This is a genomic window from Methylomonas sp. HW2-6 (assembly GCF_052474525.1).
Map to the genome: position 1 here is coordinate 2,297,236 of NZ_CP184124.1, position 115,343 is coordinate 2,412,578.

At 58.3% G+C, this 115,343-nt stretch carries 80 protein-coding genes and 1 pseudogene (2 of these 81 only partly in view); 58 read left to right on the top strand and 23 right to left on the bottom strand.

Going from position 1 to position 115,343, the window contains the following annotated elements:
• On the bottom strand, positions 1-285 hold the 5' portion of the coding sequence (locus ACH518_RS11575) for a DUF3144 domain-containing protein (RefSeq protein ID WP_222101912.1). It extends 9 nt beyond the left edge of the window; the window shows 285 of its 294 coding nt (coding positions 1-285); the start codon lies at positions 283-285; its stop codon lies off the left edge, out of view.
• A gap of 597 nt (positions 286-882) precedes the next feature.
• Between ACH518_RS11575 and ACH518_RS11580 the strand changes: the two genes are divergently transcribed.
• From ACH518_RS11580 to ACH518_RS11625, 10 genes are all read left to right on the top strand, one after another.
• Positions 883-2,049: an MlaE family ABC transporter permease gene (locus ACH518_RS11580; protein ID WP_445370184.1), complete on the top strand. Its 1,167-nt coding sequence runs from the start codon at positions 883-885 to the stop codon at positions 2,047-2,049.
• Positions 2,050-2,051: 2 nt separating this feature from the next.
• Positions 2,052-2,843, top strand: a complete 792-nt coding sequence (locus ACH518_RS11585) for an ABC transporter ATP-binding protein (protein ID WP_445370185.1) — start codon at positions 2,052-2,054, stop codon at positions 2,841-2,843.
• On the top strand, positions 2,840-3,832 hold the full coding sequence (locus ACH518_RS11590) for an MlaD family protein (protein ID WP_140912301.1): 993 nt from the start codon (positions 2,840-2,842) through the stop codon (positions 3,830-3,832). Before ACH518_RS11585 ends, ACH518_RS11590 begins: the two co-directional genes overlap by 4 nt.
• Before the next feature lie 15 nt (positions 3,833-3,847).
• Positions 3,848-4,447, top strand: coding sequence for a PqiC family protein (locus ACH518_RS11595; protein WP_445370186.1), 600 nt, complete (start codon positions 3,848-3,850; stop codon positions 4,445-4,447).
• Between the two features lie 656 nt (positions 4,448-5,103).
• Positions 5,104-5,916, top strand: coding sequence for a formate/nitrite transporter family protein (locus ACH518_RS11600; protein WP_445370187.1), 813 nt, complete (start codon positions 5,104-5,106; stop codon positions 5,914-5,916).
• Between the two features lie 63 nt (positions 5,917-5,979).
• Complete coding sequence (cynS, locus tag ACH518_RS11605; RefSeq protein ID WP_445370188.1) at positions 5,980-6,423, top strand: cyanase; 444 nt, start codon at positions 5,980-5,982, stop codon at positions 6,421-6,423.
• A gap of 18 nt (positions 6,424-6,441) precedes the next feature.
• Positions 6,442-8,229 carry a protein kinase domain-containing protein gene (locus ACH518_RS11610; protein WP_445370189.1) on the top strand — a complete coding sequence of 596 codons (1,788 nt, stop codon included), beginning with the start codon at positions 6,442-6,444 and terminating at the stop codon, positions 8,227-8,229.
• 28 nt (positions 8,230-8,257) lie between these two features.
• On the top strand, positions 8,258-9,733 hold the full coding sequence (locus ACH518_RS11615) for a NarK family nitrate/nitrite MFS transporter (protein WP_445370190.1): 1,476 nt from the start codon (positions 8,258-8,260) through the stop codon (positions 9,731-9,733).
• Positions 9,734-9,785: 52 nt separating this feature from the next.
• The gene (locus ACH518_RS11620) at positions 9,786-10,091 is read left to right on the top strand and encodes a hypothetical protein (RefSeq protein WP_140912295.1); all 306 of its coding nucleotides are present in this window, start codon (positions 9,786-9,788) and stop codon (positions 10,089-10,091) included.
• A 34-nt stretch (positions 10,092-10,125) separates the two neighbouring features.
• The gene (locus ACH518_RS11625) at positions 10,126-11,856 is read left to right on the top strand and encodes a protein kinase domain-containing protein (protein WP_445370191.1); all 1,731 of its coding nucleotides are present in this window, start codon (positions 10,126-10,128) and stop codon (positions 11,854-11,856) included.
• Positions 11,857-11,893: 37 nt separating this feature from the next.
• Here the strand turns inward: ACH518_RS11625 and ACH518_RS11630 are convergent, their stop codons facing one another.
• From ACH518_RS11630 to ACH518_RS11645, 4 genes are all read right to left on the bottom strand, one after another.
• Positions 11,894-14,068, bottom strand: coding sequence for a CHASE2 domain-containing protein (locus ACH518_RS11630; RefSeq protein ID WP_445370192.1), 2,175 nt, complete (start codon positions 14,066-14,068; stop codon positions 11,894-11,896).
• A gap of 173 nt (positions 14,069-14,241) precedes the next feature.
• Complete coding sequence (locus ACH518_RS11635; protein ID WP_445370193.1) at positions 14,242-14,727, bottom strand: hypothetical protein; 486 nt, start codon at positions 14,725-14,727, stop codon at positions 14,242-14,244.
• Between the two features lie 43 nt (positions 14,728-14,770).
• Positions 14,771-18,217, bottom strand: a complete 3,447-nt coding sequence (locus ACH518_RS11640; protein ID WP_445370194.1) for a FecR domain-containing protein — start codon at positions 18,215-18,217, stop codon at positions 14,771-14,773.
• A gap of 181 nt (positions 18,218-18,398) precedes the next feature.
• The gene (locus ACH518_RS11645) at positions 18,399-19,064 is read right to left on the bottom strand and encodes a Crp/Fnr family transcriptional regulator (RefSeq protein WP_140912290.1); all 666 of its coding nucleotides are present in this window, start codon (positions 19,062-19,064) and stop codon (positions 18,399-18,401) included.
• A gap of 565 nt (positions 19,065-19,629) precedes the next feature.
• Between ACH518_RS11645 and ACH518_RS11650 the strand changes: the two genes are divergently transcribed.
• The 9 genes from ACH518_RS11650 (at position 19,630) to ACH518_RS11690 (ending at position 27,369) form a co-directional block, all read left to right on the top strand.
• A complete protein-coding gene (locus ACH518_RS11650) occupies positions 19,630-19,821 on the top strand; it encodes a hypothetical protein (protein ID WP_445370195.1) in 192 nt (63 codons plus the stop codon).
• Between the two features lie 31 nt (positions 19,822-19,852).
• Entirely contained in the window at positions 19,853-20,131 is a 279-nt protein-coding gene (locus ACH518_RS11655; protein WP_445370196.1) for a hypothetical protein, read from the top strand.
• A 6-nt stretch (positions 20,132-20,137) separates the two neighbouring features.
• Positions 20,138-20,572 (top strand): nitrogen fixation protein, encoded by a 435-nt coding sequence (locus ACH518_RS11660; RefSeq protein WP_445370197.1) that lies wholly within the window; start codon positions 20,138-20,140, stop codon positions 20,570-20,572.
• Positions 20,573-20,617: 45 nt separating this feature from the next.
• Positions 20,618-21,865 (top strand): HlyD family secretion protein, encoded by a 1,248-nt coding sequence (locus ACH518_RS11665; protein WP_140912286.1) that lies wholly within the window; start codon positions 20,618-20,620, stop codon positions 21,863-21,865.
• A 2-nt stretch (positions 21,866-21,867) separates the two neighbouring features.
• Complete coding sequence (locus ACH518_RS11670) at positions 21,868-23,988, top strand: peptidase domain-containing ABC transporter (RefSeq protein WP_445370198.1); 2,121 nt, start codon at positions 21,868-21,870, stop codon at positions 23,986-23,988.
• Between the two features lie 100 nt (positions 23,989-24,088).
• Positions 24,089-24,457 (top strand): hypothetical protein, encoded by a 369-nt coding sequence (locus tag ACH518_RS11675; protein ID WP_445370199.1) that lies wholly within the window; start codon positions 24,089-24,091, stop codon positions 24,455-24,457.
• Between the two features lie 229 nt (positions 24,458-24,686).
• A complete protein-coding gene (creD, locus tag ACH518_RS11680) occupies positions 24,687-26,057 on the top strand; it encodes a cell envelope integrity protein CreD (RefSeq protein ID WP_445370200.1) in 1,371 nt (456 codons plus the stop codon).
• A complete protein-coding gene (locus tag ACH518_RS11685; RefSeq protein WP_445370201.1) occupies positions 26,051-26,854 on the top strand; it encodes a metal-dependent hydrolase in 804 nt (267 codons plus the stop codon). Before creD ends, ACH518_RS11685 begins: the two co-directional genes overlap by 7 nt.
• Positions 26,836-27,369: an SRPBCC family protein gene (locus tag ACH518_RS11690; protein ID WP_445370202.1), complete on the top strand. Its 534-nt coding sequence runs from the start codon at positions 26,836-26,838 to the stop codon at positions 27,367-27,369. Before ACH518_RS11685 ends, ACH518_RS11690 begins: the two co-directional genes overlap by 19 nt.
• Positions 27,370-27,462: 93 nt before the next feature.
• Here ACH518_RS11690 and ACH518_RS11695 read toward each other — a convergent pair whose 3' ends face one another.
• Both ACH518_RS11695 and ACH518_RS11700 read right to left on the bottom strand, forming a co-directional pair.
• A complete protein-coding gene (locus ACH518_RS11695) occupies positions 27,463-27,720 on the bottom strand; it encodes a hypothetical protein (RefSeq protein ID WP_140912281.1) in 258 nt (85 codons plus the stop codon).
• Between the two features lie 169 nt (positions 27,721-27,889).
• Positions 27,890-28,096: a hypothetical protein gene (locus ACH518_RS11700; protein ID WP_140912280.1), complete on the bottom strand. Its 207-nt coding sequence runs from the start codon at positions 28,094-28,096 to the stop codon at positions 27,890-27,892.
• Between the two features lie 193 nt (positions 28,097-28,289).
• On the opposite strand from ACH518_RS11700, the gene ACH518_RS11705 reads away from it, so the two are divergent.
• Complete coding sequence (locus ACH518_RS11705) at positions 28,290-29,324, top strand: IS110 family transposase (protein ID WP_445370203.1); 1,035 nt, start codon at positions 28,290-28,292, stop codon at positions 29,322-29,324.
• Between the two features lie 566 nt (positions 29,325-29,890).
• The gene (locus ACH518_RS11710; RefSeq protein WP_445372994.1) at positions 29,891-30,925 is read left to right on the top strand and encodes an IS110 family transposase; all 1,035 of its coding nucleotides are present in this window, start codon (positions 29,891-29,893) and stop codon (positions 30,923-30,925) included.
• A 716-nt stretch (positions 30,926-31,641) separates the two neighbouring features.
• Here ACH518_RS11710 and ACH518_RS11715 read toward each other — a convergent pair.
• Positions 31,642-31,848, bottom strand: a complete 207-nt coding sequence (locus ACH518_RS11715) for a hypothetical protein (RefSeq protein WP_445370204.1) — start codon at positions 31,846-31,848, stop codon at positions 31,642-31,644.
• A gap of 456 nt (positions 31,849-32,304) precedes the next feature.
• Here ACH518_RS11715 and ACH518_RS11720 point away from each other — a divergent pair, with 456 nt between their 5' ends.
• From ACH518_RS11720 to ACH518_RS11795, 16 genes and pseudogenes are all read left to right on the top strand, one after another.
• The gene (locus ACH518_RS11720; RefSeq protein WP_445370205.1) at positions 32,305-32,712 is read left to right on the top strand and encodes a DUF2750 domain-containing protein; all 408 of its coding nucleotides are present in this window, start codon (positions 32,305-32,307) and stop codon (positions 32,710-32,712) included.
• 157 nt (positions 32,713-32,869) lie between these two features.
• Positions 32,870-33,679 carry a bestrophin-like domain gene (locus ACH518_RS11725; protein ID WP_445370206.1) on the top strand — a complete coding sequence of 270 codons (810 nt, stop codon included), beginning with the start codon at positions 32,870-32,872 and terminating at the stop codon, positions 33,677-33,679.
• 4 nt (positions 33,680-33,683) lie between these two features.
• Positions 33,684-35,075, top strand: a complete 1,392-nt coding sequence (locus tag ACH518_RS11730; RefSeq protein ID WP_445370207.1) for an amino acid permease — start codon at positions 33,684-33,686, stop codon at positions 35,073-35,075.
• Positions 35,076-35,717: 642 nt separating this feature from the next.
• Entirely contained in the window at positions 35,718-46,883 is an 11,166-nt protein-coding gene (locus ACH518_RS11735; protein WP_445370208.1) for an amino acid adenylation domain-containing protein, read from the top strand.
• A gap of 27 nt (positions 46,884-46,910) precedes the next feature.
• Positions 46,911-51,008, top strand: a complete 4,098-nt coding sequence (locus ACH518_RS11740; RefSeq protein ID WP_445370209.1) for an amino acid adenylation domain-containing protein — start codon at positions 46,911-46,913, stop codon at positions 51,006-51,008.
• A gap of 50 nt (positions 51,009-51,058) precedes the next feature.
• Positions 51,059-57,700, top strand: a complete 6,642-nt coding sequence (locus tag ACH518_RS11745) for an SDR family NAD(P)-dependent oxidoreductase (RefSeq protein ID WP_445370210.1) — start codon at positions 51,059-51,061, stop codon at positions 57,698-57,700.
• A 15-nt stretch (positions 57,701-57,715) separates the two neighbouring features.
• Positions 57,716-65,239: an amino acid adenylation domain-containing protein gene (locus ACH518_RS11750; protein ID WP_445370211.1), complete on the top strand. Its 7,524-nt coding sequence runs from the start codon at positions 57,716-57,718 to the stop codon at positions 65,237-65,239.
• Positions 65,240-65,294: 55 nt separating this feature from the next.
• On the top strand, positions 65,295-65,486 hold the full coding sequence (locus tag ACH518_RS11755) for an MbtH family protein (RefSeq protein ID WP_445370212.1): 192 nt from the start codon (positions 65,295-65,297) through the stop codon (positions 65,484-65,486).
• Positions 65,483-66,772 (top strand): DUF711 family protein, encoded by a 1,290-nt coding sequence (locus tag ACH518_RS11760; RefSeq protein WP_445370213.1) that lies wholly within the window; start codon positions 65,483-65,485, stop codon positions 66,770-66,772. Before ACH518_RS11755 ends, ACH518_RS11760 begins: the two co-directional genes overlap by 4 nt.
• A gap of 24 nt (positions 66,773-66,796) precedes the next feature.
• Positions 66,797-67,603 (top strand): thioesterase II family protein, encoded by an 807-nt coding sequence (locus ACH518_RS11765; RefSeq protein WP_445370214.1) that lies wholly within the window; start codon positions 66,797-66,799, stop codon positions 67,601-67,603.
• 19 nt (positions 67,604-67,622) lie between these two features.
• A complete protein-coding gene (locus ACH518_RS11770) occupies positions 67,623-68,333 on the top strand; it encodes an ABC transporter ATP-binding protein (RefSeq protein WP_140912270.1) in 711 nt (236 codons plus the stop codon).
• A complete protein-coding gene (locus tag ACH518_RS11775; protein WP_445370215.1) occupies positions 68,333-69,574 on the top strand; it encodes an ABC transporter permease in 1,242 nt (413 codons plus the stop codon). The genes ACH518_RS11770 and ACH518_RS11775 overlap by 1 nt, the downstream gene beginning before the upstream one ends.
• Complete coding sequence (locus ACH518_RS11780; RefSeq protein WP_445370216.1) at positions 69,567-70,316, top strand: outer membrane lipoprotein-sorting protein; 750 nt, start codon at positions 69,567-69,569, stop codon at positions 70,314-70,316. The genes ACH518_RS11775 and ACH518_RS11780 overlap by 8 nt, the downstream gene beginning before the upstream one ends.
• Before the next feature lie 6 nt (positions 70,317-70,322).
• Positions 70,323-71,612, top strand: coding sequence for a hypothetical protein (locus ACH518_RS11785; RefSeq protein ID WP_445370217.1), 1,290 nt, complete (start codon positions 70,323-70,325; stop codon positions 71,610-71,612).
• Between the two features lie 10 nt (positions 71,613-71,622).
• Positions 71,623-72,429: a 4'-phosphopantetheinyl transferase family protein gene (locus tag ACH518_RS11790; protein ID WP_445370218.1), complete on the top strand. Its 807-nt coding sequence runs from the start codon at positions 71,623-71,625 to the stop codon at positions 72,427-72,429.
• Positions 72,430-72,539: 110 nt separating this feature from the next.
• A pseudogene (locus tag ACH518_RS11795) lies at positions 72,540-72,722 on the top strand (IS5/IS1182 family transposase); the annotation flags it as partial.
• A 442-nt stretch (positions 72,723-73,164) separates the two neighbouring features.
• Here ACH518_RS11795 and mprF read toward each other — a convergent pair.
• The 9 genes from mprF to ACH518_RS11840 are packed head-to-tail and all read right to left on the bottom strand — an operon-like array spanning position 73,165 to position 85,150.
• Positions 73,165-75,747 (bottom strand): bifunctional lysylphosphatidylglycerol flippase/synthetase MprF, encoded by a 2,583-nt coding sequence (mprF, locus tag ACH518_RS11800; RefSeq protein ID WP_445370219.1) that lies wholly within the window; start codon positions 75,745-75,747, stop codon positions 73,165-73,167.
• Positions 75,748-75,771: 24 nt separating this feature from the next.
• The gene (locus ACH518_RS11805; RefSeq protein WP_445370220.1) at positions 75,772-77,163 is read right to left on the bottom strand and encodes a virulence factor family protein; all 1,392 of its coding nucleotides are present in this window, start codon (positions 77,161-77,163) and stop codon (positions 75,772-75,774) included.
• Complete coding sequence (locus tag ACH518_RS11810) at positions 77,164-78,030, bottom strand: alpha/beta fold hydrolase (protein WP_445370221.1); 867 nt, start codon at positions 78,028-78,030, stop codon at positions 77,164-77,166.
• Positions 78,031-78,065: 35 nt separating this feature from the next.
• Positions 78,066-78,566 (bottom strand): hypothetical protein, encoded by a 501-nt coding sequence (locus tag ACH518_RS11815; RefSeq protein ID WP_445370222.1) that lies wholly within the window; start codon positions 78,564-78,566, stop codon positions 78,066-78,068.
• A gap of 60 nt (positions 78,567-78,626) precedes the next feature.
• Complete coding sequence (locus ACH518_RS11820) at positions 78,627-79,052, bottom strand: DUF2721 domain-containing protein (protein WP_445370223.1); 426 nt, start codon at positions 79,050-79,052, stop codon at positions 78,627-78,629.
• 36 nt (positions 79,053-79,088) lie between these two features.
• Positions 79,089-79,391, bottom strand: a complete 303-nt coding sequence (locus ACH518_RS11825) for a hypothetical protein (RefSeq protein WP_445370224.1) — start codon at positions 79,389-79,391, stop codon at positions 79,089-79,091.
• 49 nt (positions 79,392-79,440) lie between these two features.
• Positions 79,441-80,880 (bottom strand): TolC family protein, encoded by a 1,440-nt coding sequence (locus ACH518_RS11830; protein ID WP_445370225.1) that lies wholly within the window; start codon positions 80,878-80,880, stop codon positions 79,441-79,443.
• Entirely contained in the window at positions 80,867-84,043 is a 3,177-nt protein-coding gene (locus tag ACH518_RS11835; RefSeq protein ID WP_445370226.1) for an efflux RND transporter permease subunit, read from the bottom strand. The genes ACH518_RS11830 and ACH518_RS11835 overlap by 14 nt, the downstream gene beginning before the upstream one ends.
• A gap of 21 nt (positions 84,044-84,064) precedes the next feature.
• A complete protein-coding gene (locus ACH518_RS11840; protein ID WP_445370227.1) occupies positions 84,065-85,150 on the bottom strand; it encodes an efflux RND transporter periplasmic adaptor subunit in 1,086 nt (361 codons plus the stop codon).
• Positions 85,151-85,760: 610 nt separating this feature from the next.
• Between ACH518_RS11840 and ACH518_RS11845 the strand changes: the two genes are divergently transcribed.
• Positions 85,761-85,937 carry a hypothetical protein gene (locus tag ACH518_RS11845; protein ID WP_445370228.1) on the top strand — a complete coding sequence of 59 codons (177 nt, stop codon included), beginning with the start codon at positions 85,761-85,763 and terminating at the stop codon, positions 85,935-85,937.
• Between the two features lie 160 nt (positions 85,938-86,097).
• On the opposite strand, the gene ACH518_RS11850 is transcribed toward ACH518_RS11845, so the two are convergent.
• Together ACH518_RS11850 and ACH518_RS11855 are read right to left on the bottom strand one after the other, a co-directional pair.
• Positions 86,098-86,463, bottom strand: coding sequence for a hypothetical protein (locus tag ACH518_RS11850; RefSeq protein WP_445370229.1), 366 nt, complete (start codon positions 86,461-86,463; stop codon positions 86,098-86,100).
• Positions 86,464-86,479: 16 nt separating this feature from the next.
• Entirely contained in the window at positions 86,480-86,947 is a 468-nt protein-coding gene (locus tag ACH518_RS11855; RefSeq protein ID WP_445370230.1) for a hypothetical protein, read from the bottom strand.
• 180 nt (positions 86,948-87,127) lie between these two features.
• On the opposite strand from ACH518_RS11855, the gene ACH518_RS11860 reads away from it, so the two are divergent.
• The 4 genes from ACH518_RS11860 (at position 87,128) to ACH518_RS11875 (ending at position 92,004) form a co-directional block, all read left to right on the top strand.
• Positions 87,128-87,703 carry a hypothetical protein gene (locus ACH518_RS11860; protein ID WP_445370231.1) on the top strand — a complete coding sequence of 192 codons (576 nt, stop codon included), beginning with the start codon at positions 87,128-87,130 and terminating at the stop codon, positions 87,701-87,703.
• A 269-nt stretch (positions 87,704-87,972) separates the two neighbouring features.
• Positions 87,973-89,433 carry a sensor histidine kinase gene (locus ACH518_RS11865; RefSeq protein ID WP_445370232.1) on the top strand — a complete coding sequence of 487 codons (1,461 nt, stop codon included), beginning with the start codon at positions 87,973-87,975 and terminating at the stop codon, positions 89,431-89,433.
• Positions 89,426-90,850: a sigma-54-dependent transcriptional regulator gene (locus tag ACH518_RS11870; protein ID WP_445370233.1), complete on the top strand. Its 1,425-nt coding sequence runs from the start codon at positions 89,426-89,428 to the stop codon at positions 90,848-90,850. Before ACH518_RS11865 ends, ACH518_RS11870 begins: the two co-directional genes overlap by 8 nt.
• A gap of 161 nt (positions 90,851-91,011) precedes the next feature.
• Positions 91,012-92,004: an alpha/beta hydrolase gene (locus ACH518_RS11875; protein WP_445370234.1), complete on the top strand. Its 993-nt coding sequence runs from the start codon at positions 91,012-91,014 to the stop codon at positions 92,002-92,004.
• A 15-nt stretch (positions 92,005-92,019) separates the two neighbouring features.
• Here ACH518_RS11875 and ACH518_RS11880 read toward each other — a convergent pair whose 3' ends face one another.
• Together ACH518_RS11880 and ACH518_RS11885 are read right to left on the bottom strand one after the other, a co-directional pair.
• Complete coding sequence (locus tag ACH518_RS11880; protein ID WP_445370235.1) at positions 92,020-92,286, bottom strand: hypothetical protein; 267 nt, start codon at positions 92,284-92,286, stop codon at positions 92,020-92,022.
• Between the two features lie 71 nt (positions 92,287-92,357).
• Positions 92,358-93,560, bottom strand: a complete 1,203-nt coding sequence (locus ACH518_RS11885) for a right-handed parallel beta-helix repeat-containing protein (protein ID WP_445370236.1) — start codon at positions 93,558-93,560, stop codon at positions 92,358-92,360.
• Between the two features lie 225 nt (positions 93,561-93,785).
• On the opposite strand from ACH518_RS11885, the gene ACH518_RS11890 reads away from it, so the two are divergent.
• From ACH518_RS11890 to ACH518_RS11920, 7 genes are all read left to right on the top strand, one after another.
• Entirely contained in the window at positions 93,786-94,127 is a 342-nt protein-coding gene (locus ACH518_RS11890) for a CBS domain-containing protein (protein WP_445370237.1), read from the top strand.
• A gap of 233 nt (positions 94,128-94,360) precedes the next feature.
• Positions 94,361-94,657, top strand: a complete 297-nt coding sequence (locus tag ACH518_RS11895; protein WP_445370238.1) for an antibiotic biosynthesis monooxygenase — start codon at positions 94,361-94,363, stop codon at positions 94,655-94,657.
• A gap of 2 nt (positions 94,658-94,659) precedes the next feature.
• Positions 94,660-95,856, top strand: a complete 1,197-nt coding sequence (locus tag ACH518_RS11900) for an iron-containing alcohol dehydrogenase (protein WP_445370239.1) — start codon at positions 94,660-94,662, stop codon at positions 95,854-95,856.
• Between the two features lie 329 nt (positions 95,857-96,185).
• A complete protein-coding gene (locus tag ACH518_RS11905; RefSeq protein ID WP_140912249.1) occupies positions 96,186-97,574 on the top strand; it encodes an AAA family ATPase in 1,389 nt (462 codons plus the stop codon).
• Positions 97,571-98,074, top strand: coding sequence for a hypothetical protein (locus ACH518_RS11910; protein ID WP_140912248.1), 504 nt, complete (start codon positions 97,571-97,573; stop codon positions 98,072-98,074). Before ACH518_RS11905 ends, ACH518_RS11910 begins: the two co-directional genes overlap by 4 nt.
• 821 nt (positions 98,075-98,895) lie before the next feature.
• Complete coding sequence (locus ACH518_RS11915) at positions 98,896-99,576, top strand: SDR family NAD(P)-dependent oxidoreductase (protein WP_445370240.1); 681 nt, start codon at positions 98,896-98,898, stop codon at positions 99,574-99,576.
• A 578-nt stretch (positions 99,577-100,154) separates the two neighbouring features.
• Positions 100,155-100,571 (top strand): hypothetical protein, encoded by a 417-nt coding sequence (locus tag ACH518_RS11920; protein ID WP_445370241.1) that lies wholly within the window; start codon positions 100,155-100,157, stop codon positions 100,569-100,571.
• A gap of 172 nt (positions 100,572-100,743) precedes the next feature.
• Here the strand turns inward: ACH518_RS11920 and ACH518_RS11925 are convergent, their stop codons facing one another.
• Positions 100,744-101,391 carry a hypothetical protein gene (locus tag ACH518_RS11925; protein WP_140912244.1) on the bottom strand — a complete coding sequence of 216 codons (648 nt, stop codon included), beginning with the start codon at positions 101,389-101,391 and terminating at the stop codon, positions 100,744-100,746.
• A 382-nt stretch (positions 101,392-101,773) separates the two neighbouring features.
• On the opposite strand from ACH518_RS11925, the gene ACH518_RS11930 reads away from it, so the two are divergent.
• Positions 101,774-102,388 (top strand): polymorphic toxin type 4 domain-containing protein, encoded by a 615-nt coding sequence (locus tag ACH518_RS11930; protein WP_445370242.1) that lies wholly within the window; start codon positions 101,774-101,776, stop codon positions 102,386-102,388.
• 102 nt (positions 102,389-102,490) lie between these two features.
• Here ACH518_RS11930 and ACH518_RS11935 read toward each other — a convergent pair whose 3' ends face one another.
• Positions 102,491-103,855, bottom strand: coding sequence for a type VI secretion system contractile sheath domain-containing protein (locus ACH518_RS11935; protein WP_445370243.1), 1,365 nt, complete (start codon positions 103,853-103,855; stop codon positions 102,491-102,493).
• Between the two features lie 165 nt (positions 103,856-104,020).
• On the opposite strand from ACH518_RS11935, the gene putA reads away from it, so the two are divergent.
• The 8 genes from putA to creC all read left to right on the top strand — a co-directional run.
• Complete coding sequence (gene putA / locus ACH518_RS11940) at positions 104,021-107,131, top strand: bifunctional proline dehydrogenase/L-glutamate gamma-semialdehyde dehydrogenase PutA (RefSeq protein ID WP_445370244.1); 3,111 nt, start codon at positions 104,021-104,023, stop codon at positions 107,129-107,131.
• A 126-nt stretch (positions 107,132-107,257) separates the two neighbouring features.
• Positions 107,258-107,914, top strand: coding sequence for a biliverdin-producing heme oxygenase (locus ACH518_RS11945; protein ID WP_445370245.1), 657 nt, complete (start codon positions 107,258-107,260; stop codon positions 107,912-107,914).
• A complete protein-coding gene (locus tag ACH518_RS11950; protein WP_445370246.1) occupies positions 107,907-111,173 on the top strand; it encodes an EAL domain-containing protein in 3,267 nt (1,088 codons plus the stop codon). Before ACH518_RS11945 ends, ACH518_RS11950 begins: the two co-directional genes overlap by 8 nt.
• A gap of 234 nt (positions 111,174-111,407) precedes the next feature.
• Positions 111,408-112,589, top strand: a complete 1,182-nt coding sequence (locus ACH518_RS11955; protein WP_445370247.1) for a hypothetical protein — start codon at positions 111,408-111,410, stop codon at positions 112,587-112,589.
• A gap of 1 nt (position 112,590) precedes the next feature.
• Positions 112,591-113,721, top strand: a complete 1,131-nt coding sequence (locus ACH518_RS11960) for a glutathionylspermidine synthase family protein (protein ID WP_445370248.1) — start codon at positions 112,591-112,593, stop codon at positions 113,719-113,721.
• A gap of 2 nt (positions 113,722-113,723) precedes the next feature.
• Entirely contained in the window at positions 113,724-114,140 is a 417-nt protein-coding gene (locus ACH518_RS11965; RefSeq protein ID WP_278212385.1) for a DUF350 domain-containing protein, read from the top strand.
• Entirely contained in the window at positions 114,140-114,826 is a 687-nt protein-coding gene (gene creB, locus ACH518_RS11970; protein ID WP_445370249.1) for a two-component system response regulator CreB, read from the top strand. The genes ACH518_RS11965 and creB overlap by 1 nt, the downstream gene beginning before the upstream one ends.
• On the top strand, positions 114,823-115,343 hold the start of the coding sequence (gene creC, locus ACH518_RS11975) for a two-component system sensor histidine kinase CreC (protein ID WP_445370250.1). Its footprint extends 907 nt past the window's final position; 521 of the gene's 1,428 nt are visible here — the first part of the coding sequence; the start codon lies at positions 114,823-114,825; its stop codon lies beyond the right edge, outside the window. The genes creB and creC overlap by 4 nt, the downstream gene beginning before the upstream one ends.

Below are 115,343 nucleotides of genomic sequence, written 5' to 3' on the forward strand. Positions count from 1 at the left end.
GCCGCCACCCATGTAATTTTTGAAGTTCTTGATGTAGTCGTTTAGGTTTTCGTCTAGCATCTTTCGGTACTCATTTACGAAGTACTCAATGGTTTCTTCTTTTGCGGCTTCCATTTCTTCTGAATTGGCCCAGCCGGTTGCGCTCACCCACGAATTGAACCTTGCTGTGGCGTACATCATTGATGCACTGACTTTGCCTTTCGTGACCCCTCCAGAAATCTGATCGTTCGAAAGATGAATATGCGCATCTGCACGATCAAAGAATTTGTCATCGGGTTCCTGCACAGATATCTCCTGATGCATAACAAGGAATTAGATAGTTTCCATATAACTACGAAAAAACGGCCTTATAAAATATAAGATATTGATACTCATATAATTATCCATTCTGTATATCGTCAATGATGGCAGGCTATGGCTGGAAACAATTCAATCGCGTTGATTGAATCACGTTAGGCGATAGACCGCAACAGATCGAAAACCCCAGGTCAACACTTCCCGAAGTTTGCTTGCGCAGTCATCCTTCGCGGCATGCCTGGTCGGAATCGGCATGCCGGTTAAAGAACTCTCCGCGCAGATGCGCCCAACCTTGAACAGCGTCGGCCTCGCGGAGCATGTGGGTTCGCGGTAACAACGGCCGCTTGCGGTTTGTAGGAGCGGGCCATGCCCGCGAGCAAACGCCTTGGGTCGCAGGCATGTCCTGCTGCTACAGGACTTGAACCATCTGCTCTGTGCTTTAACCTAAGCACATCGGCTAGCCGGCTGCCGGTTCTTCCAATGCATTGCTGAAGCGGCTGCATGCCGACGAGTTGCTGCGCGGCCCTTGCCTTGTTCCGGGCTTGTGCGCATACTGGTCGCCCGTTCCATTCGGTAAGCCAAGGAATGATACAAAGCGATAATTCTCCCCTAATCGTTAACGCCGTTGCCGGCGCCTCAATCAGTACCGTCCGCCGCCAGCAGACGCTGGAAGTGGCGATTGGCGGCGACTGGGTGCTGGACGCGCCGGTGCCGCCGCTGGAGCCGGTGTTGACCCAAATCGAATCCGATACTGCACTGAAGAGCCTGGTTTTTGCCACGGCCGGCCTCGGTCGCTGGGACAGCATGCTGGTCACCGAAGTGGTCAAACTGCTCGATTGCGCCAATCGCTGCGGCGTCGCGGTCGATAAAACCACATTGCCGCTACCGATCCAGAACCTGCTGGCGCTGGCGGCCGCGGTGCCGGAGCGGATCGACGCCCACCGCCAGCAGCAATCGGTATCCTGGCATGAGGCCATGCATGCGGCCTGGCTCGGCGCGCTACGCGAAAGCCGGGCTATGTTGTTGTTTGTCGGCGAAATGGCGTTGAGCACGCTGGCGACCTTGCGTGGCCAGGCCCACTTCCGCCGCGAGGACTTGTGGTTGTACGTGCAGGAATGCGGGCCGTCGGCTTTGCCTATCGTCACCTTGATCAGCTTGCTGGTCGGGCTGATTCTGGCCTTCGTCGGCGCCGTGCAGCTTTCGTTGTTCGGCGCCCAAATCTACATCGCCAATCTGGTCAGCCTGGGCATGACCCGGGAAATGGGCGGCCTGATGACGGCGATCATCATGTCCGGCCGCACCGGCGCCGCCTATGCCGCTCAGCTTGGAACGATGCACGTCAACAGCGAAATCGACGCTTTGCGCACGATGAATCTGGACCCGATGGCGTTTCTGGTGTTGCCGCGGATGTTGGCCTTGATTCTGATCATGCCGCTGCTGTGCTTGTACGCCGATTTGATGGGCATCATCGGCGGCGGCCTGGTGACCGTCAATTTCTTCGACGTCTCGTTGACCGAGTATGTCGATCGCACCGCCAGCGCCGTAAAAATGAAGGACTTCACCATCGGCTTTGTCAAATGCGCGGTGTTCGGCATCCTGATCGCGCTGTCCGGCTGCATGCGCGGCATGCAGTGCGGCCGTAGCGCCTCGGCGGTCGGCGAGGCCGGCACCTCGGCCGTGGTTACCGCCATCGTTTTCATCGTCGTTGCCGATTCGGTGATGACGATCATTTGCAACCGGCTCGGGATCTAGTCATGGCCGAAGCTTGCATCACGGTCAAAGACCTGACCATGACCTACGGCGATTTCGTGATTCAGCGCGACCTGAATTTCACGATAAACCGCGGCGACGTATTCGTGGTAATGGGCGGCAACGGCTGCGGCAAGACCACGTTGTTGCGGCACATGATCGGCTTGAAGGCGCCGGCCCAGGGCGATGTGTATTACGGCGAGCAAGGCTTGTGGCAAGCCGATCCGAATACCCGCGAGCGGATACTGTCCCGCACCGGCGTGTTGTTTCAAAGCGGCGCCTTGCTGAGTTCGATGACGCTGGCCGAGAACGTCGCCTTGCCGATTACCGAAGCCACCGCGCTGCCGCCGCAGAAGGTTCGGGAAATCGTATCCTACAAACTGGCCTTGGTCGGCTTGGCCGGCTTCGAGGATTATTACCCGTCCGAGTTGAGCGGCGGCATGCAAAAGCGCGCCGGCCTGGCGCGGGCCATGGCGATGGACCCGGAAATTCTGTTTTTCGACGAGCCGTCGGCCGGGCTGGACCCGATCACGGCCAAGCTGCTGGACGATTTGATTTTGAGTTTGAGCAACGCGCTGTCGGCGACCATCGTCGTCGTCACCCACGATCTGGATAGCATTTTCGCCATCGGCAACAATTCGGTGTTTCTGGATGCCGAGACCCACACCATGATTGCCGGCGGCCCGCCGCGCCAGCTCTTGGAACAATCCACCGATCCGAGTATCGTCCGCTTCCTGACTCGCGGCGAACAGGACGGCCGCCACGGCAGCAAACATTTGATAGGGAGCGATAGGTGAGTAAACAAGCCAATCCTTTGGCAATCGGGATATTTCTGGTCGGCGCTTTGACGCTGTTGGTGGTCGCGTTGATGGTGTTTGGCGGCGGCCAGTTTTTCAAGGAAAAGAACCGCTTCGTGATTTATTTCGATTCGGCCCTGAACGGCCTCAATGTCGGCGCCCCGGTCAAGTTGCAGGGGGTCAATATCGGCAACGTCAGCGAAATTTCGCTGGTGATGGATGAAGCCACCGGCCGGGTGTTCAAACCGGTGGTGATTGAAATCGACCCGGCCTTGCTGCGCGACGTTTCCGGGCTGCAGAGCGGCGCGCACACCGATAAGCAACACCGCCAGGCCGCGCAAAAACTGATCGACCTGGGGTTGAAAGGCCGTTTGGAAACCCAGAGCCTGCTGACCGGCTTGCTGTATGTAGACCTGAATTTTCATGCCGACAAGCCGATGAATCTGGTCAAGCTGGACTACAAAAATCTGCCGGAATTGCCCAGCGTACCGACCACGGTCGACGAAATCCGCAATACCGCCGACGAAATCATCAACCGCGCCAAACAGTTGCCGTTGGAAGAAACCTTGAAAAACCTGTCCGAAACGTTGATCGAGATGCGGACGTTGCTGCAATCGGACGATACCCGCAAATCGATGGCGGCCCTGGCCAAATCGCTGCAGGAAACCCAGAAATTGATGACAACCTTAAATAGCCAGACCGGACCGTTGCTGACCAACGCCAACGGTGCCTTGAGCGATACCCGCACCACCTTGCAGGAATTGAACAAGCAGTTGTTGCCGGTGCTGAAGGCCGTCGAAACCAGTTTGAATACGGCCACCCAGTTGATGCAATCCTCGCAGGGTACGCTGGCTGCAGTCGAGGCGATGGCAGCGCCGGACGCGCCGTTAAGTCAGGCGATGCAGGAAATGCGCAACGCCGCCCGCGCCTTGAAAGACCTGGGCGAATCGTTGGAGCGGCAGCCGAATGCAATCATTTACGGCAAATAGACGGAGGCAGAAGCGATGATCGGCAGGCGATGGATTTACTCGGCGCTGGCGGCCGCGGCGATTGCGGGACTGGCCGCTTGCGGCAGTGCGCCGTTACAGTTTTACATGCTGACGGCCGACAGCGGCGCGTCGAACGAATCCGGCCCGGCGCTGGCGCCGGGAACGGTGATCGGCCTGGGGCCGATCCGCTTGCCGGCCTATCTGGACCGGCCGCAATTGGTCACGGCCTTGAGCGATCACCAGTACCGGCTGGACGAACACAACCGCTGGGCGGAACGGCTGGACGAAAACATCGCCCGGACCTTGAGTCAGACTTTGGCCATCCGGCTCGGCGTCGAGCAAGTGGTGCGCTACTCATGGCCGGCGCGGCAGCGGCTGGACTATCAACTTGGCTTCGACATTCTGGAATTGCACCAGACCGCCGCCGGACGCAGCGTACTGTCCGCACAGTGGCAATTGAAGCAGGGCGAGCGGAATCTGGCCGGCAAGCGCTTCGAATGCAGCGAAGCGGCGGCAGACAATGCCGAGGCCATTGTCGCCGCACAGAGCGCCTGTTTGAGCCGCTTCGCCGCCGAGTTGGCCGGCGCCGTGCGCGCCGCTGCGGCGGCGCATTAGCCGTTATAGGCATCGTTGTTTGTAACCGTCGTTCCGGCAGGAATTCATGTCAGGCTGTCCTGCCTGACAGGGTAATCTAAATCTGTTCCAGACCGATTTGTGCCGGAGCCGACCGCGAAGCGAATCCAGGCTGCAAGGGCTCGAAGTTGCCGTCGATGGCACTGGATGCCCGCGTCCTGCTGGCATGACGGCACTTGTGTATAACGATGAGCCTTAGCCGCCGCGAAATCCCTGCCGGCAGCCGCGTAAATCGGGCCGGCTGGCCAAATCCTGGTCGACCCTACTTCGTGTCGGTTTTGGTGCGCTCTTGGTCCAAGTTGGTGCGATCTTGCTGGGCCAATCTTGGGTTGGCTCGGGAGGCCGTCAGGAAATTGGCGGTATTGCGAGGATTGGCATTAATTCTGCTTTACATCTGGCCGGTGCACAGCAGCACCGTTTCCCCTTCAACAATGGCGTTGAAAAGCGGCTCGCGATTTGCGGGCGGCCCCGCTATTCGCCATTGTTCCCACCTTGAAGTCTCAGGTCCTGCAATCGGCGCATAACGGCGTCAGTTGTCGGGGACGGAGGCTTGCGCGATCAGGCTCCATAACATCCATCCGGGCATTTGCCTTGTTACGTCCGGGTTTTGCGTACCTAATCCAATTCAAAGGTGAATTATGTCTTATCTGATTCCAGCGGAATTTGTCACGAAAATGGTCGATGCCGGTGAATCCAAAGTCTTCATGTCGACCCGGGATACTTTGATCCGGGCTTACATGGCCGGCGCGATCCTGGCCTTGGCTGCCGTGTTTGCAGTATCGATTACCGTGCAGACCGGTTCGCCGATCTTCGGTGCGATTCTGTTCCCGGTGGGATTCTGCATGCTGTATCTGCTGGGCTTCGATCTGTTGACCGGCGTGTTCGTACTGGCGCCGTTGGCCTGGCTGGACAAGCGGCCTGGAGTCACGCCGAGCGGCATTTTACGCAACTGGGGTTTGGTCTTCGTCGGCAACTTTCTGGGCGCATTGACCGTCGCGGTGATGATGTCGATTGTTTTCACCTACGGCTTTTCGGTGCCGCCGGATGCGGTCGGCCAAAAGCTGGCGGGCATCGGCGAAGCCAGAACCTTGGGCTATGCCAAATACGGCATGGCCGGCTGGTTTACCATTTTCATCCGCGGCATGCTTTGCAACTGGATGGTGTCGACCGGCGTGGTCGGGGCGATGATTTCCACCTCGGTCAGCGGCAAAGTCATTGCGATGTGGATGCCGATCATGCTGTTCTTCGGCATGACTTTCGAACATTCAGTGGTCAACATGTTTCTGTTTCCGTCCGGGTTGATCATGGGCGGTAATTTCTCGATTATGGACTATTTCGTCTGGAACGAAATTCCGACTGTGCTGGGTAACCTGGTCGGCGGTCTGGCATTCACCGGCCTGACCTTGTATTCCACTCACGTCAGAACCGCGCCGAAACGCGCTGCTAACTAAGCCGTATCCGGCCCGCCTGCGGCGGGCCTTCATTTCGTATTTATTAGACAAGGAGAACGCAATATGAACCGCAACGAAGTCACCGAACTGGTTATCGCCCAAAAACTGCGCAAACAACTGAGCTGGCCGCAACTGGCCGAGGCCATCGGCATGAGCAAGGAGTGGACCACGGCCGCACTGTTGGGGCAGATGACCTTGAACGCGGCACAAGCCGCTACCATCGGCGAGCTACTGGACCTGCCGGCGGAGGCGGTCGAGCAGCTGCAAGTCGTGCCGTACAAAGGCTCGCTGCCGAGTGCGGTACCGACCGATCCGCTGATTTACCGCTTCTACGAGTTGGTCAACGTTTACGGCACCACGTTCAAGGCGCTGATCCACGAGGAATTCGGCGACGGCATTATGAGCGCGATCGACTTCAGCATGGATTTGCAGCGCGAGCCGGACCCGAAAGGCGACCGGGTCAGGATCGTGATGAGCGGTAAGTTTTTGCCGTACAAGAGTTATTGATCCGGAGCCGGAGCCTAGATGTCCGGACGACTGGCCGTCAGCGTCGGCCAATACTCCGACCGGGGGCGCAAGCCGCTGAATCAGGATTGCCACGGCGTTTACGTTGCCAAAGAGCCGCAATTGAGCGCAAAAGGCATCGCATTCGCCGTGGCTGACGGTATCAGCAGCAGCGACGTCAGCCATATTGCCAGTCAGGCCGCGGTAACCGGGTTTTTGTTGGACTATTACTGCACTTCCGAAGCTTGGTCGGTAAAAAAATCGGCGCAAAAAGTCTTGTTTGCGACCAATTCCTGGCTGTACGCGCAAACCCGCCACAGCCGCTATTGCTATGACAAGGATCGCGGTTACGTCTGCACTTTCAGCGCTGTGGTCATCAAATCGGCCACGGCCCATATTTTTCATGTCGGCGACGCCCGGATCTATCGCTGCCGCGGCGGGGAATGGGAGCAACTGACCAACGACCACCGCTTGTGGGTGTCGCCGGAAACCAGCTATCTGAGCCGGGCGCTCGGAATCGACAGCCATCTGGAACTCGATTACCGGGCGGAAACGGTGGAAAACGGCGATCTATTCCTGTTGGCTACCGACGGCGTCTACGAATTCACCGGTGTCAAGTTGTTCGAGCAGCATATCGCCGCTGCCGGCAGCGATCTCGACGTCGCCGCCAAAGCGCTGGCCGAGGCTGCGCTTGCCGCCGGCAGCGGCGACAACCTGACCGTGCAAATCGTCCGCGTCGAGCAATTGCCGCAGCCGGCAGCCGACGAAGTATTGCCGGCCTTGGCCGAGTTGCCGCTGCCGCCGCAGTTGCGCGAGCGGATGGAATTCGATGGCTACACGGTACTACGCGAGCTGCACGTCAGCAGCCGCAGCCACGTCCATCTGGCGTTCGATAACGATAGCTGCACCCAGGTGGTGCTGAAGACGCCGTCGATCGACTTGCGCCAAGATCCTGCCTATCTGGAGCGGTTTCTGATGGAAGATTGGATTGCGCGCCGGATTGACAGCCCTTTCGTGCTAAAACCGTGTCCGCCGACCCGCAAACGCAATTTTCTTTACGTCGCGACCGAATTCGTCGACGGCCGCACCTTGGCGCAGTGGATGCTGGACCACCCGCAACCGGCGCTGGAAGCGGTGCGCGCCATCGTCGAACAGATCGGCAAGGGCTTGCGCGCGTTTCACCGCCTGGAAATGCTGCACCAGGACCTGCGGCCGCAGAACGTCATGATCGACCATGCCGGCGGCGTCAAAATCATCGATTTCGGTTCGGTGCGGGTGGCCGGCGTCGCCGAACTCTTGCCGGAGCAGGCCGGGCTTAACATTCTCGGTACGGCCCAATATACGGCGCCGGAATATTTTCTGGGCGAGCAGGGCACGCCGCGTTCGGACTTGTTTTCCTTGGCCGCGATTACCTACCAGATGTTGAGCGGCCGCTTGCCCTACGGTGCCGAAGTCGCCAAATGCCGCAGCCGGCAGGCGCAATCCAAATTGCGTTACGACGACCTGCATTACGCCCAACCGCAGATTCCGGTTTGGGTCGACGATGCGCTGCGCAAGGCTTTGCATCCCGACCCCGCCCAGCGTTACGCCGACATCGCCGAATTCGTTCACGATTTGCGCCAACCCAACCAGGCGTTTTTACGCCGGGCGCGGCCGCCCTTGATCGAACGCAACCCGCTCGCATTCTGGAAAGGATTGGCGTTGCTGTTGGCGCTGCTGGTTTTCGGCTTAAGCTTGGCGCTGCACAAAGCCACCCACCCGCACGCGGCATTGGCCGGCCCGGTATCGCCGGCAGCGGCCGCACGATAGTTTCATTCACTCTGTTCTTTGGTTTTATATGTCATCAAGCAACCTCGATCTGTTCAGTTTTGCCGGCAAAATGAAAATTTTGCACATGAGCTGGCTGGCGTTTTTTATCAGCTTCGTGGTCTGGTTCAACCACGCGCCGCTGATGCTGGCGATTTCCGAAACTTTGCAGCTCAGCCCGGCCGAGGCTAAAACCATTTTGATCCTGAACGTGGCGCTGACAATCCCGGCGCGGATTGCGATCGGCATTTTGGTGGACAAATTCGGGCCGAAGCGGACTTATTCGACCTTGCTTGCCGTCGGCAGCGTGCCCTGTTTCATGTTCGCCGCCGCCGACAATTTCGAGCAATTGGCGCTGGCCCGGTTTCTGATGGGCTTCGTCGGCGCCGGTTTTGTGATCGGCATCAGGATGGTGGGGGAATGGTTCCCCGCCAAGCAGCTCGGCATCGCCGAAGGCATCTACGGCGGCTGGGGCAATTTCGGTTCGGCGGCGGCGGCGATCGTATTGCCGTCCCTGGCGCTGGCCTTCGGCGGCGATGACGGCTGGCGTTACGCGATTGCGGCGACCGGCGTGTTGGCCCTGTTGTATTCGGTCGTGTATTTTTTCAGCGTTAGCGATACGCCCAAAGGCTCGACCTATTTCAAACCGAAGAAGGCCGGGGCGATGGAAGTCACCAGCTACGCCGACTTGGCGCTGTACATCCTGATGAGCGTACCGCTGTATGCGGCTCTGACCCTGCTAGCCTGGAAGCTGTCGCCGACCGGCATGAAGTTGCTGTCGGAGCCGGCAACCATCGCCGCCTATGTCGTGATTTGGACGCTGTTTGCCTTCAACGTCTACAAAATCGTGCATATCAACGCCGAGTACTTGGCGCAGCCTATAGAACCGATACACCGCTATCAATTCAAGCAGGTCGCGATTTTGGATTTAGCCTACCTGGTAACCTTCGGCTCCGAATTGGCGGTGGTCTCGATGCTGCCGATGTTCTTCCACGACACCTTTAAACATACCGGGATTACCACGGTGCAGGCCGGCCTGCTGGCCTCCAGCTTCGCCTTCATGAATCTGGTGGCGCGGCCCGGCGGCGGCTGGCTCAGCGATAAATACGGCCGCAAATTGTCCTTGAGTATCTGCGTGATCGGCTGTGCGGTCGGCTACGCCGCAATGTCGCAAATCGACTCGAGTTGGCCGATCGTATTGGCTTTTGCCGCCACTTTTTTATGCTCGTTTTTCGTGCAAGCCGGTTGCGGCGCGGTTTACGCGATGGTGCCGCTGATCAAACGGCGTATGACCGGCCAGATCGCCGGTATGGTCGGCGCTTACGGCAACGTTGGCGGCGTGACTTTTTTGACCGTGTTGTCATTCGTGACGCCGGAAATCTTCTTCCTGACCATCGCCGCCACGGCGGTATTGGTGGCGGTAAGCGTTCAATTCATCGAGGAGCCGGCCGGGCATATGGCGGAAGTCATGGAAGACGGTAGCGTGGCGATGATCGAACTGAACTGAGCGGCCGGAGGCTCCCGGCCATTTTGTGACTTGTGATTTAGGAGTATTCGACGTGATTGAAACTGTATTGGCGACCGTGACATTGGGGATGGTATTTTGTTGGCGCACCGCTTGCCGCCAGTCGGCCGCAATGCTGGAAGCGGGGCCGGAGCGGGCAGCGGTTTGTGCGGCGCGCAGCCGCAGTTTGCCGGAAGATGCCGTGTTGAGGCGCCATTTTCTGGCGCAAATCAATAGCGAAATCCAGGCCGGCCTAGCGCCGTGCCCGTCCGATTCGGTATTGCGCCGCCACCATCAGGCGCTGGTCAGCGCCAAACTGCAACAGGCTCTGGCCGAACTCGGCCGCAGTCCGGCTTGCTGACGGGCTTGTCTCCGCACCAGGTTAAACCCGCAGAATGGTCAAAACTTTAACGGTGCGCATCGGTGCCGCCAGCGACAAAGGTGTTAAAGCCGACAACGAGGATTTCTGGGGCGCCTTGGTGCCGGCCGAACCGCAGTTGACCTTAAAAGGCATTGCCGTCGCGATTGCCGACGGCATGAGCGGCAGCGAGGCCGGCAAGGAAGCCAGCCATTGTTGCATCACCGCGTTTCTGGAGGATTATTACAGCACGCCGGATTCCTGGTCGGTGACCAAGGCCGGCCAAAAAATCCTGTCCGCCACCAATTCCTGGCTGCACAGCCAGGGCCGGATGCGTTACGCCTCGGTCAAAGGCATGGTCAGTACCTTGAGCGTATTGGTGCTGAAATCCAATACCGCGCATCTTTTCCACGTCGGCGATTCGCGCATCTATCTGTTTCGCCAGGGCCAGCTTGAGCAACTCACTCGCGACCACCGGCTGTGGGTTAGCGACGATAAGAGCTATCTGAACCGGGCGATGGGCATCGAGCCGCATCTGGAGATCGATTACAAATCGCTGACGCTGGAGAAGGGCGACCGTTTCCTGCTCAGCACCGACGGCTTGCACGATTTTGTCGGCGAGGCGGTGATCCGCGCACAATTGGCGGAAGCGGTCGATTTGGCACAAATGTCGCGCAATCTGGTGGCTGCGGCTTTGGCGAACGGCAGCGACGATAACGTCACCTGCCAGATCGTCGAAGTCGACAGCCTGCCGTTGCTGAGGGAGGACGAAGTGCTGCGCCATAACGGCCATTTGCCGTTCCCGCCGCCGCTGGAGCCGGGCATGCTGTTGGACGGCTACCGGATCGAAGCCGAATTGCACGCCAGCAAGCGTACCCAGATCTACCGGGCTTACGACACTTTGCACAACCGGCGGGTGATTCTGAAAACGCCTTCGGTGCTGTACGACGACGATACCCATTACATCGAGCATTTTCTGCACGAGGAATGGGCCGGAAAACGGATTCAGCACGCCAATGTGCTGCAGGTGCTGGAAACCGACCGCAGCAAATCCTGCCTGTATTATGTGACCGAATATATCGACGGCTGCACCTTACGCGACTGGATGGCGGACAATCCGAAACCGGAGGTGCGCCAGGTCAGGGCTTTAGTCGAGCAAATCGCCAAAGGCTTGCGCGCGTTTCACCGCATGGAAATGCTGCATCAGGATTTGAAGCCGGAAAACATCATGATTGCCGCCGACGGCAGCGTCAAAATCATCGATTTCGGTTCGGTTAAAATCGCCGGGATTGCCGAAATCACGCCGCTGGATCATGCCGGCGACGAAAATATCCTCGGCACGTTAAATTACACGGCGCCGGAATACCACCTCGGCCAGCGCGGCACGGTCAAGTCCGATCTGTTTTCGCTGGGCGTGATTTGCTACGAAATGCTGAACGGCGAGTTGCCGTACGGTACCTTGCCGGAAAAACCCAACCGGACCAATCTGGAGCGCTTGCAGTACGTTCCGAGCATACGGCGCAATCCGCTGGTGCCGGTCTGGATCGACGGTGCGTTATGTAAGGCCACTAGCATCCAGTCGCGATCGCGTTACGACGAGCTTTCGGAGTTTCTGCACGATCTGGCGACGCCGAATCCCCAATTCTTGAAGGCCGAAGACAAAATCCCGTTGGTCGAGCGCAATCCGTTATTGTTCTGGAAGAGTGCGGCGTTGTTCTTTTTTGTCTGTAGCTTTGTGCTGGCTTTGCTGCTGCTGAGCGGGAAATAGACTGTTTGGCCGGCCGGTGTGTCGGCGGCGGGCTGGTTTATTTGCTGTCCAAGTCGATGACCCCGTCCCAAACCTCGGGCGGGTGTTGCCGGTAGGCCAATGCCTTTTTCAGATAAAAACGGCTGGGGCCGTCGTTAGCGTCGAGCTCCAAAACGGCTTGTAACACCCGCACCGCTTCCGGCCAATGGCCGGCTCGAAACGCGGCCAGGCCATCGGCGAAGATGCTGTGCACGATGTTCGGAATCGACTCGCCATGGCCGACGATTTCGGTCAATTCCACCGGTTCGGCGCGGCCGACCAGTCGAAACGCGCCCACCGGGCGGCTGAGAACGCCGTCGATCCCGGCGGTGATGGTCGACGTTGCCAGGATACGCGTACCCAGCGGGGTGTTGACGCCTTGGATCCGGGACGCAGTATTGACCGTGTCGCCGATGGCTCGGTAATGGCTGGTCTGCCCGGTTTCCAGCCGGCCCAGAGTCAGCGGGCCTTCGTGCAGACCGATGCGGGTGGTCAATGCCGCCAGTGGCGAGGTTTTGTTGAAGGCTGCGACCGCCTCTGCCATTTCCAGCGCCGCCAGACAGGCCAGCAGCCGCTGTTTGGCCGGCGCCAATTCGAACCAGACCGCCATCATGGCATCGCCGGTGACGTCGGCAATCGCGCCATCATGGGAAATGACCGGGTGGCCGAGTACCTGATAGTAGGCATTTAACAATTGCCACATTTCATGCGGCGAATGCTGGGCGGCAATGCCGGTGTAACCGGCGATATCGGTCGCCAGGCACAAGCCGCTGACATCCCGTTCCGGGCGGGTCGGCGGCAAATGCCGATCCGGGTTCCAGTCGCCGGGTGCAGCCGGTACGAAGGTGGCCCATTGCGGAAACACCTGACGGACGAACCCCAGTAGCCGTTTGCGCTCGCAGAGCAAATCGATTCGGGACCAGACCAAGGCAATCAACCACGACACCGGCAGTTGCACCAATACCGGTCCCGCCAACGGTAGCCACAAATGACGCGCGCCAAAGATATAAACGGCAAGGCCGGCATAAGCCGCGGCCAACAGCAGGCTGGCAAACAAGCCGCGGCGTTTGCTGCGGCTGTTCAGCAAGCCGGCGATCCCCAGGCCGAAGACGGCGGAGACTGACCAAAACGGCAACGGCATTTCGATGAAGGCACCCTGGCTCAAGTTGGCGAATTGGGTCGCCATGATCTCGACGCCGGCCATTTTGCCGGTGTGCGAATCGGAAAACGGCGTCGGAAAAAAATCGGTTTTGCCGGGCGAGAATTGGCGGTTGGCACGGCCGACGAACACCACCTTGTCGCGAAGGTCGCCGACTTTGCCGGAATAGACATCGACGTAAGACTCCATCCGGAGCGTCTTGGGCGGGCCGTAATAGTTCAGGTAGCGGCTGTCGCCCTCGCAAAGCACCTTATCGAAATCCGCCCCCAGGCCGCTACGCGCGGCATGACCGGCATCGGCCAGACAATCCCGGCGGCGGTCGGTCAGCCAAGCGGAGAGGGTTTGGCCGGTTCCGGTCCAGTCGGCGAAGGGTTGTAATGTGTAAGCCCAGGCCAGTACCGGCAGGCTCGGCGCATCGGCCAGGGCGTCGAAAAAGGTCCACACCTCCCGGACTTTGGCCTCCTCGGCATCGTTGACCAGGAAAAACGGTGCGCTATCCAGCGCCGCTTGCGCGATCGCCGGCGTCGCGCTGATTTTACGCATTGCCACCAATTGTTCCGGCAACTCCCCGGCCGCCTCGCCTTCCAAGGCAATGACGGTTTGCCGGTTGGCCTCCGCGCATTCTTCGCGGCCGAAAAAGTCGGCAGTACCGTGGCGGAATTTCTGGATACATTCCCCGATCAGCACGTTGCCGGCTTCGCGCATTGCGGCTGCCAAGTCCGGATCGACCGCCGGGTTGGCGGTGATGAACTGCAAATCGAAAATCACCAGTCTGGCGCCTTGCTGCTGCAATTGCCGAATCAAGCGGGCATGGTAGGGCCGCCAACGCGTCAGATCCTGGCCGACACCCAACTGCGTTTCGGAAACCTCGTCCATCGCCACGACCACGACTTGCCCCGGTGACGGCAACGGCCCTCGCCAGCGGAAGAGGGTGTCTTGGCTGGAGAGTTCTAAGTCAAACAACCAATCGAAAACGATACTTAAAAAGAGTGCGAATATTCCAATTACGAGAGTCCGTAAGCAAGATTGGGACATCAGCCGTCGTTCCCAAAGTTCGTGAATATCGATTTTGATGCCTGCTCAAAGCAGCAGGATGTAAAGGTAGTATTGAGGGGTGTATGTTTGCAGTTTCCGGGTGGTGCTGACAACGTTTCCACCCGGAAAATTAAGGCGATCCAAAATGCTTTGATGCCTAATCAGACTTCAAATTACCTGCCTGGGCGGCGAGGAGTAGTTGTGCAGTTCTCGATCTGTTCACCGCCAGAATAAACTACGTTACAAGTCGAACCTTGGTAAAGAGTCGTCACTGTAACCACAAACCTAGCTGGTTTGATATCTCCATTTTTCTTGATTTCTCCTGAGATAGGTTTTGTGCTTAGCTCCAATGCAGTTCTCAGGGCAGGATTTTTTTCATCAAGAATCAATTCAACTTCGCATTGTGGTACTTGGTCGGTTTGAGCTGCTGGTTTTTTTAAGGTTTCCTTCGTCGGTCCTACTGGAATGCAAGCCGGAATTTCGTCACCTGTTTCCGGGTTGACAGCTACTAATTTTGCAGAGTCGTAATCGATACCGTTCGCTAAGGCTACCCTTTTGTCAAGTAACTGCTGAATGGCTCCCTGAGATGTGCAGCCCAATACTAGCGTGCCGCTTAAAACTATTAAGAAACCGCTTTTTTGGATAGTTTTTTTAGTCATATCATTTTCCTCGTTATTATCAAAAATGCCTCGCCTTACTCGTTTAATAAAACAGGCTTAGCTTTACGAAAAGTTGTCTTTCTGGGACGTAAGGACTGAGTTGTGGTCCGCTGGCATCAAAATTACTCTGGTAATTAAATTTGTTGTCAAATAAGTTCCTTATCTCAAAATTGATGGTCCCGAACCTTTTCGGAAAACGATATCCTATTGACGTATCGAATGTCCAAAAATCCTCACTTCGGTATCGTAGCGGTGTAACTAATGAATTCGTCACCTCTGCGGTATGCTGGTTGACGTATGTGCCGCTTATTTTGCCGAACAAACCACTCGAATGGAATAAATTCAAAGAAACAGGTATTAAGTGCGTGCCTATGCTTTGCGGAAAATTGGTAGATGCACTACCTGCAACAAAACTACGATCGATTGTTTCGTAGCGGTATTCGGTCTTGAGCGCAGCCCATTCGGCAACAGTCCAGTATATATAAGCCAGATGTGCGGACTCGTTTCGAGCTTGGTTGGCGACAATCCCTCTACTAACAAACGGTTGATTACTATCGCGCCAACTGACTTCCCCTCCTAAAAAAATGTTCCTTGCAGCTCGATAGTCAATCCCAAAGCCGTAGCGCCAAGCGTCTGCACTGTTATTTTCGTCAAAAAATTGGTTGAATCCAGCAATTTGGGTGGGTTCTATTGTCTGGTTTGCGGCCAGTCTACGGTTTAGAGTCCTGAACGCTGCACCGCGTAATGTTAAATTTTCTGAGGGATTCCAAGTAATACCGAACTTCGGGTTAAATTGTTGGCGTTTGACCAAGTTTGGAAATGGTTGGAAAGGCTCGGAAGTTCCATCTGAAAATTGTCGAATGGAGTCGAAACTGCTGATTTGATTATTTACAGAGTCGAAGGATAGTCCCAAAGTAGTCACAACCCCAGGAATCAATTGGTTCCGCGAATACATGTAACCATTGAAATGATCTGTGTCCGCCAATTGCCTGGTCAATGCATTTATTAGAAAAGGTGGAGGGGCAAAAAAGTTTATGTCGTCGCTAAATTTGAATCGGTTTTCCATATTTAAATAACCGACGCCAACAGTTAGATCGAAATTTTCGGGGTGGAATAAATATTGTAATTCTGTCTGATAGCCTTCGCTTTTGGTACCGGTCGAAAAGTCCCGGATAAAGCTATTTAGATCATCCAACGAATCGATAAAAGTGATTTTATTGGTTGTGACATCTCTACGCGAAGTGTAAAAACCGGATGCGATGACATCTTGTTCAGCATCGATTCTAAAGTGGCTTCCGATCCTAGCAGTGTCTTGCTTTATGAACTGCCTAAGGGTTTCATCATGGGATCCGTTTAAACGCATTGGCACGTCGCCGGCTCTGACATTTTCAGATTTCAATTCAATTTGTACGCTAATGTCGCGATTGAAAGCATACTGGGCAAACGCATCGTAGATGTTTTGCTGGTAGTCGTCGTTTTGGCGAAAGCCGTCGGTTTGGTAATGGAATTGGCCCAGGCTCATCGACAGATTGTTGTAAACGCCGGAAACGATGGCGCTGTCGGTCTTGGTGTCGCGGCTACCGTAGGCGCCGTTCAGGACGATGTGCGCACCGTTGGCGGTGTACAGCGGATCGTATTCGTTGACCGATAGGCTACCGGGGCCGGTGTTGTTCAGGATGCCGATGTTTTCGTTAGTCAGTTGCGGTTGCACCGGGGTGATGTTGATCGGCTGCAGCAATTGGGCTTGCAACAACTCGCTGGCTCTGGCTACTCGCTGGCCGGGCAGGCCCTGGTAAGCGTCCGCCAGGAAGCGGTGTGCGGTCGGATCGGCCGAATGGTAGTCCAACGCATTCCAGGCTTGCTTCAACGCTACTCTGCCAAATCCCAGGTCGTTATAAATTCTGGCCAAGTTCGCGGAGCGGGCGGCTGCGTCTTCGTCCAGCAATAACTTGGAGCGGTAAACCCCGCGTTTGTCGTTGAGTTCGACCGCTTGCTGCATATCCGCCAAGGCCTCGATCGGCCGATTGGTGGTTTGTTTGCGGATGGCGTCGTAAAAATAGGGGGTCGGATCGTTCGGGTCGCGTTCCTTGGCCAGTTCAAGCTGGTCGGCGGCCAGGCTGTCGCGGCGTTCTTCGTAATAGGCTTTGCCCAGGTAGCTGCGGATCAGTGCGTTTTCCGGGTCGAGTACCGCTGCGATTTCCAGTTCCTGGCGGCCTTGTTCCAGGTCGCCGTCGCGGATTTTCGCCAGTCCCAAACCCAGCCGCGCCAGTGGCGAGCTGGAATCCAAGCGGATTGCGGTTTCGAAGCTGCGGCGGGCTTGATCGATTTCGGTATCGAACAGGTGCGAGAAACCGGCCACCGTCTGGGTACGTTCCAGATTCGGATCGAGCTGGAAGGCCTTGGCGGCGGAGTCTCGGCTCTCACCGCGCCGGCCCAGCGCCAGTTGCAATTCGGCCAGCCGGGCCCAGACCAGGGCATCGTGCGGCGCCAGTTCCGCGGCGCGCGCGGCGGATGCCAGGGCCGGTTCCAGCTCGAAGCGGCCTTGTTGCACGTAAGACAGGGCCGAATGCGCTGCGGCCGAACCGCCATCGGCGGCCACCGCCTGGGAGGCCAGACGGTCGGCTTCGGCTTTGCGGTTTTGGCTTAGCGCCAGAATGGCTTGCAAGGACAGGGCGTCGGCGTCGCGCGGGTTGGCTGCCAATAAGGTGTTGATGTCCTGTAGCGCGGCATCGGTCTGACCGACGCTGAGACGCATGGCGCCGCGGGCTTTCAAGAACTGCGGGGTTTGCTGCGCCGGGGTCAACGCCGATAAGGCTGTTAATGCCAGGTCGGTTCGGCCGCGGCGAAAGTCGGCAATTGCCGCGCTTAAACCCGGCTCGACCGGCTGAGTGTGACTGGGATAATCCAGCAACGGCGGATAGTAGAGCGCCCAATTCACGGCGTCGCGCGGTTTGATGTCCAGCTGCGCTCGCGGCGCTTGCCCGAGCTGGGTTTGCCCCGCTTCGCCGGGGTGCAGGCGAATTTCGCCTTGAGCGTTGAAAAAGCGTACGCCGCCCTCGTAGACCCACAGCGAAGCCGTCGCCGAGTCTGCTTGTAATGCGAATTCGGTACCTTCCGGGCCGGCGTTTGCCACCGGCGTGGTAATTTGCAGTTGTTTTGGGGTGCGGCTGATGAAATGGATGAAGCCTTTTGCCATGTCCAACAGCGTGGGGCTTTGCTGACCGATACGATTTAGCGTTAAGACCGAGCCGCCGCTCAAACGTAAGGTAATGCCGCTCGGCAATAGCAAGCTGGCGCGGCTATCGGTTTCGACCCGGACCCGGCTGCCTTCGCAAAGCGCTTGGTTCAATTGCGCCGCTTGCCAGCGGCCGTGGCCGTCGGGATCGAAATAAAGGCTGCCCTGCAGCGAGACTAAGGTGGCCGATGCCGATTGGCTGCACGCCGCGAAGGCGGCTGTTTCCGCAGAACATAACTGCGAAAATAAAAACATGAGCCAAATCACAAGACAACGCATTATTTCTCCAAGGTGGCGTTTTCTTTGCAATATAGTCGAAGTGGTCACATTATCAAGGTAATAATTAACTCGCCGCCGGTGTGGTTACGCTGTTTGGAAGCGGATCAAGTTCCGGCTTGCGGCCAGATTAACGGGGACTGAACGGCGAGTTTGCCGGCTACCAGGATGCCGGCGGGGTGTGCAGGATGCGCAGCGTTTTATCGTCTACGCTGACGTAGCCGCCCTTGGTCAATTCCTTCATTACTTTATTGATCATTTCCCGTGACGAGCCGACCATGGTCGCCAGTTCCTGCTGGGTCGGCCGGTTGTGGATCACGTAAATGTCTCCGTCCTTTTCGGCCATGTCCTGCAATATCTTGATGGTGCGTTCGTAGACGTTGGACAGCGCCATCTGTTTGACTTTCTCGGTCAACGCCCGCACTTTTTCCGCCAACACCCCAAGCAGCTCGATCGCGGCGTCCGGGTATTGTTTCAGCCAGTGGATGAAGTCGGCCTTGCAAATGACCCCGCAAACCGTCTTGTCCATGGCTTCGACGCCGGCCGAACGCGGCTCGTTGCTGAGTAAGGCGAGTTCGCCGAAGTAGGAACCGGCTTCCTGAATCAGCAAAGTCACTTCCTTGTCCTTTTCGTTACTGCTGAACACCCGGACTTTGCCGGACAACACGATATACATCGAGCAGGTATCGTCGCCTTCGGAGATGATCAGGGCTTTCTTGGGGAATTTGACGACTTTGGCCCGCGAGGCCAGCGCGCTGAGCGCTTCTTCCGGCATGCCGGCCAAAAACGGGATTTGGTTGAGACAAGCGAGAACTTCGGATTGCATAACGGCGTTTTTACATTTTCTGATGTTTGGTTGACGGGCGGTAGCAGGCCTTAACGGTGAATTCCAGCAAACGGCCATGGGTTTAGTTTGGGCAGCGGTGCCGGGTGAAAAACCGAGTCGGCCGGGGCTTACCGCGCAAATGCGCCGGCACCGTAGCGCTTTGTCCTGTGAAGTATTTCACATATCTCCGGTGAATCAAGTCGCGGCGCTGTTTTTTTTGTCCCGCTAAGCTAACGCCGCCGCCGTAGCGAGCTGTCGAAAATGGCGCTGGAGGTGCTGACGCTGAACTGGGCCGCTTAGCGGATTTTCGCCAAAACCAGGCGAGCTGTAGCCGAATCAATCCGCTTACCTAGCGCCGAGAATACCCAGGTTAACAACTCCACACATCGGCCGTGCAATTTGTCACTGCCCGGCACCAGCCGCCTTGGCTACTGTATCGGCACCTGTCCACGGCCTGGCCTGCGACGGGGAATGGCGGAGTTACGGTCGCTGGTCGGCTGTTTCCGCTCCGCGTTTCGTCCGCGACCGATTCGGTCCGGTGTGTTCTGTCTTAAGGAGCAAGAAAATGTCAAAACAACCCGCATTTACCCAAGACTTGCAAGTCTTGACCTCACAGGAGCAAGCCCAGGTAGCCGGCGGCCTGATCGGCCCGGAAGGCGACTTGAGCCAGTTTCCGCGCAAATTCTGGCCGGTGATCAATCCGGGCGCCAGCGTGATCAACGTTAAAACCTTGGCCCAGAACGTTCTGGCGCGCTAGGGATTTTCCAACCGTAGTCTGGAGAAAAATCATGTCAAATAAAACTACCCGGATTTCCGCCGACGACTTATCCGCTTTCGCCGAACAAGGCAAGCAACGCGCATTGCAGGCCCGCGCCGAGGCCGGCACCGAATTGAGCGCCGCCGAGCTGGAGCAAGTCAGCGGTGGCGCCTCGGTCAGTCTGGTGCTGAGCAAAGGCATCATCGCCGGCGGCCCAAGGTTCGACCAATTCAAAGCCGTCAACGGCCTAGCCACCAACCCCGCCGGCGGCTTGGCGGCCGGTATCCAAGGAGCAACCCGGCTGGGTTGAGCGACCATGGCCACGGATAACGCAGTGTTATGCCCCAGCGCGCAGCCGGAGTGGGAGGGAGCCCAAGTCATCGGCGTGATGGCCGGCACCCCGGAGCGGCCGGAAATGGCTTATCTGAATACGCCGCAACCGGTCACCGAACACGTGCTGGCCATGGCCGGCCCGCTGACGCCGGCCGAAGTGTTTCGTTTCTCCGCGCCTTGCGCCTGCAGCGGATGCGGCCATTTTGCCGCCGAAGAATCGAAATGTCGCTTGGCCGAAAAAGTCGTGCGCTTTACGCCGTCGGTTACCGAGCAATTGCCGGTGTGCGCGATTCGGGCCGATTGCCGCTGGTGGAACCAGGAGGGGAAGGCGGCTTGTTTCAGATGTCCGCAAGTGGTGACCAATAACCTCAAACCCAGCGACGAGATGCGGCTGGCGGCCGATTACGGCGTTATCTGAGCGCTTTGGTCTTTAACACAGCACAGGTGAGAGGAGAACGGCAGCATGAAACCGGCATTATTTCGACAACAAGCCTTGGATTACAAAAGAGACAAGCCTTTGGGCGAGGTGATACGGGTGGAAGCTTTGCCGTTTTCCTTACTTACCGCATTGGCGGTTAGCAGCGCGGTGCTGCTGATCGCCTTCGCCTTCTGGGGCGAATACACCCGCAAATCCCATGTCAGCGGTTATTTGGCGCCGAGCATGGGTTTGATCAAGGTTTACCCGCCGCAAGCCGGCACCCTGATCGAAAAACACGTCAAGGAAGGCCAAACCGTAAAAGCCGGCGATACCTTGTTCGTGTTGTCCACCGACAGCAGTTCCCGCGACACGCCGCAGGCCCAGGCCGCCGCAATCGAACAGCTCAAGCAGCGCCGGGAAAGCCTGGAAACCGAGTTGAGCAAGCAGGAACAAATCGACCAAATTCAATACCGCGCCTTGCTGGACCGCTGGCAAGGCATGCAACGCGAACTGCAGCAAGTCAACAGCGAGATCGCCACACAACAACAACGCCTGGCCGGCGCCGAAGCGACGTTGCAGCGCTACCAGCAGTTGCTCCAAACTAAATTCGTCTCGGCGGTACAGGCCCAGCAAAAACAGGACGAATGGCTGGATCACCAAGCCAAATTGCAGGCCTTGCAACGCATCCAAATGACGTTGCAGCGCGACATTCGCGCCACCCAGTTGGAAGTGGACGGCAGCCAGATGAAGTTCAGAAACCAGCGGGCGGCAATCGAGCGCAACATCTCGACCCTGACCCAGAACATCACCGAATCCGAATCCCGGCGCAACATCGTCATCACCGCGCCGCACGACGGCACCGCGACCGCGATTCTGGCCGAACAGGGCCAAAATGCCGGCACCGCCAATCCGTTATTGTCGATCTTGCCGGCCGGGGCTCAATTGCAGGCGCAACTCCTGGTGCCGTCCAGCGCGGTCGGCTTCGTCGAGACCGGCCAAACCGTGGCGATCCGTTATCAGGCCTTTCCGTACCAGCGTTTCGGCAGTCACCGGGGGCGCATCGTCGAGATCGCCAAAACGCTGATCACGCCGAAGGACGCCGATTTGCCGGTGACCTTGCAGGAAGCGGTTTACCGGGTCACGGTCGTGCTGGATAAACAGTCGGTGCAGGCCTATCGCCAGGAGATCCCGTTGCAGTCCGGCATGTTGCTGGATGCCGACATCTGGCTGGACCACCGCCGTTTGATCGACTGGATTTTCGAACCGCTTTATAGCATTGCCGGACGGGTGTAACCATGAGCATACAAGCCATGCTGGATTTTTCCGGCCGCAAGAAAACGCCGTCGATTCTGCAAACCGAAGCCGCCGAATGCGGGCTGGCCTGTCTGGCGATGGTGGCTTCCTACCACGGCCACCGGCTCGACGTCGCCAGTTTGCGTCGCAAGTTTTCGGTGTCCTTGAAAGGCTCGACCTTGAACCATTTGATCCGCATCGCCGACCAGTTGCATCTGGCCTCGCGCCCGGTCAAAGTCGATTTGCCGGAGCTGAGCAAGCTGAGCCTGCCGGCGATCCTGCATTGGGATTTCAACCACTTCGTGGTGCTGGCCCAGGTCAAGCGCGGCCTGGCGACAATACACGATCCGGCCAAAGGCGTGCTGAATCTGCCGTTTAGCGAAATCTCCAAACATTTCACCGGCATCGCTTTGGAACTGATGCCGACCCAAAGCTTTACGCCGAAAACCGAACGTCAACAAATCAAGCTCTCCCGCCTGATTGGCCAGTTGGATGGGGCCGCCGGCGCGATCTGGCAAATCGTTTTATTGGCTGCGGCCATTGAAGTGTTTGCCATCGTCGCGCCTTTTTTTATGCAATTGGTGGTCGATAACGCGGTCGTGGCCCGCGACGACAACCTGCTGACGGTGCTGGGCTTGGGCTTTTTGTTGCTGTTTCTGATCCAGACCGCGATTACCGCATTGCGCTCCTGGGTGGTCCTGGTCTTGAGCACCTCGGCCAATCTGCAATTGCTGAGCAATCTGTTCGGCCATTTACTGCAGTTGCCGATGAGTTTTTTCGAAAAACGCCATCTCGGCGACATCGTCTCCCGCTTCGAATCGTTGCACGTGATCCAACGCACGCTAACCACCAGCTTCCTGGAAGCCATCGTCGACGGCGCAATGGCGCTGGCCACGCTGGCGATGATGCTGATCTATAGCTGGAAACTGGCCGCCATCGTCTGCCTGGCGGCCGCGTTATACGGTTTATTGAGGTTGGGCCTGTTCACGCCGTTGCGGCTGGCGACCGAGGAACAAATCCTGCGCGGCGCCAAACAGCAGACCAATCTGCTGGAAACCGTGCGCGGTATGCAGAGCGTGAAGTTGTTCAACCGCGAGTTGCAACGCAAGGTCGGTTACCAGAATCTGATGGTGGACCATTTCAACGCCGGCATTCGCGTGCAAAAGCTGGGCATCGTCTACAAGGCGCTGAACAGCCTGTTGTTCGGCCTGGAAAACATCGCCGTGGTCTGGCTCGGTGCGCTGTTCATTCTGGACGGCGGCTTTTCGGTGGGGATGCTGTTTGCCTTCATGTCGTTCAAGGACCAATTCACCCATCGGGTCGGCAGCTTCATCGAGAAAAGCATCGAATTCAAAATGCTGGGCCTGCACACCGAGCGGGTGGCCGATATCGCCCTGGCCGACACCGAGCGCACCGGCTTGGGCTGCGGCCAGCGCGACTTGCCGGCCTCGCTGCAAATCCGCGATCTGGAGTTCAGCTATGCGCCGTCGGAACCGGCGGTGATCAGCAATCTGAGTCTGGACATCCAGGCCGGCGAATCGGTGGCCATCGTCGGTCCGTCCGGATACGGCAAGACCACGCTGGCCAAGTTGATTCTCGGCCTGTTGCAGCCGAGCTCGGGCGAAATATTGGTCGGCGGCGTGCGCTTGCCGCAAATCGACAATCGCGATTATCGGGACATGGTCGCGGCGGTGATGCAGGAAGACCAACTCTTCGCCGGTTCGATCGCCGACAACATCTGTTTCTTCGACCCGGAACCGGACCAGGCCTGGATCGAAACTTGCGCCCAACTGGCGGCGGTACACCAGGACATCGTGGCGATGCCGATGGCTTACAACACGTTGATCGGCGACATGGGCACGGTATTGTCCGGCGGCCAGAAACAACGGGTGCTGCTGGCGCGGGCCTTGTACAAACGGCCGAAGATTCTGGTTTTGGACGAGGCCACCAGCCATCTGGACGTGGCGCGGGAGCGCTTGGTCAACGGCGCGATTCAGCAATTGAAGCTGACCCGCATCATCATCGCTCACCGCCCGGAGACCATCGCCTCGGTGGACCGGGTGATCGATTTGCAGGCCCTGGCCCAGCGCGGCCGCTGCGGGGCGGTATCGCAGGCAGCGTAGCAGGTTCCGGAGCGGAAGCCTTGCCCGAAGGGGGCAAGTTCCTGATCAGAACCGGTCCGGGTGTCGCTTCCGCCCCGGACCGCAACCGAGGACACACGAAATGAAGACTTGGATAACTTATCTGTTGCTTGTATGCGGCGTATGCGCCAGTGCCGCCGCGGTTTCGGCGCCGGCCGACATCGCCAAACTATTCGGCCGGCTGCCGACCATTACCCGGTACGAACGCAGTTGCGTGCTTAGCGCGTCGACGCCTGCGGAATTAAAGGCGTGTATCAACAATCTGCCCAATACCGAATATTACAGCCGGGAACGGACCCGCAGCCTGGGGCGGCTGGATGCATTAAACACCATCGTCGCCGATTTGAATGCGGTGCCGGATCTGAACCCGATCGAAAAATTCTGTTTGTTCACCTCTACCCCGGCCTGCATGGAAGCCTGCATTCAAGGCTGGGTCTGTTCCGCCGATTAGCGGCGCGAGTTTGAGTAAGGGAGCGGTTTTCGGCTGCGCCATCGAGCGGACGCAGCCAAAAGCCGATGCCGGGCCGGCCATAAGGATTTGGCTGGTCCGGCCAGGGACGAATTTAACCGGCTAAATCCCGAAAGTCAGCAGACTTCACCTCCGCTTCACGATCCCCACATCAAGGTTTCACCGCTTGGGCCCATGCTAGGTCGCGTATTCAAACCTGTGGAGAACGACGATGCGAAACAAACTTTGGCAAAAAGCGGCGGCAATGGCGGTACTGACGCTGCTGTTATTGATCCCGATCGGCATGGTCAAGGACCTGGCGAACGAACGCGAGAACCGGCAGTTGCAGGCGGTAAACGATATCGCCGCCAGCTCGGCCGGCCCGCAAAAGCTGTTCGGTCCGGTATTGGTGGTGCCTTATCACGAAATTTGGAGCGAAGTCTCCGAAACCATCCGCGACCGCACCGCGGTGCGCGAGGTGCTGCAACGTAGCGAGCTGCGCTATTTGCATTTTCTACCCGAGCAATTGCGCCTGACCGGCGAGCTGGCCACCGAGACCAAGCGTCGCGGCCTGTTCGAGGTCCGTTCTTACGTAGTGAATCTGTCCGGCAAAGGCGAGATCAAACTGCCCGGCGGCTACGGCAATCCGCCGCCGTTGCACGGCGGCCGCATCCAATTCGGTACGCCTTATATCGGCATTGCCTTGTCGGATATGCGTGGGGTGTTGGCAGCGCCGGGCGTGGAGTGGGCCGGCAAAACCTATGCCTTCGAACAAGGTTCGAATTTGCCGCTGGAGGATGCCAGCGGCATGCATGCTAATCTGGAGCCGATGCCGGTCGAATTCGGCCCGATTTCGATCCCGTTCGGCTTCGATTTGAAGCTGCGCGGCATCGAAGCGCTGGAATTCGTCCCGGCCGGCAAACATACCCAAGTCGAGCTGGCCTCGACCTGGCAGCATCCCAGCTTTTTCGGCCGGTTTTTGCCGGACCCGAGCAGTCAGCAGACCGGCACCGACGGGTTCCGCGCGGCCTGGAGCGTGGATGCTTTGGCTTCGAATGTCGGCCGCAATCTGGGCGGGGTACGCCATATCGCCAGCTACGACAGTTTCGGTGTGCGCCTGATCGAACCGATCAACGTTTATTCCTTGTCCGATCGCGCCGCCAAGTACGGCTTTTTATTCGTGTGTCTGACCTTCGCCGCGATTTTTCTGTTCGAGCTCCTGAAAAAACTGGCGATCCATCCGGCCCAATATGCCTTGGTCGGGCTGGCCTTGGCGATGTTCTTTTTGTTGCTGCTCAGCCTGTCGGAGCATTTGCCGTTCGCTGCGGCGTATTGCCTGGCCAGCGGAGCTTGCGTTTTGCTGATTGCGGTCTATCTGAGCGCGGTGTTGCTCAGCGCGGCGCGCGGCACCGCGGCCGGCGTGTTGTTGGCGGCCTTGTTCGCCAGCCTGTACGGCTTGCTGGAATCGGAAGATAACGCGTTGATGCTGGGTTCGTTGCTGTTGTTTGCGGTGTTGAGCATCGCGATGCTGGCGACGCGCAAGCTGGATTGGTACGGGTTGGCCGAAACCGGCGCCGGTGCAAGCGGGAGGGAATCATGCTGATCGCCCATTTACCGGCCGGCTACATTGTTTCGGTACTGACTTTTCCATTGGTTCGCGGGCAGCAAGTCGATTGTAAAACCTATCTGCGCTGCGGCATGTTGGGTGCGGTGGCGCCGGATTTCGACATGATTTACTTTTATCTGGTGGACGGCGGCATGCACCCGCACCACAGTTATTTCAGCCATTTTCCGCTGACTTGGCTGTTGCTGGTGGCGGCGGCCGCGGTTTATTACCGGCGTAGCGCGGACCGGCGCCTGCCGATGCTGGCTTTGGTATTTGCCGGCAACGGCTTCCTGCACATGGTGCTGGATTACATCGCCAGCAATATTTACTGGCTGGCGCCGTTCGTATTGAAGCCGTATTCTCTGAGCTTGGTGGATCGGGTTTATCAGCCGTGGTGGCTGAACTTTCTACTTCATCGGTCGTTTGCTGTGGAAATCACGATTACGGCAACCGCCTGGATGATCCGGCGGCGGCGTGGGTTGGCGGCCAATCCGGAGCCGCCAGCGAAGGTTCTTAGTAACACTTTACGCAAGCCGGTTGACTATCCGCCGAATTATCGGCCGTTGGAGTCCAGAGGATGGCGGACTTTGCTTCTCGCTGGCAACGATGAGCGGACGACGTGGTATAAGGCGATTGGCGTAAGCGGCGGAAAAAACCGCAAACCGCCTGTCGCCCAACCGGCTCGGCGCTGGCTCGAGCGGGCGGCAAGCGAATGGATGATGCGTTGCCGGCGGCTTGGTCAGGAATTCCCGAAACAGAATCTGAGGAGAATTTTATGCTGGAAATCGTCTTAATCCTGGTCGCCGTGGCGTTGGCGGCTTTTGCCTTTATCGCCACGCGCCAACCGGATAGCTTCAGCGTCAGCCGTTCGTTGGCGATGGCGGCACCGGCATCGCTTGTGTTTGCCCAGGTCAACGATTTGCGTAAATGGGATGCCTGGTCGCCTTGGGCCAAGCTGGATTCGAATGCGCAAAACAGTTTCGAAGGCCCCGACGCCGGCGTCGGCGCGGCGATGCGTTGGTCGGGCAACAATAAGGTCGGGCAGGGCAGCATGACCATCGTCCACAGCCGGCCGGACAGCTTCATCCGCTTTAGTCTGGACTTTGTAAAGCCCTTCAAAGCCAGCAATATTGCCGAATTCAGCTTTGACAGCGCCGGTACCGAAACCGTCGTGACCTGGACCATGTCCGGGCGCAACAATTTCGTCGGTAAGGCGATGAATCTGGTGATGAACTGCGACAAGATGGTGGGCGGCCAATTCGAACAGGGTCTGGCGGCGATCAAGCGGATCGTTGAGGCAGGAGCTTGATGCTAGCGGATTGGATTTTGCGGTAGTGCCCAAGCTTGGCCTGGGCACTTCGGGTTGGAAGTCTGGCTTCCGTCCGGTTAAGCCTGGCCGGCGTTAGGTCGCCAAGCCTTCGGCCTCAAGCGATACGTCTTCCAGAAAACTCAAACAACCCAATTCTCGGGCGAATTCCTGAATTTCGCCGGCCATGTGAAAGTTCAAGATCGCGTTTGTTTTCAGATCGACAACCGCGTATTCGACCAGCGGATTGTCGCTGATTAACCTTGGCTGGTATTTTTGTAATTTCTTCGATTCCTTAGCCAACTTCCGATTGATCCTGGCGGTCAGTGCCCGAATTGAAACCAATTTTTTCATGCTCAATCTCCTTACGTTGTTAGGAGAGCTGAGTATAGCCCTGTTGACTGCGAAATACACGCGCCGCCGCCAATCGGGCGCGCCCGCCGCCGGCTCGCGGAGTGCGCCAGGATTCCCGGCCGCCGGAGCTGCCGGGAAATCCGGCGTCGGCTTCAGTTAATGCGAACGGTCAAGCGACGTGGCAGGACGTGGCACACTGCGGGCAACCGTTAACTTGGCGGAACGATTCGGCGGCTTTTTTGACCGCGCTGGCGCAACTGGCGATAGATCCCAAGTAGCGAATGCTGTCCTTGGCCGGCAGCAGGGTGCAGGCCGCGTTGTGAACCAGATGATCTCCGTTTGCTTGAGCATTGATTTCGACGTAAAACTCAGCCATGGTCTTTACCTCATAAAAGTATGTTGGATTGCAGGTTGGGCCCGAATGTCGTCGACCGGTGCATCCCGCGCCAGCCCGCGTAGGTCAGAATGGCAAGGCCGTAAGGCAATGGTATGGACTCCTCCCACCTAGCGGCATCGATGTACCAGAGGGGTAAAATTGAGTTACCCAACAAACGGAGGAGGAGTCCGAGATGAATATTAAACGCATAGGCCTTGATTTAGCAAAACAGGTGTTTCAATTACATGGCGTCGATAGTCACGAACAACCCGCGCTGAAGAAAAAGCTTAAGCGCGAGCAAATGCTGAGCTATTTTCGCGATATTCCGCCCTGTCTAATCGGTATGGAAGCCTGTAGCAGCGCCCACTATTGGGCTCGCGAACTGCAAAAGTTGGGTCACACCGTCAAATTGATTGCGTCGCAATTTGTTAAACCCTATGTCAAAGCCAACAAAAACGACGCCAATGATGCGGAAGCGGTATCGAGGCCGAGTATGCGCTTCGTTCCCATCAAGAGTTTGGCGCAGCAAGACTTACAGGCCACCCATCGGGTACGCAGCCAACTGGTGAGTCAGCGTACCGAAAAGGTCAATCAGATTCGCGGTCTACTGGCTGAATACGGAATGGTCGTCGGTCAACGCATCGAATGCTTGCGAAAAGCGCTGCCAGACTTATTGGAAGATGCCGAAAATCACTTGAGTAGTGACTTTAGAGTCTTGCTAGCAGGTCTTCGTCAAGACTTGCAGACGCTTGATGAACGTGTCAGGGCATTGGACAAACGGATTCAACAACAAGCCGACACCGATCCTGGCGCCAAGCGTTTGCTACAAATCCCCGGCATTGGCCCGATTACCGCCACCGCCTTGGTCAGTGGCGTGGGCGACGCCAAGCAATTCAAGCGAGGTCGTGACATGGCGGCCTGGCTAGGTTTGACGCCCGGACAGCACAGCAGTGGCGGCAAAGAACGGCTCTTGGGGATTAGCAAGCGTGGTGATGCTTATTTGAGAACCTTATTAATTCATGGTGCGCGAGCCGTCCTGAAAGTCGCCAGTCAAAAAGACGACCCACGCAGCCGCTGGCTGCAAAGTCTCAGCGAGCGGCGTAACAAAAACATCGCCACCGTGGCCTTGGCGAATAAAAATGCCCGAATTGCCTGGGCGTTATTAACCAAGAGCCTGGATTACCAGCCCACTGAAAACGGGCTGGCATCTGAATCGGCTTGTGCATGACAGCAAGCTGTCACGCCCAAACCGATTGAGATAAAAGAGCAATCCAACCGATTGCAGAGCTAGACCCTGATGGCAGCCGGTCGAACCGGCGTTTGCAAAACCTGATTATTGCGCTGTGCCCAAGAGCACGATAGGGCGATAAGGAGCAAACGCGCGAACAGCCCATTACGGCCCGAGCCAATTGCGCTCATTTACAGGCCGGATATACGTGTGCAGTCGTACCATCAACCAACAGGGGAAATGCTTGCAAAACGGGAGGAGTCCATATACGCAATAGCCAACGGGCATTGCGCCGCTGTTTTAGCTAATTCCGGTCGGCACCCGCACCACCTGGCTGGAAGCCACCCCGTTCTACATCACCGCCAGCTACGACGCCCTGAACCGGCCGACCGCCCTGCTGGAGAACGGCACCGTCAGGAATGAACGGGGTCAGGTCTAGCAATTAAGCATCCTTGAAAAGTTTTGCTATGTTTCTAGACCTAATGGAATGGTCCGCCCCACTTCACCAACCGGCTCATGTGGGCCAAGATAGTCATTTTAAAATGACAGTTGAATTAGCGCAGATCATGAAAGAAACAAAAAATAAAGAGATCAAGGTATTAGGCATCGACTTGGCCAAGCAAAGCTTCCATGTATACGGTGTAGATGAAGCCGGCCGGAAGGTCATCAGCAAGAAGCTCAATCGCGCGCAACTGACCGCTTTTGTTGCTAACTTGGAGCCTTGTCTAATCGGGCTCGAAGCCTGCGGTGGTGCGCATCATTGGGTAAGAGTATTCACCCAATACGGTCATCAGGTGCGCATGATGGCACCTCAGTTCGTCAAACCGTATGTGAAATCGAACAAAAACGACGCGGTCGATGCGGAAGCCATCTGCGAGGCCGTGCAAAGACCGAACATGCACTTCGTGCCGGTCAAACAGATCGAACAACAAGATATCCAAAGCCTCCATCGGGTTCGCAGCCAATTGGTCGGCAGACGAACCGCGCAAGCCAATCAGATTCGGGGCCTGTTGCTGGAGTATGGTTTGGTGATAGCCAAAGGAATTGGCCAGGTTAGAAAAGCGATACCCGTGATTCTCGAAGATGCCGATCAGACGTTAACGCCGCTGTTTCGGGAGTTGCTCAACGAGCTATACCAAGAGCTAATCCATTTGGATGAAAAAATCGCTTCGATTGAACGCAAACTGGCTGCGATCTGTACACAAAACGAAGATTGTCAGCGGTTATTGAGCATTCCGGGTATAGGCGTGTTAACGGCAACGGCGTTGATTGCCGCCATTGGCGACATCAAGGTATTCAAAAGCGGGCGCGAGTTAGCGGCCTGGTTAGGCCTAGTGCCGAAGCAATATTCCACCGGCGGCAAATCGACCCTGTTAGGCATTAGTAAGCGCGGCGACAGCTATCTACGTACGTTGCTGATTCACGGCGGACGTTCGGTCTCGCGAATAGCACACCGGCATCAGGATACGCGCAACCGTTGGATCTGTAGTATCAAGCAGCGACGCGGCGAGAACATTTCGAACGTGGCAGTCGCCAACAAGAATGCGCGAATTGCTTGGGCATTGTTGACCAACAAAGAAGGCTACCGGGCAGCCGCATGAGGGAACAAGCTATGAATTTATTTGAAGCACTCAAGCGGGGCGCCGCCCCGCGCCGTGCGGCTTACCCCGCCCTCGCCGGGAGGCAGGGTACGAAAGGCTTCGCACCCTGCACCAAGGGTAGAGCCGGTTTCGAGTGGATCAAGGACTACTCGGCGCGAGCGCCTGCGTTCCTCCTTGATCCATTCGAAACCGGCAAGAACAGCAAGTTATCAGTAACGACTATGTAAAGCAGGCAAAATAGGCAACCGTTTCAACGAATTGCGGAGATAAAGTTCAAGTGATGGCATAAAAGGTAACACCTGCATTCCATAGAACCTGACGGGGTCTAGGGCTCTTTAGAAGCCGAAGACCTGATGAGGTCGGAATGCGCGAAGTCCATCAGGGCCCGAGGTCGTTTAATCCTCAATTACAGGCCGGATATATGGGCGCAATATTTTCTTTATGTTACTGGTGAATTTTTTCTTGCAATACGGGGCGGACCATATATGACCCCTTTTTTTGTGTGTGCTACGAATACGACCCTAGCGACAACCCGAGCACTCTCACCATGCCGACGGCCAGCACCGAGCTGACCGTCACAACGTCAACCAGATCAGCAGCGCCAACGGCGTGGCCTGTAGCTACGACGCCAACGGCAAACTCACCGACGACAGCATCCGCACGTACCAATGGGATGCCGGCAACCGGCTGCTGAAAATCTGCTTCAAAGCGAGCGGTCAAGCGACGTGGCAGGACGTGGCACACTGCGGGCAACCGTTAACTTGGCGGAACGATTCGGCGGCTTTTTTGACCGCGCTGGCGCAACTGGCGATAGAGCCCAAGTAGCGAATGCTGTCCTTGGCCGGCAGCACGGTGCAGGCCGCGTTGTGAACCAGATGATCTCCGTTTGCTTGAGCATTGATTTCGACGTAAAACTCAGCCATGGTCTTTACCTCATAAAAGTATGTTGGATTGCAGGTTGGGCCCGAATGTCGTCGACCGGTGCATCCCGCGCCAACGGCCTGGAATGACCTGGCTGGACTCCGCTCCGACACTGTTCGGGTGCGATTGGCTCGGAGCAAGCGCCATGCCACGTCGTGGTCGCGGAGTACGGCGGGACCGGAAACGGCCGGTGCAAAGTTTGCCGACGCCCGTTGGCCGCGGCGTTTCAGGCGGAGCCAGCGAAAGAAAGCCGATTTATTTTTCGCAAAACGCGGTCCGGTCATGCCGGGATCGTCTTGTCGCATTTCCTACAAGAGAGCTGGGTTTTGTCGACCGTCAAGGCCGGCTGGGCTGGTCCAGCCGTTTAGGTCTCACGGTAAAACCCGGTCTGCACGATCTTGCTATCTGGTGTGGTTTTTGCTGGTTTCGGGGTATCTTTCACTGCCTGGAATATTGCGATGCGCTACGAACCTCACTCAGACGAAATTGCTGCCGTTCCCGAGATGTCCGATGACGAATTGCTGGAGTATTTTTTGTACCGCGTGTTCGAGACCGACGAAGTTTGGTGTCTGAAGGACGCCGGGCAACCGGTGCTACGCGACGTGGCCGGCCGGGACACGCTGCCGGTTTGGCCGTATAAAATCTTTGCCGAGGCTGCCGCCAACGGCGACTGGGAAGGGCTGCAGCCGGTGCCGGAATCGGTGGACTATTTTACCTATCAGACCCTGAATCGCGCGGCCGGCCAGGACGTGACGCTGGAAATCCTGCCGCGCGGTCCGGCGCCGGGCTGTTTGATTGCGCCGCAACGCTTGTTCGGTATGCTGGAAAACATGATGGAAGCGCGCGACTACACGGTAGGCGATTGAGCCGGCCGAGAAGGTGGTAGCCGCAGTCGAATCCCGCTGCGGCTAACCTGGCTTGATCGCGGCGGCGGCAGCGGGAAACTCGCTGGCCGACAAAAGCGTGAACGGATAGCGCCGAAGCTGTATAAATAAGGCTTTCGGCCATTTCGGGTTTGGGCTTATGCAAGAAATTATGTACGACGTCAGCAGTCTGCTGATTGCATTGTTGTTGTTATTGTCGATGTTGCTGGCGATAGAGATCGGATATCGTGTGGGTCTGCGCATCATGCCGACGGTGCGCGACGACTTCAAGGCTCATGTCAATGCGACCTCGGCATCGCTGGTCGGCATCCTGGCGCTGTTGTTGGGTTTTACTTTTTCGTTGTCTTTGCAGCGTTACGATAGCCGTAGCGAGGCGGTGGTCGACGAGGCCAACGCAATCGGCACCGCCTATTTGCGCGCGCAATTGCTGGCGGAACCGCACCGCGGGCAGACCTTGGCCTTGCTAGGCGATTACTTGGATTTGCGGGTGCAGACGGGTAACGTCGATCTGACCGAACGGGCTCGGCGCCACGCCTTGATCGCCGAAGCCGGCAGAATGCAGGCCAGACTATGGGAATATGCCAGCCAGGCTAACGCCGTCGCACCGAGCCCGGTGACGACCGGCCTGTTCATTCCGGCGTTGAACGAGATGATCGACAATTTCGGCAAGCGCGACGCCGAGATGAACCGGCACGTACCGGAATTCGTGCTGTTGCTACTGTACGCTACTTTCCTGATGACCGGCGCTATCGTCGGTTACGCCACCGGCCTGTCCGGCCACCGCGCTTCTTTCGTCACCCATATCATGGTCGGCTTGATCGTGGTGTTAGTGTTCATCATTCTCGATTTGGACCGGCCGCACCGCGGTTTGATTCAGGTCAGCCAGGACAGCCTGACCGGTTTGCAGGCCGCGATTCGCGGTCAGGCCGGCGCCAATCCGGCGGAGTAGAGTCATGACGCGGCCCGCCGAGAAAATATCGGAATCGACCGGCATCGCCCCACCGCCGGACCGGCTGAGACCCAGCCTGCACTGGTTCCATCTGCTCGCGCTCGGCGTCGGCGCCATTGTCGGCACCGGAATCCTGACCTTGATCGGCGTCGGTGCCGGCAAGGCCGGTCCGGCCGTGGTGGTGTCTTTCGGGTTTGCCGGCCTGGTCTGCGCTTGCGCGGCGCTGGCTTATGCCGAAATGGCGACTGCGATGCCGCAGGCCGGCGGCGCGTACACCTATGCCCGGCTCGTAATCGGCGAGCGGATAGCCTGGCTGGTGGGCTGGAGCCTGATTCTGGAATATTCGCTGGTGGTCAGCGCCGTCGCGGTCGGTTGGTCGGGGTATGCCGCGCCCTTGTTGCACGACGCGCTGGCGATTCCGTGGCACTGGATGCAAGGCCCCGAGGCCGGCGGCAGCGCCAACCTGCCGGCCGTAACAATCATTGTCGTGGTGGCGGCAGCTTTGATTTACGGCACCCGGGAAAGCGCAACCTTCAACGCGCTGCTGGTGGGCTTGAAACTGGTCGCCTTGCTGCTGTTCGTCGTGTTGGCGGCGCGAGAGTTCGATCCGGCCAATCTGCAGCCCTTCATGCCGTTCGGTTTTGCCAAACAAACCGGCGCCGACGGCGTCGAGCGTGGCGTTATGGTCGCCGCGGCCATCATCTTTTTTGCGTTTTACGGTTTCGATGCGATTGCCACCGCAGCCGAGGAAGCTCACGATCCGGAACGGGATTTGGCGGTCGGTATCGTCGGCTCGATGCTGGTCTGCGTGGCGATTTACGTTGCCGTGGCGCTGGCGGCGTTGGGGGCGCTAAGCTATTCGCGGTTTGCCGCCAGCCCTGAGCCGTTGGCCTTGGTGTTGCGCGAACTGGGCCAACCGTTGGCGGCGCGGTTTCTGGGCTTATCGGCTGTCGTCGCATTGCCGACCGTGATTCTGGCTTTTTTTTACGGCCAGAGCCGGATTTTCTATGCGTTGGCGCGGGACGGGCTGTTACCGGCCGCGTTGGCCAAAATTTCCCGGCGCGGCACGCCGGCCGCAGCCACCGCATTTACCGCGCTGCTGGTCGGTGCGATCGCCGGGATCTTTCCGCTGGCGGAGATCGCGGCATTGGCCAATGCCGGAACCTTGCTGGCGTTTAGCGCGGTCGCCGCCAGCATGCTGATCGCCCGCCGGCAAGGTCCGCCGCCGCCGGGCCGCTTCCGCGCGCCGCTGCCCTGGCTGACCGGCCCGCTCGCCATTCTGGGCTGCGGCTATCTGTTCGTCAGCCTGCCGTGGCAAACGCAAGCCTATTTCCTGATCTGGAATGCCTTGGGCGGCCTGGTTTACTGGATTGCCGGCCAACGCCGCCGCTCTTGAAGCTGCCGTAACCGGCGTCATCTGTTCGGCTTTCATCTCCACCGTTTCCACACTCCCGCTTGCCCGGTAAGGCATAAAGCGGAGGACCGTCGGCACCGGTAACCCTTAGCTTAACGTTCCCCAGCTTCAACGCCGGCTCAGCCCCCGCGAACCCGCAATCGTCCTGCGGCCATGCTACGGCGCCGATTTATTTTCAAGTTTAACTGAGCCGTAACATACCTCCCTTATTCTTTATCGCGTTAATTGCATAAGGTGCTGACAAAATCCAGAAAATACCGGAAACGTGCGGGAAATAGTGACCAATTTTACGGAACGCGGCGTGATGTCGCGGGGCTGGGTTGGCTTTTGTCGCATGATTGCGGCGTCTAGCCAGGCGACGCCGGGCGCAATGCGGAAACCGATGGCGCGTAACGACAACACCGCAGGCCGCGACCGCCAAAAATAGCCGGTGGTGCGGCTGATTCCTGTCCCTGTTTATGCTGCTTTCGGATATGTCTGTGAATAATTTCACGTTATTTGGGATAAGTCCGTTACTGATTCAAAGTTCCAAAAAAAATATCGTAACGCTGCATCGGCTAACGCTGAATTTGCACAGCAAACAACCCCGATTCGAAACGAAGAGAGCCTTAAAGAGTGAAACCCGTGACTAGCGATTCAATTGCATCCGTGCTCGGAGCCGAGCAAAAAAATGCCGATTCCGCCGCAGCGGCGCCGGTTGCCGATTTATTGGGTTTGCTGGAACACCGTGCCGAAACCCAACCCGATTTTCCGATCTATCACTACCTGCGCGACGGCGAAGACCTGGCGGAAACGCTGTCGTTTCGAGACGTGGCCTTGAAGGCGAAAACCGTGGCCGCGGCTTTGCAAGGCATCGCCGCCGAGGGCGAGCGGGTCATGCTGTTGTATTTGCCGGGTATCGAATTCATTACCTCTTATTTCGGTTGCTTGTACGCCAAGCACATCGCGATCCCGTTACCGCCGCCGCGCCAATCGCGCATGCTGCAAACCCTGGAAAAAGTCCTGGAAATCGCCCGTTCGGCGCAACCGGTGGCAGTGTTGACGACGCAGGCGGTCAAGGAAAAAGCCGAAGAACATTTCGGCAGCCTGCCCGAGTTCGCGGCGATGCGCTGGCTGGCGACCGATACCCTGGATGCCGGGCTGGCTGACGGCTGGCGTAAACCGGACGTCGCAGCCGACGATATCGCCTTCCTGCAATACACCTCGGGTTCGACCTCGTTGCCGAAGGGCGTGATCCTGACCCACGCCAACCTGATGTGCAACATGCACTACTTCGACCGCAGTGGGGTCCACAGCGCCAAGTCCCGGTTGTTGACCTGGCTGCCGCCGTTTCACGACCTGGGTCTGATTTACGGCCTGTTGACGCCGGTCTATTGCGGCATGGCCTGTTACATCTTGCCCAACGCCGCCTTCGTGCAACGGCCGGCACGCTGGCTGGAAGCGATCAGCCGCTTCGGCATCACTCACACCATGGGCCCGAACTTCGCCTTCGACCTGTGCCTGCACGGCGTCGGCGACGAGCAATTGGCCGGTCTGGACCTGAGCCGGTGGCAACACGCGCTGAACGGCGCCGAGCCGGTCAGGATGCAGACCATGCGCGCCTTCGCCGAACGCTTCGCCGCGGCGGGTTTCGATTTCCGTGTGTTCAGTCCCAGTTGGGGATTGGCGGAAGCGGCTTGTATCGTTACCGGTCTGCACTACGCCGGTAGCGGCCAGCACCGGCACGAGCGGCCGGCGGCGGAAGAAGTCTGGGTCCGCGCCGCCGAATTGCAACGCAACCGGCTGGTATTCGCCAGCGCCGACGAGCCGTCGGCATTGTCGCTGGCCGGTAGCGGCTATCCGATTGCCGATACCGAATTGCTGATCGTCGACCCCGATACCCTGGCGCCATGCCCGGCCGATCGGGTCGGCGAAGTCTGGGTCCGCAACGGTGCGGTGTCGCCGGGCTATTGGCAAAATCCCGAGCAGACCCGGGCCACCTTTCACGCTTGCGTGGCCGGCGACGATTCCGGCCGGCGCTGGATGCGCACCGGCGACCTGGGCTTCTTATACGCCGATCAACTCTACATCACCGGCCGCTTGAAGGACGTCATCATCGTTCGCGGCCAAAACCATTATCCGCAGGATATCGAATGGACGGTGGACAAGGCCCACCCGTTATTGAAGATGGGCGGCGCCGCGGCCTTCACCGTCAGCGCCGACGGCGAGGAACGCCTGGTGGTGGTCGCCGAAACCTCGCGCCGCTTCAAGCCCGAGCAGCATGCGCAGGAATTGTTCGCAGCCATCCGCAAGGCGGTGGCCGACGGCCACGAGCTGCAAACCGCCGCCATCGCGCTGTTGCGGGAAAGTGCGATCCCGAAAACCACCAGCGGCAAAATCCAGCGCGCGGCAACCAAGCGCGGCTTCCTGCAACGCAGCTTGCAGCCGTTGGCGCAATGGATCAATCGCAATCTGGAACGGCAACTGGCGCCGGCTGAGTCCGCCGCTGCCGTAACCCGGCCCGACGCCGAGGCGGTGCGCGCCTGGCTGCGGCAGCGGGTGGCAGAAGTATCCGGTCTGGAGCCGGCCGAAATCGGTTGCGATGCCGCGTTCGGCGAATTTGGTTTGGATTCCAATTTATCCGTGCGCCTGACCGACGAACTGGAAAAAGCCTTCGGCTATGGCCGCTTGCCGGCCAATCTATTGTTCGACTATCCCAGCATCGACCGGGTCGTTGAGTATTTGTGCCGCGGCGAAGCCGAGACGGTCGCCAGCGAATCCGGCGCCGAAGCGAGTGCCGACATCGCGATCGTTGGCATGGCCTGTCGCTTTCCGGGGGCGGACGACACCGCGGCGTTCTGGGATTTACTGAGCGCCGGCGCCAGCGCGGTGCGGCCGCTGCCCGCCGAGCGCAAGGCTTTGCTGGCCGGCTTGGTGGAAGATGTCGACGCGCTCGGCGCCGCCGGCTGGCTGGACGGCATCGACCTGTTCGATCCGGCGCCGTTCCATATCTCGCCGAAAGAGGCGGAGATACTCGATCCGCAGCAGCGCTTGCTGCTGACCGCGGCCTGGACCGCGCTGGAACAGGCCGGCATTTCCCGCGAGGAATTGGCCGGCTCCGCTACCGGCGTGTTCATCGGCATCAGCGGTTCGGAGTACGGGCAATTGGCCTGGCGCAGCGACAGCAGCCTGGACGGCCACGCCGGCACCGGTACCGCCGCCAGTATCGCCGCCAACCGGCTTTCTTATTTTCTGGACTTGCGTGGCCCCAGCTTAGCAGTAGATACGGCCTGTTCGTCGTCGTTGGTGGCGGTGCACCTGGCCTGCCAAAGCCTGCTGGCCGGCGAATGCGACACCGCTCTGGTCGGCGGCGTCAACTTGATGCTGAATCCGGCCTTGACCCGAGCCCTGGGCAAGGCCGGCATGCTGTCGGCGACCGCCGCCTGCCACAGTTTCGACGCCGCAGCCGACGGTTACGTGCGCGGCGAAGGCGTCGGGCTGGTGGTGTTGCGCCGGGAAACGCTGGTGGCCGCGCGCGGCAATCGGGTGCTGGCTTACATCGCCGGTAGCGCGATCAACCAGGACGGCCACAGCTTCGGCCTGACCGCGCCGAACGGCGTCGCCCAACGCGCCTTGTTACGTCGGGCCTATGCCGCTGCCAAACTGGAGCCGAATACGGTCGATTATCTGGAAGCGCACGGTACCGGCACCGCGTTGGGCGATCCGATCGAAGCCGGCGCCCTGGCCGAGGTGGTCGGCGCCGGCTGCGAGCGACCCTGCCTGATCGGTTCGGTCAAAGCCAACATCGGCCATCTCGAGGCCGCGGCCGGCATTGCCGGCTTGATCAAGGCCGTGTTGTGCCTGCAACACAATGCCGTACCGCCGCTGGCCGGATTCAGTGCGCTGAATCCGCATATCCGCTTCGATGCCAAGGCGCTGGCGGTCAATACCGAGCTGCGCCGTTTCGCGACAGAACAGCCGCTACGCCACATCGGCGTGACGTCGATGGGCTTCGGCGGCAGCAACGCCCACGTCGTGCTGCGCCGGGCGGAACCGGCCGCTGCCGCCGTTAAGCGGCCGCAGCGTTCGCATTACGCCTTGTTGTTGTCGGCAGAGCGGCCGGCCGATTTAGCAGTGTTGGCCGCGGCTTACCTGGATTTTCTGCAAGCCGGCGCCGAGCGCTGGGCCAGCCTGTGTTATCAGGCCAACCGCGGCCGCAGCGGCTTGCCTTACCGAACGGTGGTGCATGCCGCCGATAGCGGCGAATTGCTGGCCGGCCTGGCCCGGCTGGCGCAAAGCGGTCAGGCTGGGCCGGCCGCCGTCGTCGGCACGCCGAAACCGCTGGCCTTCCTGTTCACCGGTCAGGGCAGCCAATATGCCGGCATGGCCCGCGGATTGTACGCGCATGCGCCGGTGTTCCGGGCCACGGTCGACCAATGCGATCTGTTATTGAGCGGCGCCGGAATGGCGCCGGTGGCGCCGTTGTTGTACGGCCCGGATGCGCTGGATAGCGACCATCTGGCCGAAACCGCGACCGCCCAACCGGCGTTGTTCGTGGTCGGCTACGCGCTGGCGCGCTATTTCGAAAGCTGCGGCCTGGCGCCGGCCGTCGCGGTCGGCCACAGTCTGGGCGAATACGTCGCCGCCTGCTTTGCCGGGGCGATGTCGCTGGCCGATGCCTTGCGGCTGGTGGTGTTGCGCGCGCAACTGATGCAGCGTTGTTCCGACCGCGGCGGCATGCTGGCGATGCTGACCGGCAAGGCCGCCGCTCTGGAACTGATCGCCGCCGACCCGGCGTTGGCGTTGGCGGCCGACAACGGCCCGGCCCAGGTCACGGTCTCCGGTCCGCTGCCGGCGCTGGAAGCGCTGACCGAACGCGCCAAGGCTGCGGGTGTCGCCGTGCTGCCGTTGAAGGTCAAGCGCGCTTTTCACAGCGCCGACATGGAACCGATACTCGAAGAATTCCGGGCCGTCGCCAATCAGGTGGCGTGGCAAGCGCCGCGGCTGCCGGTGATCGGCAACCTGCACGCGGCGCCGGTAGCGCGTTTCGACGCCGACTATTGGGTCGAACATCTGCGCCGACCGGTACGCTTTAGAGAATGCATCGCCGCCGCCGAGGCGCTGGGCGCCGGCACCTTTCTGGAGATCGGCGCCCAACCGGCATTGGCCGCGATGCTGCGCCGCTTCGACCCGGCGCCGACCGTCGTCGCCAGCCTGGATGCGCAGCGCCCCGACTGGCTGGCGCTGAATTCGGCCCTGGCCGAGCTGTGGCGCGCCGGTTACCGCGTCGATTTCGGCGCCGCTTGGGCCGGCGAAACCTTCGACCAGCTCGATTTGCCCGGCTATCCGTTTCAACCCAGCCGTTTTTGGCTCCAACCTACCACCAGGACACCCATGACGACCGCGACCGCCACCACCACGACCGGCGAACTTGCCCGTTTACTAGCCCCGTTGCTGAAATGCGCAACCGATGACATCGACCCCAACCGCTCGTTCCTGGAACTGGGCGCCGACTCGCTGGTACTGGTGGAGTTTCTGCGTCAGGTGCAGGGCCGTTTCGGTGTGCAAGTTGCGATTCACAGTTTATTCGAAGACTTGCGCAGCCTGCAGGCGCTGGCCGCCTGGCTGGCGGAGCAGGGCGCTACTTTGCCGGCCGGTGCCGAGACAGCGGACGTCGCTGCCGCTGAGGCGGTCGCTAGCTGGTTGCAACGCCAGCTCGGCCTGTTGCTGAAACGCCCGGCCGACGAATTGGACAGCCGGCGCAGCTTTCTGGAATTGGGTGCCGACTCGCTGGTGTTGACCGAACTGTTGCGCCTGGTCAGCGAACGTTATGCGGTCGATATCGGGATGGCGCACTTGTTTGCCGAGCTGTCCAGCATCGACACGCTGGCGCCGGCGATTGCCGCCGCCAGCCCGAAACTCGACGCCGAGCCGGCCGCCGCAGCGGCATTACCGGCGCCGGCCGAATCGGAACAGGCGCCGTTGCCGTTTGCCGCACCCGGCGCCGCCGCGCCAGGCGACTGGCACGGTTTGCTGGAGCGGCAACTGGATGCATTCAACCGCCTGGTGCAAGATCAACTCGGCTTGTTGCGCGGCGGCGTCTCTTCGCCGTCGCAACCGGCGCCTGCCGTGCCGGCATCCAGCCCCAGTCCGGCGCCGGCAGCTGCTCCGGCTCCGGCTCCGGCTTTGCGGCCGGCAACGCCGTTGCCGGCCGCCGCTAATGCCGCGGCGGCAGGCTTGAACCCGGCGCAACAGCAACATCTGCGAGAACTGGCCGCCGCCTACCAGGCCAAGCACGCCGGCTCGAAACGTTATGCCGAAACCTACCGCGAGGTGTTCGCCGATTACCGCAGTTCGCTTGGTTTCCGCCAAGCGACCAAAGCGATGATTTTCCCGCTGGTAGTCAAAACCGCCGCAGGTTCCCGGATTTACGACCTGGACGGCAACGAATTCGTCGATCTGACCATGGCCTTCGGTTCCAGCCTGCTCGGCTACAACCCGGAGTTGGTCAAGCAAGCCCTGGCCGCCCAGCTGGCGGACGGTATCCAGGTCGGACCGAAAAGTCCGCTGGTCGGCGAGGCGGCGCAGTTGGTGCGCGATCTGACCGGTTGCGAGCGGGTGGCTTTCGCCAATTCCGGCACCGAAGCGGTGATGACCGCGGTGCGGCTGGCCCGCGCCGTCACTGGTCGTACCCGCATCGTCCGCTTTGCCGGCTCCTACCATGGCCATTCCGACACCATGTTGGTCAAGGTCGGCGGCGAGGGTGGCAGCGGTTTGCCGATCGCGCCCGGCGTGCCGCTGTCGGTGGCGCAGGACGCCATCGTGCTGGCCTACGGCGACGAGGCCGCGCTGGCAACGATCCAACGCCATGCCGGCGAACTGGCGGCCATCGTGGTCGAGCCGGTGCAAAGCCGGCGGCCCGGCCTGCAACCGCGCGAGTTTCTGCAGCGCTTGCGGGAAATCGCCAGCGCCGCCGGTTGCGCGTTGATATTCGACGAAATCATCACCGGTTTTCGTTTGGCGCCGGGCGGCGCTCAGGAATATTTCGGCGTCCGCGCCGACTTGGTCACTTACGGCAAGGTGGCCGGCGGCGGCATGCCGATCGGCATCGTCGCCGGCAACGCCCGCTTCATGAACGCGATCGACGGCGGCCCCTGGCAATTCGACGACGACTCTTATCCGGCGGCCACCGCGACTTTCTTTGCCGGCACCTTCAGCGGCCATCCGCTGACCATGGCCGCCGCCGTTGCGGTACTGCGCCAGTTGCGCGATGCCGGCCCGGCCTTGCAAGCCGGCATCACCGCCAAGACTGCGCGGCTGGTGCAGGAATTGAACGACTATTTCGCCGCCGAGGGTTTCGCGATTCGGGTCAACCACGCCGGCTCCTTGTTCCGCTTCGTGTTTTTCGACAATTACAGCGTCGAATTCCAGCCCATCGAAGCCAATCTGTTTTTCTACCACATGACGCTGCGCGGCGTGTATATCTGGGAAGGCCACACCTGCTTCCTCAGCAGCGCCCATAGCGAGGCCGACGTCGACTTTATCGTCCGCGCCGGGCGCGAATCGGCGCAGGCGCTGCGCCAAGGCGGCTTCTTCCCGCCGCCGGCCGGATCGCCATTGCCGGCCAGCCGCGACGCGGCCGGCAGCGAAGCCGGCGCCCAGGCATTGAATGCGCTGGCGACCGCGTTGGCGGCTCAGGCCTTACAAGAATTGCAAGCCTTGCCGGCGCACATCGGCGGCATTTGCCAGGTCGAACGCGCCGCTGGCGCTATCGGCGTGGCACCCAAGCGCCGCCGCCTGTTCGGCCGTCTGTTTGCGATGTTGAACGAAGCCGGCTGGCTGCGCGCCGTCTGCAAAGACTGGGAGTTGCTGCAATCGCTGCCGGTGGCGACCGCGGATCTGGAACGTGAGGCGCGCAGTTCGGCCGACGCCGCCGCAGTCGACTTATTGTTGCAGTGCGCCGCCGCGTTGCCGGCCGTGCTGTGCGGCCGCAGCGATGCGGCGGAAGTGCTGTTCGGCGGCGAAAACTACGCCTTGCTGCAACGGCTTTACCGCCACGCCCCCGGCGCTGCCGCGGCCAATGCGGCTCTGGCGCGGGCGGCGGCGGCCGCCGTCGCCGACGTTTCCGGTAAAGCCGCGGTATTGGAAGTCGGCGCCGGCACCGGTTCGGCCACCGCGCAATTGTTGCCAGGCCTGAGCCGCCGTGATCTGCGCTATCTGTTTACCGACCTGTCCAGCGCCTTTTTACACCGGGCCGAGCGCGAATTCGCCGCCTACCCGCAGGTCGAATACGCCACCCTGGATATCGAACGCGATCCGGCCGAGCAGGGTTTTGTTCGGCAAAGTTTCGATTTGATCGTGGCCTCCAACGTGCTGCATGCGACCGCCGATCTGGGCAAAACCCTGAGCCATCTGCACAGCCTGCTGGCACCGAACGGCCGCTTGTTGTTGTTGGAATGCGTCGGTCGCCAGCCCTGGCTGGACTTGATCTTCGGCCTGACCGACGGCTGGTGGGCGTTTCAGGACAGCACGTTACGCGCCGACTATCCGTTGCTGCCGGCCGCCGCCTGGACCGATTTGCTGCAACGCGCCGGCTTCATCGAAGCCGCCGCCGAAGTCCATGCCGGTTATCAGGCGGTTATCACGGCGCGGCTGCCGCAGGCGCCGGCCGCATTGCCGCTGAATGGCGCGCAGCAGGACATCCTGGTGCATCTGGAATTGAGCGAGGAAGTGCAGGCGGCTTACAACGAAGTGGTGCTGTTCGAGCTGGCCGGAACTCCGGAGCGGGACAAACTGGAGCAGGCCTTTCGCGGCGTGGTGGCCCGGCACGACTCGTTGCGCGCCGCATTGAGCGAAGACCGCAGCCAGGTCGTTATCGGCCAGGAGCCGGATACGACGCTGGTCGAAGCCGATTTTTCCGACTTGCCGGCGGCGCTGGCCGAAGCCAAGGCTCGGGAATGGGTGTTGGCGCGCAGCGCCGAACCTTTCGATCTGACCCGGCCGCCGCTCATTAAAGCCTTTCTGGCCCGGCTGGGCGACGACCGCTATTGGTTGCTGTTTCTGGCCCATCACATGATTATCGACGGCATTTCCTACGGCTTGTTGATCCAGGAAATCGTCGAGTTCTACCGCCACCTGCGCGACGGTAGCGCGCTGGCGCTGCCGCGGCCGGTGACGCTGGCGGAAGCCAATCGCCGAGTTGCCGCGCAACGGCCGCAGGATCGCGAGTTCTGGTTGCAGCAGTTCGGCCAGGGCGTACCGGCCCTGGACTTGCCGACCGATTATCCGCGGCCGCCGGAACAGCGCTTTGTCGCCCAGCGTACCTGCCTGGTGCTGGATGCGGAGGTCGCGGCCCAATTGAAAGCGCTGACCCAACGCTGCAATGCGACGCCGTTCATGGTCATGCTGGCCGTCTACCGCTTGCTGTTGAACCGTCTGAGCGGCCAGCAGCGCTCGGTGATCGGCGTGCCGGTGTCGATGCACGGCGACCGGCCCGGCGAAAGCTTCATCGGCTTTGGGGTCAATGTCCTGCCTATCGTCGGCAACAGCGATAGCCAGGCCACGTTCGCCGACTATCTGCAACAAGCCAAGCACGACTTTCTGCAAGCTTTCGAGCACCGCGGCTTTCCGTTCGCCGAACTGGTGCGCGCCGTCAATCCGGAACGCGATCCGAGCCGGCCGGCGCTGGTGAGCGCGGTGTTCAATTACGAGGCGGTCGGCGCGCTGGCCGGCGGCGGTCTAAGCTTCACGCCGCTGGTGCCGCCCAGCGCCCACACCAAATACGAATTGACCTTGGACGTGGTGGCCGACGCCAGCCAAACCGTGCTGGTGCTGACCTACAACACCGCGCTGTTCGCGGCCGACACCGCGGAACGTTTGCTGGCGCGTTACGCCAAGCTGTTGGCGCAATTGGCGGCGGCGCCGGACACCCGGCTCGGCAGCATCGATTTGCTGCTGGATGCGGAACGCGAGGGCTTGGGCATGAATCCGCCCATCGCCTACGACAACCGTTGCCTGCACCATTTATGCGCGGACCAGGCCAAACGCACGCCGGAGCAGATTGCGCTGCGGTGGCACGACACCGAGCTGAGCTACCGCGAACTGGATGCCCAGGCCAACCGGCTGGCGCATTTGCTGCAACAGCACGGCGTCGGTGTGGAAGACCGGGTGGCAGTATGTCTGGCGCGCGGGCCGCAATTGGTGGTGGCCTTGCTGGCGGTATTGAAGGCCGGCGCCTGTTACGTGCCGGTCGATCCTAATTATCCGGCCGAACGTCGGGCCGTGATCTTGGGTTGCGCCGAAGCCAAACTGTTGATCGCCGATACGGCCGACGCCGCCATCTCGGCCGCTGCCAACGCCGCGCCGCTGCTGAGTCCGGCCGACCCGCGCCTGGCGTCGTGCCCGGACACGGCACCGGCCAGCGCGGTCCGCCCGGAACATCTGGCCTATATCATTTTTACCTCCGGCTCCACCGGTCTGCCCAAAGGCGTGGCGATCGAACACCGCAACGCCGCGTCGATGATCGACTGGGCGGCGCAGGAATTCGCGTTACCTGCCGGCGCCGGCATGCTGGCCTCGACTTCGGTCTGCTTCGACCTGTCGGTTTACGAAATCTTTTACCCGCTGGCGCACGGCGGCAAGGTGGTGATGGTGGATAACATCCTGCACCTGCCGGAACTGGCGCGCCAGGACGATATCGCCGTGATCAACACCGTGCCGTCGGCGATGGAGGAAATTCTGCGGCAGCGGGCAATACCGGCGTCGGTGCACACCATCAATCTGGCCGGAGAAGCCTTGCCCTTGGCTCTGGTGCAGGGCATCCAGCAGCACTATCCCGGCGTGGCGGTCTACAACCTGTACGGCCCTTCGGAAGATACCACTTACAGCACCTTCGTCCGTTTCCCGGAACGGTTCCAGGGGCCGGTGACGATAGGCCGGCCGATCGCCGGCAGCCAGCTTTATCTGCTGGACCCCGATCTGAATCCGGTGCCGGCCGGTGGCAAGGGCGAAATTTATCTGGCCGGCAACGGCTTGTGCCGGGGCTACTTCGGCAACCAGGCCGGCACCGCGGCCGCCTTCCTGCCCGATCCGTTTTCGGCGACGCCGGGAGCGCGCATGTACCGCACCGGCGACCTCGGCCGGCTCAATCCGGACGGCATGGTCGAATACCTGGGCCGCTCCGATTTTCAAGTCAAGATTCGCGGTCACCGCATCGAGCTGGGCGAAATCGAAACCGTGCTGGCGCAAGTGCCGGGCGTGCAGCGGGCGGTAGTCATCGCCGACGGCGAACCCGGCCGCCAGCGCCTGCTGGCTTTCTACAGCGCCGAGACCGAGCTGGGCGACGCGCTGAAACAAACCGCGGCGGCCAAGTTGCCGGCATTCATGGTGCCCGGCGTCTGCACCCGAGTGACGGAATTTCCGTTGAGCCCGAACGGCAAGATCGACCGGCGCCAACTGGCGCAACTGGCCCATGGTCAGGAAGCGGCCGAGGCCGCGCTGGGCGGACAGTTGCCGCGCAACGCGCTGGAAAGCGAAATTGCCGCGATCTGGGCCGAGCACCTGCAATTGGACAGCATCCATATCGGCGATGATTTCTTTGCTCTGGGCGGCCATTCGCTGCTGGCGACGCAAATCCTGTACGAAATCAATCGCCGCCACGGCTGCCGCTTGCGGCTGACCGACATCATGAAACACCCGACCGTGGCCGAACTGGCGGAAGCCGTATTGGAGCACGCATTGCAGGATTCGCCGGATTTGCAGGCGCTGCTGGCGGAACTGGTGCGCGACGGCGCCGAATTGGCCGCGTCCTGAGCCAACGGGTTAACTGGAGACAACGAGATGGCAAACACACAATCACTGATCGCCGAACTGAGCAACGAACAACGCCAGCAGCTGATGGCCAGGCTGCAGCAGCGCTCGCGCGACGCCAGGCCGCAAGCCCAAACCGAATCCGACGTACCGAAACTGCAGCCAATGGGCGAAGCCCGCTTCGAGCCGTTTCCGCTGACCGACATTCAGCAGGCGTATTGGGTTGGGCGGCAGGCGGCATTCGATCTGGGCAATATCGCCGCCCACGGCTACATGGAAGTCGACTGCCGCGGCCTGGATCTGGTGCGGCTAGAAACGGCTTTCAACCGGTTGATCCAGCGCCACGACATGCTGCGCGCCGTCGTCAATCCCGACGGTCGCCAACAGATTTTAAAAACGGTCCCCGCATATCGCTTTGAAGTGCTGGACGCCAGTGTCGCCGGGGACGACAGCAACGCCAGTCTCGAGCAAGTCCGCGAGGAAATGTCGCACCAGGTATTGGATACCGCGGTGTGGCCCTTGTTCGACATTCGCGCCAGCCTGCTGGCGGACGGCGTGGTGCGGCTGCATCTGAGCATAGACGTGCTGATTTTCGACGCCTTGAGCTTCGACATCCTCAGCGAGGAATGGCGCCGGCTGTACCAGGGCGATGAATTGCCGCCGCTGGAACTGTCCTACGCCGACTACGTCCGCGGTCTGGAATTGATGAAGCAAACCGAAGCCTACCGCGAGTCCTGCAACTATTGGCGGGAAAAAATCAAGGACCTGCCGCCCGGCCCGGATTTTCCGCTGGCCGTGGCTCCGGAAAGCATAGCCCGCCCGCAATTCCGCCGCCTGTCCGCCAGCCTGGACGCCGCGCGCTGGGGCCAAATCAAAAGCCGCGCCCAACGCCTGGGCGTGACGCCGTCGGCGGTGCTGCTGGCCGCCTACGGCGCCGTCGTCGCCCGCTGGAGCAGCCGCAAACGTTTTACCTTGAACTTGACGCTGTTCAACCGGCTGCCGTTTCATCCGCAAGTCAACGCGCTGGTCGGCGACTTTACGTCGGTGGTGTTGCTGGAGCTGGATTATTCCCGGCCGGCGTCATTTTCGGAACGGGTCAAGTCGGTGCAGGCGCAGTTATGGCGCGACATGGACCATCGCTACGTCAGCGGCGTGCAAGTGTTGCGGGAATTGACCGAACAGCGCCGCGACGCCAACGCCTCCTTGTTCCCGGTGGTGTTTACCAGCGCGATCAAACCGAACCCGGCGGACGACACCCCGGCGGCGATGTCGTGGCTGGGCGACGTGCATTACACGATTACGCAGACGCCGCAGGTCTGGCTGGACCATCAGGTCACCGAAGACGCCGGCAAACTGGAATACGATTGGGACTCGGTGAGCGGCCTGTTTCCGGACGGCTTCCTGGAAGCGATGTTCGACGCCTACCGGCAACTGGTCGGAGGTCTGGCTCAGGACGACATGCTCTGGCAACGGCCGGAACTCGACCTGTTGCCGCGGGAGCAGCGGCAATTGATCGCAGCAGCTAACGCCACAGCGGCGCCGGTGCCGGCCGGATTGCTGCACGAGCCTTTCGTACGCCAGGCCCGTGCCAATCCGGAGCGGATTGCCGTGATCGACGCCGAGGCCGAATTCAGTTACGGCGAGCTGTACCGGCTGGCCAATCGCTTGGCGCAGCGCTTGTGGCAGAGCGGTGCCGGTAGCGGCGAGCTGGTCGGCATCCTGTTGCCGAAAGGCCGCTGGCAGGTGGTGGCCGCCTTGGGCATTCTCGAGGCCGGCGGCGCCTATCTGCCGATCGAACCCGGTTACGGCCCGGACCGGATCGCCCAGATTATCGAATTATCCGGCTTGCAGCGGGTCGTGGCCGCAGATGCCGCGGCCGGGCTGCGGCTGCCGGCGGGTATCGAAGTGCTGACGGTCGCCGAATTGGCGGCGTCGGCGCAACCGGTCAAAGCGCTGCCGGTAATGCGGCAGCCGACCGATCTGGCTTACGTGATCTACACCTCCGGTTCCACCGGTACCCCGAAAGGGGTCATGATCGACCATCGCGGCGCCCTGAACACCTGCGTCGACATCAATCAGCGCTTTGAAGTCGGTCCGGACGACCGGGTATTGGGTTTGTCGGCGTTGAATTTCGACCTGTCGGTCTACGACATTTTCGGCGTACTCGGTGCCGGCGGTGCGCTGGTGTTGCCGGATGCCGACCGCCAGCGCGACCCCGGCCATTGGGACGAGATGGTGCAGCGCCACGGCGTCACGCTCTGGAACACCGTGCCGGCATTGATGGACATTTACACCACCTATCTGGACGAGGTGGCGCGGCGGCCGAATACCAGCCTGCGGCTGGTGATGATGAGCGGCGACTGGATTCCGCTGCCGCTGCCGGAGGCGATTCGGCGTAGCTGCCCCAATGCGCAACAATTCAGCCTGGGCGGCGCCACCGAAGCCTCGATCTGGTCCATCATCTATCCGATCGGCGAGATCAGCCCGGACTGGCGCAGCATTCCCTACGGCAAGGCCATGCTCAACCAAAGCTTTCACGTGCTGGACGAGCAGATGCAAGCCTGTCCGGTCTGGGTGCCGGGCGAGCTGTACATCGGCGGCATCGGCGTGGCGCTGGGCTATTGGCGCGACGCCGAGCGTAGCACGGCCCAATTCGTCACTCATCCTCGCAGCGGCGAAAAACTATACCGGACCGGCGACCTCGGCCGTTTGCTGCCCTGCGGCAACATCGAATTTCTCGGCCGCAAGGATTTTCAGGTCAAGATCAACGGCTTTCGGGTCGAATTGGGCGAAGTGGAAATCAACATGGCGCGCTTTGCCGGCGTCAAGGCGGCGGTATGCGCCGTCACCGGCGACAGCGGCCGGGCCCGGCAGCTGATTGCCTACTACGTGCGCGACCCGGAGGCGCCGGCCGCCGCCAAAACGGAAGACAACGACAAAATCCGCTTCCGCCTGTCGCAGCCCGGCCTGCGCCGCTTCGACGCTGCGGCCGAGGCGGTGGCGCTGGCCGCGGAGCCAGAGGCGAGCGACGCCGGCTATCGCCGCCGCTCGCAGCGGCTGTTTCCCGACACCGCCGTCGATCTCGGCAGTCTGGGCCGGCTGTTGAGCCGGTTGCGCCGCGATCCGGCTGCGGCCACCCCGAAATACCGCTACGGTTCGGCCGGTTCGCTGTATCCGGTGCAACTCTATCTCTATGCGGTACCGGGCCGGATCGCCGGCCTGGCCGGCGGCATGTATTACTACGATCCGGACCAGCACCGTCTGGTGCATTTGCCCGGTAACGGCCGGATCGACGCCGCGTACTACGGCAGTTGGAACGCGGCGATGGTCGACAGCGCCGCCTTCCACCTGTTCCTGGTCGCCAATCTGGAGGCCATCGAACCCTTGTACGGCCAGGATTCCATGCACCTGTGCCGGATCGAGAGCGGCCTGATCACGCAAATTCTGGAGCAGGACGCGCATCGCTTCGGTCTGGCCACCTGTCAACTGGGCGGTTTCGATTTCGAGCGGGCCCGGCCGCTGTTCCAGCTGGAACAGCGTTCGACTTATCTGCACGCACTGGTCGGCGGCGTCGAACTCGGCGACGCGGAACTGCGCGAACTGCAACTGGCGCAAGCCCGGTTCCAGCATTCCGACGCCGGTTTCGAAAGCCGCTTGCGCGACTACCTGAGCCAGAAACTGCCCGACTACATGGTGCCGTCGCTGTTTATCCGCCTTGACGAACTGCCGCTGTCCGCCAACGGCAAACTCGACCGCAAAGCCCTGCCGCAACCGCGCAAGGAAGTCGAGGCCGTCGCCGCGGTGGCGGTGGCCGATTCCGATCTGGCCCGGCAAATCTGCGGCGTCTGGCGCGAAGTGCTCGGCGTGGACAGCGTCGGCACCGGCGACAACTTCTTCGACCTGGGCGGTACCTCGGTGGACATGATCAAGATCCATACCCGGCTGCGGCCCTTGTTGAGCAAGGACGTGCCGTTGCTGGACATGTTTTTCGTCTACCCGACCATCGCCGCGCTGGTCGACTACCTGCAACCGAAACCGCGCGCCGCGGCACCGTCCGCCGCCGCCGCAGACGGCGCGCGGCGGGAACGCTCCGGCCGGGCGCCGCGCCGCCGCAGCGGCGCGGAATAAGCCCGCCTGCCGCCAATTTCATCGAAACATAGACAACGGAAGCAAAGCACATGCAAGCAAATCAAGCCAACTCGGGCGCCATTGCCATCATCGGCCTTGCCGGCCGTTTTCCGGGAGCGAATTCGGTCAGCGAATTCTGGGACAATCTGGTTGCCGGCCGCGACGCGTTGCGGCATTACACTCAGGAAGAAGTGCAGCAGGGCATCAACGCGCACGACGCCGCCTCGATTCCCTACGTGCGCAAGCAAGTGGCCGGCGGCTCCTGGGTGGCCGCCGGTTATTACCTGGACGACGTCGATAAATTCGACGCCGGTTTTTTCGGCTATACCCCGGCCGAAGCCGAACTGCTCGATCCGCAGCAGCGCTTGTTCCTGGAGTGCGCCTGGGCGGCGCTGGAAGACGCCGGTTACATCCCGGACGACTGCCCCGGCACGGTCGGCGTCTATGCCGGCACCGCCTTGTCGCGCTATTTCTTCAATAACATTTTCCCGAACCGCGACATCATGTTCGCGTCGTCCAAGGACTTGATCGCCGGCATCGGCAACGAACCGGATTACATCACCAACCGCACCGCATACAAACTGAACCTGACCGGGCCGTCGATCACGGTGCAAACCGCGTGCTCGACCTCCCTGGTCGCGATCCACCTGGCCTGCCGGGCTTTGCGTGCCGGCGAATGCGACTCGGCGCTGGCCGGCGGCGCCCTGGCGACCGTGCCCGGCGGCCTGGGCTACCAATACCAGGAAGGCAGCATGGCGTCGCCGGACGGCTTGTTGCGCACCTTCGACGCCAAGGCCGAGGGCACTGTGTTCAGCGAAGGCGGCGTCGGCATCGTCGTGTTGAAACGCCTCGAAGACGCGTTGGCCGACCACGACCGGGTTTACGCGGTGATCCGCGGTACCGCGGTGACTAACGACGGAGCCTTCAAGGCCGGTTACACCGCGCCGGGTATCGACGGCCAGATGCATGTGATCGAGCGGGCCTTGGCCGATGCCGGGGTCGATCCGGACCAGATCAGCTATGTCGAAGCCCACGGCACCTCGACGCCGCTGGGCGATCCGATCGAGATCACCGCGCTGGCGCGGGCCTGGCGCAAGCATACCGAACGCACCGGCTATTGCGCGCTGGGCTCGCTGAAAACCAATGTCGGCCATCTGGCGCCGGTGGCCGGCGTCGCCTCGGTAATCAAGACCGCCCTGGCCTTGTGGCACCGCACGCTGCCGCCCAGCCTGCATTTCGGCACGCCGAATCCGCGCATCGATTTTGCCAACAGCCCGTTCTTCGTCAACGACACCCTGCGCGACTGGGATTGCGCCGGTACCCGCTACGCCGCGGTCAGCTCGTTCGGCATCGGCGGCACCAATGCCCATGCCATCATGGAAGAAGCGCCGCCGCAGCCGGTCACCCGGTCCGGCGCAAAATTGCGCAGCTTCGTGTTGTCTGCCAAATCTTCCAAGGCCTTGAGCCGGGCTGCGGAAAATCTGGACGATTTCTTGTGCCGCCAACCCGGCGTCGATTTGGACGACGTGGCTTTTACCTTGCAAGAGGGCCGCAAAGCCTTTCCGGTACGCGCCGCCGTCGCTGCCGATAGTTTGGCAGCCTTGCAGCAGGGGTTGGCCGCGATTCGCGACAATCCCGCCAAAACCAAGGCGCTGCCGGCCGACGCCAAGAAAGTATTCCTGTTCACCGGCCAGGGCAGCCAGTATCTGACCATGGGGCGCGGGCTTTACCAAAATCTGCCGGTATTTCGCCAAGTGTTTGACGATTGCTGCGACCAGCTGCGCGGCCATTTGGGGCTGGATTTGCGCGATTTCGTGCTGGCCGCCGATCCGACCGATGCGGCGTTCACTGAACAACTGGGGCAGACCCGGCTGGCGCAGCCGATGCTGTTCGCCTTCGAATATGCGCTGGCGAAACAGATGCAGGCGCTCGGCATCGAGCCGGACGCGATGATCGGCCACAGTCTGGGCGAATACGTCGCGGCCTGCCTGGCCGAGGTGTTCGAGCTGGACGCGGCCTTGCGGCTGGTGGCTTTGCGCGGCGCGCTGATGCAGGCCATGCCGTCCGGGGCCATGCTGTCGGTATCGCTGGACGAGACCGCGGCAGCGGCCTATGTCGGCGGCGAGGTCAGTCTGGCCGCGGTCAACAGTCCCAATGCCTGTGTGCTGTCCGGGCCGCACGCCGCGATCGCGGCGGTACGCGAACGGCTGGAAGCGGCCGGTGCCGCCTGCCGGCCGTTGCTGACTTCGCACGCCTTTCACTCGGCGATGATGCAGCCGATGATCGCCGATTTTACCGCTGCGGTGCGGCTGGCGGCGCCCAAAGCGCCGAGCCGGCCCTACGTCTCCAACCTGACCGGCGACTGGATGGCCGCCGCCGACGCCTGCGATCCGGACTACTGGGCCCGGCATTTGCTCGGTTGCGTCCGCTTCCGCCAGGGTATGGCGACTTTGTTGGCCGGCGGCGGCAGTTATTTCATCGAAATCGGCCCCGGCAATGTGTTGAGCACCTTCGCCAGACACGCGATCAATGCCGCCAAAGCGGCGGCGGCCGTGGTGCAAACCGTGCGCCATCCCAAGGAAACCAAGCCCGATGCGCTGGTATTGCGCCAGGCGCTGGGCGACTTGTGGGCGGCCGGGCTGGAGCTGGATTGGGAACGGGTCGATAGCGATAATCACGGGCGGCGGATTTCGCTGCCGACCTATCCGTTCGCCCGCGAGCGCCACTGGCTGGAACCGCCGCAAGCCGGCGCCGCCGGCACGGAAAACCCGGCGCAACGTCTGGCCGATCCGGCGCAATGGTTTTACGCGCCGTCCTGGAAACGCCAGCCCGGCCGCCTGCCGGACATAGGAGATTGGTCCGGCGAGCGGGTGTTGATCGTCGCCGAGCGTAACGGCTTGAGCCGGGCCCTGGCCGAGCGGATTGAGGCGGCCGGCGGCAGCGCGGTGATTGTCGCGCCGGGCGCGGGTTTTGCCGACGACGGCGAAAGCGGGTACAGCCTGAATATCGGCGACGCCGCCGACTTCGAACGGCTGGCGACGGTGTTCGCCGAGGCCCAACCTACCGCAATCGTGCATGCGCTGTGCGCCACGCCGCGCTCCGCGGCCGGACTCGACAGCGAGGACTATTGGCTGGAGCGCAGCTTTCACAGTTTGGTGTTTCTGGCGCAGCAGTTTTCGGCCGAGGCCGGCGACCGCCGCCTGCCGTTGCTGACGCTGTCCAGCGAAATCCACGATGTGTTGCCGGCCGAGCCGGTCAATCCGTTGAAGGCGGCGTTGCTTGGCGTGCATCTGTGCCTGGGCCACGAATACCGCAAATTCCTGAGCCGCAATCTGGATTTCAGCCCGGACGACCTGATCGGCGCCGCTGCCATCGCCGCTAGCGCCGACCGCGCTGTCGGCGAACTGGCCCGACTGCGCGGCGAAACCAAACCGCTGCTGGCGCCGGCCGACCATTTCGCCGCCTGCCGCCACGGTTACCGTTGGGCGGCGCACTACGAACCGACCCGGATCGAGCCGGCGCCGTTGGATTTCACCGCCGACGGCGCCTATTTGGTGACCGGCGGTCTGGGCGGGCTGGGTCTGGCCGTGGCCGACTACATGGCCGCCCGCGGCGCCAAACATATTGTCCTGCTCGGCCGCTCGGCATTGCCGCCGAAAGCCGAATGGCCGCGTTGGCTGGCCGAACACGAGATGCAGGACCGTAGCGCCGAGCGCATCCGCAAACTGGCGGCGATCGAGGCGCGTGGCGCCGAAGTCGAAATTTGTCAGGGCGACGTGGTCGATGCCGAGCGTATGACCGAACTGGTCGCCGCATTGCTGGACAAATACGGTCGGATCGCCGGGGTGGTGCATTCGGCCGGGGTGGCCGGCGGCGGCCTGATCCAACTGAAAACCCGCGATGCGGCCGAAACCGTATTGCGGCCCAAGGTGCGCGGCATCCTGGCGCTGGAGCAGGCGTTCCGCGCCGCCGATACCGAGCCCGGCTTCATCGTGCTGTTTTCGTCCTTGTTTGCCGTGATCGGCGGTATCGGCCAAGTCGATTATTCCGCCGCCAACAACGTGCTGGACGCCTATGCCCGCGCCGGTTTCGGCGTGAGCAAGGTGGTGTCGTTGAACTTCGGCGGCTGGCGCGAGACCGGCATGGCGGTCGATGCCGGCTTGTACGCCCGGCGCGAACTGCCGCCGCTGCCGGCCGGCAAGACGCTGGCTCATCCTTATCTGCACTCGTGCCGGGAAAAATCGGCGCAACACGCCAGCTACGCGGCCTGGCTGCGCGAACCGGACCACTGGGCGCTGCTCGAGCACCGGATCGAAGGCGTGGCGACGATGCCCGGTACCGGCCTGGTGGAAATGGTGCGGGCGGCGTTCCAGGATTACCGCGGCGCCGAACAGGTCGCGATCGATAATTTATATTTCTTCCGGCCGTTGATGGTGCCGGCTCTGGACATGGCCGAAGTGCATTGCGACTTTAACGCGTTGCCGGGCGGCGGTTACGGTTTTGAAGTCTACACCCGCGAAGCCGGGGTCAAGGCGCCGCTGCTGGCCGGCGATATTTACGCCGCCGAACTGGCGGTGGCCCGGATCGACCCGCAGGCATTGGCGGCAAGCTGCAGCGGCGAGGTGCTGGATTTCAGCGACGGCCGGCCGCAAGCGGTGCAGGACGATTCCGGCTTCCTCAGCCTGGGGCCGCGCTGGCAAGTGCTAAGCCAGATCCGCTGCGGCGGCGACCATCTGTTGGGCCGCTTGCAGTTGCCGGCCGCTTTTGCCGACGACCTGCCGCAGTTCATGCTGCATCCTAGCCTGTTAGACATGGCCAGTGGTCCGATCACCGGCCATCTGTTGCGGCGGCTGGATTTGGATATCGACGGCGAATACCTGCCGTTCGGTTATGGCCGGCTGACGATCGCCGCGCCGTTGCCGGCCGAATTTCTCAGTCACGTTTGTTTCCGCGGCCTGAGCGGCGACCGCGAATCGCTCAGTTTCGATATTGCCTTGTACGACATGGCCGGGCAGCGCCTGGCCCAAATCGACGAATTCACCTTGAAGAAAGTGCCGGCCGGCGCTTTTGCCTTGCCGCCGGCCACCGCCGCCGACAGTCACGGCGAGGACGATAGCTTGTCCACCGCCGAAGGCCTGGAGATCTTCCAACGGGCGTTGGCGTCTGCCGCCTCGCCGCAATGGGTGATCAGCCCGCAGCCGCTGGATGCCTTGCTGGAACGAATGCAGGCGCAACGCGCCGCGGAGGAAGCCGGAACAACGGCTGCCAAGCCGAAACTGCAGCGCGAGGACGCCGATGCCGCGCCGCCGACCAATCCCACCGAAGAAATCCTGGTCGGCATTATGGAAGGTGTGTTGGGCATCGAACCGGTCGGTATTTACGACAATTTCTTCGACATGGGGGTGGACTCGGTGATGGGGATACAAGTCGTGTCGCAAGCCAAGCGCTTCGGCTTGACCGTGAAACCCAACCAGTTGTTCGAACACCAGACTGTTGCCGCGTTGGCGGCCGCAATCGGCGCTTCGGCGCCGGCAGTGGCCGAACCGGCCTGGCTGAGTTTCGGTCAGCGCGAATTGCTGGCGGCCGGCCGGGGCTGGGACAGCCTGCACCTGGAACTGCCTGCCGCGGCCACTACCGACGATCTGGCCGCGGCGCTGGCGGCGGTGGCGGCGGACTACCCGCTGCTGCTGGCCCGGATCGAGACCAATGGCGAGGCAGCGTGCTGGGCGCAGGCGGAAACCGTTGCAATTCTGGCGGCGGACGCGGCGGCGGAAGCCGGCGGCGATGGCGCATTCCGGGTCTTAGCCGATGGCCGTAGGCTTGTGCTGCAAGCCCGGCCGGTATTGGGTCTGGATGCGGCCGGGCTGAGCCAAATCGGCGCCGCCGTGCTGGCCTGCTTGTCGGGTAGCGCCGCTGCGGCGCCGCTCGCGCCCTGGCGCCCGGCCGCCGCCGCCGATTTGGCCGCCGCCGCCGGCGAGCGCGATGCTCAGGCCGAGAGCGCCGGCTATGCCGCGGTGCCGGACCAATCCGGAGCGCTGGCAGCGACCGGCGCTTGCGCCGCCGCGGCCGAAATCCGGATCGAGGTCGACCAACTTCAGGGTCTGGAACGGCTGCGCGCCGCGTTGAATCTGGATGCCGAGGATCTGCTGCTGGCGGCATTGGCCGCCAGCATCGGCGAATGTTTTGCGCTGGAGCCGGTCGCGGTCCGCTACGCGCAAACCCATATCGTTGCCGAATCCGGCGCCGTGTTGCGCTACAGCTATCCGCTCTGTCTGGAAACGGACAGCGATGCATTGACGGCGACCACCCTAGCCAAAGCCGCCCGCAAGCAGGCGCCCAGCGCCGGTTTCGGTTTCGAATTGGCCGCTTCCGGATTGCCGTTGCCGAGCGTGCGTTTCACCTGGCTGGGCCAATGCGGTTGCGGCCGGTTCGAACCGGAGGCCGTGCTGGCCGCCGGCGAGGCCTTTGCCGTCAGCGCCTGTCTGGCAGCGGACGGATTGCTGTTGCGGTTGGCTGTGGATGCCGAACAGGTAGAGCAATTGCCGCGACTAAGCACGGCGTTGGAAAGCACCGTGATTGCCTACTTGGCTGCAGCCGAACAGGCTCAGGGCCGGGGATTTACTGCCGCCGATTTCGGCGACGCCGGTTTGTCCGAAGAAGACTTCGCTACCTTGTTCCAAACCATCGAATAACGAGTTGATAGAGCCATGACCATCGATCGCGCCAACATCGCCGATATTTACAAGCTGACGCCGATTCAGGAAGGGATGCTGTTCCATTCCCTGAGCAGCCCCGACTCGGGGGTGTACGTCGAACAGTTCAGCCAAACCGTGCCGTTCGGCGTCGACCCCGGCCTGTGGCAACAAGCCTGGAACCGGGTGATCGCCCACCACGACATCCTGCGTAGCGGCTTTTTCTGGGAAGGCCTGGAAAAACCGGTACAGGTGGTGCAGCGCCAAGCCGAAATCCGGGTCGAAGCCCTGGATTGGGCGGATCTGGCCGAGGCGGAACGCGAGCAAGGCCTGCAAGCGCTGCGCGCTGCGGATGCCAAAGCGGGGTTCGATTTGGCCAAGGCGCCGTTGCTGCGCTTGCGGGTGATTCGAACCGGCGCGGAGCAGAGCGTGTTGCTGTGGACCTACCACCACATCCTGCTCGACGGCTGGTCGGCGTTTATCGTGCTGGACCAGGCCCTGCAAGCTTATATGGCATTGGCGGACGGGCGCGAGCCTGAACTGCCGGCCGGTACGCCGTATAAAAATTACTTGCGTTGGCTGGGGCAGCAGGACCGGACCGCGGCCGAGACTTTCTGGCGCGGCTATCTGGCCGGCTTCGCTGCGCCGACGCCGCTTGGCCTGGTCGAGGGCAATCCCGGCGCCGAGCCGAACTGCGACTATGCCGTGGTCCGTCGGGCGCTGGGCCAGACGCGGGCGGAGCGTTTGCGCGAATTCGCCCGCGCCGCGCGCTTGACGCCGAATAGCGTGATTCAGGGCGCGTACGCTTACTTGCTGGCTTTGTACAGCGGCGAGGACGACGTCGTGTTCGGCTGTACCGTGTCCGGGCGGCCGCCGGAACTGGAAAACTCGCAGCACATGGTAGGCCTGTTCATCAATACGCTGCCGTTGCGGGTGCGCATCCGCGCCGCCCAGCCGGTGGCGGCCTGGCTGCGGGAGTTGCAGGACGGCTTGCTGGCCTTGCGCAGCTACGAACATAGCCCGCTGGTCGAGATTCAGGCCTGGAGCCCGATCGGACCGGGGCTGCCGCTGTTCGATTCGATGCTGGCGGTGGAATCGTTTCCGCAGTCCAGCCAGGTGCAATTGCCCGACGTCGCGGTGGCGCAAAAGACCAATTATCCATTGACGCTGGTGGTCGAACCGGCGGGCGAGATGAATGTCCGCGCCATGTTCGATCCGCGCCGCTATGCGCCGGCTGTGGTCGAGCGTTTCCTCGAACACTGGCAAACCGTGCTGGACCAGATGCTGCTGGACGCCGAGCGGCCGCTGGCCACGGTCAGCGCGATGGCGGAAGCCGAACGCCTGCGCCAGGCGGTCTGGAACGCGACCGCGACCGATTTTCCGCGCGAGCGGGACTTGGCCGCGTTGTTCGCCGAGCGGGCGGCGTTGCACCCGGAGCGGACCGCGTTGGCGGTCGGCGACGTCCGCCTGAGTTATGCCGAACTGGACCGGCGCGCCAATAGCCTGGCTCATTTTCTGTTGGCGCAGGGTGCCGCGGCCGGCGGCCAAATCGCGCTATTGCTGGAGCCTTCGGCGGAACTGATCATTGCGATACTGGCCGTGGTCAAAACCGGCAATGCTTACGCGCCGCTCGATCCGAAGGCGCCCGACGCCCGGCTGGCCGGTATGTTGCAGGACCTGAGCTTTAGCCAATTGCTCAGCCACGGCGGACGCGGCGACGCGCTGGCGGCGGACGGGCTGCAGATTATCGATCTGGACCGGACTTGGGCGAATTGGAGCAGCCAGCCGGACACCGCGCCGGCCGTGGCTATCGATACCCGGCGGCTGTTCTACGTGATCCATACCTCCGGTTCCACCGGCAAGCCCAAAGCCGCCGGCGTCTACCACGACAGTTTCATCAACTTCATCTTGTGGTGGAACCGCGAATTCGGTTTCGGCAGTGCCGACAAATGCCTGTTGATCAATAAAATTACCTTCGATCTGGCGCAGAAAAACGTCTGGGGCGCCTTGCTCACCGGCGGCGAATTGCACCTGGCCGTCGGCGACCATTTCGATCCGGACTATGTGCGCCGCAGCGTGGCCGAGCAGGGCATTACCTGGATCAACTGCACGCCGAGCATGGGCTATGCGCTGGCCGAAGGCGAAGACGTCGATTACCGCGACTTGGCGTCGCTGCGCTACTTGCTGCTGGGCGGCGAGCCGGTAAACAAGGCCAGGCTGGCGCCTTGGCTGTTGTCGGCACACAGCCGCTGCGAATTGGTCAACACCTACGGCCCGACCGAATGCACCGACCTTTGCACCACGCATCGCTTCAGCCGCGAGGAGTTAGAGCATCCGGAGTGGCCGGTCACGGTCGGCAAAAACCTGCCCAACGTGCGCATGTTGGTATTGGACCGCTTCAACAATCCGTTGCCGGCCGGCATTGCCGGCGAGGTGATGATAGGCGGCGTCTCGCTCGGCGTCGGCTATCTCAACAATCCGGGCTTGACCGCTAGCCAGTTCATTCCGCATCCGCAGCCGGAAGTTGCCGGCGAACGCCTGTACCGCACCGGCGACTTGGGTTACTTCCGCGAGGACGGCAGCATCGTCGTCAAAGGCCGGGTGGATTTTCAAGTCAAGGTTCGCGGCTACCGGATCGAGCTGGAGGAAATCGATACGGTATTGCGCGGTCATGCCGCGGTGCAGGACGCCGTGACCGTGGTCAGCGGCGGCGACCGCCAACAACTGGTCAGTTACCTGGTGCCGGCGGTGGCTATCGCCGAGCCGGCCGAGTTCCGCGCCGAGTTGCGGGCTTATCTGGCGCAACGCCTGCCGGATTACATGGTGCCCAGCGTCTTCGTCCTGTTGGCGGCGATTCCGTTGAACGCCAACGGTAAGGCCGACCGTTCCGCGCTGCCGGCACCGGAAGAAACCGATGCGTTGCAGGCTGCGGTGGCGCAAGCGCCGGCCGACGCGGTGGAAGAGGCCTTGCTCGGCGTCTGGCAGAAAGTGCTGGGCCGCGACGACATCGGCGTCAACGACAATTTCTTCGCCTTGGGCGGCCATTCGCTGACGATCACTCAGGTGTTCTCCAGGATTCCGAAGCTGTTCGAGGTCAAGCTGGGTCTGTCCGAACTGTTTCAACAGCCGACCATCGCCGGGCAGGCTGCATTGATCCGCAACCGGCAAGCGGGCGGCGCGCCGGCTTATCCGGCATTGGTCCGGCAGGAACGACCCGAACCGTTGCCGCTGTCCTACGCCCAGAGCCGGCTTTGGTTCGTGCAGGAATATGCGCCGGACAATCCGGCCTATAACGTCCCCAACGCGGTGTTTCTCGATGCGCCGGCCGATGTCGAAGCCGTGCGCCGGGCACTGGCCTGGCTGACCCGCCGCCACGAATCGCTGCGCACCTGCTTCCCGGCCGCCGGCGGCGAACCGCGCCAGCAGATTTTGTCCGATTTCGTGCCGCCGCTGGTCATCGACGATCTGTCGGCGTTGGCGGAGCCGGAACGCGAGCTGCGCATGGCCGAGCTGGCCACGGCGGAAGCGCAGGCGACCTTCGATTTGGCCGCCGCGCCGCCGCTACGCTACCGGCTGCTTTCGAGTCCGGAAAATGCCGTGTTGTTGGCGACCTTGCACCACATCGTCACCGACGGCTGGTCCACCGATATTTTCGTGCGCGAATTTCGCCAGGCCTACGCCGCCTACCGACACGGCACGGAGCCGGATCTACCGGAACTGGCGCTGCAGTACGCCGATTACGCGCTGTGGCAACGCCAGCTTTTGACTGGCGAGCTGCGCGAAACCCAGCTGGCCTACTGGCGCGGCGAGCTGGACGGCGCGGTGCATACCATCGGCCTGCCTTACGATTTTCCGCGGCCGGCGCAACTGTCCTGGCAGGGCGGTATGGTCCGCGACCGCTACGCGCCGGAACTGGCCCAGGGCTTGAAAGCGCTGGCGGAAAAACAGGGAGCGACGCTGTTCATGGCGCTGATGGCGGCCTTCGAATTGTTGTTGTACCGCTGGTCCGGCCAGGACGATTTCGTGCTGGGTACGCCGATCGCCAACCGCCATCTCGAAGAGACCGAGCCGGTGATCGGCTTTTTCGTCAACACTTTGCCGATCCGGGCCCGGATCGACGCCGGCCATAGCTTCAACGACCTGTTGGCGGCGGCGAAACAAACGGCGCAGGCGGCCTACGAACATCAGGATCTGCCATTCGAAATGCTGGTCGACGAATTGAAACCGGCGCGCAGCGCGGCCTACAACCCGTTCTTCCAGGTCTGTTTCGCGTTGCGTAACGCTTACGAGGACATGTCGCTGGTCGATAGCGACGAGTGGGTGGCGCGCTGGGATTTGTATGTGGTGTTCAACGAGCAGGATGGCCTGAGCGGGCAATGGGAATTCAGCCGCGCGCTGTTCCGCCCGGAAACCGTAGAGCGGCTGGCGCAGTCGTTTGCGGTGTTGTTGCCGCAACTGGTGGCCGATCCGGACCGGGCGCTGGCCGATTACGATTTGTTGGACCGAAGCGGCACAGCCGAGGCCCTGGCGTTCGGCCGCGGGCCGCAGCTCGATCTCGGCGGTCGGCTGTTTTTGGACCGTTTCGCCGAGCAAGTCGCACAGCAGCCCGATGCGCCGGCGGTAAGGTTCGAGGGCAAAACCTTGAGTTACGCCGAATTGGATCGCCAGACCAACCGGTTGGCACATTTACTGGCGGCTGCGGGTTTGCAAGTCGAACAGCGGGTCGGCCTGTATCTGGAACGCGGTCCGGATTGGATCGTCTCGCTGCTGGCCGTGCTCAAGGCGGGCGGCGCCTTCGTCCCGCTGGACCCGAATTACCCGGCCGTGCGGTTGCAATTCATGCTCGAGGATTCCGCCAGCATATGGTTGTTGACTCATAGTCATCTGTTGAACGGCTTGTCACTGCCGCAGGGTCTACGGGTGCTGGCGTTGGACGGCGAGCGCCTGCAAACGGTGATTGCGGCACAGCCGGAGCACAGCCCCGATCCTGTCGAATTCGGCGCCGACAACTTATGTTACGTGATCTACACGTCCGGTTCGACCGGACAGCCAAAAGGCTCGCTACTGTTGCACAAAGGTCTCGCCAGCGTGACGGCAGCGTTGGCCGAGCGTTGCGAGTTCGGCAACGGTGACCGTATGCTGCAATTCGCCTCGTTCGGTTTCGACGCGTCGGTATACGAATGGGGTGTTGCGTTAAGCCGTGGCGGCGTACTGTGCATGGCGCGCGACGAGGTGTTGAAGTCGCCGGATTCGCTGGCGCGCTTCATCGCTGCCGAGGACATCAGCCACGCCTTATTGCCGCCTTCGCTGTTACCGTTTTTGGACACCGACCGTCTGGCCGGACTCAAGCACCTGGTCTCCGCCGGCGAAGCCTGTCAGCAGGAAATCGCCGAGCAATGGAGTCGTAACCGGCGGTTTTACAACGGCTACGGTCCGACCGAATGCACGGTGATTGCGACAGTGGCCGATTATCGTCCCGGTGACACCAAGCTGACCATAGGCAGCCCGATCGCCAATACCGAACTTTACGTGGTCGACGCCAAACTGCGACCGGTGCCGATCGGCATGCCGGGCGAATTGTGCATCGGCGGCATAGCGGTCGGCCGGGGCTATTTGAATCGCCCGGAGTTGAACGGCGAGAAATTCATCGCCCACCTGTTCCGGCAGGACGGCGGCGAGCGCCTGTACCGCACCGGAGACTTGGTGCGCTGGTTGCCGGACGGCACATTAGAGTTTCTGGGACGCATAGACAATCAGGTAAAAATCCGCGGTTTCCGCATCGAGCTGGGTGAAATCGAAGCCCGACTGATGGAACACGAGCAGGTCCGCGACGCGCTGGTACTGGCGCGGGATATCGCTCCCGGTAACCGGCAATTGGTTGGCTACGTGCTGTGCGAAGCCGGCGCCGACGGTTTGGCGGCCGAACTGATGGCAAAGTTGCGGGAAAGCTTGCCGCATTTCATGGTGCCGATGGCGGTAATCGTGCTGGATGTCTGGCCGATGACGACCAACGGCAAGATCGACCGCCGGGCGCTGCCGTTACCGGGCGCGGCCGACCCGGCGAGCCGGGTTTGCGAACCGGCCGCAACCGAGCGCGAGCGCTGGCTGGTCGAATTGTGGCAGGAGATTCTCGGCGTCGACACGGTCGGCGTCAGCGACGACTTTTTCGAACTGGGCGGCCATTCGCTGAGCGCGACCCGGTTGATGGCGCAGGTGCGGGAAGAATGCGGGCACTCGATGCCGCTGAAAGACTTTTTCGTGGCGCCGACCGTGCGCAGCATGGCCGCCTATCTGGATGCGGCCGGAACGGACACCCAAGCCGAAGCGGAAGACACTGCGATTCTGTTGCCGCCGCGGCCGGTGGATTTGGAAGCCGAATCCGCCATCGCGCTGCCGACGCCATTGCCGCCGGCCAGCGGCAGGATGCAAAACGTGTTGCTGACCGGCGTCACCGGTTTCGTCGGCGCTTATTTGCTGGAACAAATGCTGGAACGCTGGCCGGGGACCACGGTGCACTGTCTGGTACGCGCCAGTTCGGCCGAAGACGGCTTGCGTCGGATTCGCGCCAATCTGGAGGAGTACGGCCTGTGGTGGGACGGCTATGTGCCGCGGATCAAAGTGGTGGTCGGCGATTTGGCCAAGCCCAACCTCGGCTTGAGCGGCGAGGTGCGCGATTACCTGGCCTCGGAAATCGACTTGATTCTGCATAACGGCTCGCATCTGAACCACGTGTTGCGCTACGGCCAACTGGCCGCGGCCAACGTCGGTTCGACCAAGGCCCTGCTGGAATTGGCTGCCTACAACCGCTTGAAACGATTTGCCTACGTCTCGACCGGCGGCGTGTTCAACACCGAAATCTCGGGGCGGAAAGTGGACGAAGACACCGATCTGGCCGGCGAAGGTTTTACCGATCTGGAAGGCTACAACGCCAGCAAATGGGTGGCGGAAGCGGCAGTCAGGCAAGCCGGACGGATGGGCCTGCCGATCCAGATTTTCCGTCTGGGCCGGGTGGCGGTGGACAGCCGCAGCGGTGCCGGCCGCGACGACGATTTCATCGGCTTGTATTTGCGCACCTGCATCCAGCTCGGGGTCTATCCGGACTATCCGCTGGTGGAGAAGGCGATTGCGGTGGATTACGCGGCGCGGGCGATTATCGCCTTGGCCGGACAGCCCGGCGGCGGCGAAATATTCCATCTGATGGGCGAAGAAAGCTACGACTGGAGCAAATTGCTGTCCCAGCACGTGGCCGGCAGCGTCGGCCTGAAACGCATCCGCGCCGACCAATGGGTGGACCGGGTCAAACAGGCTTCGACCGAAACCCCGCTGCCGTTCGCGCCCTACCTGTTTTATTGGGATACCGACCGCGGCGCGCCGGACAAGGGCAGTTTGCAGATCGGTCAGGCGAAAACCCTGCGCCGGCTGGCCGAGCTGGATCTGCCGGCGCCGCAGATCGATCGCGTGGCCTGGCAACGTTACATCGAGCGCTTGTTCGTTAGCGAAGGCCGCGAGGTTGCCTTTAAACGCCGCGGCTGGTTTTAGCGAAGCGGTCGCCCGCAGGCATTGAACTTAAATTAAGAATTGGAGAATGGTCGCTATGGCTGAAGAATTGGAAACGGGTTTCGTCGTGGTCTGCAACCACGAACAGCAACACGCCTTATGGCCGGCTTTCAAGCCGGTGCCCGCCGGTTGGCAGCAGGTCAAACCTGCCGACAGTCGGGAAAACTGTCTGGACTATGTCAATCAACATTGGCCCGACATCCGGCCGTTGAGCTTGAGAACGCTATGAAACCGATGACTGCTCAGGAAGAATTCGGAATGCGGCCGCCGTCGCCGGTGGTGCGCACCGTGACATTGGGGCTGAACCTGGACCCGGACCAGCCGGAGCGCGGCGCGGAAGCGGCGCGGCGCTTTTTCGGGAAGGCCGGCAACCTTTTGGCGGAAAGCGGCCTGCGGGCGCGTTGTTTCCGGCTGGCCGGGCAACCGCTGGACCGCTTGCTGCAAGGCCGCCGCATTCGGGCCAATGCCGCGGCCGAATTTGCGGTGCGGATGGAGAATGCGTTGGGCGACATCTGGTTCTGCATGCCCGGCCCGTTTTTCGTCGATGCGGCCGACGACCCGGAATTGCTGGCGCTGGTGCCGGCCGTGATCGGCGCCACCCGTCACGTATTCATGAATACTTTGGTCAGTTCGGCGGCCGGCATGCACCGCGGCGCGTTGCGCCGGGCCGCTGCGGTAGTCCGCGAACTGGCCATGCTGGACCAACAGCATCAGGCCAATTTCCGGTTTGCGGTGATGTCCAACGTCCAGGCCAGTACGCCGTTTTTTCCGGCGTCCTGGCACCAGGGCGAGGCCGGATTCAGTATCGCGCTGGAGTTGTCGGAACTGGCCAACGCCGCGTTTTCGCAGCCGTTGCCGTTCGACGAGAAACTGGCGGTATTCCGCAATCAGGTGCGGCGGGCGGCGCAGGAGGCGGCCGATTGCGCGGAGGCGCTGGCCGCCGAGACCGGCGTCGGTTTTCGCGGCATCGATTTCTCGCTGGCGCCTTACCCCGGCGAGGACACCAGCGCCGTCAGCGCGATCGAGGCGCTGGCCGGCAGTCCGGTCGGCAGTTTCCAATTCCTGTTTTCGCTGTATGCGGTGAATAATTTGCTGAAACAGGGTTTGGCCGATTTTCCGCAGGTCGGCTACAACGGCACCATGCTGTCGGTGTTGGAAGACAGCCATCTGGCGCGGGCGGTGGGCAACGGTAGCGTCGATGTCAAGGATTTGCTGCTGTACTCTACGGTGTGCGGCTGCGGTCTGGATATGGTGCCGCTGGCGTTGGACGCCGGCGTCGGTCAGATCGCGGCCTTGATCGAAGCGATTTGCACCGAAGCCATCAAATGGAACAAGCCGTTGATTACCCGCCTGTTGCCGAGCAGCGTCGGCGCCAACGGCGAAACCAATTTCAACCATCCGTTTATCGTCAATACCCGGCCGATTGCACTGAACCGCAACGCTTTCGCGCCGGCCAACGATAGCGAGGCCTTTTTCGATCCCCGACGCTGGGCGCCGACCGCGCTGCCGGCTTGATTTGACTACTACCAAGACAGAGCGATGACTACCGACAATTGGTTTACCGATTTTAATCTGGGCGGCCGCGCGCCGTATCTGCTGGTCTGCTTTCCGTATTCCGGGGCCGGCGCCAACGTGTTTCGCAGCTGGGCCGGTGCGCTGGATAACGCGGACGTGCTGGCGGCGCAGTTGCCGGGCCGCGAACGCCGCATCGCCGAACCGGCCATCGGCGATCTGGACGCGTTGGTCGCCGGCTTGCTGCCGGCGCTGATCGCGCGGATCGACCGGCCCTATCTACTGTTCGGCCACAGCATGGGGGCGTTGATCGCCTACCGGGTGGCGCTGGAGCTGGAGCGCCGCGGGGTGCAGCCGCCGAAACAACTGATCGTTTCCGGCTACCGGTCGCCGGAACTTGGCAGCCGCAACCGGGTGTTGCATACGCTGAGCGACAGTGAATTCATCGTCGAATTGCAACGCTACGGCGGTACGCCGGACGAGGTGTTGCAACATGAGGAAACCATGCAGTTGTTGTTGCCGATGCTGCGCGCCGATTTTCGCATCCACGAAACTTACCGCCACGTGCCGCAACCGGCGGCGCAATTCCCAATTGCAGCCTTCACCGGCATGGCCGACCATCTGGTGCCGGGCGAGGATATGGCGCCCTGGCGCGACAAAACCGCGGCCGGCTTCGAACAGCGCCTGTTCGGCGGCGGCCACTTCTTTTTACTGGAGAACCGCGACGCCGTGCTGGGCGCGCTTCAGGACATCGTCAACGAGCATATCAAGGACGATATCCTGCTGCCGATGGCGCGGACTCCTGCCGCAGCCGGTTACGAACCGGTCTTTTAAAATGACGAGACTACTAGTTATGACGCAACCGATCATCAAATTGGAACATATCACCAAGTCCTACGGCCACGGCGACGGCGCCGTCAACGTGCTGCAGGACTTGAACCTGTCGATCCAGCAGGGCGAGTTCACCTGCATCTGGGGCGCTTCCGGCAGCGGCAAATCGACGCTATTAAACCTGATGGGTCTGCTGGACCGGCCGGATCAGGGCCGGATCGCGATCAAAAACGAAGAAGTCCTGGGGCTGAACGACAATCGGCTGGCCGATTTCCGCAGCCGTCACCTGGGCTTTATCTTCCAAAGCTTCAATCTGGTGCCGGTGTTGTCGGCCCAGGAAAACACGATGCTGCCGCTGCAAATCCGCGGCGAAGCCGACGATACGGCGCGGCGCCGGGCGCGCGATCTGCTGGCGGAACTGGGGCTGGAGCGGCATTTGCACAAACGGCCGGACGAAATGAGCGGCGGCCAACGCCAGCGGGTGGCCATCGCCCGGGCCTTGATCGGTGATCCGGATATCGTGCTGGCCGACGAACCGACCGCGAATCTGGATTCGGCCAACAGCGACGCGATCATTTTGTTGATGCAAAAGCTGAATCAAAAACGCAAGGTCACCTTCGTCTTCGCCACCCACGATACCCATTTGCTGTCCTACGCGGCCCGCTCGATCCAGGTCCGCGACGGCCGGATCGTCGACGACCGCCACAATACTTATTTAAAAGAGGCCTCCTGATGTCCATGTCACTCGCAATGCGCTGCAAACTGGCGGCGCGCAACGTCATGAAAAACCGGCGCAGAAGCCTGGTCACCGTGCTGTCGGTGGCGATCGGCTTTCTGGCGCTGAGCTTGTTCGAAGGTTATTTCACCTACGTCTACCGGATTCTGAAAGACCAGGCCATCGTCGGCGAACGCCTGGGCCACTTGACCGTGGTGCGCCGCGGCTTCTTCGACCAGGGCACGCTGGACCCGGAAAAATTCCAACTCGATGCCGCCGCGCTGGACTTGGTGACCCGCACCGTCCGCGAGGTGCCGGGCGTGAAATTGGTCAGCCCGCGGCTGGCCGTCAGCGGCTTGGTCAGTAACGGCACCACCTCGCATATTTTCATCGGCGAAGCCATATCGGCGGAAGACCAGACGGCGCTGCGCGGCGCCGAATACGCCTATCTGCCCGGCAAACTGGCGCCGGGCCAGGACGATGCCGTCGTAATCGGCCAGAAGATGGCGAAAATTATGGGCTTGCAGCAAGGCAGCGACGGCGTGTTGATGGCGTCGACGCTGTCCGGCATGGTCAACGCGGTCGATTTCCGGGTCGGCGAAATCGCCAACACCGGCTCGATGGGCACCGACGACAAGTTCGCGCTGTTGCCGTTGGCCTTGGCCCGTAAGTTGTACGGCAGCGACGGCGCCGACCGGGTTGTGGTATTGCTGGATTCGGTCGATTCGATTCCGGCCGTAAAGCCGGTGTTGCTGCAAAAACTCAAGGCTGCCGGCTTCGACGCCGACATCAAGGAATGGAGCGAATTGTCGGTGTACTACACTCAAGTCAAAGGTTTGTTCGACATGATGTATCTGTTCATTATGGTGGTAGTGGTGATGGTGGCGATGACCAGCGTGGTCAATACCATGACGATGGCGATTGCCGAACGCACCCGCGAAATCGGCACCTTGCGCGCGATCGGTATGCGCTCGATGACGATCAAAAGCCTGTTCGTGATCGAAGGCGTCATCATCGTCTTCGTCGGCTCGCTGGCCGGGATGGCACTATCCTATGCCATCGGTGCCGGCATCAATCTGGCGCAGATTACTTATTCGCCGCCGGATTCTTCGGAACAAGCCGCGTTGGTGATCGAATTGTTGTTTAATAACATGTTCGGTTCTTTATTCACTCTGTCGGTGTTGGCCGCGGTCGCTTCGTATTTCCCGGCCCGTCACGCCACGCAAAAAACCATTGTCGGAGCCCTGGGCCATGTTTGAATTCGTCCGCACCCCTTTATTTGCAATATTAATGCTGGCGGCTTCGGCTGCGGCCGCAGACCCGACGCCGCTGGAGCTTTTAAAAGCCAGCGACCGTGCCCGCGGCGGCGAGATCGGCGGTATTACCATGACCAGTACCGTCATCGCTTATCAGGACAATGTCGAGGATAAAAGCTATACGCTGAAGATCGAGGCCGACCAGGACAATTCCCTGGTGACCTTCCTGAAGCCGGCTACAGCCGCCGGCAAGATGATGCTGATGCAGAACCGCAATATGTGGTTCCTGTCGCCCGACGTCAGCAAGCCGGTGCCGATCTCGCCGCGGCAACGCCTGCTCGGCGAGGCCAGCAACGGCGACGTCGCCACCACCAATTACAGTCGCGATTACGACGCGACCCCGGCCGGCGAAGCGGAAGTGGCGGGGCAGCCGTGTTACGTACTGGACTTGAAAGCCAAGGATGCCAACGTGGCCTACGACAAGATTCGATATTACGTCGCCAAGGACAGTCAACTGGCATTGAAAGCCGAATACATGACGGTCTCCGACAAGCATTTCAAAACCGCATTGATGGAATATGCCAACCGGGTCGAGGTTGCCGGCAAAAGCCAGCCTTTCGTCAGCAAGATCGAGATTCAGGACGAAGTGCAGACCGGCCAGAAAACCGTGTTGGTTTACGACAAAGTCGAAGCCGCGGCGGTACCGCCGAGCCGCTTCGATCTGCGGGCTTTGCTCAGCCGCTAACGGCCGATGGTTTCGGGGAATGCTCTGCGCGGCTTACGGCCGGCGTTGCTGGCCGTATCGCTGCCGGGCATCGCCGCCGCAGCCGACAAATTCGAGTTCGAACACAGCTTCATGCTGCAAAGCTTCGGTGCGATTTACGATATTGCCAAGAACAGCAATCTGAATCCGGACAACCAACTGGCGCAACTGGACAACTTTCAGCAGGGTACCCGGCTGCGCTCGAAATTCACCGCCCGCTACGGTGGCTTTAGTGCCAAGCTCAGCCCGCGCTTCGGTTACTTTTTAAGCAATCAGGCCGACGGCGGTAACGTGGTGGCGGGGGAGCATTATTTCCAGGATTGGCTGGTGCAATACGCGACGGACGATCTCAGCCTGTCCTACAGCCGCGAGCTGTTGTATTGGGGGCCGTCGTTGTTCGCCTCACCGTCCAACCCGTTCTTCCCGAACAGCAACCAGACCAACCCCTTCATCGAACCCGGTGCCCAGGATTTCGTGCAATTGCAGTATTTTCACGATTATTCCAACACGCTGGCCTTGATCGGCAGCGTAGCTCGGGGCCGGTCGACGCTGGAAACGCCGGATTTCAAGAAAGCCGTGGCGCTGAAGTACGACCACCGCGGCGACGATTATTCGCTGAGCGCGATAGCCGGCTACCGCGAAAACGACGGCCTGCCGCAGGGCGGCATGTTCGGCCAGTGGACGCTGAACGATTCGACGCTGCTGTATTTCGACGTCGGCATGAAAGGTAAAAGCTACGGCTTGTATCCGCATGCATCCGACTCGCCGCTGGGCTACGAATTGGCGCCGAACGGCAACGGCCGTGGCTGGTTCGTGGACTTCCTGGCCGGCGGTTCCTATACCTTCGACAACGGCGACGTATTGAATTTGGAATACCGTCACAGCAACGAAGGTTACAGCAATGCCGACAGTGCCGCTTACCGGCGCATGACCCAGAACGCGGCCGGGTTGCTGCTGGGTGCAGACCCCAATTTGCAAGGCTTGGCCGCCGGCACCTTGGCCCAGGCCTCGTCGGTGCAGATCCGTTCGCTGAATCAGCATTACCTGTATGCCAATTACCGGGTGCACGAAATTGTCGAAGACCTCAGCCTTAATGTGCTGTATTCGCAAAACCTGCAGGACGGCGGCGCACAACTGGTACCGATTGTCGAGTACAACCTGTTCGGACAGGTCAATCTGGCCGCCAATCTGGTATTCAATCTGGGCGGTAGCGATACCGAGTTCGGCGGATATCTGAACAATATCTATTTCCTGGGTGTGAAATATTACTTCGACTGAGCGCCGGCTGATGAACATCGATAACGCAGGGTCTGGCGCTCTGCCGAATTTCGCGGATTTAAGGCAACGGTTTCCGCCGGTTCCGGCGCCGACACAGGGGAGGGCGCAAGTCTGGTTGGCCTGGACCGAGCGTTTCGCCGATCCCGAGGCACTGGAAATCTGCCGTAATCTGCTGGCCGCGGACGAGTTGGAAAAGTGGCGAAAGTTTCATTTCGAGCGCGACCGAAAGTTGTATCTGGTGGCACACGCCATGGTCAGATTCGTGTTGGCCGCTTATCTGGATACCGAGCCGGACAAATTGCGGTTTACCGCCAATCGCTACGGCCGCCCCGAACTGGTCCGCAAACCGGGCATGGCCGATGTCCGCTTCAACCTGTCCCACGCGCGCGGACTGGCGGCGCTGGTGGTCAATTGTGGCGTGGATTGCGGGATCGATGTCGAAGCAGGGCGCGATTTGGGCGATCTGGCGGCGATGGCCGGTCAGGTGCTGACTGCAGCCGAACGCGATTATCTCTGGCGTTTGCCGGCAGCGGAACGGAATTGGGCATTTCTGAAGTTCTGGACCCTGAAGGAAGCCTACATCAAAGCCCAGGGCACCGGCCTGTCACAGGAGCTGGACCGCTTTGGTTTTGTCTTTGGCGAAGACGAGGCCATCCATTTCCGTCCCGGTAGCGCGGATGATTCCCGTGCTTGGCAATTCGCGCAAAGCTTGCCGGGGCCGGAACATGTTTTAGCGCTGGCATTTCGCTGCGGCGGCGGGCCGGAACTGGATACGTGCTTTTGCGAATGGTTGCCGCACCGGTTGAGCGGCGGTTGAACCGGTTGCCTACCGGTGAGTCCGCATTACGGTGACTTTCAATCGCGTGGGCGATGCTCAAGTCTTGCCGCGACTGCAGAACGTGAGGCCCAGGCCATTCTCCCCTTCCGAAAAAATGGAGTGGATATCATCGTTGCAGTTTGGTCGAAACCAAAATGCGCTGTTTCAAACTGTTGGGAGAGGGTGTCAAGGCACGACTCTTCAAAAGCCAGGTCGCTGAGTTGCAAATTCGATCGGCACTGCTCAATAGGTTTACCCAACTGGGCAGACCTATAACCGTTGCCCCGCCCTAAATCCGCCTAGCTGATTTGGGGTGAGGGGACGTTTGGCTATCACAGGATTTGTGCAACAAAGCCCATGGCTGTAATCATTGAACCGGAGAAAACAGAAGAAACACAGCACATGGTCGCCTGATTCAAGTCAGCCATACACTAGGGAACCTCGAAAATTAAATTTCACCAGAATAAAATCCATAAGTCATATTGCGGTTTTTGCTGAAATCAGAGGTTTTTCGAGGCTACCACCAGAGTTCATTATTGCTCCCGGCTCGCCGTTGATGAGCAAACTGAGTTGACCGACACCCGGATGAAATCGCTAAACCCGCGTGTCGATGCGTCCGCCTGGGATTACCTTTCTCAAAATAAAGTGCCCGTCTTTGAGCTTTGAGTACATGAGCATAAACCTTGTGAGTAAGAGTGCTTAAGCGTTTACTCGTTTGCTGGCTTGACGAGATGGCTACTTGCTGAATATACCCTGCCAGCCACCTGAAATCAGCCGGGTGATGGACATCAGGATAAAAGGCACGGAAATACCCGCCGGCGCCGCCAAATAACGAGGCTTCCAGACTGGTGAAAATTTAGCTTTGTATTCGTAAAGCCCTTCAAAGTTATAAAAGTGGTCACCTAAGTCAAAGATGGTCGTACCAATCTTATGCCACAGTGGTGCTAGCGGACGGCGCTCCAATCCAGCCAAGGGGGCCATGCCTAGCGAAAACCAGCGGTAGTTTTCCGATTTTCCCCACAACATCAATTCGGCGAACAGAAAATCCATAATGCCGCGTGGGCTATCCGGATCATAACGCATCAGGTCTATGGATAGCTCATTTTGGTTGGCGGTTTGCCACAGATTGGCAAAGGCTTTGATCTGCCCCTCAGGGTTTTTGACGATCGCGATATCGGTGCGGCGGATGTAGGTTTCTGCAAAGAATCCCAATGAGAAGCCTTTTTCCCGGGTATTTTTGTTTGCCAACCAGGCATCTGAAATTCGCCGTAAAACCGGCAATGCCGCATCGACAGCATCACCGCTGATGATTTCAAAACGATAATCCATTTTGTTGAACTTGTTGCGGGCGCTGCGCTGGGAGTCGCGTTGTTTGCCTTGCAGACTGAAGGTCGACAAATCCACATGCGCTTCTTCGCCCAGTTTGAATAAAGACAGACCTAAATCGAGATAGTGGGGTAATACCTCAGGACTGACTTGGTAGAAGACGGCTTTGGCGCCATGCTGGTTAGCCTGTTCCTGGAATTCCCATAGCAGATCTTCAATGTCGGCCGGTTCGCCTATGGGATCGCCCATTGCCACCCAAAACTGCGTGGTAGTCTGGTACATGATGAAGGCGCTGCGTTGTTCGTTCCACAATAAATATTTATCCGCCAATAACGCCAGAAATCCATGGGTATCATCGCAATGTTCCAGCAGGCGCTGCACGTCATCAATCTCGTCAAGCGATGGTTTTTGTAAGTATTGTGGCGGGGCCACGCTCAGTAAGCGCGATAATCCATACGAGACGCAAGCGACCGTAATTAATAACAAAGCCCTTAAAAACCGCGGGGCATCGTCTTCGTAAGAAAACTGCCACCACAGTTCATGGGCGTATTCGATGTCGCGATAGGCAAAAAAGCCCAGCCAGATAGAACCGACCAAGACTATTAGGACCGTCATCAGCCAGCTAGATGAAAGCGACATGCGAAATAGTGACGAATGTCTTTGAAAATGGCTGTGCGTGGGTAAAAACAATAGGGTGATCGTCAGCAAAACCATGGCTTCACGCCAGTCGAAACCCTTAAGCAAGGAGGCTACGATGCCCAGTCCTAACAAAATCAGGCTGCCAAACCAGGCTGCGTCGATCCTTAACCAAATGCCGCGCGCCAAAAACAACAACAGCAAGCCAATCAAACTGCCTGCCAGATGGGAAAACTCGACTATGGACAGCGGAATCAAATCGCTCAGCCATGCCATAGACTCCGAATTGGCCGGCATGGAACCTGAAACGATCAATACGCCGCCAGCCATTAGTAAAAGCAGGGAATAAAGTTGTGGAACAATGGCCGATAGAATCTTGCCTATCACTCGGCTACTTTCGGCCATCAAGTCCCGTCGACTCTGAAGCTCGTAACCGAGCAGACCAGCGCCGGCCAACAACAAGGGAACGAAATAATAAATGACCCGATACAACAGTAAGGCGCTGATCAGGATTAAATGTTGATCCTTCGCTTCAATGTCCGCCATCAGCCATAAAAACGCGCCTTCAAAAACGCCAATACCACCAGGTACCTGGCTAATGACGCCAACCACCTGAGCGACGACAAAGATCACCAAAAACGCACCAAAATCGATGTCTACCTGATTTGATAACAAAGCCCACAACACAATGGACGATAGTACTACATCGATGCTGGCAACCAACGTTTGCCCAAGCGCCATAAGAGGCGAGGGCAAATGCAGTTCGAAGCCTTTAATGAGTAATGGTTTACGCCCCAAGAAAACCCCAGCCCAATAACACAGTAAGCTCACCGCGCAAATCAGGCTGACCCAATGAATCGCCGACGGCTCCTGAATGGTGCTGGACAAATAGTGCGGCAGGACCAAACTGCCGAGCAGACCTAAAGTCAATGCGCCTAAAAGATAGGTGAGTGTTTGAAACAGGGAAATTTTTAAAATATCCCAGCCAGGCACCCCCCATTTGGAATAAAACCGGTAGCGAATCGAACCTCCCGCAGCCCAGGCATGACCGGTATTATTGCTGATGGCATAACTCAACAAGGCTGCGGCGGTCATTTTCAGCCATGGAATTTGGGTGTGACCGGTAAAACGCAGCGCCAGCCAGTCATAACCCGCTAGTACCAAATAATTGATCACCGTGAGTAGTAATGCAGCCATCACGATGCTGATTGGCGTGGTTTTCAGCGTACCCAAAATGTCGCTGAGGTCATGAACGGCCAACTGGTTATGGACAATATAAAGCGCAACGGCAAATAAAATCAGCGGTAACCAGTGGCTGATGAGCTGCGGTAATCGATTCAGGTTTTCGCTGATCATGGGTGAATGAAGAGGATTGAAAAATTATTGGATACCATGCTGCCGATAGACATCAAGTATTTGCCGGGTAAGTTTCGGGTAATCCTGATCGAAATGGTGGCCGCCAGGCAATTCCAGAATGGTGGCATCACTATTTGCCAACGTGGTACAGGCAGTATCGGCTTTTTCCTCTTTGCCATAAATACACAAAATCTTGTTTTTAGGCATCTGCACCAGTTCCGGAGCCAGCATGTGTTCACCGCCACTTTGACCTAACCAGCCGGAGACGTGGATTTCAAAATCGGCTTCCTTGGCCAACGCCAAAAGCACCAGTAGTTTCACATCGTCCTGGTCTGCTTTCTGTAAGCGATTGTAAATGGGCGGCAAAATGTCGGCACCGAATGAATAACCCGCTAACACGAAGGATTTCACGTTCCAATGCTTCCGATAGTAAGTCATCGTGGCAGCCAGATCGGTAGCGGCTTGCTCTGGCGTTTTGTGCGTCCAGAAATAGCGCAACACATCGACGCCGACCACCGGATAATTTTGCGCCGCCATTTCGCCAGCCACGGTTCTATCCAGATCGCGCCAGCCGCCGTCGCCGGAGTAGAACAACGTGACGCTGTCACCGGGCTTGGACGCGGGGACTTCCACCACTGGCATCGGTGGGGCTATTTGATTATTTGCGCCAACGACGGCTTTGATTTCCTCGATCAACAATTCATCCACTGGAGTGTCGTAGGCCGCGATTCGGGTATCGACATGCCCCAATGTTCGAATGAATACAGCGGTATCGTCGGCTGGTTGATCGGTCCAAACCGAACGCCAAGGTGCTTTGGGAGTCGGTGCAGAGACCAACTGTTGTCGTTGAGTTTGCAGCGTGCCAACAAATGGCGGACACAACGTTAAATCTGCCGGTAACTCAACGGAAAAGCCGATAGACAGGTTATGGGCTTGAGGGTTGGCAGGAGTCTGCGCGTTGAGAAACGGAATCAATGCCCCTTGGCCAATACCGGCGACCACCACGCGGCTTGCAGAGGGTATTCGCAGTTGTTTTAGCAGAGCATTTAGGGACGTCGCCACACTTTGGCTATCCAGACAGTGTTGGTTTGCGGCATGAAGGCCTTTAAAAAGGTGGCCATCATCAATGATCGCGGCGGTAACGCCTAAAGAAGCCAGACGCTGCGCCAAGGCCTTGGCTGGAAAATTTTGGCTTTCGATAACGACAAGTGCCGCTCCTTGCGATCCCCAAAGCGGTTTGGCAACGGTGACCTCACCGAGGTTTTCATTCGCCAATTGCTGGTTAACAACCGGTGGCTTAACGTCAGGTGAAAACCAAATAGCCACTGCCACCAGGATTGACAGCAACAACGACAGCCATAGAACTTTGCGTTTAATCCATGAGCGCGATTTTGGCGTAGGTGAAGAGCTATTCATTTAGTTTGCTATGTCCAGGAATGATGCAATCAAGGCATTGACTTGCCGAGCATGGGTTATAGGGGCGGCGTGCCCCGCACCTAAAACAATTTCTATTTTTGCGTTTGCCAGCATTTGTGCCAGTTCACCCGAATGCGGCAAGTCGATAATGTCGTTTTCGCCTGTGATCACTAAGGTCGGTGCGGTAATCGCTTTTAAGTCGGCATGATTGAGTTGCGGCGCTGTCCGCCACAGGGCTTTGATTTCCGCTTCCAGAGCAGGGTGATTTTCGCCTGCACCGGACCACCAGCTTCGTGCCCAATCGATGATTTTATGCATTAGTGCATCACGTTGAGTGTTGTCGGCATCCTGAATCAAACCCGACGGGTGGAAATTGGCACTGATGGCGACGAGTTTACCAACCCGCTGTGGGGCATTCAGCGCGAGCAACAAGCCGATAATGCCGCCATCACTCCAGCCGACAATATCAGTACGTTGAATGCCAAGACGGTCCAAAACCATCAAAGTATCTTGTGCAAATAGCTGATAGCTCATCGCTGAATCGCCTGACGTGGATTCACCGTGGCCACGAGTATCAATCAATATCACCCGTCGACCGGATTGCACTAACCAGGGTATCTGAGAAAACCAGCTAAGTTTGTTGCTCAAACCCCCATGTAACAGTAAAACGGGCTCGCCTAGGCCATACGCGACATAGCGAATATGGGCGCCTTGATTTTCGATGTCGCCGCCGATGGCTTTTGCGTTGCTGGACACCCTCCAAAGCAAGTAATTGCCAAAATAATTCGAAATTGGAATCAACCATACCGAGACGACAATGACCGATGTCACTAAAAAGAATCCGACCAGATGAACCATTCGTTTCATCGCGTTCGCAGATAGATGAAAAATTGAGAGATCTTCTAAACCGTTTTTGGTAAGGTTACTAATAAAAACACATGTCTGATAAGGCAAAATGCCGACAAGGGCAAGAATACAATGCCGATGCCTAACAATGTATACTCATGAATCTCGATATTTAATATATTCATGGGTATTTTCAATACCTCAACCAGTATTTCGATAAATAACCCATAGAGCAGGATGCCTAATCCATAGAAGTGACAATATTTATCAATTCGTTGTTGGATTTCGTCGCGCATTGCAGGATAAAGACGAAAGACTTCCATAATAGATTCCCGTTCTTCCAATGCGACTCCATAGGCTATTAGTATCGTTGCAATACCGTCTAATATATCCTCAATTAGATCAAAATCATTTTTATCGGTCATAAAATAATCAAATGCTGCAAAAATAGAGGACACAATTGCTGAAAATACGGCCAGGCTGACGACTGAAATAAAGAATCGGCTGGTTATAGTAATGTAAGCTTTGTTGCCTTTGTTGGTGTTATTGTATTGCATTATTTTCCCTGAAAACATCAAAAGTGCTCTGCTGCAGATGATTAGAGCTTAAAGGCTACGTTAATTTTTTATGAGTATAATTGTCTCCATGTTTTTGGTTGCTAGCGCAATTTCCCGTAAAAAGCAGGTTATTCCAGCGGTTAAAGTTAACATTGCGGCAACGAATAGCAGAGAAGTTATTCTTGAGATATTTAATTCCAATTCAGCCCCCACAAATAAGATTACAATCGACATGCAAACAAGCAAGGCGCACACGCAGCAGAATGAAATAGCCTTATGGATCAATCTAACACGAGTAGGTAAGGTCAAGTATTCGTCATGATGACCAGCATTCTTTTCACTCAAAAAACGAAACCTGTCGACTATGCGGGCTAAACGCCCAGTAAGCACATTTAAGAGAGTACCTACACCGCCGAGTAAAAAGACAGGGGTTAATGCTTGTTGAATGACATGAGTGACTGTCGGAATATCTACTAATGTGTCCATTGAATAAAGATTAATATTTGGATAGAAAAATTAAAATTAAACAATTTCAAACGACAAAATCACTGCGATTAACATCATTGAGACCAATCCTATTATAAAAATGAATTCTGCCCAGCGTTCAAATCCTTCGCTAGATTTCTCGAGACGAATTGATAAAAATGACAGAAGCGCACTGATTGTGAACAATAAGCTATCAATTGCCAAAGCCTTGTCAATAAGGTAACTCACCATGTCTGAGGGCTGACTTTTGACAATGCTAATGACCATAATACAAACGCCCACCATGGTCGCGGAATTAGGCAAAATGTGATGTGATAGGTCGTTTTTATTGTTTTTCATTGCGTATTTTAAATATTTTTATGGCCCAATGTATTTTTTTGACTTTTTGCTATGATTGCCAGCCACCGCCAAGTGCTTTGTAAAGATCGACTGTAGCGCTAATCTGCTTTTGCTTGGTTTCGATCAGTTCCTTTTTCGCTTCCAAGGCATCGCGTTGGGTCAGCAATACCTCCAGATAATCGGCTCGGGCCGATATGAACAACTGATTGGCGACTTCGATCGATTTCACCAAGGAATCCACTTGCTGGCGTTTTAACTGATAGTTTTTGTCCAGCTTGTCGATATTGGACATTTGATTGGCGACTTCGGCGTAGGCGTTGATGATGCTTTGCTCGTAGTCGTAGGCAGCCTGTACCTGCTTGGCGTTGGCGTTTTTGTATTCGGCGGTAATCGCATTTTTGTTGACCAGCGGCGCTACCAATTCTCCCGCCACCATCGCCGCCAACGATTCAGGGGTATTGATCAGGTATTTCAATGCAAACGCTTGGAAGCCGACACCGGCTTTGATGCCGAACGACGGGTAGAAATTGGCCCTGGCCACGTCGATGTTCAAATCGGCGGCCTTTAACTCCAATTCCGCCTTGCGGATGTCGGGGCGGTTTTGCAATAGCTCGGAAGGCACACCGACACTCAAGGCTTTGGGTTTAATATCCATAAAGCCATTTGACGTGCGTGCTATCGGTTGCGGCGTTCTACCCAGCAGGGTATTGATCCGGTTCTCGACCACCGTGATTTGCTGTTCGATCTCGTATTGCCGAGCCTGGTTTTTTGCCACCTCGGCTTCGTAACGCTTAACGGCCAATGCGGTGGTTCTGGCGAAGTTTTGCAATTGTCTGACCACTAACAAGCCGTTTTGCTGAATCGCGATATTCTGCCGCAAGTTATCCAACTGGTTATCCAAGGCCAGCAATTCGTAATACGAATGTGCGACTTCGGCGACCAGGTTAGTCACCAAGAAATTCCGGCCTTCAGCGGATGCCATGTATTCGTAAACCGACACCTGGGTGGCGTTTCTGAGTTTTTTCCAGATGTCGATTTCCCAGGTCGAGAATAAGCCGAACTGGTAGTCGCCGAGGAAGGCCGGGAATGACTGGCCTTTGCCGAGGGTCAGATTGTCCTCGACCGCACCGTTGCGGGTGTATTGCGCGGTCTTCTCGCCACCCGCCGAGGCGCCGAATGTCACGAAGGGCAAGTATTCGCCTTTGCGCGCCTGGATTTCGTTCTCGGCCATGCTGATCCGCTGCAGCGCGATGTTGATTTCCTTGTTATTCGCGACGGCGGTGTCAATCAAACTGCGCAGATTTGGATCGTCGAAAAATTCCTGCCATTTCACGTTGGCGGAACTGGTTTGTTCGTTGACACCGGTTTTGAACTGCTCGGGCAATTGGGTATCGGCGGTTTTTTTGGTCATGTCCGGAATACCGCAGGCTTGCAACATAGCCGTTGCCAAGGCTGTTACTAGCAAAACATTGATTTTATTCGTCAGCATCTTGGGTACCGTAATGATAGGTTTCGGTGAAGGGATTGACGTCTTCGTGTTTGATCATGCGTTTGCCTTCGATCAATTTCGCGAAGATGTAATACAGCCCTGGAATCAGCACCACGCCGAACAGGGTGCCGAATAGCATCCCGCCCAAAGCGGACGTGCCGATGGTGCGGTTGCCGACCGCGCCGGCGCCGGTGGCGAAGGCTAGCGGCACCAGACCGGCGATGAAGGCAAACGAGGTCATCAGAATCGGCCGGAACCGCGCTTTGGCGGCTTCGATGGCCGCTTCCCGCACTGATAAACCTTGTTCCTGACGTTGCACCGCGTATTCGACGATCAATACGGCGTTTTTACCGAGCAAGCCGACCAGCATCACCAAACCCACTTGGGAGTAGACGTCGTTGGCCAAGCCCATGGTTTTTAGTAATAGGAAGGAGCCGAAAATACCTGCCGGCAAGGAACAAATCACCACCAAAGGCAACACAAAACTTTCGTACTGGGCTGCCAATACCAGATAGACGAACACCAACACCACGACGAAGATCACCAGCGCCTCGTTGCCGCGCGCCGCTTCGTCGAAGGACAAGCCTTCCCAGGCTACATCGAAGCCCTGTGGCAAAGTCGCTTTGGCAACGTCCTTGATCGCATTGATCGCGTCGCCGCTGGTATAACCGGGCGCCGGTTCGGCGCGGATCGCCGCCGAGTTATACAGGTTGTAGCGGGTCAGCTCATTCGGACCTTGTTGCGGAACGACGGTCATGAAGGCCGAGTACGGCACCATTTCGCCAGCGTCGTTTTTCACGTAGTAATTCAATACGTCGGTGGGAAAGCGGCGAAACTCCGGCAAGGCTTGCACGTAGACCTTGAAAAAGTTGTTGAAGCGAATAAAGCCTTGTTCATAGGTACTGCCGATCATGATGTCCAGATTTTCCATGGCCTTGTCGATATTCACGCCTTTTTGCATCGCCAGTTTATTGTCGATTTTCAACTCGTATTGCGGGTAGTTGGCGGCATAAAAGGTGAACAAGCCGGTCAACTCCGGGCGTTTACGCAAGGCGGCCATGAACTCCTGGTTGAGTTTGTCGAACTGGAAGTAATCGGTGCCGGTAGTTTTGTCCAATAGGCGGAAGGCCAAGCCCGATGCGGCGCCGTAGCCGGGTACTGCCGGCGGCTGGAAGAATTCGATCACCGCGCCGAAGTCGTGGGTTTTTTCTTCCAATTGCCGAATCACGTCCTGCACCGAAACCTTGCGCTCGCTCCAGTCCTTCAGGTTGATGATGCAGGTACCGGCGTTGGAACCGCGGCCTTCGGTCAATACCTCGTAGCCGGCCAAGGACGATACCGACTGCACGCCGTCGATTTTTTCGGCAACTTCTTCCAGTTGCCGCGCCACTTTGTTGGTGACCTCGATGGTTGAACCGGGCGGTGTTTGGATGATTGCGTAGATCATGCCCTGGTCTTCGCCGGGGATGAAGCCGGCCGGCAAGGTCTTGTCGACGGTAAAGATCCCAAAACTGAATGCCGCCAAGACTGCAACGGTAACGATGCGACGGGTGACCACCACATCCAATAGTTTGACGTAACGTCCGGTGACTTTTTCGAACAGATAGTTGAATCCGGCAATGAACAACGTGATCGGGGTTTTACGCTTCGGCTGGTCGTGGTTGTTTTTCAAGATCATCGCGCACAATACCGGCGCCAACGACAGGGCGACGACAGCAGAGATGACGATGGAGGAGGCCATCGCAATCGAGAACTGCCGGTAAAACACCCCGACTGGGCCGTTCATGAAGGCGATGGGTACAAATACCGACACCATCACCAAGGTGATCGCGACGATGGCGCCGCCGATTTCGCCCAAGACCTGCCGCGAGGCGGTATAAGGGCTGAGGTGTTCGGCTTCCATTTTGGCATGCACCGCTTCGACCACGACGATGGCATCGTCGACCACCACGCCGATCGCCAGCACCAACGCAAAGAGCGTGATCAAGTTGATCGACAAACCGAAGGCTGACATCACCGCGAACGAACCGATCAACGACACCGGCACCGCCAGAATCGGAATCAAGGTCGAGCGCCAGTCGCCGAGGAACAGGAACACCACCAAGGTCACCAATACGAAGGCTTCGCCTAAGGTGTGCAACACTTTATGAATCGAGGCTTCGACGAAGCGCGACACGTCGTAGTTGATCTCGTAGTCCATGCCTTCCGGGAAGGATTTTTTCAATTCCTCCAATTTGGCCTTGACGTCTTCGATGACCTTGGTGGCGTTGGTACCGTAGTTTTGTTTCAGGACGATGGATGCGGACGGGAAAGAGTCCTTGTCTGAATAAATGTTGTAAAACTCGCTATCCAGATCAACCTTGGCGATGTCTTTTAAACGCAAGATTTCGCCGTCCGAGTTGGCGCGGATGATGATGTCGGCGTACTGTTCCGGTGTGTTGTACCAGCCCTGGTAAATCAATACATATTCCTTGGATTGTGCCGCCATGCCGGTACTTTGGCCGATGCGGCCGGGCCGGCCGATGATGCTTTGCTTGGCGATCGCGTCCATGACTTCTTCGGTCGAAACGCTATAGGCCCTCATCCGGTCCGGGTTCAACCAAATCCGCATCGCGTATTGGCGGGCGCCGAGGATTTGCGCTTGGGCGATGCCGTAGATGCGCTGGATTTCCGGGATGACGTTGACGTAGGCGTAGTTGAACAGGAATTTCTGGTCGGCGTTCTTATCCTTACTGTAGAGGTTGACGTACATCAACATGCTGGGCTGGACGAAGTTGACCACCACGCCTTCCAGGCGCACCAGATTCGGCAAGCGGCTCATCACTTGATCCACGCGGGTCTTAACGTTGACCATGGCGATATTCGGATCGACGCCTAACTCGAACAAGACCTGTATCGTGGCCTCGCCGGCGCTGGTGGCGTCCGAGACGATGTACTTCATGCCGGGTACGCCATTGATGGCGCGCTCGATGGTAATCAGCGAGGATTTGACCAGTACGTCTGCGCTGGAACCGGGGAAGGACAAGGAAATCGTTACCCGCGGCGGGGCGATATCCGGAAATTGCGAAACGGGCAGGGTACGGATTGCCAAAAAGCCCATGAACAGAAAGCTGAGCGACAACACGATCGCCATGACCGGTCTTTTAATGAATATGCTAAACATAGTAATTCCCTGGCTAAGGCATTATTCGGTGTATAACTGCAGTTCGGCGAACGCTTTTTCCGGCGGCAATAAGTTGAGTTCGACTTGATCGCCGGCATGGACTTTTCTTAAACCTTCCAACAATATTTTTTCGCCGTCTTTCAAGCCGTTTTTGATAATGAATATATGCGGTAATTCGGCTTCGATATTAATTAATCTTTGCTCGAGTTTACCGTCGCCGTTGACGACGTAAACGTAGGTTTTATCCAGAATTTCGAAAGTGGCTTTTTGCGGGATTAATAGGGCGTTTTTATAGGGCTTTTTCATTAATATGGTGCCGGTTTCGCCGTGGCGGAGTAGTTTGTCAGGGTTGGCAAAGGTGGCACGGAATTCGATATTGCCGGCGGTATTGTCGAAATCGGCTTCTATGGTTTCGATCACGCCGTCCTGGTTGTAAATTTGGCCGTTAGCCATTCTTAATTTGACTTTGGCGATAGTCTCGTCATTTTTATGGGTTTTGAAATCCAGATACTCGGCTTCCGGCACATTGAAATACACCCACAGCTTACTAATGTCGGATAAGGTGGTTAATAAAGCGCCGTCCTCGACTAAACTGCCGTTTCGGACATTCAAATGATCCATAATCCCTTCGAACGGTGCGTTGATATTGGTAAATCCTAAATGGGTTTCCGCCAGTTTCACTTCGGCGTTGGCCTTGTCTAATTTGGCTTTAGCGAGAGCCAATTCGTTGGGCGAAACGATTTTTTGGTCGGCTAACCCTTTAGTATTCAGATATTCGATATTCATGTTATTGGCTTCTGCCTGAGCCTTTAACAATTCGGCTTGGTAAATATTGGGCATGATCTTGAACATCGGTTGGCCTTGGCGGACCAATTGGCCTTCGTCGACGAAGATATTCTGCAGATAACCCCGTTCCAAGGCGCGAACTTCGATATGGCGGAAGGCGTGGATCTGGCATACGTATTCCTTGGTAACTGACGTGCTTTCCCGGATTGGAGTCGTTGCCTCCAATTTAGGTTTTTCTGCGTGAGAATCAGTATCCTCCGGGTGGCAGGCGGTTAATAGAATTGCAAGTAGGCTCAGTAAGACATGAGTTTTATTTGTCATGGGAGTTGTCTCATGGGTAATTTCGGTAAAACCTTAAAAAAATTGAATTGGCCGTACTTTTAACGGCTATACCGATACGGAAATTCGAAATAATCCATTTTTCACAATCGAATTTTTCTGCAGCGGTGGTAAATCATTGAATACCTGTCCGGGTAAACCTGTTGTCTGACGTCGATAACAGCCACACTCATCCGGATGGCAACACTCTTTGTTAAGGCTCTGCAAGCTTGGTGCCACATTTTTATTGTTTTAAATCAGTGATTTGTAATGCTGTATTTGGCGGGTGGGTAAAATTACCCAATTGCATTCGTTAATTCGGGGAATATTGCCCACTTGTCTAACAAACGGAGAGCAGGGATGTGGGTTGGCACCGTCGCGATATGTTCGGTTTCTTTGATAAAGCTCCGGACTTGGATATTTGCGAATCCGGGTGATTACCGGCCCCGGCGCGTCGTTCAGATACTGTAATTGGCGTCAGGAGATAGGAGCCATGGCTTAGCGTTTCCGGCTTTAGTAAGCGTTGGCATGGAAATAGCTGCAATGTAATCAGAGCCGAATTCGAAACTGAAATGAAAGGCTCGATTCCGTAAGCCAGTTAAAGGAGTAAGCGATGAAAAACCCAATTCACAATATTGCGAAATACACCGCCTTGATATTAATTTCGGCATTGCCATTTTCGTTGGAAGCTGTCGCCAATCCTTTTCAAGGGTACAAGTCGACGACTATGGAAAAAAATTTCGACCGCGAGTTAATCGAGCCGCCGACGGTGGAGGATGAAGAGGAGTAGTCGGTCTCGGCCAATATACGCACCGAGCAAACAGCTTGATTTTGCGGTGAAGCCCCGTTAGTTGGGATAAGCGGAAGCAATTCTGGCAAGTTTTAAATCCCCAGAAGCCCGCCCGCTTATCCTGGCTTACCGCTTCGGCCTTGCTCATAACCAACTGAGATTAGCCGCCTTCGTCTTCTTTGCCGCGCCACGACATCGCTAGCAGCATCAAACAGAACAGTAGCAAGATCGGCCAGGAATAGGGGGCGAGCAGCAAAATGCCAATTGCGGAAAATCCCAATACGGCGAAAAAAATCATCATACCCATACCGAGCAGCGCTATTAGTGCCAGCGCAGCGATCAGGCCCGTGACCACGAGCAGGATCGGCACCGCCGCTAGCCGGAATAGCGGGTCGGCGACCGGTTGGCCATCCACCAATAAGCTGACCCGGCCGACTTCCGGATGAAAAAAATAGATCAGGCCGGCAAACACGCTGCCGAGTAGCAAGGTTTTAATCGGTAAATGGCAGTTTTTCGGTTCCGGCATGGTCTGTTCCTCGGGATTAGGGTTGCTCTTCGATAAAACCGTCTTCGTAGAGTTTGAATTTGACCGGGCGGCCGTTGATGTCGCCGATGACATCGTAAAAATGCAGATTCACCGATTCGGTCTCGGTAACTTTGATTCCCGGATACTTCGCTTCTATGGTCTGCATTTGCGGATAACTCAGCGCGAAATAGGGCACTTCCTTGCTTAATTTCATCAATTTGCCGTTGGCGGCAACGACGATATCCCAGGTCATCAATTCCTGATTGTTCTCGGTTTTATCGGCTTCGATCTCGAACCTGAGCAGATTGTTATCGCTGATGCGGCTGATTTTACTGATCTGGGTCCGGTCGATTATGCCCAATACGGTTTGCTGTACCGGTTCGGGTAACTGATCGAACGGGATAGCGTTGGTATCGGCTGCCAGGCCATTCGCTGAGTACAAAAGGGTTGCCAACATCGCGGCAAAATAGTGTTTGCTCTTCATTTTCATTCTCCTGTATCGAACCAGTCGTAGTGCGGACGGTTTGTGGTTTTACAAGAAATCTCCATGCCAAGTCTGAATGCCAAGCAGATTGGAGCATGCGGATTGCAGAGATGTGCCGGCTACTGGCACAAATATCGCAGGTTGACGACACAACGAATTTGTCAACATCAGGAGAACATCATGAACTTACCATTTAACTTATCGGAAAAGGCAGTGGTGAAAAGCTTAAAAACGCTACGCCTGGATTTTTATATTTTTGCGGTGCTGATTTTTCTGTCGATACTGGGGGTTGGTATCGCCGATGCGTTCGAGACCCCGGCACACTGGTATTGGATGGGGATGGTTCCGGTGTATTTCGCCGCCTGTATTTTCCTGGAATGGCAAGCCATTCTCCATAGCGGCAAGTCGTTGCGGGATATTCTGCTTTGGCAAACCCAGCATTGGTTGGGCGTGTTGGCCGCGTTTTTTATGGCGTTCAAGTTGCGCGAAATCGGCAGTCTGGACAATCAGGCGACCGGTTTGATCTTGTTGTTGTTACTGGCTTTAGGGACATTTCTGGCCGGTATCACCACCGGTTGGTTGTTTCGGCTGCTGGGTATCTTTCTCGGCTTCAACCTGATCATGGTGGCGTACATGGAACACTACGTAGCGGTAACGATTGCCTCGGCCGCAGCGATGCTGTTGTTGTACCACTATCTGGCGAGAAGCCTGGATCAGGCGATTGCCGCGCGCGTGGCCGACGATGCCGCCGAGTAGCCTTGCCGCATTTCCAGCCAACGGTGCGTTGATCCGTAACCTAGTGGTGAATATCAACCACGCTAGCGGTAATTTTCCCCAATCGGCCCGTTCTATTTTTGATAGACACTGTGGCAATGGGGCTATGCCAGCTGCAATCCGGCAAATTTATATTTATCGGGAGCGGCATTCATTTTGCGTAACTAAACCTAAATCTCGCCGCTGCCGCCGGTTCAACTTCGAGCCGAGTAATGGCGGCAGCACAAACGCTACTTTGCGGAGGGCAGTGCATGCGGGCAGACCGGCGCGAAGCCAATCTACCGATTTGGATCACCGTTGCGTTACTGAGCGGCTTATTGATGATTTCGCTGATGATTCAATTGGCGATGGCGTGGCAGTCTTACCAGCGAATTTTGCCGCTGCCCAAGCATATCGCCCATTTGGAGCGGTTGCAGAACGCATTGTTCGATACCGAGGAAAGTCTGGCCCGAATCGACAGGCAAGACGCCGCGGTCGACCCAGCCATCCAACTTCGCTTGCAGCACTATTTGCAGGAGTTGTTGCAGCGCGGTAACCACTTGGCGGCGAACACGCCGGACGGCCTGCGCGCTGCGTGGCAAGCGCTGACCTTTTCAACACCGGAGCCGCAGCAACGCTTGTTACAGACGCTGAAAATACTACGCGGCATTTTTCGCGACGAAGCGGCCGCCCACGGCGTGTTGACGGAATCGATCGCAGCGGCGGCCAAATTCGAGGTGGAATTGGGTATCGCAATCACGTTAACCTTGCCGCTGAGTGCAGTCTTGTTGTTTTATCTGATGCGCCGGCGAATATTTCAGCCCTTGCAACAAATGGGCTATATGATGGAATTGCTCGGCGAACGCCACTATCATCAAATTTCGCTGGACCGGATCGATCCCGCGTTTGCGCCGATTTTCGCTAACTACAACAGTATGGTGGTGCGTCTCTCGGAATTGGAGGTGGAGCATCTCCAAAACCGGCAGAATTTGGAGACCTTGGTCGAGCAAGCTGCGGGCACCTTGATTGCCCAGCAACGCAATCTGGCGCAAACCGAGCGATTCGCCGCGTTGGGCGAGATCGGCGCCCGCCTGGTACACGAATTGCGTAACCCGTTGGCCGGAATCAAGATGGCTTGCATCAATCTGCAAAACCAATTACAAACCGGCGAGGTGCAACCCGATGCCGCCCAGCGCATCGGGCTGGTGATCAATGAAATCGAGCGCATCATCGGCACTCTTAACCACTGTTTGCAAGGCGCCAGCCACGAGCCGGAGCCGCTCAGGGCAATTTTGGTCGACCAAGCTGTCAGCGAGTTATTGATGTTGGCTCGTTACCAGCTACCGAAATCCATAAGTTTGGAATACCAGGGTTGCCCGGGTCTGGTATGCCGCTTACCCGATACCGAGTTCCGCCAAGCCTTACTGAATCTGATACTGAATGCGCAGCAGGCAATGGACGGCAATAGCGGTAAAATTGGCATTTCGGCCGTGACCGACGGCCGCCGCATGACGTTGTCGTTGTGCGACGACGGCCACGGTTTTCCCCAAGAGTTTCTGGAAAACGGCATCCGCGATTTCGTCAGCCAGCGGGCGGACGGCACCGGCCTGGGACTGTCCATGGTCAGGCGCTTCGTCCGTAACCTCGAAGGCGAAATCAAACTTTACAACCGGCAGCCACGCGGCGCCTGCGTCGAAATTATCCTCAACTGCATCACTCCACACCATGAATGACACCATTTTAATCATCGAAGACGAAGTCTTACTGGGTACGGAATTGCAGCGCTATTACGCGCGTCTGGGGTTCGAAACGCTGTGGGCGGCCGATTGCCGGCAGGCGCGCGCGATACTTTATAACCCCGATCTGCGGCCGGCCTTAATCTTGTCCGACTTGAGCTTGCCGGACGGTAGCGGCCTGGACCTGTTGGAAGAGACTCGCGGCAACATTTCCGATTGCGAATGGGTGTTTCTGACCGGTTACGGTGACGTGCCGGACTCGGTAAGGGCATTGCGGCTGGGGGCATTCGATTTTTTGATTAAGCCTTGCGTCCAGGAACAGTTGGATATGGTGGTACGCAGCGCATTGCGTAGCGCCAAGGCGCAGCGGCGCATATCCACCGAATCGGTCAACGCCGGCAAGCGGTATGCGCCGGACACCTTTATCGGCAGCAGCACTGTCGCCCGGCAAACCGGAGATATGCTGCGCCAACTCAGTCAAGCGCCTTACAGCGCCTTGATTCTGACCGGCGAAACCGGCACCGGCAAAGGGCTGGCCGCCAGAATTCTGCACTACAACAGCGAGCGGGCCAAGGAACCGCTGATCGAGTTAAATTGTGCGGCGTTGCCCAAGGATTTGCTGGAGTCGGAATTGTTCGGCCACGAAGCCGGCGCATTTACCGGCGCCAAAGCCCGGCATCGCGGCTTGATCGAACAAGCGAATCGCGGCACTTTGTTTTTGGACGAAATCGGCGAAATGCCGCTGGATTTGCAGGCCAAATTGCTCAAGGTGCTGGAAGATCGCAAATTACGCCGCCTGGGTGCCGAGAAGGAAATTAGCGTCGATATCCGTATCATCGCCGCCACCAACCGGAATTTGCAGGACGAAGTCAAAAACGGCAGTTTCCGCTCCGATCTGTACTACCGTTTAAGCGTGTTCGAATTGCGTCTGCCCAGCCTGCGCGAACGCATCGACGACCTGGACGACTTGGTGCCGGCGCTAATCGCCGAATTCAATTTGCAGGCCGGCAAAAAAGTCGGCCAGGTCTCGGCCAGAGCGTGGCAGTTGCTGAAGAGTTACAGTTGGCCCGGCAATGTCAGAGAATTGCGCAACGTCCTGGAACGGAGTGTGATTTTGTCGGCGTCCCAGAACTTGCCGGAACAGTGGTTACCCAACGAAGGCCTTTCCGGCGGCGCGGTCATTGCCGATTTTCAGCCTAACGCTATGCCGGCAAAGCCAGGTGCGGCCGGGGGCGATACGCGCCTGGATTTGCAATTCCCCACTGACGGCAGCATGGGACTGGAAGACATGGAAAGCGAGATCGTGCGCAGGATGCTGGAGATATGCAAGGGCAACGTAATGGAGGCGGCGCGTATCCTGAAAACCACGCGGGAAAAAGTTCGCTACCGGATCGAGAAATACCAACTGCGCTAATCTTGCACCCTTTGGCTTTGGCTTTGGCTTTGGCTTTGGCTTTGGCTTTGGCTTTGGCTTTGGCCGCCGCGGCACTTATTTTTGTCGGCATTGTCCTTGCCGTGGCGGCTAAAAAGATTAATCTGTAGCCCTGTTGTTTGGCCTAGGCTGGAAGTTGATTTATGTCTGTGGTTTTACCCTTGTCCGGTTTGATGCGCCGCTGGTTGTCGGCGTTTTTTCTGGTGTTAGTCGCCAGCAGTTGCGCGCCGACGCTGGTGGCGCCGGTTCCGCTGGCCGGTAGCGCCCGGTTGGAGGATAACCGTTTCGTCACCGCCGACGGCGAGGCGTTGGCGTTAAGCGTTTGGCCGGCCGAGCAGCCCAAGGCAATCGTCATCGCCTTGCACGGTTTCAACGATTACCGGCGCTTCTTCGCGACCCCCGCCGAATATCTGCAAACGCAGCGGATTGCCAGTTATGCCTACGACCAGCGCGGCTTCGGCGAAAGCCGGACGCCGGGACGCTGGGCCGGCGACGATACCTATGCCGACGACCTCGGTCAATTCACCCGGCTGGTGCAGGCCCGGCATCCGGGCGTGCCGGTTTATTTGTTGGGGGAGAGCATGGGCGGTGCGGTCGTGGTCAATGCGATGACCCGGCCGGGCAAACCGGCGGTGGCCGGCCTGATCCTGGCGGCCCCGGCCGTTTGGGGCCGGGATACCATGCCCTGGTACCAGACCTCGCTGCTGTGGACGCTGTACCACACCGTGCCGTGGATGACCTTGACCGGCAAGGGCCTGAAGATCATGCCGTCGGACAATATCGAGATGTTGCGGGCCCTGGGGCGCGATCCGTTGGTGATCAAGGAAACCCGGGTCGACGCGATTTACGGTCTGACTAATCTGATGGATAACGCCCTGGGCGCGGCGGAAAAACTCGACGACGAAACGCTACTGTTGTACGGCCAAAAAGATCAGATCGTCCCGGCGGAGCCGACCAATTTGTTCGTCGAGGGCTTATTGTCCGGCCGGCCGGACAACAAAACCGTCGCTTATTACCGGAACGGTTACCACATGTTGCTGCGCGACCTGCAGGCGCCGGTGATCTGGCGCGACATCAACGCTTGGATCGACCACACCTTGCAACGCGCCGAATGGCAGGCCGCCAACCGGCTGTGACTTGCCGGCCGCGGCTTATTTTTTGGCGTTCAATAGCTGAGCGAAAAACATGATCAAGCCGATGATGAAGATGCCGGAGTACACCGCCAAACCGGTTTCGTCGCCTGCGCTCTGAGTATGGGCGCGTTTCGCCGCCAGGACCGACGCCGAAGTCCGGCCGTCGACCTCGTAGCCGGTTTTGGCCGCAGCCGCTACGGCCGGCGTCCCCGAGGCGACGCCGAGCAGCAGCGATAGGCTGAGTAGGGCTTGGGTTAGTTTGGGGAGGCGGCGTTGTTGCAGCATGTCGGTTACCCCGCGGCGCAGTCTGCATGGACCGGACGATTGTGCCGAAAAACCGCGCAGTTTAATAGGCTTTAGCGGTTGCCGGCGAACTCGTAGGCGCCGGCATCGATCGAGCCTTGAATCGGCCGCGGCACCAGTCCCAAGGGATGGCGATATTCGAATCGGGCCGTCAAATCCACGCCGGTTGCGGAAACCCCGGCAGCGCTACCTTGGTCGATCGCGCCGGCGCCGGCTCGCAAGCGATAGTCGAAGCGGTTGCCGTTGCCGAAACGCTCGCCATCGGCCCACAGGTTATGCGCTTCCCGGTGCGGGCCGAGGATGGTCGCGGTCTGGCCGATCAGCAAGTTATTGACCAATACCGCTGCGGCGACGTTGTGATTGTGTAGAAAGTAGCTGCCGGGTTTGGCGTTGACCAGCGTGTTGTTCACCAGATACAGCGGGTGCGGCTCGGTCTGGTTATGTTCGGCGGCGAACGCCACCATCGCCGGATTTTCGCTGTCGGCGGCCTGATACAGCTGGTTGCCGATCAAATAGCTCTCGCCGCCGTCCGGCAAATCCACCAAATAGCTCGACGCCCGTTTCTCGTCGCCGATACGGTTGTAAAACAGGAAATTCTGCCGGGCGCGGGATTTGACGTTGTGGCCGGTCGCGGCGTCGTGAATGTAACTGTTCCGCAACGTAAAGCGTTTGATATTGCCGATATAAACGTTGTGGCCCAATTTGCCGTACAGCCGGTAGTCGACGGTGTTGTCGCGAAATTCGGAGCCAGCTATCGTCACTTCCCGCTCGGGGTTCGCGCCGGTTAACAAACCCATCTGGTTGTCGTGGAACAGGCAGTTGCGGACGGTCAAGGAACGGCCTTCGTAGCGGATGCCGGCGCCGTTTAATGCCGGCGAGGCGGCGCCGGCAAATTCGATTTGCGCCACTTCGATCCCGTCCCCTTTCAACACCCAGATGGCCTTGGCTTCGGCGCTCTGCCCGTCGGCGTATAGCCGGGCCAGACCGCCGACACCGCGCAAGTTCAGCCGATGCTGCGGCCATACCGCCACGTCGGCTCGGTAAATTCCGGCATCGATATTGACGGTGTCGCCGTCCTGGGCCAATTCGGCCGCTTGACTGGGCCGTTGCAGCGGCCGGTTCGGCCCGACAAACCAATCTTTGGCTGCGGCGCTGCGCATGACAATCAGGCATGCCAGCACTGCGCCGACACGTAAGCGGGCGGTGGCGCTGCGCCTGGTCGGCAGCGGCGGCGCTAAAGACGCGTGGTCGGGCATAAGGTTTTGTCCGCTTCTGGTTATGGGCGCCATGCAGCCGGATTATCGATGCCGCCAATGCAGGCGAGTCGGTGAGAATGAGGCCGGCCGATTTTTGCCGAGTAATAATGCTGGATACCCGGACGAATATTGATAATAATCGCTCTCGGTACAGAGGCCGATTCGGGCTTGCTCAGCCGGCGCCGGCATTCTGCCGACAACAATAATAAGCGCAGGAGGTTTACCATGTTAGCCAAAATTGCGGTGGTCGATTACATGTCGACCAAAATGATTACCGTCACTCCTGAAACCGAGATTACTCAGGCCGTCAAGAAATTGTTGGACCATAAAATCACCAGTTTGCCGGTGGTGGACGAGCGCGGCAAATTGGTCGGCGTGTTTTCCGAAAAAGACGGCATGAAAGTGTTCGTCGGCTCGGCCTACAACCAGACCTTGGAAGGAACGGTCGGCGAATACATGACCAAGGACCCGCAACTCGTCAACGGCGACGACAGTTTGGTCGATGTTGCTGCCAAGTTTCAAGAATCGTCCACCCGCAGTTTCCCGGTGATGCAAAACGGGGCATAGGCGGGCATGATCAGCCGGATAGACGTGCTGCGCGCACTACTGGCTATGCGCTAGGCCGGAAAATCCAAGAGCCGGGGCCGTTGCGGTTGCCGCAGCGGCCTGGGCCGAAGGTTCCGGTGCCGGCGTGTTTGCCGAAACCGAGCAAATCCCAAGCAGGCCAGGTGCGGACAGGCTTGTAGAAGCCGGCTCGGCCCAGCGCGATAAATCCGTTAACCGATAATTTAGATCCTGTTATGCATGTCACTTTAGTCCACGTTCACGTCAAACCCGAACATATCCACGACTTCATCGCCGCCACTCGTTTGAACCATTTAGCGTCAGTGCAGGAAGCCGGCAACCGCCGCTTCGATGTACTGCAAGTGCCGGACAACCCCAGCCAGTTTATCTTGTACGAAGTCTATGCCACGGCCGAAGACGCGGCGGCGCACAAACAGACTGCGCACTATCTGACCTGGCGCGACACGGTCGCCGACTGGATGGCCCAGCCGCGTCAGGGAGTGCCCTACAAAGCCTTGTTTCCGGAGGCTTAAGCATGCAGAGTTTCAAACCGTTTTACATCGCCCGCCTGCCGCGCATCTTATTCGGCCGCGGCCGCCTAAACGAAGCCCCGGCTTTAATTGCCGGTTACGGCCGCAAGGCTTTGTTGGTGACCGGCAAACAGTCGTTTTTCGGTACGCCGCGTTGGCAACGTTTTATTGAGGCACTGGCCGGGCAGGGCGTCGAATGGCGGCAGTGCACGGTGTCCGGCGAACCGTCGCCGCAATTGATCGACGACACGGTCGGCCGCTTTCGCAGTGAGAATATCGAAGTTGTCGTCGCCATCGGCGGCGGCAGTGTGTTGGATGCGGCCAAAGCCATCGCCGGCCTGCTGCCCAGCGGCGACTCGGTGATGGATTATCTGGAAGGCGTCGGCCGCAACCAAACCTATCGCGGCCCCAGCACGCCGTTCATCGCCGTGCCGACCACTGCCGGCACCGGCAGCGAGGCGACCAAGAATGCTGTGCTCAGCGTGCAAGGTCCGGACGGCTTCAAAAAATCGTTTCGCGACGAATGCCTGGTGCCGGAATATGCCATCCTCGATCCGGACTTGCTGGCCACCTGCGCGCCGGAATTGATCGCCGCCGACGGCATGGATGCGCTGACCCAATTGCTGGAGTCCTATGTCTCGGCCAAGGCCAATCCCTTTACCGACGCGCTGGCCTGGAGCGGGATGGAGGCGGTCAAGTCCGGCTTTTTTGCGGCCTGGCGCGGCATCGAACCGGAAGCCGGCGAGGGCAGGGCGGCAATGGCCTACGCGGCGTTATTGTCCGGCATTACGCTGGCGCAAGTCGGTTTGGGCTCGGTACACGGTCTGGCTTCGCCGCTCGGCGCCTTCTTCCCGATCCCGCACGGCGTGGTCTGCGGCACGCTGGTCGCCGCCGCCACCGCAGTCAACATCTGCGCGCTGCAAGCCCGCGAGCCAGCTAATCCGGCTCTGGCCAAGTACGCCCAAGTCGGCCGCCTGCTGAGCGGCGAACCCGGACTGGACGATCAGCAAGCCCGCGAGGTCTTGATCTTACTGCTGGCGGAATGGAGCGACACCCTGCAACTGGACCGCCTCGGCGCCTACGGCATCGCCGCAGCCGACTTCCCCCACATCGTCGCCAACGCCCGCGGCAGCAGCATGCAGACCAATCCGATTGTGTTGACGGACGGGGAGATTGAGGAGATTTTGGCGAGAAGGGTTTGATTAAAATGCGGAGTGAAATTGGTCGGCTGGTTGCGGACCCTTAAACGTCAGTCGCTCTGATTTTATTAATGTCCGCGATTTGATATTAGGCCGATGCTGGGTTTGCAGAAGTAGGCTGGGTTGAATGATAATGAAACCTAGCTTCGAAGCGGATAAGTTTCGTTATAATAAAACAGTAGTTTGAATGCAAAGAAACCCGGTTGTTTCAAGACGTCTGCTGGGTTTCGCGTTGCTCTACCCAGCCTACGGCCCTAAATATCGGTTTGATTGGTTGTAAAAAGAGTATTTCACCAGCCTGTTAGGGATGAAACTTATTTTTCGAGATAGAAATGACAGTTACTATAAAGAATTTAGGTGCGATCAAAGACGCTACCATTGAGTTGGGCGGATTGACAATGTTTGTCGGTCCCAACGGTACCGGTAAAAGTTATTTGGCGAAAGTGCTTTATGGCTTGCAGAGACATGAAACTATAACAGGCAGTTTTTTCAAAAATGCCGATCGGTTTTATCAAATGGTTTTTGGGAAAAGTCTGTCAACTTTTCAAGATGCTTTTTCTGATTTACAGCAGCTTAAACCAGTCGATTTGCGGAAGATATTGTCTGATTTGGCTAATTTGCATGCAGAATTATTTAAGGAACAATTGGCGGATTTTTTTAATGACGACAGTAATATTTTTTCTGATACATTAATTTTCTACTCAAATATCCCTGAGCTATCTGATGATAAGTTACGGAATATAATTGACTTAGCTATTGAACAAGTTAATTCATGGCTAAATGCGCAAGCCAGTACAACTTTATTAACACCTCGGAATGATATATCGCCTGAATCAGTACCATTTGCATTGTTATGGCACTTGTTTTGGGGAGTGGGAGGAGGACTTGCTGATTATTTTCCTGCTGCACGCTCAAATTTTATGCTGACCTATAAAGAAATCTACCGTGCTAGGGCCGATGAATCCGTTGGCTTAGAAAATGTTTCCGATAAGCTTCTATTGGCTAGCAAAGGTGTTCAGACGCGTAAGGCTGGAAAGTTAATTCGATTCGACAAGCCCACGGAAGATTTTCTTGGCCGATTATATGATTTGGATGTGTCAACGAACAGTTCGTTATCAAAAATTGGTGTTAATTTGCAAAAACGCTTGTACAACAATGACCGAATTGTGATTGAACAACCAGAAGGTGGTTCGCTGCTAGATTTTAAGTTCCATATCAATAGCGATCTTGCTTCCGGTAAGATTAGATTACATCTCGCCTCTTCAATGGTAACCGAAACATCGCCGTTATTGCTTGGTTTTTGGCATTGGGTCCAGCCGAATAGTTTGGTGATTATTGATGAACCAGAGTCACACTTACATCCTGAAGCACAAAGAAGTTTAATCAGTGGTCTGGCTGAAGCCGTTAATCAAGGTCTCCAGTTAATTCTTATTACTCACAGTCCTTATATCCTCTCCTGCGTAAATAATTTAATTAAATTCAGTAATTTGATAAAAAATTTTCCTGAAGATGAAGAAGTCAGTCAACTTAAAACTGAATATCCGGATTTGATAGCGATTGATAAGCCGGTGCATGCTTACCACTTTGGTCGAGATGGCTTAGTTAAAGATATTTTGTTGGAATCTGGTTTAATTGATGAAGCTGAATTTACTGAACCTTTCGATCGAATCAATGATCTTTATCAAACTATGCGCGATATCGAATGGGAGCATAGAAAATGATAGTAAAAGTTCGAGAATCCCTCGGCATACTAGATAAATTGGATTGCGAACACGATAGTTTGTTTTTTCAGGAGAAAGGTAAAGGTGTTAAATTGTCGCCTTCAGGGAATGGTAGCGCTATGAAAATTCGAGTCGACGATCAAACCAAAAACAATGGATCCTCTGGCTTGATTTCCATTGGAGCGCGTTGCGATTGTTTGTACTTTTACGAGCAATCTGGAAAACGGTATGCGTTTTTAGTTGAGCTTAAAGGTAACAATTATCCGACCGCTTTGAAACAACTCGAAACAACAATTGAACACTGGGTTTATAAAGTTTTGTGCCAAGCTGGCAATCCGAGTAGGAAATGCGCGGTTGCAATCGTCTCCGAGAAAGCAAATATCAATCGGCCAAGAGTGGAAGAATGGGAGGATAAATTCAATCACAGGCTCATTCCAATTCGACTTCCGGAAGATCAGACGTATGATTTGGCTCAGTTGACAAAGCGTAAATTGCGTTAGCCACAAGAGTACTTCTAAGCCAAGTAGGTACGCACCGCGTACCTTCTGGCTTTCGCCACCATAACGTCATTTTAATGGTATGCGATGCGTATCCCAATGCCGTTTAGGCCGTAAGACGGATTCGGAGCGGTAGCGACAATCCGCCAAAACCTCGACCTCCCCAGCCCAGTAGGCCGGAATAAGCGTTAGCGTTTCCGGCGGGCTTTAAATCGCCAGAAACGCCGTTCGGCTTATTCTGGCCTACAGATTATGGAATTCGTTATATCCATCGGATATTGTGACGAGCCTCGTGCCCCGTACCGGCCGGCTTCAAGGCCGTAAGGCGTATTCGGAGCAGTAGCGACAGGCCCCCCCGGTTTTGCTATCGCGAAAACGTCCTACGGTTCTGGACGACCAACAAGCCCGCGATACCCTGCCATTTGACCGCCGAGGCGTCTACGGCATCCCCGCAGCAGACTTCTCCCATGTCGTCGCCAACCAGCGGCAGCATGCAGACTAATCCGATCGTGTTGACCGATGGGGAGATTGAGCAGATTTTGCCGCGGCGAGTTTGATTCGGCTGCCGCAAGCCATCGTCGGTAGTCGAGGTCTGCAAATCCAGGGTACATGGCCAACGGGTTCGGGGCCGAACCCGCCTCCGGCTTTGCGGCGCTAAGCTCTCAACCTGGTTTTTCCGATTGAATTGACTAAGCGAATCGCCGCGGTAGCCTTCCGAGCATGGGGACTAGCGATCCAAAAACTTAGTCTGTCAGAGCGCATACAACAACAAATCGCTAGTACCCCACCTCCACGGAAATTAACGCTTCAATCGAGGGGTGGCGATGCGTAGAGTTTTGATTGTAGGGGCCAGCAGCGGTATCGGCGCCGCTATTGCACGGTTGGGGAGGGCGGATTTCGAGGTTCATTCGTTATCGCGCGCCGACACGGTTGCGGATGTTTTCGCCCATCACCGCTGCGACGTCTTGAACGATCCACTCCCCGATATCGACGGTCCGCTGAACGGCTTGGTTTATTGTCCAGGCAGCATCAACCTGAAACCTTTTGCCCGCATCCAACCCGACGAATTTATCGCCGATATGCAGCTCAATCTGATCGGGGCGGTGCGTTGTCTGCAGCGGTATCAGGCAAATCTGCAAGCGGCCGAGGCGGCGTCGGTGGTGTTGTTCAGTTCCGTGGCCGTACAAACCGGTTTTCCTTTCCATACTTCGGTGTCGGCGGCCAAAGGCGCCGTTGAAGGGCTGACTCGGGCGTTGGCGGCGGAATGGGCGCCGAAAATCAGAGTCAACGCTATAGCGCCCTCACTGACCGACACGCCGTTGGCAGCCAATTTACTCAAAGAAGACGCCAAGAGGCAGGCTGCGGCAGGCCGCCATCCCCTGAAACGTCTGGGCGAGGCGGAGGATATTGCGCAAATGGCTTTGTTTTTGTTGTCGGATAAGGCGCGCTGGATCACCGGGCAAATCCAGCATGTCGACGGCGGCATTTCCGCCATAAAATCGTGATGATCACCGCAGGACTGGCTATGAATCTGCCGATCAAGCGGGAGGCATCATGAACAAGTCTTATCACCGCGTCGTCATCAGCGGCGAAAATTGGGCAGCGCTGGAACGGTTGCTGCCAGGGGGAAGGCGTAGACTTTGCGCTGATTTCTGACCGCGACGTGACGGCAATGAGTCGGCAAGCGCTAAAAACCTCGCCGGACGGGATTTGCTACCACGAGCCAGACGTGTCGCATAATCTCGAATATCGGTCGATATTGAATAATTTTCGCTGGCTCGGTTTTCCGGTAGTGAACTGGCCCGCTATTTTTGCAACGATGCGCTAAATCAAAATGGATTTTGATTTAGCGTTTATCAGTCAAGCGGTTGAGCTTGGCTGCATGTTTGCGTCGATATTTTTGGAGGTCTAAAAAACAGGTATTAATAAATTTTCAGATACTCGACAAATTTTGTTTTCATGGAATATTCAATGGTGTCAATCAGAACGAAATAGCCGGAGTATTTCCCGGCTTTTCATTGAAAATATGACGTTATTATTTGATTACGTTTCCATCATAATTAAGAATTGCCGGGAGTGATACATGAAAACATCAATTACCCATTGCCGATTAATAAAATTGGCGGTCGCTGTTAGTTTAATAACTCTTTCTTTTTCTCCAATATCCGCCCAAGCTAGCGATCACGAGACGGAATGCTTCAACTCGGTTCAAGGCAAGGTACCTTGGAATGACGAGAAGAATATGAATTGGGACCCCAAAAACATCAAACAACTTTGTGCCGGGACTACCAAGCCGGCCGAGCCCGGCGCCTGTTATCTCAGTGTGCTGGACGGCAGAGTAAACTGGGGTAAAGGGATCAGTTGGGACTGGCAAAATATCATCAATCTCTGTGCCGGCACCAATAACGCAAAAAACACCGTAGATTGTTTTGAAAAAGCGGTCGGAAAGGGTTTGGATTGGCGAGATGCAATCTTATTTTGCCAGCGAGCTGAAAAGTAATTACCTGTGTGCCGGATGGTTAATTTGATGCGATTGGCATAATGTCTGTCGGAGGCGGTAAGGCGGATTGGTAGCGATGGCTACAATCCGCCAAAACATCGAAACCATCCGGCGTTTTACTAGCGCGAAAACGCCACGCCCTGAAATACACGATGATAATAAGGATCAGTTGTTACGGTGAATAAGGTAAGGCCGATTTATGGACAATAATTCTCAGTTTACCGTCTTTACCTTTTTTAAAAACCCAGGTTTTATCTACCATTACTTCCTTTCCGGTCTTGTCGGTGACCCATACATTACCCATGGTTATGGCGACAGAGCCGTATATCTGTATACCTTCGTTATTATTGCCTGCGTTATCGTATCGAGCTTTGACCCATGGCTGAAGGGCGAAACCTTTGTCGTTAGGATAATCAGGATCGCCACCAACGAAATAGGCCAATGCGCCTTTCTTATTATTTCTAAATGTTTGGTCACCGAAAGCCAAAGTAGGCTTAAAAAACACTTTTCCGTAATCGTAGTTATAGGCGTCTGACAGAACTTTTTCGGCATACGCCTTATAATCTCCTCCTTCTTCCTTTAATTTTCCTATTTTTACCAAGGCGTCACACCAAGCTTGTTGCGCGGCATTCACTTCATCGTAGGTAATAATCGAGTTTGCACCTTCTTCGACATAGACTAAACCTAACTCGTCTATGACTTGTTGAACTGATTTGTTAGCTTTTGAATCACTTATTTGAGGCTCTTCTTTTTTAATGCCGGCGCAGGAGGTTAATAATATTGATCCTCCCAATAATAAAATGGCGTTTATTGTTTTCATGTTTTCCTACCTTTTTATTTTTTATTAAAATTGTAGTATTGCTTGATAATATTTGATATTGATGTGCTTAATTTTACAAATCTGATTCTACCAGCGTATGCTCCGTTAGCAAGGTCATAATCGTAATGGCCAACGGGCGCTGTATTGTTTTCGATTACTCAAACTGATAAAAATTCCCATCGATTTCTGCCCAATTTAACGAGTAGACGTTTCGCTCAATCGATTGGTAAAAGGGCGAATATGGCTAGTGTTTAACTTGATTTACCCGGTTGTGAATTCCGGGCAGGGCATGAGCCTTCACCGGTTATTCCGGTATGTCATTTGAAGTGATGTTGCGCTAAACTTTAATTTAAATTGAAATGGCATTTTGAGATTAGTCGCTATGATCGAATTTACAGGTAATCTGCTCCACGCCGAGCGTAAAACGGCCGGCACCGGTGGCATTATCAGTGTCGCAAAATACGCCAGCGCTGCCGAAAGCGAGGGTAATGTTTTCGAAATTGTTGGTTGGCTTAAGTCGCCTATTAAACGGAAAAACCTGCAGGGCCGTACCGATTATTTTCAACGTTATGAACTCGGTTTTAGCGATCAGTGGGAGTTGGCTCATCTATGGGCGCCACGCTTTGGTGACGAATCCGGTGCCGGCATTCTGTGGGCTCCGGTCGAGATGAATCAAACTTATCAAAACCATTTACTCGAAAGCTGGCTGGATATTTTACGTAGCGCGGCGGCCGGGCAGGTCAAACTACGGGCAACCGCAACCAGTTGGAATAACGCTTATCTGGCCCGATACTATGGTTGGAGCAGCGCTATTTTGACTCGTGCCGATTTTCTCAAACGTGTCAGTTACCAGATTATTCAATGTCCGTCAGGCATGGTTTGCCCCAAGTCGCAGGTAAAACTTTTGGGCTGCAAAATCATTTTGGAATTAACGCCGCCGAGTCCCGGCAAGGTGCCCAAAGTTAGGTTGCCTACCGTCGAATTGCCAAAATTTTGAATCGGTCCGGCAGGCTTTAAAGCGCCGGTCTGGCCTACAGATTATGGGATTCGTTATATCCGTTGGATATTGCGACGCGCCTCGTGCCCTGTTCAGCCGGCTTCAAGCCAACGCCGCCGCATCCAATAATTTCACGCCCCGCCGCTGGCGGAAACTGACGACCGGCATCAGGCCGCGGTCCCAGAGTTGGTGGGCCTGTTTTTCGGTCAATACCGTTTCGGTCGCCGCTTGCAGCACGCTTTCGCCTTCCAGCGGGTAACTGAACGCCGGTACGTCGCCGAAAAAGCCGGTATGTTCGTCGGTGGCGTGTTCGGCTCTGATCAGGAAGCGGGCGGCGAGAAAGGCCGGGTTGCTCCACAGTAGTTCCGCCGGATCGGGCGGCAGCGCGCATTCTTCAAAATCCAGGCTTTGCAACGGGTCGCGCTTGGCGCCGTACGGCAGGCGTTGTAGTACGCCGGGATAGGCCAGGATCAAGCGTTCGCCGCCGACCGCCCGGCAGATCTCCGGCCATTGTTGGCTCGGCGCGGAATCCGGGGCGAGTAGGGCCGCCGCCAGTTCGTGTCCGGCACCGGCCAGAAAACTGCCGTTACAGCATGCGGCCAACTCGCTGCAATAACGCAGCGCCGTGCGGTCCTGGCTGTCGGCGTTGAATTGGTAATTGCCCAATAACAGCACCGGTTGTTCGCCGTCGGCTGTCTGCAGATGCGCCGCCAACTTTTGTTTCAGAATATCCGGTTCGGTTTGGGCCGCTTGCGCCAATTCGTCCTGGCCGATATCCAATAGAAACAGTTGCTGCTGGTCGGCATGGTCTTCGTTTAGCAGATCGCGCAAGGCCAGCCACAGTGCTTCCAGGGCTTGAAAATCGGCGCTGTGCAACAGCGTGGCGACGAACTGCGAGACGGTCGCCGTCACCACCGACGCTAATGCCTGGTGTTCGGCGCTAACCGACTTTGCCACGTGCGGGGCGACGATGCCGCGGATCATTTGCTCCACCGAGTCGGTGGCCGCGGCTGCTTCGGGTCGTTTGCCCAGCAGGCGTTCCAACAGGTCTGCCTGACTTTCGTCGGCGGTTTCGGCGGTGGCCGGGGCCTGGGCCGTCGCCGGGAAGAAGGCGCGGATTTTGGCGGCCGCTGCTTCGGCCGTATTCGGATTGTTCAATTCCCGCTTCAATTGTTGCAAGTCCGCCAACAGCTTGATTTTGCCGATCCAGGCGTCCGGGTGGAAATCTTCAACGGCGCTAAATTCCAAAACCGAATCGGGGCCGAGAGCGATGCTCGGCGCGATTTGGCGCATCACTGGTTCGAAGTTATCGACGTCGATTTTTCGAATCGGCCGTTGCGGCCAGGGTGGCGCGTTACGGCCGGAGAAATTGCCCAGGATATAGATCCGGTAGCCGTCGTCGCCGGAGCTTTTGCGCGGCGCGCCTCGTGTTTGAAACCCCATCGTGAAATCGATTCCGCCGGCCATAACGTCTCCTGGTTAAATTGGCTGTGTCGGGCAAAAGTAGCAGACCCGGTTCGATCCAACAAGCCGCTCCGGGTCGGCCTTATCAGCCGATTGACAATCGGGCCCGGCGGGGAGTGTCATAGTGCGGCGATATCGATTTGACCAAAGCAATCCGGGGGGCGGGCGATGCAGGCGGAACAGGAGCTGGACGGACTGAGGGCGCGGGTGCGCCGATCTTACACGCTGGCGGAGGCCGAACTGGTCGCCGAGCTGCGAGCTGCGCTGGCCGATTACAGCCGGCAGGCGGTCAGCGCCGATGCCGAACGCTTGATTACCGAGGTGCGCAACCGGCAAAGCGCAGCCGATTTGTTCCAGGATTTTTTGCAGGAATACGGTTTGCAGAGCAATGAAGGCTTGCAATTGATGGCCTTGGCCGAGGCATTGCTGCGCATCCCGGACCCGGCCACCCAAAACCGGTTTTTGCAGGACAAATTGGCCGGCGGCGATTGGCGCCGGCATTGGGGACACAGCGATTCCTGGCTGATTAACCTCGCCAGCGGCGGTTTGGCACTTGGCGGCAGCATGGAGCGCTTGATTCAGCGTGCCGATTCCGAGTTAGACCTGGCCGCGGCGCTGCTGGAGCGGCTGGGGGAGCCCTTGCTGCGCGCTGCGGTCGCTCAGGCCATGCGCATCTTGGCCGAACATTTCGTCATCGCCGAGGATATCGGTTCGGCCTTGGACCGGGCTCGCCAGCGTCCGCAATACCTGTATTCGTTCGATATGCTCGGCGAGGCGGCGCTGACGGGCGCCGACGCCGAGCGTTATTACGCCGGCTACGCCGAGGCCATAGCTGTGCTGGCAACTGTTGCGGGCGGCAGTTTGTTGCGCAATCCGGGCATCTCGGTCAAATTGTCCGCCTTGTATCCACGCTACGACGTGTTGCAGCAAGGCCATGCGGTCGCGGCGATCAGCGTAAAGCTGTTGAATCTGGCCAAGCAGGCCAGGGCGGCGAATATCAGTCTGACGGTCGATGCCGAAGAGGCGGAGCGTCTGGAAATGTCGTTGGACATTTTCGCTGCGGTATTTAACGACCCGGCATTGGCCGGCTGGTCGGGTTTCGGGCTGGCGGTACAGGCCTACCAAAAGCGGGCATTGGCATTGGTCGAATGGCTGGCGGCGTTGGCCGTTTACGGCAAGCGCCGGATTCCGATCCGGTTGGTGAAAGGTGCGTATTGGGACAGCGAAATCAAACGCGCCCAAGAGGCCGGCTGGGACGATTACCCGGTGTTTACCCGTAAAGCGGCGACCGATTTGTCCTATCTGGCTTGCGCCCAGGCGATTTTGGCGCGGCCGGATTGTTTTTTCGGCCAGTTTGCCACCCATAACGCTCACAGCGTGGCGGCGATTCGGGCCTTGGCCGGCGCCGCGCATCCCGGCTATGAATTTCAACGCCTGCACGGCATGGGCGAAGCGCTGTACGACACGCTGCTCGCACAATCCGGGCCGGAATTGGCCTGCCGGGTTTACGCCCCGGTCGGGGCCCATCGCGATTTGTTACCTTATCTGGTCCGGCGTTTGTTGGAGAACGGCGCCAACAGTTCGTTCGTCAATCAGATCGAGAATCCGCAGATTCCGGCCGCGCAATTGGCCATGGATCCGGCCGAGCTTTTGCAGGTCGCGGCCGGTCCGAATTTGGTAGCGCCGCCGGACCTGTTTGCCCCGCAGCGGCGCAACTCCGCCGGTACCAATTTGAGCGATCCATCCGTACTTCAGCATCTGCGCAGCGAACTGGACCGATACGCCGCAACTGTCTGGCAGGCCTGTCCGCTGGTCGACGGCAAGCGGATAAGCGGTAGCGGCCAGCCGGTTTACACTCCGTTCGATCGGGGCGCAGTGGTCGGCCAAGTATTGGCCAGTCGCTCGGCCGACATCGACGCGGCATTGGCAAGCGCCGAGCCGGCGTTCAAGCGGTGGTGCTTACAACCCGTGGTCGAACGCGCCGCTTGCCTGCAAACGGCGGCCGATTTATTCGAGCGCCACCGCAGCGAATTGCTGGCATTATGCATCCGCGAGGGTGGTCGCACCTTGAGCGATGCCTTGGCCGAATTGCGCGAGGCGGTCGATTTGTGCCGCTACTATGCCGCCAATGCCTTAGCCTTGTTCGGCCAGCCGCTGCCGCTGCCGGGCCCGACCGGCGAGAACAATAGGCTCGATTACCGCGGCCGCGGCGTATTCGTTTGTATCAGCCCGTGGAATTTTCCGCTGGCGATTTTCGTCGGCCAAATTGCCGCGGCCTTGCTGGCCGGCAATAGCGTGATCGCCAAACCGGCCGAACAAACTGCGTTGACGGCCATGGCTGCGGTCGGGCTATTGCACCGGGCCGGCGTGCCGAAGCCGGTGTTGCAGTTGCTGCCGGGCGACGGCGAGGGCATCGGCCGGCAGCTACTAAGTGACCCGCGCGTGGTCGGCGTTGCCTTTACCGGGTCGGTAGAAACCGCCAGTCTGATTAACCGCCAATTGAGCCTGCGGCCGGGGCCGATTGCGACGCTGATCGCCGAAACCGGCGGACTCAACGCGATGCTGGCGGACAGTTCCGCGCATACCGAACAACTGGTGCGCGACGCGGTGCAATCGGCCTTCAATAGTGCCGGCCAGCGCTGTTCCGCGTTGCGGGTGTTGTTTCTGCCGGAGGAAACCTGCGAAGCCGTGAGCGAGCGTCTGATCGGCGCGATGCGCTTGTTACGTCTGGGTTCGCCGTGGGAGTTCGAGACCGACGTCGGCCCGATCATCGACGCTGCCGCCCTGGCTGCATTGCATCGACATAGGCAATACCTGGCGGAGGTCGGCAGAGTGCTGTTCCAGATGCCGCTGCCTGAACAGTGTGCGGCCGGCTATTTTTTTCCGCCGACTTTGGTGCGGATTCCAAGCCTCTCCGTGCTGGAGCGGGAAGTGTTCGGGCCGATTCTGCACATTGTCAGTTACCGCAGCGGCGAGTTGGAGCAGGTGGTCGACGCCATCAACGCTAGCGGTTACGGCTTGACCTTGGGGCTGCATACCCGGCTGGAGTCGACGATGCAATACGTGGCGCGGCACGTCAGAGTCGGCAATTTGTACATCAACCGCAATATGATCGGGGCGGTCGTCGGGGTGCAGCCGTTCGGCGGGATGGGTTTGTCCGGCACCGGGCCGAAGGCTGGCGGACCGAATTACCTAATGCGGTTTGCGGTCGAGCAAAGCGTCAGTATCAATACCGCCGCGATCGGCGGCAATCCCGGCTTGTTGCAGAACCGCGGCTGACGGCGCCGCTTCGGTCTGGCGCTATACGGTAGCGTTTAATGTCTGGGGATCACCCTGGAAGGGTTGGAAATGAATGGTATATTTGTAGGATAACTCTTACGCACTTAGCACTAGGCATGCTCAGAAATGAACGTAACCAATCCGCAATCAGGTTCCAACGACCAGGGTGGCGTACGTGCTTTGCTGCGCGATGCGACCGGGATGCAACACGACCAGCTAAACCGGCATGCTTTATTGGCGGGATTGGTTAGACCGGACTATGCTTTAGCCACATACCAATTGTTACTGCAGGCATTATTTCGGACTTACGCCGGTTTGGAGCCTGGCCTCGCCGCATTTTCCAAGCGTCAACTTGCCGGTTTGGATTATGAGCCCAGAGCCAAACTGTCCTGGTTGCAAGCGGATTTAAACCACTTCGCGATCGATTCAGCCTCGCTGAAACCCGCGGATTTGCCGCTTCCGCAAATAGCCTGTGTCGGCGACTACGTCGGCGCGCTTTACGTGGTCGAAGGGTCCACGTTGGGCGGCCAAATGATTGCCAAGTGTCTCGGTCAAAATTTGGGGCTATCGGCCGATGCCGGCGCCCGTTTTTATGCCGGTTACGGCGCCGCCACCACAAGCATGTGGCGCGGCTTTATCGATTTTGCCGAATCGATTGCCGCCGACACCGCACAAGTCACAGCGGCTCAGCTTGCCGCCAAACGGATATTCGCTTTTTTTCAACAACAGTTCGATCTCGCGGTAGTGGCGGAGTTCGGGAGCGGGAGTGGCAACCATGACTAACATTACCCGCGAGCAACTGGAGCAGGCATTGCAGAAATGTGCTTCCGAGCCCATCCACCAGATCGGCCAGATTCAGCCGCACGGTGTGCTGTTGGTGCTCGATCCGGCATCGGCGCTGCAAATCGTCCAAGCCAGCGTGAATCTGGAGCAGATTTTCGAGGTGTCTGCCGAACAGGCATTAGGCCTGACATTTGCCGATTTAGGCGGCGCCAGGGCGGCGGAGCAATTGCAGGCATTGACCGAGGTCGCACTTGGCCGCGACACCGCGGCCGGCAAACTCAGCGTGGTCGTGGCCGGGGCCTCGCGGGAGCTACAGGCGCATGTCTATCTGAGCAACGGTGGTTTTGCCGTCGAATTGATGGCGGATCAGACCGATCACAAAGAAACCCGCTTGGCGGAATTGTTGTTGCAGATGCAGGACGTCCTGTTGCATATCGATACCGACCGCGAATACTTACGCTATTTCGATCAGGTGGCGATCCTGGTGCGGACGCTGTGCGGCTACGATAGTGTGATGGTTTACCGCTTCGATTCCGAATGGAACGGCGAAGTGATCAGCCAAAGCCGGATCGAAACCGCGCCTTCCTATTTGGGTTTGCACTTTCCGGCCAGTGATATACCCGCTCAGGCGCGGCGTTTGTACACGCTGAATCTGGTGCGCGTCGTCGCGGATATCGAGGCGGACCCGGTGCCGTTGCTACCGGCGCTGAATCCCTTGGCGGCCGAACCGCTGGATATGACTTATTCGGCTCTGCGTTGCTTGTCGCCGATCCATATCCAATACCTGCGCAATATCGGCGTAAGCGCCTCCATGGTGGTATCGATCATGCAAAATGGCCGGCTGTGGGGGCTGATTGCCTGCCATCACCACGCGCCGAAGCAGGTGTCGCTGGCCGAACGCGAGGCCGTGACCTTTATCAGCCGGATGACCTCGGCCAAGCTTTCGGGCATAGAAGCGGTAGAACAGCACCGTCATGTCACGAGCGCTAACCACTTGATCGGCGAACTGCTGAACTACATCTTTACCAGTCAGGAAGAGACCATTTTGCAGCGCTTGCTGCCGGAACTGATGCAGTTGTTGCATGCCGACGGCGTCGTTGCCTTGGTCGAAGGCAAGCGCCATTGCCACGGCCTGACGCCCGATTCCGAACAACTGGACGGCCTGTTGCAATGGTTGAGCGGCAAGTGCGGCACCAGCTCGTTCAGTTGCGACCATCTGGAGCAACATTTTCCGCCGGCGATGAACTACCGGGATATCGCCTCCGGTGTACTGTGTACCCCGTTGTCCGCAGGTGTCCGAAACGGGATTGTCTGGTTTCGGGTGGAAAAGCCGCGCACGGTGAACTGGGCCGGTCATGCCGAGAAAGGTCTGGTAGCGGACGAGGCCGGCGGTTATCGGCTGACGCCGCGCAAGTCGTTCGAAGTTTGGAGCGAGTTATGGCGCGGCCGCAGCGCACCCTGGACCCACGTCGAGTTGGGTGTGGCGAATATGCTGGCGATAACGCTGCCCGAGGGGCTGGCCCAAAAAAGCCGGCTGGACCAGGCCTTGAAGGCGCAGCGTTTGCTGGATGCGGAGCTGCGAATCGCGGCGACGGCGTTCGAGTCGCAGGAAGGCATTTTGGTGCTGGACTCCGCCCACAATATCTTGCGGGTGAACCGGGCTTTTTCCCGGATTACCGGCTACCCGGCGGAATTCGTGGTCGGTAAGAATCCGCGCGATTTGCAACTGGATATACAGCGGATTAGCGATTACGCCGCGATGTGGGATGCGGTCGAGGCCGATGGTGCCTGGGAAGGGGAAACGATTCTCCGGTCCATCGACGGCCGTTTGTTCCCGATCCATTTGGCCATCTCCGCGGTCACGGACCAGGAGGGCAATCTAAAAAACTATGTCGCCAGCTTCATCGACATCAGCCAGTTGAAAGCCGCCTCCGAAGAAATCGAACGTTTGGCGTTCTACGACGCTTTAACCGGCTTACCGAATCGGCGGCTATTGCAAGACCGCTTGAAGCACTGTTTGGCGATCAGTTCTCGCAGCGGCCGGCCGGGGGCGTTGTTGTTTATCGATCTGGATAATTTCAAGATGTTGAACGACACCCTGGGCCACGATATGGGTGATCTGCTCCTGCAACAAGTCGGCCGGCGCTTGTCGGGTTGCGTGCGCGAGGGCGATACGGTGGCTCGTCTCGGCGGCGACGAGTTTGTGGTGATGTTGAGCGAATTGGGTGACGACAAACTCGATGCTTCGGCGCAAACCGAGATCGTTGCCAACAAGATTCTGGTAAGGCTGACCAAGCCCTATTTGTTGAAAGAACACGAATACAGAAACTCGCCCAGCATCGGCGCCGTATTGTTCCGCGACCACGAATTCGATATCGAGGCCTTGTTGAAGCAGGCCGATATTGCGATGTACCAAGCCAAGAAGGCCGGCAAAAACACCGTGCGCTTTTTCGATCCGCAAATGCAGGCCAATATTAACTCCAGAATGCGATTGGAAGCAGAGTTACACCGGGCCTTGGCCGAAAACCGGTTTCTGCTGCATTACCAACCCCAGGTCGGTAAAAACCATGAGGTATCCGGCGCCGAAGTGCTGATTCGTTGTCTGCATCCGGAATCCGGCTTGATTCCACCGAAGGATTTCATCCCGTTGGCGGAGGAAATCGGTTTGATTACCCCGATCGGGCAATGGGTGTTGGAAACCGCATGCCGACAATTAAAACGCTGGGAAGCCGATCCCAATACCCGGCATTTGCAATTGGCGGTGAATGTCAGCCCCAGACAATTTCGCCAGGCCGATTTTGTCGGCAAGGTGGTGCGTATCGTCAGGGATGCGGCAATCAAACCCGGTCATTTGAAATTGGAATTGACCGAAAGTTTGGTATTGGACGACATCGACGACACCATCGTCAAAATGCATGCGCTACGCGATTTCGGCGTCTGCTTTGCGATGGACGATTTCGGTACCGGCAATTCGTCTTTGTCGAATTTGCGCAAGCTGCCGATTGCACAATTGAAAATCGACCAGAGCTTTATCCAGGACATTTTAGAAGACCCCGACGATACCGTGATCGTGCAAACCATCATCGCGATGGCGAAAAATCTGGGGATGGATGTGATCGCCGAGGGGGTCGAAACCGGTGCGCAGCGTTCCTTTCTGGAGCAGCACGGTTGCGATGCGTTTCAAGGTTATTTGTTCGGCAAGCCGATGCCGATCGCCGATTTCGAGGCCCTGTTGCGCGGCGGTTTGCCGCAGGCCTGAGCACAATGCCGTTAAGTTAAGGAACAAAACGGCTGGTTCACATCCTGTAGGAGCAGGCCATGCCTGCGACCGAAGCCGTTTGATCGCGGGCAGGGGTTCCTACAATCCTTAACTTAACGACATTGGGCCTGAGCAGACGGAGCGCCTGTGTCGGGTTGCGGATGGCGGACAAATTGCGATCTAGCAACTATGCTTACCCGACTTTATTAACCCTCGCTAGCCATGCCGCCGTCTTTGAATAAAAAACTGACCGTCACCTATCGCTTGTGGAAAAAGTTGTTGGTTTTCTGTTTGGGCTTGCCACTGGCGCTAGTGCTGGTTTGGGTGGGTTTGAGCAGTAACTTTTATTTGTTGGAAGTGAGTTTTGTACTGTTTAGTGTGTATGTGTTCAGATGGTGCGGCCAGATTCTGAATACGCGTTGGTTCACGTTCTACCCCGATAAAATTGTCAAGCGCGGTTGGTTTGGAGAAACCGTAATTCCGACCCACTCTCTGGCCTTAAAACAAAACAAACAAGACGGCATCGAATCGCTGTATTTTTTTCACGGCACCGACAAAAATAGCCGCGAGTCGGTCACTGTAGACGGTAGTTATCTGTCGGAAGAGCACCGACTATGGCTGGATTCCTACCGGCGCAATATTTACCGGATCGGCGATTTTATGCGGGCGCCGAGCAGCAATAGCGCGGCTTGCGTCGAGTTCGAAAAGGCGGTGGCCAGCTTTCGTTTCATTACCATCCTGACCATCTTGTACTTGTTGGTGTATGTCGTCTACGCCACTTACCTGTCCTGGCATTACCCGGTCTTCAACGGTTATGCGCCGGCGGCGTCGATCTGGCCGATTCGGGTATTGTTCGTTGCGCTAGCGTTGGCTGCCTATCCGCTGTTGCGTCTGCAAGCCCGCCTGCCGTTGGCCGAGCGCAATTACAACCAGCGGGTACAGCGGGGCCAAAGCCAGGCCTTACGCTCGGCCTTGCTGGCGAACGGCGTAGCCTGGCTGGGTTTGCCGCTGTGCCTGTTAACCGGCAACAAACTGGATTTTTACATGCTGTTGTTGGTTGGCGGCGTTTACCATCGCGATTTCTATCCGCGGCTGTCGGATTGGGAGCAGTTGTTGCAAGTGGCCCCGGAAGGTCAAAGCGTGCCGCCGATTCCGCGCCGCTCGCTGCAGGTCTCGCTGGCTTTGCTCGGCAGCCTGTCCTTGGCCGGTTACGCCGGCCAGCCCGGCGATTTCAAAATTCGGCAGGATTGCACCGACGCCAACGGCAATCCGGTCGAATGCGACAACAGCCATAGCGGCAGCCACGGCGGCGGTTCCGGTTCCAGTTACCGCGGCGGCAGCGACGACGGCCACAGCGGCACCCGCCGCGGCGGTTTCGGCTCCTTCGGCGGTTCGCACGGCTTTTTCGGCGGCTGAGATGCAACGCCTGGAACGGCAAGCGCGCGCCGACTGGCGGCAACGGCTGGAAGCGGTCGGCATGAATTTCCATACCATAGACGGCGCCGTCTATTGGGACGAATCGGCCTGCTACCGCTTCAGCCGCAGCCAGATCGATGTGCTGGACGACGCCACCGCCGAACTGCATCGGCTGTGTTTGCAAGCTGTCGAACAAGTGATCCGTCGCGATTGGTTCGAGCGGCTGCGGATTCCGCGTTGGGCCGCGCCCTATCTGACCGCATCCTGGGAACGCGGCGACCCCAGTTTGTTCGGCCGCTTCGATCTGGCCTGGGACGGCAGCGGGCCGCCGAAACTGCTGGAATACAATGCCGACACGCCGACCGCGTTGCCGGAGGCGGCCGTCGCGCAATGGTTCTGGCTGAGCGATTGTTACCCGCAGGCCGACCAGTTCAACTCCATCCACGAAAAACTGATCGCCTTCTGGCAAGGCTATCGGCACAGCCACGCCGAGGTCTATTTTGCCGGCGTCGCCCATAGCGACGAGGATGCCGGCAATGTCGCCTATTTGATGGACACCGCGTTGCAGGCCGGCATTCGTCCGCATTGGCTGGCGATCGAAGACATCGGCTGGCAGGCGGCGGCGCAACAATTCGTCGATTTGCAGGATCGGCCGATTCGGAGTCTATTCAAACTGTACCCCTGGGAATGGCTGCTGCGCGAGGAATTCGGCCCCTATCTGCCCAAAGCCAATCCGAGCCTGTTGGAGCCGGCCTGGAAGCAAATCCTCAGCAACAAAGGCATTCTGCCGATCTTGTGGGAATTGTTCGAAGGCCACCCCAACTTGCTGCAGGCCAGCTTCGCCGATAAGCCCATGCTCGGCGACTTTGTACGCAAGCCGCTGTATTCGCGCGAAGGCGCCAACATCGAAATCCGCCGCGGCAGCAGCGTCGTCGAGTCCGCCGGCCTTTACGGCGACGACGGCTATATCTATCAACGTTACACGCCGCTGCCCGAGTTCGCCGGCAACTATCCGGTGATCGGTTCCTGGGTCGTCGCCGGCCAGCCGGCCGGTATCGGCATTCGCGAGGACAAAACCGAAATCACCGGCAACAATAGCCGGTTCGTACCGCATTTTTTCGTCGAGGACTGATTATGCCCACCATCGATTTAGCCGAGTTAGCGGCCGCAGCCAACGGCTTTGTTTTGCATTTTCTGGCGGCCGTCGCGCTCAGCGCGCTGTTCGGTTTTTGCTATTTGCAGATCACGCCGTATGCCGAGTTCAAATTGATCCGCGCCGGTAAAACCGCGCCGGCGCTGGCCTTCACCGGCGCCGTGCTCGGGTTTGCGCTGGCCTTGGCCGGAGCGATCGCCAACAGCGTTTCCTTTACCGACATGCTGATCTGGGCCGGTGTCGCCTTTTTCGTCCAAACCTTGGTGTTCGTCGGCGTGCGTCTGGCTTTTGCCGATTTATGCGAACGCATCGCCGGCGACGAAATCGGTCCGGCGGTGGTATTGGCCGGTTTTTCGCTGGCGGCCGGGGTACTGAATGCCGCCTGCATGAGTTACTGATGGCCGAGTCGATTGGGCCGCAGCGAATTTTGATCGTCGAGGACGAACCGGCAATTGCCGATACCTTGATTTACGCGCTGCGCCAAAACGGTTATCAGCCCGAGCATGCCGATTTGCTGCAAACCGGCTTGGCCCGCTTGCAAACCGAGCCGTTTGCGCTGGCGATCCTGGATGTCGGTTTGCCGGACGGCTCCGGCTTCGAGTTGTGCCGGCAATTGCGCCGGTTTTCGCAAATACCGGTGATGTTTTTGACCGCGCACGGCGACGAGATCGACCGCATCGTCGGCCTGGAAATCGGCGCCGACGACTACGTGACCAAGCCGTTCAGCCCGCGCGAAGTGGCGGCGCGGGTCGGCGCCATCCTGCGCCGGATGCAGCCGGCCCCGATCCAGCCGGGTAACGCCGATTTCGAGCTGGATGGTCAGGCCGGTCGCATCCGTTATTGCGGCCGCTTGCTGGAACTGACTCGTTACGAATATTTGTTATTGAAGCTGCTGATCGAGCACCCGACGCGGATTTTTTCGCGCGAGCAACTGCTGGAACGGGTCTGGCGCGATCCGGGCGACGTGTTCGACCGCACCGTCGATACCCATATCAAAACCTTGCGCGCCAAACTGCGCGCCATCGCCGACGCCGATCCGATCCGTACCCATCGCGGCCTGGGCTACAGCCTGGAAAGCCGATGAAATTGTCGGTGCGGCTGTTTTTGGGCTATTTCCTGCTGGTCGCGGTCACCGGGCAGTTGGTGTTGCTGCTGGTGGTCAAGCAAATCAGCCCCGGCGTGCGCATGGCCCTGGAAGCCAGTCTGGTCGACACCGCCAACCTGCTGGCCGAACTCGCGGCACCCGAGCTGGCGCGCGGGGCGATTGCTGACGGCCAATTCGCCGACGCGGTGCGGCGTTACAGCAAGCGGCCGGTGTCGGCGACCATATTCGGCTTTCCGAAACAAAGTCTGGATTACCGGGTGTACGTCACCGACGCCGCCGGCATCGTCCGCTTCGATTCGGCCGGCAGCGCGCTCGGCGAAAATTACGCGCGCTGGAATGACGTCTATCTAACCTTGCAAGGCCGCTACGGCGCCCGTTCCAGTCAATCGGACCCGGACGATAAGCGCAGTTCGACCATGCATGTGGCGGCGCCGGTGCGCGACGGCGAAAAATTGATCGGCGTCGTCACGGTGGCTTATCCGACCGCGTTGCTGCA

Excerpts from the sequence above, each read along its gene's own strand:
- ACH518_RS11580 (WP_445370184.1), top strand. The coding sequence starts at position 883 with ATGATACAAAGCGATAATTCTCCCCTAATCGTTAACGCCGTTGCCGGC.
- ACH518_RS11585 (WP_445370185.1), top strand. The coding sequence starts at position 2,052 with ATGGCCGAAGCTTGCATCACGGTCAAAGACCTGACCATGACCTACGGC.
- ACH518_RS11595 (WP_445370186.1), top strand. The coding sequence starts at position 3,848 with ATGATCGGCAGGCGATGGATTTACTCGGCGCTGGCGGCCGCGGCGATT.
- ACH518_RS11600 (WP_445370187.1), top strand. The coding sequence starts at position 5,104 with ATGTCTTATCTGATTCCAGCGGAATTTGTCACGAAAATGGTCGATGCC.
- cynS (WP_445370188.1), top strand. The coding sequence starts at position 5,980 with ATGAACCGCAACGAAGTCACCGAACTGGTTATCGCCCAAAAACTGCGC.
- ACH518_RS11610 (WP_445370189.1), top strand. The coding sequence starts at position 6,442 with ATGTCCGGACGACTGGCCGTCAGCGTCGGCCAATACTCCGACCGGGGG.
- ACH518_RS11615 (WP_445370190.1), top strand. The coding sequence starts at position 8,258 with ATGTCATCAAGCAACCTCGATCTGTTCAGTTTTGCCGGCAAAATGAAA.
- ACH518_RS11625 (WP_445370191.1), top strand. The coding sequence starts at position 10,126 with ATGGTCAAAACTTTAACGGTGCGCATCGGTGCCGCCAGCGACAAAGGT.
- ACH518_RS11630 (WP_445370192.1), bottom strand. The coding sequence starts at position 14,068 with ATGTCCCAATCTTGCTTACGGACTCTCGTAATTGGAATATTCGCACTC.
- ACH518_RS11635 (WP_445370193.1), bottom strand. The coding sequence starts at position 14,727 with ATGACTAAAAAAACTATCCAAAAAAGCGGTTTCTTAATAGTTTTAAGC.
- ACH518_RS11640 (WP_445370194.1), bottom strand. The coding sequence starts at position 18,217 with ATGTTTTTATTTTCGCAGTTATGTTCTGCGGAAACAGCCGCCTTCGCG.
- ACH518_RS11645 (WP_140912290.1), bottom strand. The coding sequence starts at position 19,064 with ATGCAATCCGAAGTTCTCGCTTGTCTCAACCAAATCCCGTTTTTGGCC.
- ACH518_RS11650 (WP_445370195.1), top strand. The coding sequence starts at position 19,630 with ATGTCAAAACAACCCGCATTTACCCAAGACTTGCAAGTCTTGACCTCA.
- ACH518_RS11655 (WP_445370196.1), top strand. The coding sequence starts at position 19,853 with ATGTCAAATAAAACTACCCGGATTTCCGCCGACGACTTATCCGCTTTC.
- ACH518_RS11660 (WP_445370197.1), top strand. The coding sequence starts at position 20,138 with ATGGCCACGGATAACGCAGTGTTATGCCCCAGCGCGCAGCCGGAGTGG.
- ACH518_RS11665 (WP_140912286.1), top strand. The coding sequence starts at position 20,618 with ATGAAACCGGCATTATTTCGACAACAAGCCTTGGATTACAAAAGAGAC.
- ACH518_RS11670 (WP_445370198.1), top strand. The coding sequence starts at position 21,868 with ATGAGCATACAAGCCATGCTGGATTTTTCCGGCCGCAAGAAAACGCCG.
- ACH518_RS11675 (WP_445370199.1), top strand. The coding sequence starts at position 24,089 with ATGAAGACTTGGATAACTTATCTGTTGCTTGTATGCGGCGTATGCGCC.
- creD (WP_445370200.1), top strand. The coding sequence starts at position 24,687 with ATGCGAAACAAACTTTGGCAAAAAGCGGCGGCAATGGCGGTACTGACG.
- ACH518_RS11685 (WP_445370201.1), top strand. The coding sequence starts at position 26,051 with ATGCTGATCGCCCATTTACCGGCCGGCTACATTGTTTCGGTACTGACT.
- ACH518_RS11690 (WP_445370202.1), top strand. The coding sequence starts at position 26,836 with ATGCTGGAAATCGTCTTAATCCTGGTCGCCGTGGCGTTGGCGGCTTTT.
- ACH518_RS11695 (WP_140912281.1), bottom strand. The coding sequence starts at position 27,720 with ATGAAAAAATTGGTTTCAATTCGGGCACTGACCGCCAGGATCAATCGG.
- ACH518_RS11700 (WP_140912280.1), bottom strand. The coding sequence starts at position 28,096 with ATGGCTGAGTTTTACGTCGAAATCAATGCTCAAGCAAACGGAGATCAT.
- ACH518_RS11705 (WP_445370203.1), top strand. The coding sequence starts at position 28,290 with ATGAATATTAAACGCATAGGCCTTGATTTAGCAAAACAGGTGTTTCAA.
- ACH518_RS11710 (WP_445372994.1), top strand. The coding sequence starts at position 29,891 with ATGAAAGAAACAAAAAATAAAGAGATCAAGGTATTAGGCATCGACTTG.
- ACH518_RS11715 (WP_445370204.1), bottom strand. The coding sequence starts at position 31,848 with ATGGCTGAGTTTTACGTCGAAATCAATGCTCAAGCAAACGGAGATCAT.
- ACH518_RS11720 (WP_445370205.1), top strand. The coding sequence starts at position 32,305 with ATGCGCTACGAACCTCACTCAGACGAAATTGCTGCCGTTCCCGAGATG.
- ACH518_RS11725 (WP_445370206.1), top strand. The coding sequence starts at position 32,870 with ATGCAAGAAATTATGTACGACGTCAGCAGTCTGCTGATTGCATTGTTG.
- ACH518_RS11730 (WP_445370207.1), top strand. The coding sequence starts at position 33,684 with ATGACGCGGCCCGCCGAGAAAATATCGGAATCGACCGGCATCGCCCCA.
- ACH518_RS11740 (WP_445370209.1), top strand. The coding sequence starts at position 46,911 with ATGGCAAACACACAATCACTGATCGCCGAACTGAGCAACGAACAACGC.
- ACH518_RS11745 (WP_445370210.1), top strand. The coding sequence starts at position 51,059 with ATGCAAGCAAATCAAGCCAACTCGGGCGCCATTGCCATCATCGGCCTT.
- ACH518_RS11750 (WP_445370211.1), top strand. The coding sequence starts at position 57,716 with ATGACCATCGATCGCGCCAACATCGCCGATATTTACAAGCTGACGCCG.
- ACH518_RS11755 (WP_445370212.1), top strand. The coding sequence starts at position 65,295 with ATGGCTGAAGAATTGGAAACGGGTTTCGTCGTGGTCTGCAACCACGAA.
- ACH518_RS11760 (WP_445370213.1), top strand. The coding sequence starts at position 65,483 with ATGAAACCGATGACTGCTCAGGAAGAATTCGGAATGCGGCCGCCGTCG.
- ACH518_RS11765 (WP_445370214.1), top strand. The coding sequence starts at position 66,797 with ATGACTACCGACAATTGGTTTACCGATTTTAATCTGGGCGGCCGCGCG.
- ACH518_RS11770 (WP_140912270.1), top strand. The coding sequence starts at position 67,623 with ATGACGCAACCGATCATCAAATTGGAACATATCACCAAGTCCTACGGC.
- ACH518_RS11775 (WP_445370215.1), top strand. The coding sequence starts at position 68,333 with ATGTCCATGTCACTCGCAATGCGCTGCAAACTGGCGGCGCGCAACGTC.
- ACH518_RS11780 (WP_445370216.1), top strand. The coding sequence starts at position 69,567 with ATGTTTGAATTCGTCCGCACCCCTTTATTTGCAATATTAATGCTGGCG.
- ACH518_RS11785 (WP_445370217.1), top strand. The coding sequence starts at position 70,323 with ATGGTTTCGGGGAATGCTCTGCGCGGCTTACGGCCGGCGTTGCTGGCC.
- ACH518_RS11790 (WP_445370218.1), top strand. The coding sequence starts at position 71,623 with ATGAACATCGATAACGCAGGGTCTGGCGCTCTGCCGAATTTCGCGGAT.
- mprF (WP_445370219.1), bottom strand. The coding sequence starts at position 75,747 with ATGATCAGCGAAAACCTGAATCGATTACCGCAGCTCATCAGCCACTGG.
- ACH518_RS11805 (WP_445370220.1), bottom strand. The coding sequence starts at position 77,163 with ATGAATAGCTCTTCACCTACGCCAAAATCGCGCTCATGGATTAAACGC.
- ACH518_RS11810 (WP_445370221.1), bottom strand. The coding sequence starts at position 78,030 with ATGAAACGAATGGTTCATCTGGTCGGATTCTTTTTAGTGACATCGGTC.
- ACH518_RS11815 (WP_445370222.1), bottom strand. The coding sequence starts at position 78,566 with ATGCAATACAATAACACCAACAAAGGCAACAAAGCTTACATTACTATA.
- ACH518_RS11820 (WP_445370223.1), bottom strand. The coding sequence starts at position 79,052 with ATGGACACATTAGTAGATATTCCGACAGTCACTCATGTCATTCAACAA.
- ACH518_RS11825 (WP_445370224.1), bottom strand. The coding sequence starts at position 79,391 with ATGAAAAACAATAAAAACGACCTATCACATCACATTTTGCCTAATTCC.
- ACH518_RS11830 (WP_445370225.1), bottom strand. The coding sequence starts at position 80,880 with ATGCTGACGAATAAAATCAATGTTTTGCTAGTAACAGCCTTGGCAACG.
- ACH518_RS11835 (WP_445370226.1), bottom strand. The coding sequence starts at position 84,043 with ATGTTTAGCATATTCATTAAAAGACCGGTCATGGCGATCGTGTTGTCG.
- ACH518_RS11840 (WP_445370227.1), bottom strand. The coding sequence starts at position 85,150 with ATGACAAATAAAACTCATGTCTTACTGAGCCTACTTGCAATTCTATTA.
- ACH518_RS11845 (WP_445370228.1), top strand. The coding sequence starts at position 85,761 with ATGAAAAACCCAATTCACAATATTGCGAAATACACCGCCTTGATATTA.
- ACH518_RS11850 (WP_445370229.1), bottom strand. The coding sequence starts at position 86,463 with ATGCCGGAACCGAAAAACTGCCATTTACCGATTAAAACCTTGCTACTC.
- ACH518_RS11855 (WP_445370230.1), bottom strand. The coding sequence starts at position 86,947 with ATGAAGAGCAAACACTATTTTGCCGCGATGTTGGCAACCCTTTTGTAC.
- ACH518_RS11860 (WP_445370231.1), top strand. The coding sequence starts at position 87,128 with ATGAACTTACCATTTAACTTATCGGAAAAGGCAGTGGTGAAAAGCTTA.
- ACH518_RS11865 (WP_445370232.1), top strand. The coding sequence starts at position 87,973 with ATGCGGGCAGACCGGCGCGAAGCCAATCTACCGATTTGGATCACCGTT.
- ACH518_RS11870 (WP_445370233.1), top strand. The coding sequence starts at position 89,426 with ATGAATGACACCATTTTAATCATCGAAGACGAAGTCTTACTGGGTACG.
- ACH518_RS11875 (WP_445370234.1), top strand. The coding sequence starts at position 91,012 with ATGTCTGTGGTTTTACCCTTGTCCGGTTTGATGCGCCGCTGGTTGTCG.
- ACH518_RS11880 (WP_445370235.1), bottom strand. The coding sequence starts at position 92,286 with ATGCTGCAACAACGCCGCCTCCCCAAACTAACCCAAGCCCTACTCAGC.
- ACH518_RS11885 (WP_445370236.1), bottom strand. The coding sequence starts at position 93,560 with ATGCCCGACCACGCGTCTTTAGCGCCGCCGCTGCCGACCAGGCGCAGC.
- ACH518_RS11890 (WP_445370237.1), top strand. The coding sequence starts at position 93,786 with ATGTTAGCCAAAATTGCGGTGGTCGATTACATGTCGACCAAAATGATT.
- ACH518_RS11895 (WP_445370238.1), top strand. The coding sequence starts at position 94,361 with ATGCATGTCACTTTAGTCCACGTTCACGTCAAACCCGAACATATCCAC.
- ACH518_RS11900 (WP_445370239.1), top strand. The coding sequence starts at position 94,660 with ATGCAGAGTTTCAAACCGTTTTACATCGCCCGCCTGCCGCGCATCTTA.
- ACH518_RS11905 (WP_140912249.1), top strand. The coding sequence starts at position 96,186 with ATGACAGTTACTATAAAGAATTTAGGTGCGATCAAAGACGCTACCATT.
- ACH518_RS11910 (WP_140912248.1), top strand. The coding sequence starts at position 97,571 with ATGATAGTAAAAGTTCGAGAATCCCTCGGCATACTAGATAAATTGGAT.
- ACH518_RS11915 (WP_445370240.1), top strand. The coding sequence starts at position 98,896 with ATGCGTAGAGTTTTGATTGTAGGGGCCAGCAGCGGTATCGGCGCCGCT.
- ACH518_RS11920 (WP_445370241.1), top strand. The coding sequence starts at position 100,155 with ATGAAAACATCAATTACCCATTGCCGATTAATAAAATTGGCGGTCGCT.
- ACH518_RS11925 (WP_140912244.1), bottom strand. The coding sequence starts at position 101,391 with ATGAAAACAATAAACGCCATTTTATTATTGGGAGGATCAATATTATTA.
- ACH518_RS11930 (WP_445370242.1), top strand. The coding sequence starts at position 101,774 with ATGATCGAATTTACAGGTAATCTGCTCCACGCCGAGCGTAAAACGGCC.
- ACH518_RS11935 (WP_445370243.1), bottom strand. The coding sequence starts at position 103,855 with ATGGCCGGCGGAATCGATTTCACGATGGGGTTTCAAACACGAGGCGCG.
- putA (WP_445370244.1), top strand. The coding sequence starts at position 104,021 with ATGCAGGCGGAACAGGAGCTGGACGGACTGAGGGCGCGGGTGCGCCGA.
- ACH518_RS11945 (WP_445370245.1), top strand. The coding sequence starts at position 107,258 with ATGAACGTAACCAATCCGCAATCAGGTTCCAACGACCAGGGTGGCGTA.
- ACH518_RS11950 (WP_445370246.1), top strand. The coding sequence starts at position 107,907 with ATGACTAACATTACCCGCGAGCAACTGGAGCAGGCATTGCAGAAATGT.
- ACH518_RS11960 (WP_445370248.1), top strand. The coding sequence starts at position 112,591 with ATGCAACGCCTGGAACGGCAAGCGCGCGCCGACTGGCGGCAACGGCTG.
- ACH518_RS11965 (WP_278212385.1), top strand. The coding sequence starts at position 113,724 with ATGCCCACCATCGATTTAGCCGAGTTAGCGGCCGCAGCCAACGGCTTT.
- creB (WP_445370249.1), top strand. The coding sequence starts at position 114,140 with ATGGCCGAGTCGATTGGGCCGCAGCGAATTTTGATCGTCGAGGACGAA.